This is a genomic window from Neisseria macacae ATCC 33926 (assembly GCF_022749495.1).
GTDB lineage: Bacteria > Pseudomonadota > Gammaproteobacteria > Burkholderiales > Neisseriaceae > Neisseria > Neisseria macacae.
In genome coordinates, this window is sequence record NZ_CP094241.1 from 1,952,309 (window position 1) to 2,067,651 (window position 115,343).

Annotated in this window: 95 protein-coding genes, 4 tRNA genes and 2 pseudogenes (2 of these 101 running past the window's edge); 50 read left to right on the plus strand and 51 right to left on the minus strand. The window is 50.0% G+C overall.

What is annotated here, in order from left to right; translation table 11 throughout:
- Both fumC and pta read right to left on the minus strand, forming a co-directional pair.
- Positions 1 to 1,117, minus strand: partial view of a class II fumarate hydratase gene (gene fumC / locus MON40_RS09415; RefSeq protein WP_003777594.1) — the 5' portion only. The gene continues 272 nt to the left of window position 1, outside the view; the window shows 1,117 of its 1,389 coding nt (coding positions 1-1,117); it begins with the start codon at positions 1,115 to 1,117; its stop codon lies off the left edge, out of view.
- A gap of 411 nt (positions 1,118 to 1,528) precedes the next feature.
- Entirely contained in the window at positions 1,529 to 3,031 is a 1,503-nt protein-coding gene (gene pta, locus MON40_RS09420) for a phosphate acetyltransferase (RefSeq protein WP_003777592.1), read from the minus strand.
- 619 nt (positions 3,032 to 3,650) lie between these two features.
- Between pta and MON40_RS09425 the strand changes: the two genes are divergently transcribed.
- Positions 3,651 to 4,001: a helix-turn-helix domain-containing protein gene (locus MON40_RS09425; protein WP_003756443.1), complete on the plus strand. Its 351-nt coding sequence runs from the start codon at positions 3,651 to 3,653 to the stop codon at positions 3,999 to 4,001.
- Entirely contained in the window at positions 3,905 to 4,801 is an 897-nt protein-coding gene (locus tag MON40_RS09430) for an IS3 family transposase (protein WP_242925875.1), read from the plus strand. The genes MON40_RS09425 and MON40_RS09430 overlap by 97 nt, the downstream gene beginning before the upstream one ends.
- An 86-nt stretch (positions 4,802 to 4,887) precedes the next feature.
- Here the strand turns inward: MON40_RS09430 and MON40_RS09435 are convergent, their stop codons facing one another.
- The 5 genes from MON40_RS09435 to MON40_RS09455 form a co-directional block, all read right to left on the minus strand.
- A complete protein-coding gene (locus tag MON40_RS09435) occupies positions 4,888 to 6,294 on the minus strand; it encodes a dihydrolipoyl dehydrogenase (RefSeq protein WP_003777587.1) in 1,407 nt (468 codons plus the stop codon).
- 253 nt (positions 6,295 to 6,547) lie between these two features.
- A complete protein-coding gene (locus MON40_RS09440) occupies positions 6,548 to 7,285 on the minus strand; it encodes a redoxin family protein (protein ID WP_003740760.1) in 738 nt (245 codons plus the stop codon).
- Positions 7,286 to 7,473: 188 nt separating this feature from the next.
- Positions 7,474 to 8,244: a 1-acylglycerol-3-phosphate O-acyltransferase gene (locus MON40_RS09445; protein WP_003777585.1), complete on the minus strand. Its 771-nt coding sequence runs from the start codon at positions 8,242 to 8,244 to the stop codon at positions 7,474 to 7,476.
- A gap of 101 nt (positions 8,245 to 8,345) precedes the next feature.
- A complete protein-coding gene (gene mutM / locus MON40_RS09450; protein WP_003777582.1) occupies positions 8,346 to 9,173 on the minus strand; it encodes a bifunctional DNA-formamidopyrimidine glycosylase/DNA-(apurinic or apyrimidinic site) lyase in 828 nt (275 codons plus the stop codon).
- A gap of 247 nt (positions 9,174 to 9,420) precedes the next feature.
- Positions 9,421 to 10,080 carry a class I SAM-dependent methyltransferase gene (locus MON40_RS09455; protein ID WP_003763410.1) on the minus strand — a complete coding sequence of 220 codons (660 nt, stop codon included), beginning with the start codon at positions 10,078 to 10,080 and terminating at the stop codon, positions 9,421 to 9,423.
- A gap of 206 nt (positions 10,081 to 10,286) precedes the next feature.
- Between MON40_RS09455 and MON40_RS09460 the strand changes: the two genes are divergently transcribed.
- Positions 10,287 to 12,419, plus strand: a complete 2,133-nt coding sequence (locus MON40_RS09460; RefSeq protein WP_003777577.1) for a LysM peptidoglycan-binding domain-containing protein — start codon at positions 10,287 to 10,289, stop codon at positions 12,417 to 12,419.
- Between the two features lie 338 nt (positions 12,420 to 12,757).
- Here MON40_RS09460 and yciA read toward each other — a convergent pair whose 3' ends face one another.
- Together yciA and MON40_RS09470 are read right to left on the minus strand one after the other, a co-directional pair.
- Complete coding sequence (gene yciA, locus MON40_RS09465) at positions 12,758 to 13,195, minus strand: acyl-CoA thioester hydrolase YciA (RefSeq protein WP_003759083.1); 438 nt, start codon at positions 13,193 to 13,195, stop codon at positions 12,758 to 12,760.
- Between the two features lie 152 nt (positions 13,196 to 13,347).
- Entirely contained in the window at positions 13,348 to 14,220 is an 873-nt protein-coding gene (locus tag MON40_RS09470; RefSeq protein ID WP_003777575.1) for an NAD(P)-dependent oxidoreductase, read from the minus strand.
- An 88-nt stretch (positions 14,221 to 14,308) separates the two neighbouring features.
- Here MON40_RS09470 and MON40_RS13595 point away from each other — a divergent pair.
- Positions 14,309 to 14,371 (plus strand): annotated as a pseudogene (locus tag MON40_RS13595) (transposase); the annotation flags it as partial.
- A 235-nt stretch (positions 14,372 to 14,606) separates the two neighbouring features.
- Here MON40_RS13595 and MON40_RS09475 read toward each other — a convergent pair.
- From MON40_RS09475 to MON40_RS09495, 5 genes and pseudogenes are all read right to left on the minus strand, one after another.
- Positions 14,607 to 15,905, minus strand: coding sequence for an adenylosuccinate synthase (locus MON40_RS09475; RefSeq protein WP_039862874.1), 1,299 nt, complete (start codon positions 15,903 to 15,905; stop codon positions 14,607 to 14,609).
- Between the two features lie 105 nt (positions 15,906 to 16,010).
- Positions 16,011 to 17,162 (minus strand): ATP phosphoribosyltransferase regulatory subunit, encoded by a 1,152-nt coding sequence (locus MON40_RS09480; RefSeq protein ID WP_003777572.1) that lies wholly within the window; start codon positions 17,160 to 17,162, stop codon positions 16,011 to 16,013.
- A 346-nt stretch (positions 17,163 to 17,508) separates the two neighbouring features.
- Positions 17,509 to 17,628: pseudogene (locus MON40_RS09485) on the minus strand (IS5/IS1182 family transposase); the annotation flags it as partial.
- A gap of 63 nt (positions 17,629 to 17,691) precedes the next feature.
- A complete protein-coding gene (locus MON40_RS09490; protein ID WP_039862872.1) occupies positions 17,692 to 18,540 on the minus strand; it encodes an RnfABCDGE type electron transport complex subunit B in 849 nt (282 codons plus the stop codon).
- A gap of 149 nt (positions 18,541 to 18,689) precedes the next feature.
- Positions 18,690 to 19,811: a porin gene (locus MON40_RS09495; RefSeq protein WP_003777566.1), complete on the minus strand. Its 1,122-nt coding sequence runs from the start codon at positions 19,809 to 19,811 to the stop codon at positions 18,690 to 18,692.
- A gap of 499 nt (positions 19,812 to 20,310) precedes the next feature.
- On the opposite strand from MON40_RS09495, the gene MON40_RS09500 reads away from it, so the two are divergent.
- From MON40_RS09500 to MON40_RS09540, 8 genes are all read left to right on the plus strand, one after another.
- Positions 20,311 to 21,447 carry a polyamine ABC transporter substrate-binding protein gene (locus tag MON40_RS09500; protein WP_003759070.1) on the plus strand — a complete coding sequence of 379 codons (1,137 nt, stop codon included), beginning with the start codon at positions 20,311 to 20,313 and terminating at the stop codon, positions 21,445 to 21,447.
- 591 nt (positions 21,448 to 22,038) lie between these two features.
- Positions 22,039 to 24,354 carry a NosR/NirI family protein gene (locus MON40_RS09510; RefSeq protein WP_003777563.1) on the plus strand — a complete coding sequence of 772 codons (2,316 nt, stop codon included), beginning with the start codon at positions 22,039 to 22,041 and terminating at the stop codon, positions 24,352 to 24,354.
- A 120-nt stretch (positions 24,355 to 24,474) separates the two neighbouring features.
- A complete protein-coding gene (nosZ, locus tag MON40_RS09515) occupies positions 24,475 to 26,445 on the plus strand; it encodes a TAT-dependent nitrous-oxide reductase (protein WP_003759063.1) in 1,971 nt (656 codons plus the stop codon).
- 209 nt (positions 26,446 to 26,654) lie between these two features.
- Positions 26,655 to 28,010 carry a nitrous oxide reductase family maturation protein NosD gene (locus tag MON40_RS09520; RefSeq protein ID WP_003777561.1) on the plus strand — a complete coding sequence of 452 codons (1,356 nt, stop codon included), beginning with the start codon at positions 26,655 to 26,657 and terminating at the stop codon, positions 28,008 to 28,010.
- Positions 27,977 to 28,189, plus strand: a complete 213-nt coding sequence (locus tag MON40_RS09525; RefSeq protein ID WP_003777559.1) for a hypothetical protein — start codon at positions 27,977 to 27,979, stop codon at positions 28,187 to 28,189. Before MON40_RS09520 ends, MON40_RS09525 begins: the two co-directional genes overlap by 34 nt.
- Positions 28,190 to 28,285: 96 nt before the next feature.
- Positions 28,286 to 29,182, plus strand: coding sequence for an ABC transporter ATP-binding protein (locus MON40_RS09530; RefSeq protein WP_003777556.1), 897 nt, complete (start codon positions 28,286 to 28,288; stop codon positions 29,180 to 29,182).
- The gene (locus tag MON40_RS09535; protein WP_003759052.1) at positions 29,179 to 30,009 is read left to right on the plus strand and encodes an ABC transporter permease; all 831 of its coding nucleotides are present in this window, start codon (positions 29,179 to 29,181) and stop codon (positions 30,007 to 30,009) included. Before MON40_RS09530 ends, MON40_RS09535 begins: the two co-directional genes overlap by 4 nt.
- Positions 30,006 to 30,500, plus strand: a complete 495-nt coding sequence (locus MON40_RS09540) for a nitrous oxide reductase accessory protein NosL (protein ID WP_003759050.1) — start codon at positions 30,006 to 30,008, stop codon at positions 30,498 to 30,500. Before MON40_RS09535 ends, MON40_RS09540 begins: the two co-directional genes overlap by 4 nt.
- Before the next feature lie 245 nt (positions 30,501 to 30,745).
- Here MON40_RS09540 and cysE read toward each other — a convergent pair whose 3' ends face one another.
- A complete protein-coding gene (gene cysE / locus MON40_RS09545) occupies positions 30,746 to 31,564 on the minus strand; it encodes a serine O-acetyltransferase (RefSeq protein ID WP_003768130.1) in 819 nt (272 codons plus the stop codon).
- Between the two features lie 171 nt (positions 31,565 to 31,735).
- Between cysE and grpE the strand changes: the two genes are divergently transcribed.
- Together grpE and dnaK are read left to right on the plus strand one after the other, a co-directional pair.
- Positions 31,736 to 32,299: a nucleotide exchange factor GrpE gene (grpE, locus tag MON40_RS09550; protein WP_009311594.1), complete on the plus strand. Its 564-nt coding sequence runs from the start codon at positions 31,736 to 31,738 to the stop codon at positions 32,297 to 32,299.
- A 303-nt stretch (positions 32,300 to 32,602) separates the two neighbouring features.
- The gene (dnaK, locus tag MON40_RS09555; protein WP_003777552.1) at positions 32,603 to 34,534 is read left to right on the plus strand and encodes a molecular chaperone DnaK; all 1,932 of its coding nucleotides are present in this window, start codon (positions 32,603 to 32,605) and stop codon (positions 34,532 to 34,534) included.
- Between the two features lie 358 nt (positions 34,535 to 34,892).
- Here the strand turns inward: dnaK and alr are convergent, their stop codons facing one another.
- The 3 genes from alr to MON40_RS09570 all read right to left on the minus strand — a co-directional run bounded on the left by alr (position 34,893) and on the right by MON40_RS09570 (position 38,380).
- On the minus strand, positions 34,893 to 35,951 hold the full coding sequence (alr, locus tag MON40_RS09560; protein ID WP_003777550.1) for an alanine racemase: 1,059 nt from the start codon (positions 35,949 to 35,951) through the stop codon (positions 34,893 to 34,895).
- 274 nt (positions 35,952 to 36,225) lie between these two features.
- Positions 36,226 to 36,975 carry a hydroxyacylglutathione hydrolase gene (gene gloB / locus MON40_RS09565; protein ID WP_003777548.1) on the minus strand — a complete coding sequence of 250 codons (750 nt, stop codon included), beginning with the start codon at positions 36,973 to 36,975 and terminating at the stop codon, positions 36,226 to 36,228.
- 277 nt (positions 36,976 to 37,252) lie between these two features.
- Complete coding sequence (locus MON40_RS09570; protein ID WP_003777544.1) at positions 37,253 to 38,380, minus strand: PilT/PilU family type 4a pilus ATPase; 1,128 nt, start codon at positions 38,378 to 38,380, stop codon at positions 37,253 to 37,255.
- A 187-nt stretch (positions 38,381 to 38,567) separates the two neighbouring features.
- Between MON40_RS09570 and MON40_RS09575 the strand changes: the two genes are divergently transcribed.
- From MON40_RS09575 to lepB, 3 genes are all read left to right on the plus strand, one after another.
- On the plus strand, positions 38,568 to 39,269 hold the full coding sequence (locus MON40_RS09575; RefSeq protein ID WP_003777542.1) for a 5'-methylthioadenosine/adenosylhomocysteine nucleosidase: 702 nt from the start codon (positions 38,568 to 38,570) through the stop codon (positions 39,267 to 39,269).
- Positions 39,270 to 39,410: 141 nt separating this feature from the next.
- Positions 39,411 to 41,204 (plus strand): translation elongation factor 4, encoded by a 1,794-nt coding sequence (gene lepA, locus MON40_RS09580; RefSeq protein WP_039862919.1) that lies wholly within the window; start codon positions 39,411 to 39,413, stop codon positions 41,202 to 41,204.
- Positions 41,204 to 42,223 carry a signal peptidase I gene (gene lepB / locus MON40_RS09585; RefSeq protein WP_003777539.1) on the plus strand — a complete coding sequence of 340 codons (1,020 nt, stop codon included), beginning with the start codon at positions 41,204 to 41,206 and terminating at the stop codon, positions 42,221 to 42,223. The genes lepA and lepB overlap by 1 nt, the downstream gene beginning before the upstream one ends.
- Positions 42,224 to 42,628: 405 nt before the next feature.
- On the opposite strand, the gene MON40_RS09590 is transcribed toward lepB, so the two are convergent.
- Entirely contained in the window at positions 42,629 to 43,636 is a 1,008-nt protein-coding gene (locus MON40_RS09590; protein WP_242925842.1) for an IS5 family transposase, read from the minus strand.
- Between the two features lie 208 nt (positions 43,637 to 43,844).
- Between MON40_RS09590 and MON40_RS09595 the strand changes: the two genes are divergently transcribed.
- Positions 43,845 to 45,794, plus strand: a complete 1,950-nt coding sequence (locus MON40_RS09595) for a hypothetical protein (protein WP_003777538.1) — start codon at positions 43,845 to 43,847, stop codon at positions 45,792 to 45,794.
- A gap of 138 nt (positions 45,795 to 45,932) precedes the next feature.
- The gene (locus tag MON40_RS09600; RefSeq protein ID WP_242925886.1) at positions 45,933 to 47,396 is read left to right on the plus strand and encodes a surface lipoprotein assembly modifier; all 1,464 of its coding nucleotides are present in this window, start codon (positions 45,933 to 45,935) and stop codon (positions 47,394 to 47,396) included.
- A gap of 199 nt (positions 47,397 to 47,595) precedes the next feature.
- Here MON40_RS09600 and MON40_RS09605 read toward each other — a convergent pair whose 3' ends face one another.
- Complete coding sequence (locus tag MON40_RS09605) at positions 47,596 to 48,618, minus strand: SPFH domain-containing protein (RefSeq protein WP_003777532.1); 1,023 nt, start codon at positions 48,616 to 48,618, stop codon at positions 47,596 to 47,598.
- Between the two features lie 361 nt (positions 48,619 to 48,979).
- On the opposite strand from MON40_RS09605, the gene MON40_RS09610 reads away from it, so the two are divergent.
- Positions 48,980 to 49,801: a DUF6850 family outer membrane beta-barrel protein gene (locus MON40_RS09610; protein WP_003777531.1), complete on the plus strand. Its 822-nt coding sequence runs from the start codon at positions 48,980 to 48,982 to the stop codon at positions 49,799 to 49,801.
- 267 nt (positions 49,802 to 50,068) lie between these two features.
- On the opposite strand, the gene MON40_RS09615 is transcribed toward MON40_RS09610, so the two are convergent.
- Positions 50,069 to 50,467, minus strand: coding sequence for a DUF350 domain-containing protein (locus MON40_RS09615; RefSeq protein ID WP_003765161.1), 399 nt, complete (start codon positions 50,465 to 50,467; stop codon positions 50,069 to 50,071).
- Positions 50,468 to 50,723: 256 nt separating this feature from the next.
- Here MON40_RS09615 and MON40_RS09620 point away from each other — a divergent pair, with 256 nt between their 5' ends.
- Complete coding sequence (locus MON40_RS09620; RefSeq protein WP_003777522.1) at positions 50,724 to 52,238, plus strand: polyamine aminopropyltransferase; 1,515 nt, start codon at positions 50,724 to 50,726, stop codon at positions 52,236 to 52,238.
- A gap of 56 nt (positions 52,239 to 52,294) precedes the next feature.
- Here MON40_RS09620 and MON40_RS09625 read toward each other — a convergent pair whose 3' ends face one another.
- Both MON40_RS09625 and MON40_RS09630 read right to left on the minus strand, forming a co-directional pair.
- Positions 52,295 to 53,323, minus strand: coding sequence for a T6SS immunity protein Tli4 family protein (locus MON40_RS09625; protein WP_003777520.1), 1,029 nt, complete (start codon positions 53,321 to 53,323; stop codon positions 52,295 to 52,297).
- 265 nt (positions 53,324 to 53,588) lie between these two features.
- Positions 53,589 to 53,673 (minus strand) — tRNA-Leu (locus tag MON40_RS09630).
- Positions 53,674 to 53,963: 290 nt separating this feature from the next.
- On the opposite strand from MON40_RS09630, the gene MON40_RS09635 reads away from it, so the two are divergent.
- The 7 genes from MON40_RS09635 (at position 53,964) to MON40_RS09665 (ending at position 60,039) form a co-directional block, all read left to right on the plus strand.
- Complete coding sequence (locus MON40_RS09635; protein WP_003777516.1) at positions 53,964 to 54,671, plus strand: SCO family protein; 708 nt, start codon at positions 53,964 to 53,966, stop codon at positions 54,669 to 54,671.
- A gap of 125 nt (positions 54,672 to 54,796) precedes the next feature.
- A complete protein-coding gene (gene hisG, locus MON40_RS09640) occupies positions 54,797 to 55,450 on the plus strand; it encodes an ATP phosphoribosyltransferase (protein ID WP_003777514.1) in 654 nt (217 codons plus the stop codon).
- 103 nt (positions 55,451 to 55,553) lie between these two features.
- The gene (locus MON40_RS09645) at positions 55,554 to 56,432 is read left to right on the plus strand and encodes a hypothetical protein (protein WP_003777512.1); all 879 of its coding nucleotides are present in this window, start codon (positions 55,554 to 55,556) and stop codon (positions 56,430 to 56,432) included.
- A complete protein-coding gene (gene hisD / locus MON40_RS09650) occupies positions 56,429 to 57,721 on the plus strand; it encodes a histidinol dehydrogenase (protein WP_003777511.1) in 1,293 nt (430 codons plus the stop codon). The genes MON40_RS09645 and hisD overlap by 4 nt, the downstream gene beginning before the upstream one ends.
- Positions 57,722 to 57,810: 89 nt before the next feature.
- Positions 57,811 to 58,569 carry a nucleotidyltransferase domain-containing protein gene (locus MON40_RS09655; RefSeq protein WP_003777509.1) on the plus strand — a complete coding sequence of 253 codons (759 nt, stop codon included), beginning with the start codon at positions 57,811 to 57,813 and terminating at the stop codon, positions 58,567 to 58,569.
- Between the two features lie 4 nt (positions 58,570 to 58,573).
- Positions 58,574 to 58,885, plus strand: a complete 312-nt coding sequence (locus tag MON40_RS09660) for a DUF6968 family protein (protein WP_242925887.1) — start codon at positions 58,574 to 58,576, stop codon at positions 58,883 to 58,885.
- Between the two features lie 92 nt (positions 58,886 to 58,977).
- A complete protein-coding gene (locus MON40_RS09665) occupies positions 58,978 to 60,039 on the plus strand; it encodes a DNA polymerase beta superfamily protein (protein ID WP_039862867.1) in 1,062 nt (353 codons plus the stop codon).
- 165 nt (positions 60,040 to 60,204) lie between these two features.
- On the opposite strand, the gene MON40_RS09670 is transcribed toward MON40_RS09665, so the two are convergent.
- The gene (locus MON40_RS09670) at positions 60,205 to 61,245 is read right to left on the minus strand and encodes a zinc-dependent alcohol dehydrogenase family protein (RefSeq protein ID WP_003777504.1); all 1,041 of its coding nucleotides are present in this window, start codon (positions 61,243 to 61,245) and stop codon (positions 60,205 to 60,207) included.
- Between the two features lie 162 nt (positions 61,246 to 61,407).
- Here MON40_RS09670 and mutY point away from each other — a divergent pair, with 162 nt between their 5' ends.
- The 3 genes from mutY to MON40_RS09685 all read left to right on the plus strand — a co-directional run bounded on the left by mutY (position 61,408) and on the right by MON40_RS09685 (position 64,824).
- Complete coding sequence (gene mutY / locus MON40_RS09675) at positions 61,408 to 62,481, plus strand: A/G-specific adenine glycosylase (protein WP_039862864.1); 1,074 nt, start codon at positions 61,408 to 61,410, stop codon at positions 62,479 to 62,481.
- Between the two features lie 95 nt (positions 62,482 to 62,576).
- Positions 62,577 to 64,046, plus strand: a complete 1,470-nt coding sequence (locus tag MON40_RS09680; RefSeq protein WP_003777498.1) for a protein adenylyltransferase SelO — start codon at positions 62,577 to 62,579, stop codon at positions 64,044 to 64,046.
- A 154-nt stretch (positions 64,047 to 64,200) separates the two neighbouring features.
- Entirely contained in the window at positions 64,201 to 64,824 is a 624-nt protein-coding gene (locus tag MON40_RS09685; protein WP_039862917.1) for a phosphoribosylanthranilate isomerase, read from the plus strand.
- Positions 64,825 to 65,572: 748 nt separating this feature from the next.
- On the opposite strand, the gene MON40_RS09690 is transcribed toward MON40_RS09685, so the two are convergent.
- From MON40_RS09690 to MON40_RS09700, 3 genes are all read right to left on the minus strand, one after another.
- Positions 65,573 to 66,037: a ProQ/FINO family protein gene (locus MON40_RS09690; RefSeq protein WP_003777487.1), complete on the minus strand. Its 465-nt coding sequence runs from the start codon at positions 66,035 to 66,037 to the stop codon at positions 65,573 to 65,575.
- A gap of 237 nt (positions 66,038 to 66,274) precedes the next feature.
- The gene (aroC, locus tag MON40_RS09695) at positions 66,275 to 67,366 is read right to left on the minus strand and encodes a chorismate synthase (RefSeq protein WP_003777483.1); all 1,092 of its coding nucleotides are present in this window, start codon (positions 67,364 to 67,366) and stop codon (positions 66,275 to 66,277) included.
- Positions 67,367 to 67,469: 103 nt separating this feature from the next.
- Positions 67,470 to 68,240 carry a sulfite exporter TauE/SafE family protein gene (locus MON40_RS09700; protein ID WP_003741042.1) on the minus strand — a complete coding sequence of 257 codons (771 nt, stop codon included), beginning with the start codon at positions 68,238 to 68,240 and terminating at the stop codon, positions 67,470 to 67,472.
- 10 nt (positions 68,241 to 68,250) lie between these two features.
- Here MON40_RS09700 and MON40_RS13385 point away from each other — a divergent pair, with 10 nt between their 5' ends.
- The 5 genes from MON40_RS13385 to MON40_RS09720 all read left to right on the plus strand — a co-directional run bounded on the left by MON40_RS13385 (position 68,251) and on the right by MON40_RS09720 (position 71,244).
- Entirely contained in the window at positions 68,251 to 68,379 is a 129-nt protein-coding gene (locus MON40_RS13385) for a hypothetical protein (protein WP_003777481.1), read from the plus strand.
- A gap of 286 nt (positions 68,380 to 68,665) precedes the next feature.
- Positions 68,666 to 69,130: a winged helix-turn-helix transcriptional regulator gene (locus MON40_RS09705; RefSeq protein WP_003764370.1), complete on the plus strand. Its 465-nt coding sequence runs from the start codon at positions 68,666 to 68,668 to the stop codon at positions 69,128 to 69,130.
- A gap of 497 nt (positions 69,131 to 69,627) precedes the next feature.
- On the plus strand, positions 69,628 to 70,338 hold the full coding sequence (locus MON40_RS09710) for a phosphoglycolate phosphatase (protein ID WP_003777473.1): 711 nt from the start codon (positions 69,628 to 69,630) through the stop codon (positions 70,336 to 70,338).
- 199 nt (positions 70,339 to 70,537) lie between these two features.
- Positions 70,538 to 71,008: a recombination regulator RecX gene (gene recX / locus MON40_RS09715; protein WP_036491550.1), complete on the plus strand. Its 471-nt coding sequence runs from the start codon at positions 70,538 to 70,540 to the stop codon at positions 71,006 to 71,008.
- A gap of 74 nt (positions 71,009 to 71,082) precedes the next feature.
- On the plus strand, positions 71,083 to 71,244 hold the full coding sequence (locus MON40_RS09720) for a hypothetical protein (protein ID WP_009311625.1): 162 nt from the start codon (positions 71,083 to 71,085) through the stop codon (positions 71,242 to 71,244).
- Between the two features lie 194 nt (positions 71,245 to 71,438).
- On the opposite strand, the gene MON40_RS09725 is transcribed toward MON40_RS09720, so the two are convergent.
- From MON40_RS09725 to MON40_RS09750, 6 genes are all read right to left on the minus strand, one after another.
- Entirely contained in the window at positions 71,439 to 72,044 is a 606-nt protein-coding gene (locus MON40_RS09725) for a DUF4112 domain-containing protein (protein WP_003777472.1), read from the minus strand.
- 206 nt (positions 72,045 to 72,250) lie between these two features.
- Complete coding sequence (locus tag MON40_RS09730; RefSeq protein ID WP_039862863.1) at positions 72,251 to 73,381, minus strand: DUF6396 domain-containing protein; 1,131 nt, start codon at positions 73,379 to 73,381, stop codon at positions 72,251 to 72,253.
- A 171-nt stretch (positions 73,382 to 73,552) separates the two neighbouring features.
- Positions 73,553 to 74,683, minus strand: coding sequence for an SEL1-like repeat protein (locus MON40_RS09735; protein ID WP_039862862.1), 1,131 nt, complete (start codon positions 74,681 to 74,683; stop codon positions 73,553 to 73,555).
- Between the two features lie 169 nt (positions 74,684 to 74,852).
- Positions 74,853 to 75,962, minus strand: coding sequence for a DUF6396 domain-containing protein (locus MON40_RS09740; RefSeq protein WP_003777465.1), 1,110 nt, complete (start codon positions 75,960 to 75,962; stop codon positions 74,853 to 74,855).
- A gap of 8 nt (positions 75,963 to 75,970) precedes the next feature.
- A complete protein-coding gene (locus MON40_RS09745) occupies positions 75,971 to 78,781 on the minus strand; it encodes a phospholipase D-like domain-containing protein (RefSeq protein WP_242925888.1) in 2,811 nt (936 codons plus the stop codon).
- 40 nt (positions 78,782 to 78,821) lie between these two features.
- Entirely contained in the window at positions 78,822 to 81,446 is a 2,625-nt protein-coding gene (locus MON40_RS09750; RefSeq protein ID WP_242925889.1) for a type VI secretion system Vgr family protein, read from the minus strand.
- Between the two features lie 197 nt (positions 81,447 to 81,643).
- Between MON40_RS09750 and rffG the strand changes: the two genes are divergently transcribed.
- The 9 genes from rffG to MON40_RS09795 all read left to right on the plus strand — a co-directional run bounded on the left by rffG (position 81,644) and on the right by MON40_RS09795 (position 91,533).
- The gene (gene rffG, locus MON40_RS09755; protein ID WP_003761472.1) at positions 81,644 to 82,708 is read left to right on the plus strand and encodes a dTDP-glucose 4,6-dehydratase; all 1,065 of its coding nucleotides are present in this window, start codon (positions 81,644 to 81,646) and stop codon (positions 82,706 to 82,708) included.
- Positions 82,709 to 82,761: 53 nt separating this feature from the next.
- On the plus strand, positions 82,762 to 83,133 hold the full coding sequence (locus MON40_RS09760; protein ID WP_242925890.1) for an adenosylhomocysteinase: 372 nt from the start codon (positions 82,762 to 82,764) through the stop codon (positions 83,131 to 83,133).
- 113 nt (positions 83,134 to 83,246) lie between these two features.
- Positions 83,247 to 84,122 carry a glucose-1-phosphate thymidylyltransferase RfbA gene (rfbA, locus tag MON40_RS09765; RefSeq protein ID WP_003761467.1) on the plus strand — a complete coding sequence of 292 codons (876 nt, stop codon included), beginning with the start codon at positions 83,247 to 83,249 and terminating at the stop codon, positions 84,120 to 84,122.
- 67 nt (positions 84,123 to 84,189) lie between these two features.
- Positions 84,190 to 84,729 carry a dTDP-4-dehydrorhamnose 3,5-epimerase gene (gene rfbC / locus MON40_RS09770; protein ID WP_003777455.1) on the plus strand — a complete coding sequence of 180 codons (540 nt, stop codon included), beginning with the start codon at positions 84,190 to 84,192 and terminating at the stop codon, positions 84,727 to 84,729.
- Positions 84,730 to 84,834: 105 nt separating this feature from the next.
- Complete coding sequence (locus tag MON40_RS09775) at positions 84,835 to 85,713, plus strand: metal ABC transporter permease (protein WP_003777454.1); 879 nt, start codon at positions 84,835 to 84,837, stop codon at positions 85,711 to 85,713.
- Between the two features lie 279 nt (positions 85,714 to 85,992).
- Entirely contained in the window at positions 85,993 to 87,210 is a 1,218-nt protein-coding gene (locus MON40_RS09780) for an aspartate kinase (protein WP_003761460.1), read from the plus strand.
- A 252-nt stretch (positions 87,211 to 87,462) separates the two neighbouring features.
- Positions 87,463 to 88,230 carry an HNH endonuclease gene (locus MON40_RS09785; protein ID WP_242925891.1) on the plus strand — a complete coding sequence of 256 codons (768 nt, stop codon included), beginning with the start codon at positions 87,463 to 87,465 and terminating at the stop codon, positions 88,228 to 88,230.
- Positions 88,231 to 88,470: 240 nt separating this feature from the next.
- Positions 88,471 to 89,130, plus strand: a complete 660-nt coding sequence (locus MON40_RS09790; protein WP_003777445.1) for a hypothetical protein — start codon at positions 88,471 to 88,473, stop codon at positions 89,128 to 89,130.
- Between the two features lie 177 nt (positions 89,131 to 89,307).
- Positions 89,308 to 91,533 (plus strand): NADP-dependent isocitrate dehydrogenase, encoded by a 2,226-nt coding sequence (locus MON40_RS09795; protein ID WP_003777443.1) that lies wholly within the window; start codon positions 89,308 to 89,310, stop codon positions 91,531 to 91,533.
- 97 nt (positions 91,534 to 91,630) lie between these two features.
- On the opposite strand, the gene MON40_RS09800 is transcribed toward MON40_RS09795, so the two are convergent.
- Positions 91,631 to 92,527: an IS3 family transposase gene (locus MON40_RS09800; RefSeq protein WP_242925875.1), complete on the minus strand. Its 897-nt coding sequence runs from the start codon at positions 92,525 to 92,527 to the stop codon at positions 91,631 to 91,633.
- On the minus strand, positions 92,431 to 92,787 hold the full coding sequence (locus MON40_RS09805; protein WP_242925892.1) for a helix-turn-helix domain-containing protein: 357 nt from the start codon (positions 92,785 to 92,787) through the stop codon (positions 92,431 to 92,433). Before MON40_RS09805 ends, MON40_RS09800 begins: the two co-directional genes overlap by 97 nt.
- 33 nt (positions 92,788 to 92,820) lie before the next feature.
- On the opposite strand from MON40_RS09805, the gene MON40_RS09810 reads away from it, so the two are divergent.
- A protein-coding gene (locus tag MON40_RS09810; RefSeq protein ID WP_242925893.1) for an IS630 family transposase occupies positions 92,821 to 93,668 on the plus strand; the annotation gives its coding sequence in 2 pieces (ribosomal slippage) (positions 92,821 to 93,136 and positions 93,136 to 93,668; 849 coding nt in all).
- 1,013 nt (positions 93,669 to 94,681) lie between these two features.
- Here the strand turns inward: MON40_RS09810 and MON40_RS09815 are convergent.
- The 3 genes from MON40_RS09815 to MON40_RS09825 all read right to left on the minus strand — a co-directional run bounded on the left by MON40_RS09815 (position 94,682) and on the right by MON40_RS09825 (position 98,321).
- The gene (locus MON40_RS09815; RefSeq protein ID WP_003761452.1) at positions 94,682 to 95,542 is read right to left on the minus strand and encodes a phosphoribosylaminoimidazolesuccinocarboxamide synthase; all 861 of its coding nucleotides are present in this window, start codon (positions 95,540 to 95,542) and stop codon (positions 94,682 to 94,684) included.
- Positions 95,543 to 95,709: 167 nt separating this feature from the next.
- Positions 95,710 to 97,146 carry a calcium-binding protein gene (locus MON40_RS09820; RefSeq protein ID WP_242925894.1) on the minus strand — a complete coding sequence of 479 codons (1,437 nt, stop codon included), beginning with the start codon at positions 97,144 to 97,146 and terminating at the stop codon, positions 95,710 to 95,712.
- Positions 97,147 to 97,733: 587 nt separating this feature from the next.
- Complete coding sequence (locus MON40_RS09825) at positions 97,734 to 98,321, minus strand: LemA family protein (RefSeq protein ID WP_242925895.1); 588 nt, start codon at positions 98,319 to 98,321, stop codon at positions 97,734 to 97,736.
- A 741-nt stretch (positions 98,322 to 99,062) separates the two neighbouring features.
- Between MON40_RS09825 and rfbD the strand changes: the two genes are divergently transcribed.
- On the plus strand, positions 99,063 to 99,929 hold the full coding sequence (gene rfbD / locus MON40_RS09830) for a dTDP-4-dehydrorhamnose reductase (protein WP_003777430.1): 867 nt from the start codon (positions 99,063 to 99,065) through the stop codon (positions 99,927 to 99,929).
- 346 nt (positions 99,930 to 100,275) lie between these two features.
- Here rfbD and MON40_RS09835 read toward each other — a convergent pair whose 3' ends face one another.
- The 3 genes from MON40_RS09835 to MON40_RS09845 form a co-directional block, all read right to left on the minus strand.
- Entirely contained in the window at positions 100,276 to 101,070 is a 795-nt protein-coding gene (locus MON40_RS09835; protein WP_003777428.1) for a Cof-type HAD-IIB family hydrolase, read from the minus strand.
- 331 nt (positions 101,071 to 101,401) lie between these two features.
- A tRNA-Glu gene (locus MON40_RS09840) sits at positions 101,402 to 101,476 on the minus strand.
- A 13-nt stretch (positions 101,477 to 101,489) separates the two neighbouring features.
- A tRNA-Arg gene (locus tag MON40_RS09845) sits at positions 101,490 to 101,566 on the minus strand.
- A 118-nt stretch (positions 101,567 to 101,684) separates the two neighbouring features.
- On the opposite strand from MON40_RS09845, the gene MON40_RS09850 reads away from it, so the two are divergent.
- Entirely contained in the window at positions 101,685 to 103,097 is a 1,413-nt protein-coding gene (locus tag MON40_RS09850) for a 3'-5' exonuclease family protein (RefSeq protein WP_003777427.1), read from the plus strand.
- A 94-nt stretch (positions 103,098 to 103,191) separates the two neighbouring features.
- Here MON40_RS09850 and MON40_RS09855 read toward each other — a convergent pair whose 3' ends face one another.
- The 5 genes from MON40_RS09855 to hemA all read right to left on the minus strand — a co-directional run bounded on the left by MON40_RS09855 (position 103,192) and on the right by hemA (position 107,453).
- Positions 103,192 to 104,088, minus strand: coding sequence for an IS3 family transposase (locus MON40_RS09855; protein ID WP_242925896.1), 897 nt, complete (start codon positions 104,086 to 104,088; stop codon positions 103,192 to 103,194).
- The gene (locus MON40_RS09860) at positions 103,992 to 104,342 is read right to left on the minus strand and encodes a helix-turn-helix domain-containing protein (protein WP_003756443.1); all 351 of its coding nucleotides are present in this window, start codon (positions 104,340 to 104,342) and stop codon (positions 103,992 to 103,994) included. The genes MON40_RS09855 and MON40_RS09860 overlap by 97 nt, the downstream gene beginning before the upstream one ends.
- Before the next feature lie 303 nt (positions 104,343 to 104,645).
- Positions 104,646 to 105,404 carry a tetratricopeptide repeat protein gene (locus MON40_RS09865; RefSeq protein WP_003777425.1) on the minus strand — a complete coding sequence of 253 codons (759 nt, stop codon included), beginning with the start codon at positions 105,402 to 105,404 and terminating at the stop codon, positions 104,646 to 104,648.
- A gap of 92 nt (positions 105,405 to 105,496) precedes the next feature.
- Positions 105,497 to 106,096, minus strand: a complete 600-nt coding sequence (locus MON40_RS09870; protein WP_003777423.1) for a Maf family protein — start codon at positions 106,094 to 106,096, stop codon at positions 105,497 to 105,499.
- Between the two features lie 103 nt (positions 106,097 to 106,199).
- Positions 106,200 to 107,453: a glutamyl-tRNA reductase gene (hemA, locus tag MON40_RS09875; protein WP_003777421.1), complete on the minus strand. Its 1,254-nt coding sequence runs from the start codon at positions 107,451 to 107,453 to the stop codon at positions 106,200 to 106,202.
- Positions 107,454 to 107,687: 234 nt separating this feature from the next.
- On the opposite strand from hemA, the gene cysI reads away from it, so the two are divergent.
- Positions 107,688 to 109,442 (plus strand): assimilatory sulfite reductase (NADPH) hemoprotein subunit, encoded by a 1,755-nt coding sequence (gene cysI, locus MON40_RS09880; RefSeq protein ID WP_003766229.1) that lies wholly within the window; start codon positions 107,688 to 107,690, stop codon positions 109,440 to 109,442.
- Positions 109,443 to 109,701: 259 nt separating this feature from the next.
- On the opposite strand, the gene MON40_RS09885 is transcribed toward cysI, so the two are convergent.
- The 3 genes from MON40_RS09885 to MON40_RS09895 all read right to left on the minus strand — a co-directional run bounded on the left by MON40_RS09885 (position 109,702) and on the right by MON40_RS09895 (position 112,713).
- A complete protein-coding gene (locus tag MON40_RS09885; RefSeq protein WP_003766260.1) occupies positions 109,702 to 110,661 on the minus strand; it encodes a siderophore ABC transporter substrate-binding protein in 960 nt (319 codons plus the stop codon).
- A 217-nt stretch (positions 110,662 to 110,878) separates the two neighbouring features.
- A complete protein-coding gene (gene nudB, locus MON40_RS09890) occupies positions 110,879 to 111,334 on the minus strand; it encodes a dihydroneopterin triphosphate diphosphatase (protein WP_003777417.1) in 456 nt (151 codons plus the stop codon).
- Positions 111,334 to 112,713 (minus strand): mechanosensitive ion channel family protein, encoded by a 1,380-nt coding sequence (locus tag MON40_RS09895; protein WP_003777415.1) that lies wholly within the window; start codon positions 112,711 to 112,713, stop codon positions 111,334 to 111,336. The genes nudB and MON40_RS09895 overlap by 1 nt, the downstream gene beginning before the upstream one ends.
- Before the next feature lie 246 nt (positions 112,714 to 112,959).
- Here MON40_RS09895 and MON40_RS09900 point away from each other — a divergent pair.
- Positions 112,960 to 113,036: transfer RNA gene (locus MON40_RS09900), tRNA-Pro, on the plus strand.
- 145 nt (positions 113,037 to 113,181) lie between these two features.
- Here the strand turns inward: MON40_RS09900 and MON40_RS09905 are convergent.
- Entirely contained in the window at positions 113,182 to 113,865 is a 684-nt protein-coding gene (locus MON40_RS09905) for a 2,3-diphosphoglycerate-dependent phosphoglycerate mutase (RefSeq protein WP_003766223.1), read from the minus strand.
- A gap of 229 nt (positions 113,866 to 114,094) precedes the next feature.
- A protein-coding gene (locus MON40_RS09910) for a fumarate hydratase (protein WP_003740750.1) crosses the window boundary here: on the minus strand, positions 114,095 to 115,343 show its 3' portion. 275 nt of this gene lie beyond the right edge of the window; 1,249 of the gene's 1,524 nt are visible here — the last part of the coding sequence; its start codon lies beyond the right edge, outside the window; its stop codon occupies positions 114,095 to 114,097.

Consider the following 115,343-nt stretch of genomic DNA (forward strand, 5'->3'; position numbering starts at 1 on the left):
GGATGGATTGCAAGAGGTTGTAGGCGATAACGGGCATATAGACGTTCAGCTCGAAATTGCCCGACGCGCCCGCCATGCCGATGGTGACGTCGTTGCCGAACACTTGGCAGCACACCATGGTCATCGCCTCGCATTGGGTTGGGTTGACTTTGCCCGGCATGATGGACGAACCCGGCTCGTTTTCGGGAATTTTGATTTCGCCCAAACCGCAGCGCGGGCCGCTTGCCAGCCAGCGGATGTCGTTGGCAATTTTGTTCAGGCTTGCCGCCAGCGTTTTCAGTGCACCCGAAGCGGCAACGGCTGCATCGCGTCCGCCCAAGGCTTCAAATTTGTTCGGCGCGCTGACAAATGGCAGGCCGGACAATTCGGCGAGTTTGGCGGCGGCTTTTTCGGCGTATTCGGGATGGCTGTTCAAGCCCGTACCGACCGCCGTGCCGCCCAAGGCGAGTTCGTATAAACCTTTGAGCGCGTCGTTCAGACGACCTAAGCCGTGGTCGAGCTGGGAAACGTAGCCGGAAAATTCTTGACCCAAAGTCAGCGGCGTTGCGTCCTGCAAGTGGGTGCGACCGATTTTGACGATGGGGGCGAAGGCTTGGGCTTTTTTGTCCAAGGTGTCACGCAGGGCTTTTACCGCCGGAATAAGGTGGCGGTTGATTTCAATCGCGGCGGCGACGTGGATGGCGGTCGGGAACGCGTCGTTGGTCGATTGCGCGTGGTTCACATGGTCGTTGGGATGGACGGGCTGGTACGCCGCCAAACCCGTACCGGCGATTTCGTTGGCGCGGTTCGCCAGCACTTCATTCATGTTCATATTGGATTGCGTGCCGGAGCCGGTCTGCCATACTACTAAAGGAAACTGCCCGTCGAGCTTGCCGTTCAACACGTCGTCCGCCGCCTGCGTAATCAAATCCGCCTGCTCAGGCTTAATCCTGCCGAGGGAAACATTGGTGGCGGCTGCGGCTTTTTTCACCAGCGCCAAAGCATAAATCAACGGCTGCGGCAGGGTTTCGCCGCCGATTTTGAAATTGTTGCGGCTGCGCTGGGTCTGCGCGCCCCAATAGGCTTCGGACGGGACTTCGACATTGCCCATGGTGTCGTGTTCGGTACGGGTGCTCATGCGTTTCTCCTAAATTAAATGATAATGCAAATAATTTGCAAGCGTATTATAGCGGGCAGGAGGTCGTCTGAAAAGCGGGGGAAGGAGGTTTGAAATAAGCAGTTTCGGACGGCGTTTTGAAAGCTGAAAAGAAGATTGAGACAGACGAAGGAATTGTGTTTAACCTGTTTGGGCTATGCCAAAATGTATAGTGGATTAACTTTAAATCAGGACAAGGCGACGAAGCCGCAGACAGTACAGATAGTACGGAACCGATTCACTTGGTGCTTTAGCACCTTAGAGAATCGTTCTCTTTGAGCTAAGGCGAGGCAACGCCGTACTGGTTTAAAGTTAATCCACTATAAAAAGGTCGTCTGAAACCTTATTGATAGGTTTTCAGACGACCTGTGTTTACTTTAAAAATTCAAGTAATCAGTTTGCCATTTGTTTTGCCTGAACCGCTGTCAGGGCGATGGTGAAGACGATGTCTTCTACCAATGCGCCGCGGGAGAGGTCGTTGACCGGTTTGCGCAAACCTTGCAACAGAGGGCCGACGCTCAGGACGTTGGCGCTGCGTTGTACGGCTTTGTAGGTACAGTTGCCGGTGTTGAGGCTTGGGAAAATCAGGACGGTTGCCTGACCGGCGACGGTGCTTTCAGGGGCTTTGGTTTTGCCGATTTCAGGCACGGTAGCCGCATCGTATTGCAGCGGGCCGTCGATTTCCAAGTCCGGGCGTTTTTCTTTCGCCAGTTTGGTCGCTTCAATCACGGCATCGACATCAGGGCCGCTGCCTGAGTTGATGGTGGAGTAGGAAATCATGGCAACTTTAGGCGGGATGCCGAAGGCTTTGGCGGTATCGGCGGATTGGATGGCGATATCGGCAAGCTGTTCGGGTGTCGGATTCGGGTTGACCGCGCAGTCGCCGAAGACGAGGACTTGGTTGGGCAGCAGCATGAAGAATACGCTGGACACGAGGCTGGCGCCCGGTGCGGTTTTAATCAGTTGCAAAGCGGGGCGGATGGTGTTGGCGGTAGTATGAACGGCGCCGGATACCAAGCCGTCCACGTCGTTTTGCGCCATCATCATGGTGCCGAGGACAACGGTGTCTTGCAGTTGTTTGCGGGCGTCTTCAGGCGTCAGGCCTTTGGATTTGCGCAATTCGCACATCGGCTCGACGTATTGTTCGACCAATGTAGCGGGATCGACGATTTCCAAAGAGTCAGGCAGGTTGATGCCGCGTTCTTTGGCAACGGCTTCAACTTCTTCGCGTTTGGCAAGCAAGACGCAGCGGGCAATGCCTTTTTCGTGGCAGATGGCGGCTGCGGCGACGGTACGCGGTTCTGCACCTTCGGGCAGGACGATGCGCATATCGGCTTTGCGGGCAAAATCAATCAGGTTGTAACGGAATTGGGCGGGAGAAAGGCGGGAGGCTTCGCGTTTTGCCAACGCAGATACGTCTTTGAGCGCGCTGCTTGAGCCGTAGAATGTCAGTCCGGTCAGGCGGGCGACTTCTTCGCCCACGGATGCTGCCGCGCCTTCAATAATGAAGCCTTCCAAAAGACCCGGTGCGTTGGTGTAAAGCTGTTTGGCAAGGTTGATTCGGTGTGCCGCTTCGGCTGCGTCGGCATTGTCGGATTGCAATGCCAAGACTACGCCTGCATCCAAAGACAGCGCCAGCTCGACGTTTTTGCCGGAGAGGAAGAGTTTGTCCGCATCGGGGGCGATACCTTCGATAACGAGTTTGTCGGTATTGAGTGCGACGGCTTTGCCGACCACAGCGTCAAACCAGTCGTCGCTTTTGCCTTGCGCCAACAGGGTTTCGGCGGATGCGTCGAGCGGTTGGAAAACTTGCGCGCCCAAAGCTTGGGCAAAGGCTTTGCTTGCTGCTGCCACGTCCAAACCGGCGGATACCGGAGCGACCAATAATTTAGCCATGATATGTGTCCTTTCTATTTGGAGGTTGTCCGTCTTGGAGGTTGTCCGTCGCCGCCGTGATGCGGATGTAACGGCAATGGCTTAATACTAACAAACAAATTGCGTTTCCAACAAGGTTAAATGTTAATGGATTGAGTGAAAATGCAATGGATTTTTAAGAAACGCTTAGAAAGCCGGTTAAAATTACCCCCCTTTCCTTTTAATCTTTCCTGATTACTGCGGACAATGACCGTTTAAAATGAAAAAAGCCAAGCCCTGTAACATACAGAACCCAGCTGATAGCAACCACCTGAACAGGTTTTAATGAATACTCAAGATTTAAAGGTTTCTTATCTTCAAATTCGAGTTTTCAGACGACCTCCCGTTTCAGCAACCAAATCTGCCGTAGGTCAGATTCTTGAATCCGACATCTCCATCTGCAACAACGCGTAAAGAAAATAGAAACATCAAATATTCGTCGAATACAAATATCTGAACTACACATTACACAGCAATGACGCCACAACTGATTTTCTTCCGCAACGCAAAGACAAAAAGGTCGTCTGAAAACCTTAAATCAAGTTTGAACTGCACCCCAAAAGTTGGACATCCCCTCCAACTCACAAGGTGCAGTTTTTTTATGAGCAAATATACATTACACTTCAAATACCAAGCCGTACTCCACTACCTGCATATACGCAGCCAACAGCGTACCGCAGACCACTACGGCATTTCCCGAACCCACCTGAGACGATGGATACGCGCCTATCAAGAAGGCGGTATCGGCGCACTCGAACATCCCCAATCCAAAACCATGCCCCAACACCGCAAAAACCCCTTCATCGCCGACAAACCCGACCAAGAAAAAACGCAGGCAGAGCTTATCGAAGAGTTGTGCTATATGCGCGCAGAGGTCGCCTACCTAAAGGAGTTAAAAGCCCTCAGCCAAAAACAGACCGAAAAGGACAAAGCCAAACCGTCCAAACACTGAGGGCGCAACACCCGCTCAAATACCTGCTGCACATCGCAAACCTGCCCAAAAGCAGCTTTTACTACCATCACCAAGACCGACCCGATCCCGACGCAGCCGACAAAGCACTCCTTGTCGAAACCTACCGGCGGCATAAAGGACGCTACGGACAAAGGCGCATTGCCGCCGCATTAGATTGGAACCGCAAAAAAGTGGCGCGGTTGATGAAGCAGTTGGAACTGAAAGCCCTCATACGGGCGAAAAAAGCCTACCGCCATCCCGCCATGGGCGAGATATCGGAGCACCTCCTCAAACGCCTATTCAAAGCTGAAAAGCCCAACGAAAAATGGCTGACCGACGTTACCGAACTCAAAGGAAAGGACGGCAAACTGTACCTCTCGCCAATCTTGGACTTGTTCAACCGCGAGATCGTCGCCTACGCCATGAGCCGCAGAGCCGACAGCGAAATGGTGAAGGAAATGCTCGAAAAAGCCGCCCCCCGTCTGACTGATAAAGGAACGATGCTTCATTCGGACCAAGGTGTGCTGTACCGTACGGCGGGGTATAGGGAATTGCTTGCGGAGCATTCCATGGTTCAAAGCATGTCGCGAAAGGCGAACTGTTGGGACAATGCGCCGATGGAAAGCTTCTTTGCGGTGTTGAAGACGGAGTGTTTCTATAACGCAGGTGAATTGACGGTAGATGAATTGATGAAGCAGATAGATGACTATATGGATTACTACAACCGGGAGCGTTGCAGTTTGAAATTGAAAAAGCTGAGTCCTGTCGCATACAGAACCCAGCTTGCACAGAGCGCCTGAATAGGCTTTTATGAGCGTCCAAGATTTGGGGGCCAGTTCAGTTCTCAGACGACCTTTCATTCTAGCAGACCGATTAGGTCAACCCATCAAGCCTGTTTCAACTTCGCATCGGCATCGCGCAACGCGGTGCGCAGACCTTCCTCGATAACGGGATGGTAGAACGGCATATCCAGCATTTGCGGAACGGTCATCTTCATTTGATGCGCCCATGCCAACAGGTGCGCCAAATGTTCGGCGGCCGGGCCTAAGATTTCCGCGCCGATGAAGCGGCCGGTGGCTTTTTCGGCATACAGGCGCATATGGCCTTTGTTTACCAGCATCACGCGGCTGCGGCCTTGGTTTTTAAACGATACTTCGCCGATAACAAATTCGTCAGGTTGGTATTGCGCGGCAACCTGCGCGTATTTCAAACCGACAAAGCCGATTTGCGGATTGGTGAACACCACGCCGATGGTACTGCGGCGCAAACCGCCGCCGATATTCGGGTAGCGGCCCGCGTTGTCGCCGGCAATCTTGCCTTGGTCGGCGGCTTCGTGCAGCAGAGGCAGTTGGTTGGACGCGTCGCCCGCGATGAAGATATGCGGAATGCTGGTCTGCATGGTCAGCGGATCGGCAACGGGTACGCCGCGCGCGTCTTTTTCGATATTGATATTTTCCAAACCGATATTGTCAACGTTCGGACGGCGGCCTACGGCTGCCAGCATATATTCGGCAACAAATACGCCTTTTTCGCCGTCTTGCTCCCAATGAACTTCTACATTGCCGTCTGCGTCGAGTTTGACCTCGGTTTTAGCATCCAGATGCAGTTTCAATTCTTCGCCGAACACGGCTTTCGCCTCGTCTGAAACGACGGGGTCGGAAATGCCGCCGATGATGCCGCCCAAGCCGAAAATTTCAACTTTCACTCCCAAACGGTGCAATGCCTGACCCAGTTCCAAACCGATAACACCCGGTCCGAACACGGCAACGCTCTTAGGCAGCGTATCCCATGAGAAAACATCGTCGTTGATAATCAAACGGTCGCCCAAAGACTGCCACTGCGGCAGGATGACGGGACGCGAACCGGTAGCAATCACAAAGCTTTTTGCCGTGATTTGGGTATGGTCGTCGATTTGGACGGTATTCTCGTCGATAAATTTAGCCGAACCCATAATGCGCTTGTCGGCAGGCCATTCTTCCACATCGGCAACAACAAAGCCGACAAAACGGTCGCGTTCTGATTTGACGCGCTGCATCACTTCTTCGCCGTTGACGACGATGCTGTCTTTATCCAAATGCACACCGAACGGGTCGGTATGCAATGCGTGATGGCGCGCTTCTGCGGCGGCAATCAAGAGTTTGGAAGGCATACAGCCCACGCGCGCGCAGGTCGTACCGAACACGTTGTTTTCAATCAGGTAAACATTATCCGAATGTAAACGGGCATTGCGAAACGCGCCCATGCCGGCAGTACCGCCTCCGATTACGACGACATCTGCTTGAATTTTTTTCATAATCTTTGTCCTTTTTTGTTGAGCGTCCGAAGCGGTATCAGCGTGAAGCGTATCAGGTTTTCAGACGACCTATTTAATAAACTATCAAAAATAAAAAATCGATAGTTATTTTTAAAATATTGATTTAAAACAATAATCTCAAATTCTACTTGTAAATATAGAGCTATTCAGAACGACCGTGTAGCGTATCGTCTGAATAACTCTATTTTTCTGTTCAGACGGCTTTGTTTAAACCGTCTCAAGCATCAGGCAATTAGTTTTTAGCCAAGTAAGCTTCCAAATCTTCGCTGCCGCCGATGTATTTGCCGCCGATGAAGACTTGAGGAGCAGTCATCTTGCCGGTGATGGCGCGAACGGAAGTAACAGTTGCATCTTTGCCCAATACGATTTCTTCGTAAGACAGGCCTTTGTCTTGCAGAGCTTTTTTAGCTTTAGCGCAGAATTGGCAGCCAGGTTTGGTGAAGATGGCAACAGACTCTTGAGCTTTCCAGTCAGGAGCGATGAATTTCAACATAGTGTCAGCGTCAGACACTTTGAAAGGATCACCCGGCTCTTCAGGCTCGATGAACATTTTTTCAACCACGCCGTCGTTAACCAGCATGGAGTAACGCCAAGAACGTTTGCCGAAGCCCAAGTCTTCTTTGCCGACCAGCATACCCATGCCTTCGGTGAATTCGCCGTTGCCATCAGGAATCATGTAGATGTTGTCAGCTTCTTCTTCGGCAGCCCAAGCGTTCATCACGAAAGTATCGTTTACAGATACGCAGTAGATTGCGTCAACGCCGTTTTCTTTGAACGCGCCGAACAATTCGTTGTAACGCGGCAGGTGGGAAGAAGAACAAGTCGGAGTAAATGCGCCGGGCAGAGAGAATACGACTACTTTTTTGCCTTTGAACAAATCATCAGTGGAAACATCTTTCCAAGTGTCGCCCACGCGGGTACGGAATACGACGGAAGGTACTTTTTGACCGGTACGATCTTGCAAAGCCATTTTGGATCTCCTTGAAATTTTAGGTTTAGGGAATGATACGAGTGAATGTGTGCATTCTAGCGCAGGGAGTTTGATTTGTATAATTTATAGTTCAAATAATATTAATTACCTGAAGCTATGAACCCCAACCTGCGAATGTTTCATTTAAATAGAGGTCGTCTGAAAGAAAACAAGCCCCTGGCTTGGAATTATTTTTCGGAATCGTGTGCGTCGGACAATACGACTTCGCGGATGCTGCTTTCTACTTTGTCTTTCAACATAAAGCGGTCTTCGTCTTTGCCGGGGCGAATCGGGGCGGCAAAATCGATACGGATGCGCAGTTTTTTCATGGAAACGATGCGCCAGAGCGAGCGCACCAAATCGACTTGTGCATAAGACGGCACAGTCGTCCTTTTACCGGCATCATCATAATAGCGCAGCGTAACTGCCTGAACAGGCGCGTCGGCATCGATGGCGGATTGGAAGAGCGCGGCTTTGAACGGCAAAATATCCAAGCCCAAAGAAGTCCGCGCTTCGGGGAAAAAGCTGACATTCTGCCCGGCTTTCAACGCGGCGCAAATGGCTTGGTTAATCGGCTCGACATCGCGGCGGGAATTGCGGTTGATAAACACCGTGCCTGCGTTTTGCCCCATTTTGCCCAAGACCGGCCAGTCTTTGATTTCCTGCTTTGCGATAAAGCTGCTCGGATACACTGCGCTCATGGCGAAAATATCCAGCCACGACACATGGTTTGCCGCCACCAAAACACCTTTCACATTATCAGCAGGCGGCGTGCCGATTTCCAATTCGATATCCAAGGCTTCCAGCGCGCCTTTGCCCAGAGTAATGACCGCATAATCGCGTTCGGCAGGATTGCCGGCATCGATACGGCGCAAATGCCTTCCGGTTCGGAACAGCCATCCCGCCAAGCGGAACAATCTGCCCAAACGGGTAAAAAACGGTGCTTTTTGTGAGTGCATAACTGTTTTTCTTTTCGTATTAAATGTGTATCAAATCATATCAATAAAGTTTTCAGACGACCTGAATTATCGAAGGGGTCGTCTGAAAACAAGTTCAAACATTATTTTTGGCAGTTCGGACAATAAAACGTCCCGCGCTGCCCCAAAACTTCTTTCTGTACCAAACCGCCGCAACAGACGCAAGGTTCGTTGTACCTGCCGTACACCGTATATTCCTGCTGGAAATAGCCGCTTTTACCGTCGCTGTTGACAAAGTCGCGCAAGGTGCTGCCGCCGGTTTCAATCGCGCGCTGCAACACTGCTTTCACCGTCTCCACCAAGACGGCGCATTCTTTTTTCTTAACTTTGTCCGCAGGACGGTGCGGCGAGATGCCCGATTTAAACAGGCTTTCGTTCGCATAAATATTGCCTACGCCGACCACGACGGCATTGTCCATCAGAGCCAGCTTGACCGCGCGTTTTTGCGTTTTAAATTTTTGGTATAGATACTCGGCGGAGAAGTCGTCTGAAAGCGGCTCAGGGCCCAGTTTTTCAAGAAGAGGATGATGTTCCGCAATGCCTTCATACCACAAAATCGCGCCAAACTTACGCGGGTCGTGATAGCGCAATACCGTTCCGTCCGCAAACACAATGTCCGCATGGTCGTGTTTGTCGGGATGGTCAATCCGCGCATCGCCGTCCGTAAAAATCCGCAAGCTGCCCGACATGCCCAGATGAATCAACAAAATACCCGTTGCAAAACCGATAACCAAATATTTCGCCCGCCGACGGCAGCTTAACACCTCCTGCCCCGCCAAAAGCTCCGCCAACTGCGGACTGACCTGCCAGCGAAGCTTGGTTTGGCGCAACACAACATCCGCCACCTTTTTACCTTGAATATGCGGGCTGATACCGCGCAACGTCGTTTCTACCTCAGGCAATTCCGGCATTTTTCTTTATCCTCAAGCGAATACAATCAACATCTCCTTTTTCAGACGACCTAAGATTCTACCGATGCCAAAGCGGCCTGACAATTTGCAACCAATCGGCTTTACAGGCAGAAAGCAGCAAATTCAAGGCAGAATGACAAATATAGAAGAGGCTATATTTATGGAGTCAAACCTCTCGTTTTCAAATGTTCAGCCTCAAAAGGTCGTCTGAAAAACAGTCATGCCGGTTTTACCAACGTCTTATTTTTCAATCCGAAATCCGCGCCGCGCCCAAAGCCACCGTCTGCGTTCCCAATATTTTTTCAAACTCCGGCAAGGGCGTCACCCCCGCCATACGCTTGACCAAAACCAAACCGTACACCGCCGCACACTGCGGCCACCACCTGTCCCCCGCCTTCTCCATAAAACGCCAAAACCGCAGCCCCTTTTGCGAATTCACAGCAGGCAGATACACCATAAACTTTCCGAATTCCACCTCAAAATCCAAATCCCCCAACCGCTGCTTCAAAGCCGGCAAAGTCAGGCAATGCTCCTTTTTAGGCAAACGCGCTCCATCGAACCACTTGCTGAAAAACCACAAAGATTTCGGATTAAACCCCGTCAAAACCAACCGCCCTTCAGGTTTCAACACTCTGGACGCTTCATGCAGCACTTGCGTCAGCGCGGCAGTCTCATGACTGTGCGGCATCAGCAGCACATCAATAGAATGACTCTCCCAAGCCATAGCGTCCGCCGTCATCAATACATCACGGGGTACGGCAACCACGTTTTCAGACGACCTTAACCATTGACCGCCTTGTTGGACAACGGTCTGTCCGTCAAAATATTGCAAATGCCGCTCAAAAAAAGCAGCCTCGTTCTGAGCAACATAACGCCCCATAGCCGTATCTTCAAACCATACATCCATAGTCGTTATCCTATTAACTGTTTCATGCGTTCATTTCTACTGTCCGATAGAAAAATACAATGCAATCGCCGTATTTATGCCACAGATTTTAACATTAAGACCCAAGCATATGTAAATTTCACCCCCTTTACCTTGACGGCTACATCTTCAAACAGTACCATCGGGTAGACTAAATTTAACCTTATATCGATAATTATTGATTCATCATGGCAAAACTGAAAACCATCGCACTTACCATTTCAAGTTTATCCGCAGCTTCCGGCGCAGCATACGCTCAAAATGCCACACCAGATCAAGTAGGTATGGCAATGATGCGCCTCAATTCCTCTCTTTTGGATCAAGCCAAAGCGCAAACTTTCGGAACGGGCAGCCTTTGGGCATCGTTGCGCAAGGATTTCCGTATGAACGAGGTCAATTCCGAACTTGTTCGCCGCCATGAGAGCAAATTCGCTGCCAATAGTGCCTACTTCGACCGCACCATTACCCGCAGCAAACCCTATATGTACCATATTGCCAACGAAGTCAGAAAACGCAATATGCCTGCCGAAATCGCATTGCTGCCGTTTATCGAAAGCGCATTCGTTACCAAAGCAAAATCACATGTCGGCGCATCCGGTCTGTGGCAGTTTATGCCTGCAACGGGTCGCCACTACGGCTTGGAAAAAACCCCTTTGTATGATGGCCGTCACGATGTCTACGCAGCAACTGACGCAGCATTGAATTACCTGCAATACCTGCACGGATTATTCGGCGACTGGTCCCTTGCACTGGCTGCCTACAACTGGGGCGAAGGTAATGTCGGCCGTGCCGTCAATCGTGCGCGTGCGCAAGGTTTGGAGCCGATTTACGAAAATCTGCGCATGCCTGACGAAACACGGAATTACGTTCCCAAACTCTTGGCCGTACGCAATATCGTTGCCAACCCGCAAACTTTCGGCATGAATATCACCGAAATCAACAATCAGCCGTATTTCAAATCCCTGAGCATCGACAAGCCGATTGACAACAGCACTATCGCCCGCTTCGCCAACATCAGCGAAAGCGAATTGCTGACACTCAATCCGGGATTCAATGCGCCTGTATTCATCCCGAAAAACAATCGTCGCCTATTGCTGCCTGTTGATTCTGTGGCTTCTTTCGAGAAAAACTACCGAAACGCAAATCCCGATACTTTGTTGTCTTGGAACATATACACATCCCGAAACAATACCAGCTTGAACGCCATCGCAGCAGAAACCGGTATGAGCGTTGCCGAAATCAAACGACTGAACGGCTTGGGAAATAACTCCCTGTCTTCCGACCGCAGTATTTTGGTAGCCAAGAATAAAGCAGCAAATTCGGCGACACCTGATACACTCTCATTCATCGATGTTGATAACAGACCGGATACTTACCGTTCCAATATGCCGGAAATGGCACCTATTAAAACGGCAAAAGCAAATATTCCTACAATGGATTTTGCCAACATTAAACCCGTTGCAGCAGTACCAACAGATTATGTAGCCCTTGGCAAAAAAGCAGTATCCGAAACTGCTGTCGCTCAATCAGCTCCTGTTGGCGGAGAAAGCAAAATTGCTTCTGCAACTCCTACTACTGTTGCCAAAGCAGACATCGCAACCACACCTGAAACCACTGTTCAAACCAACTCTTCAGCAGATTTGGCATCGGCAAATGTCAAAGAAGAGCGTATTCCTGAAGTGTTTACCCAATTGTCTCAAGCTGAAAGCAAGCCTGCCGTTGTCGAGCAAACTACTGCAAATACAACTACTGAGCTGACTACTGCTCAAGCTGCTCCGACGCAAGCTGCTGAAACAGCCGATGAACTGATGGCGTTGGTAGATTCAAATCTTCGTACTCAAACTGAAAATGTAGCAGTTGCGCAAGCCTCCAGCGAACACAATATTGCATCCGACGCAGTCAAAGCGCGTAGCGAGCGTATTGCCGCCAATACCGCCAAACAACAAAGCCGCACTGAGGCACGTTTGGCCCGTGCGGGCAATCAGCAGCAATCTCAAACCGCAGGTGCGGGCATGCACCGTGTAGCCGATGGCGATACGCTGTTTAATATCTCACGTCGTTACAACTTGAGCGTTGCTGATTTGATTATTGCCAACAACATCAAAGGCAATAACATCCGTAAAGGTCAGCTGTTGCGTGTGACCGCAGCGCCCGCCAAAACTCGAAACAGTATCCGAAACGTTTCTTATACCGTTCGCAGAGGCGATACTTTGAATACCATCGCCAACCGATTCAACGTAGATGTAAACGATATCCGCCGCTGGAATCGAAATACCAATGGCGTGACACCCGGTCAACGTTTGAAATTAATCGGCAGTTAAGATTACTCTTCATGAAAAAGTCGTCTGAAATTTTCAGACGACTTTTTATTTGCCATCAAATTCAATTTTCCCCGCATCATCACTACGCCTCCTTAAAGAGAAAGTTTATAGTGAATAATATAGTGGATTAACTTTAAACCAGTACGGCGTTGCCTCGCCTTAGCTCAAAGAGAACGATTCTCTAAGGTGCTGAAGCACCAAGTGAATCGGTTCCGTACTATCTGTACTGTCTGCGGCTTCGTCGCCCTGTCCTGATTTAAATTCAACCCACTATAACGTTTCATCCCAATACTAAATTAAAAAGGTCGTCTGAAATCCGTTTTCAGACGACCTCTTGCTTAAATCAAACCTTCCAGTTTTGGGTTACCCTCTTTCGGAATCGGGCGTTTGTTACCTTCACTATCAATGGCGACATAAGTGAAGACAGCCTCTGTCACGAGTTGACGATCCTCAGTAAGATGATCGTTCATCAATGTTTTTACCCAAACCTCGATTTTCAGTTGCAACGAAGTATTACCCACGCTCACGCAGCGGCCGTAACAACAGACGACATTCCCCACTTTCACAGGACGGATGAAATTCATTTCCTGAACAGCTACGGTAACAATACGGCCTTGTGCGATTTCCGCCGCCAAAATACCGCCGCCCAAATCCATTTGCGACATAATCCAGCCACCGAAAATATCTTGATTGGGATTAGTGTCGCGCGGCATGGCAACGGTGCGCAGCAAAAGCTCGCCTTGTGGTTTAGTGTGTTGTTTTTCATTTTGTGTCATGGGAAATATCCTTTTTAGAGGTGCAGCTTTCGTGTGAAGTTGAGAAGCCGATTGAAGCAGTGTGGGATGATTGCCTGCGATAACAAGGCCGTCTGAAAACTTCTATACGGTTTTCAGACGACCTTGAACCATATTCTGAGACAACGCTATTTCTAACGTTCTGCCAATTTCAAATAAACGCCGGCAACGTCTTGCTCTCCGTAACCTGCCGTTACCGCTTGGCGGTAATTTTCAGCAACGGTTTCGACAGCAGGCAGCGACTTACCGGCTTGCTCCAGCTCTTTGACCGCCAGATTAAGGTCTTTGGAAGCGTGTTTGAGTGCGAAGGCAGGTGGGAATTCACGGTTTGCCCACAGCGATTTTTTGGTTTGGAACATAGGCGAATCCATAGCGGAATTACTGATGGCTTCGATGATGGTATCCGTATCGACACCAAACTGTTGGGCCATCAGCATAGCCTCGCTGTATGCTTCGCCGAAAATACCCAGCAGGGAGTTCAGCACGAGTTTTGCACCCGAACCTTTCCCTACCCCGCCGAAATGGAAAGTTTGTTTGCCGACAATGGAAAACACTTTTTGCAGAGGCGTTAAAACGCTTTCTTCTCCACCAAACAAAATCAGCAACGTACCATTAGTAGCAGGACCGACCGAACCGGAAACAGGCGCTTCTGCAAACTGTCCGCCTGCAGCTTCGACCAATTCTTTAACGGCAAGATTTTCAGACGAAGCAATAGTGCTCATATTGACAATAATTTTGCCCGCAAGCTCCTTGCGAACCTCTTCACTCAAAATATCGCGCACAGCCGCGAAGTCGGAAACCATCAGAAAAATAACGGGATAAGCGCGGATAAGATCGATGGTGCTTGCGTACACTTTCGCGCCTTTATTGGCAAGGTCGGCGGTTTTATCGGGCGAACGGTTATAAACACCGACTTCGATACCGGCGTTCAAAAGCCGCGTTACCATCGGATTACCCATTTGACCCAAGCCTATCCAGCCGATTTGCGTGTATTCGTTTGTTGCCATTGTGTTTGCTCCTTTGTTTGTCTTGCCGTGCAATCATATAGGTTTACGGGTCGTCTGAAAAGTTTTTCAGAGGGTTGGATAAAGTATTTATAGTGAATTAAATTTAAATCAGGACAAGGCGACGAAGCCGCAGACAGTACAGATAGTACGGAACCGATTCACTTGGTGCTTCAGCACCTTAGAGAATCGTTCTCTTTGAGCTAAGGCGAGGCAACGCCGTACCGGTTTAAAGTTAATCCACTATATATTGATATGAACGAAATCGCCTTTCATTTGTTGAGGCATATGCGGCTGTTTTTCATATTCACGCTACCGATTAACCACGCTTAATACAAAAAGGTCGTCTGAAAACCCAAGTTTTCAGACGACCTTTTACAATCAAACCATTATGCGAACGGATGATGCAAAACAATGGTTTCTTCGCGGTCAGGGCCGGTAGAGACGATGGCTACCGGCGCACCGCAGACTTCTTCGATGCGTTTCAAATATGCTTTGGCATTGGCAGGCAATGCGTCGTAGCTTTTCACGCCGACAGTCGATTCGCTCCAGCCGGGCATGGTTTCGTAAATCGGCTTGCAGGTTTCTACCGCGTCCGAACCGCAAGGCAGGATGTCGGTTTTGCTACCGTCGGGTAATTCGTAGCCGACGCAGATATTGATGGTTTCAATGCCGTCCATCACGTCCAGCTTGGTGATACACATACCGGAAATGCCGTTGACTTGAATGGAACGTTTCAACGCGGCGGCATCAAACCAACCGCAACGGCGTGCGCGGCCGGTTACGGAGCCGAATTCGTGTCCGCGTTCTGCCAAACCTGCGCCTACTTCGTCGAACAATTCAGTCGGGAATGGGCCTGAACCGACGCGCGTGGTATAGGCTTTGACGATACCCAAAACATAATCCAGCATTTGCGGACCTACGCCCGCGCCTGCGGAAGCGGCTCCCGCCAAGCAGTTGGACGAGGTAACGAAGGGGTAAGTGCCGTAGTCGATGTCCAACAGCGTACCTTGCGCGCCTTCAAACAGCAGTTTTTCGCCGTTTTTGTTTTTCTCGTTCAACACACGGGATACGTCGGTAATCATAGGCGTAATGCGCGGCGCGACTTTTTCGATAACCGCCATCACGTCTTCCGCTTTAACCGGCTCGGCATTGTGCAGATGTTGCAGTTGGACATTGTAATAGGCAAGGACGGCATCCAGTTTTTCACACAGTTTTTCAGGATGCAGCAAATCGACGACGCGGATGGCGCGGCGTGCCACTTTGTCTTCGTAGGCTGGGCCGATGCCGCGACCGGTCGTGCCGATTTTGCCTTTGCCGCGCGATGCTTCGCGGGCTTGGTCAAGCGCGATGTGGTAAGGCAGGATCAGCGGACAGGTCGGGGCGATTTTCAGACGACCTTCAACGTTTTTCACGCCTGCTGCGTTCAATTCGTCGATTTCGCCCAACAATGCTTCGGGGGATACGACAACGCCGGAACCGATAAAGCAGTCCAAGTTTTCATGCAGGATGCCGCTCGGAATCAGGCGCAAAATGGTTTTCTTGCCGCCGACGACCAAAGTATGACCCGCATTGTGGCCGCCTTGGAAACGCACGACACCGCTGGTTTCTTCCGCCAGCCAGTCAACGATTTTACCTTTGCCTTCATCGCCCCACTGGGCGCCGATTACTACAACATTTTTAGCCATAGCCATATAACCTATTAATATTAAAAAATTATCATGAATCAACTTCAAACCAAGACGGCTTTGCGCCCTGCCCTGATTTGCCTTTAATCTGCTATGAATGGGTATTTAAATTTTCTCAACCTGCCAAACGCCGTCCGACTTTTTCAGACGACCTGCAACCTCTTCCGAAGCGTTGTGTTCGATACCGTAGTCGACAACGACACACTGCCCTTGTTCACGCAGGGCTTCGACTGCTTCGCGAGCCGCTTCGGCATCTTCCGCATCGACCAAGACGACGGGCTGCCGCTCAATGGCGGGCAAACGTCCGATAAAGCTGCGCAAGTCGAAACTGAATCCTGTTGCCGGACGCGCACGGCCGAAATATTCGCCCAATCCGTCATAACGCCCGCCCCGCGCGACCGCGTCATGGAAATTGGAACCGTATGCGGCATACAGCAAGCCCGTGTGGTAATTGTCGACACGCAGTTCGGATAAGTCGATATGGACTTTCTGATTCGGGAAGGCATCGCACACTGCCTGCAATTCGTCCAACGCGCTGCCGACTGCCGACAGATCCGGCAATCGTTCGCGCGCGGCGGACAACACTTCCCGTCCGCCATACAGACGCGGCAGCAGCGAAAATGCTTTCGCCCACATACCGTCCAGCTTCCAAGCCTTAACCTGCGCCTCGACCGCTTCGGTATCTTTATCCTGCATCAAAGCAAGCAGCGTTGCGGACTGCTCCGCATCCAAATGCGCCGCATCGGACAAAGCGCGGAATACGCCGATATGACCCAGCGACAGCAAAACCTCGCCCATATCGGCAATCTTCATGCTTTTGAGCATCAGGTCAATCAGCTCGATATCTGCCCGGATGTCGGTGAAACCATACATCTCCGCCCCCGCCTGCAAAGGTTCGCGCATATTGAGCAAACCTTCCGGCCGCGCATGTAACACAGGACCTGCGTAGCACAAGCGGTTAATCCCTTGATTGGCGGACAAAAGATGTGCATCGATACGCGCCACTTGCGGCGTAATGTCGGCACGGATGCCCAACTGCCGACCGCTCAGCTGATCGACCACCAAAATGGTTTTCAAAGACAAACCCGCGTCAATGTGCGTCAGCAGGGAATGGCTGTATTCCATCAGCGGAGGCTGTACCAGCTCGTAACCGTGCACTCGGAACAAAGTCAACAACTGCTCTCGCGCGCTTTCCAACTGTCGGGCGTTGGTCGGCAACACATCGGCAACATGTTCGGGAAGCTGCCAAGATTGCATGGGAATCTACCTTCTATCTGTTTTTGTAAACGCAAAGGGCTGCTTGAATTTAAAACCAGACGGACACACAGCCCGCTTCTCGAAATACGCCGCGCAAACGATGCAGCGTTTCCAACAAATCTGATTTTAAATTCAAACAGCCCCTGAATGACGGCTTTAAACCGCCGAGTTATTAAAAGCAGACTTTACCATACAAAACAATTTTGTGCAGCCTGTTTTCATACCGGACAGCCCCTGACTTTGGCGCAAATGGGATTTTGTATACGGGAAATAACATGTTTAAGAAGCATCTCAAGCAACTGGGGTAGTCTCGGCAAAGGTGTTGCTTGTTATTCCTCAACGCCCCATCAATCTTATATAGTGGATTAACTTTAAACCAGTACGGCGTTGCCTCGCCTTGCCGTACTATCTGTACTGTCTGCGGCTTCGTCGCCTTGTCCTGATTTAAATTTAATCCACTATACTTGATTTAGCTTAAAGGTCGTCTGAAAACCCATTTCAGACGACCTTCAAAGTCTCTCCACCGACATCACCGTATTTCTTTGGCTGCTTCTTGCTCCGCTTTGTAACGGCGCAGATAGGCAAGCGCGGCGGCTTTTTCTTCTTCGTTGCCATATTTGACATCGCGTTGGGCGCGGCGCAATTCGGCGCGCTCTTTAGCTTCTTCAATTTGCCGGTTTTTGAATGCTTCGCGGTTGTCGGATGCAACCAGCTTGTCTTGTTGGGATTGGGCTTTCGCCATGGCTTTGGCAATCAAATCCATGGGATTGAAGGCAGGTTTGGCGGCAGCTTGGGTTTCGGCTTGAATTTGCGCCTGCTTGGCTTTAACGGCGGCTTCGCGCTCGGCAAGCATGGCTTTGCGTTCCGCCTCGTCGCGTGCTTTGCGCTCCGTGTGCCAATCAAAGCGGCTTTGCGCGTGTTCGGCGGCGGCGAAACGCGCTTCGGAAGAACGGCTCAGGCTGCGCGCGGCGGGGAGGTATTCCTGTTTGGAAGGTATCATGTCGATACAGTCCACCGGACAAGGCGGGAGGCAGAGTCCGCAGCCTGTGCATTCGTCGCTGATGACGGTGTGCATAAACTTGCTTGCGCCCATAATCGCATCGACTGGACAAGCGCGGATGCAGGCGGTACAGCCGATACAGGCGGCTTCGTCTATCAAGGCGACGGCTTTGGGCTGCGTTTTGACCGGCGCAACGCGCGGCTTACCCAATAAGGCGGCAATATCCACCATCACCGCTTCTCCTCCGGGCGCGCACAAATTAACAGGCGCATCCTCGTGCAACAAAGCTTGTGCATAAGGCAGGCAGCCTTGATAGCCGCATTCTCGGCACTGGGTTTGCGGCAGCAGGCGGTTGATGGCTTGAAGGTCGGTCGGCATGGCGGATAGAGTCAAAATCGAAAGCGTGTATTTTATCGGGAAACGGAATGCAGGGAAACCAAGACCAAAATAAATAAGGTCGTCTGAAAACTTCAAAATAAAGGTTTTCAGACGACCTCTTCTATTTTCTGACTATCCGTACCGCTTCATTAGAACTTATGAACCATGCCCAAAGAAACGGCTTTTTGTTCAACAGAACCTGTTTGAGTCGGCGTCAGGCGGGTTTTGCTGCCCAGTTTCATATAGCCGGCATGAGCAAGCATCGAAGTACGTTTGCTGAATTTGTAGGAGGTACCAACTACAACTTGGTCGAATTTATCGACCAGTTTTTCGCCGCTATTCACGCCTTTTGCCGCCCAGCCGTGGGCGTAAGTGAGGCGAGGAGTCAGGTTGCCGAAGGTATAACCCACGGTAACGGCTGCATCGGTAACTTTGACGGCTTCATTTTTACCGGCATCGGCAGTAATGTCAGTGCCTTTGTACGTATTGAAATCATCGGTAAAGTAACCCAGATATTTATTTGCGCTTTCATGGCCTTTGGTATATTGCGCACCTACGCCGACAAACAGGTTGTTTTTGTCGTAGTAACTCTCGATTTTAGCGATTTGCGCGGCTTTGGTTTTACCGTTCTTGTCGGTGTATGCACCTTTGTAATGGCCGTAGGCAAGATTGGTGGTGAAACCGCTGTTTTCATAAGTCAAACCGGCGGTATATTGCTCTTTGCTGGGTTGTTCGTGCTTATATTTGTCATCTGGATTGCGGTTGTCGCGCGGCGCGTAGGACGCATTGAACTTGAACCCGCCGAACGAAGGGCTGTCGTAGCGCACGGATGTGGTGCGCACACCGGTGCGGGTGTTGATGCCCAAACCCATCGCGTTGGTTTTATACAACCACGGGTCGATGGTATCCATCTCGTTGAGCATATTGTTCATATTGCCGACGCGGACCTTACCGAACTTGCCTTCCAAGCCGATGAAGGAATCGCGGTTGCCGAAACGCTGGCTGTTGGATTCGCCCAAAATGGAAGTACGCTGTTCCACCTGCCAGATGGCTTTGAGGTCGTCTGAGAGTTTTTCGCTGCCTTTGAAGCCGATGCGCGAGGTATTGTCATTGATACGGGTCGCGGTCGCGCTTTTTTCCGTACCTTCGTTACCTTTGATTTTCACCTGTCCGGAGGTGATGGTGCTTTTGACTTGTCCGTACAGGACAACTTCGGCGGATGCTGCAAAAGGTAGGGCTGCTGCGGTTAAAGTAATCAATATTTTCTTCATGAGTCCTCCTCGAATTTTAAAATTGAGTAAAAATACCAAACTCAATCATAATGATTTATGGATTATTAGACAACTCTTTTTATCTTGAGAAAAATTATTATTTATTTCAAATATAATTTGCATTTCAACAACACGATATCGTAGGAATCTTTAATATTCATCCTTTCTGCAATTTTGTTGGCACAATCCCTATTTTTCCCTTGCCTCAAGATTGAAAATAAGGCAAGTGCAACTTTTTTCAGACGACCTTTTCGGGTCGTCTGAATATTTTTTTGTTTATGAAGAAAACCATAGCGGAAAGCAATGAAAAAACGAAGAAATTTTCCCATCTAAACTATTGCGCCGACAGGGATTTTGCCGTTTAATGCGAACCTGCTGAATCAAGGGCCCGAGGCATATGCCGGCCGCCCCCACAGTTAACCTTTTGTATGCGGACAGTCTGCGCTTGACTGACTGCCGCCGCTGCAACAATCCCCCCTTCCACAAAAGGACTGTACCCATGAAAAAAATTTCAATGGCGGCGGCACTCATCGGCCTCGTCTTGACTGCATGTAGCGGCGGCCAACAAACCGCCGCAGAATCTTCCGCACCTTCTTCCCATACCGCCTCCGACAAGCTCAATATCTACAACTGGTCGGACTACGTCGACCCCGCCACGCTTGAAGCGTTCGAAAAAAATACGCATATCAACGTCCGCTACGACTACTACGACAGCAACGAAGCCCTCGAAGCCAAGCTTTTGACCGGCAAATCCGGTTACGACCTCGTTGCACCGTCCATTGCCAACGTCGGACGCCAAATCAAAGCCGGCGCGTATCAAAAAATCGACAAAAGCCAAATCCCGAACTACGCCAATATCGATGCCGACCTGCTTGCCATGATGGCAAAAGTCGATCCGGGCAACCAATACGCAGTCCCTTATTTCTGGGGCATCAACACGCTCGCCATCAACAAAAAACTGGTTCAAAAAGCCTTAGGGACGGAGCAATTGCCCGAAAACGAATGGGATTTGGTGTTCAATCCCGAATACACCAAAAAGCTGAAATCCTGCGGTATCAGCTATTTTGACAGCGCCATCGAACAAATCCCGCTCGCGCTGCATTATTTGGGCAAAGACCCGAATACCGAAAACCCCGACGACATCAAAGCCGCCGTCAACATGATGAAAAAAGTGCGTCCCGACATCAAACGCTTCACTTCGTCAGGCTATATTGACGATATGGCGGCGGGCAATCTTTGCGTTTCAGTCGGTTACGGCGGCGATTTGAACATCGCCAAAACACGCGCGCAAGAAGCGAAGAACGGCGTCGAAATCGAAGTGTTAGCACCCAAAAGCGGCGTCGGCATCTGGGTGGATTCCCTGATGATTCCGCGCGATGCCCAAAACACCGCCAATGCGCATAAATACATCAACCACACGCTCGATCCCGAAGTCGCGGCGCAAAACGGCAATTTCGTTACCTACGCCCCCGCCAGCCGCCCTGCCCGCGCATTGATGGACGCAAAATATACCGGCGATGCGTCTATCTTCCCGACCAAGGAATTGATGGATAAAAGTTTCATCGTATCGCCCAAATCAACAGATGCAAGCCGCCTGAGCGTCCGCCTGTGGCAATCGTTGAAAGCAGGCAAATAGCCGTTTGATGCGTTGGAAATATAAGGTCGTCTGAAAATCAAATTTGGTTTTCAGACGACCTTTTTTACTGCTATAGAACAAATTTAAAGATTATAGTGGATTAACTTTAAACCAGTACGGCGTTGCCTCGCCTTAGCTCAAAGAGAACGATTCTCTAAGGTGCTGAAGCACCAAGTGAATCGGTTCCGTACTATCTGTACTGTCTGCGGCTTCGTCGCCTTGTCCTGATTTAAAGTTAATCCACTATATTCAATAAACCGCAACTTGAAAAACAAATCAGTGCCGCATTACCTGTGCCATGTACAGATTGCGATTGCCATCCTATATCGAAAACATATTAATACACCACAAAACCCAAAATTATTTAATCACCCGGTTTTCTATTCCATTAGCAACAAAATTAGAGCCATCTCCACATAATCACAAAGTATTACTTACCGTTAAAACCAGGTTTTAAGATTTGTAAATTTGACATAGGTCAAATTATTGCAAATAATGGATTCATATAATATTAATGTTTAGAGTATCGAATAATCGGGAACAGCCATGTCCTGCCTAAAAACGAAACACACATCAGGCATCTTGAATACGATGCTGGCGATGTTTTCCGTATTTGTCCTATTGTTTTCGACACTGCCCGCTTACGCCGAGCGTTTGCCTGACTTTTTGTCAAAAGTCCAGCCTTCGGAAATTTTTCCGGGTGCAGACCGTTATGGCAAGCCTGAAGGCAAGCCTATGGTTGCCCGTGTTTATAAGGGCAACGAGCAGTTGGGTTTGGTGTATATCACGACGGACGTGGTCAATACGCGCGGCTATTCGAGCAAACCGATTGATACGATGATGGCTTTGGCCAACGATGGAACGATCGCCGGAGCGAAGCTGGTCGATCACCATGAGCCGATTATGCTTATTGGTATCCCGCAATCGCGTGTGGATAAATTCATCAATAAGTATATCGGTTTGAATTTTATTAAAAATCCACCTACTCCGGGTGTTGCACCCGGGGACATCATCAGCGGCGCGACCGTTACGCTGATGGTGATTAACGACAGTATCCAGCGTTCGTTCAAAGTTGTTGCCGGTAAATATGGTTTGGGCACTGACAAAGCCGTTCAGACGACCTCCGCCAATGCTGCGGATACGCAACAGGCTGCTGCCCCTGCGGCACAAACCCGACCTCGCCGCGCTGTCAACCCTGACAAACAGGACATCCAATCTTGGAATGCGCTGCTGGAACAAAAAGCCATCGGTCATCTGCACATTACTGTTGATGAAATTAACAAGCTGTTTGAAAAAGGCGGCAAAGCAGGTGTTGCCGAACACGCCGAACAAGGCGCAGGCGACGATACCTTTATCGATTTGTACACAGCCGTAGTCAGCCAGCCTTCCATCGGCAAAAGCCTGCTGGGCGAGGAAGGTTGGAAAAACCTGCAAAACCGTCTGCAACCGGGTCAACAAGCTGTCTTGGTTGCCGGTGAAGGCCGTTATTCTTGGAAAGGTTCGGGCTATGTCCGCGGCGGTATTTTCGATCGTATCGAGATGATTCAAGGCGAAAACAGCTTCCGCTTTACCGACGCGCAACACGAACGCTTGGTTGATTTGGCAGCCGAAGGTGCGCCCCACTTTAAAGAAGTATCTTGGTTTACGATTCCCGAAGGTGTGGAATTCGATGCTGCCGAACCTTGGCGTTTGCAGTTGATGGTTCAACGCGTATTGAGCGTAAACGACAAAGCGTTCGTAACCGCCGATTTGGATTACGAGCTGCCTCAAGGTTACTATGTCGATGATCCGAAAGCACCGCCCGTCGAAATCAGCGCACCTGTCGAACCGGCAGCCGCTCCTGCCGCCGACCAAGCCTCAGACACCAAAGGCATAGCCGAAGAAGCCTCTGAAGCCTCTTCAAACGACGGTGCGTCCAACCAACTCTGGAAACAGGTGTGGAAAGCGAAACAGGGACAAATCGCCGTAGTCGGCATCGCCTTGACCATCCTGCTTTTGGTCTTCCTGTTCCAAGACTGGATTGTCCGCTACGAGAAATGGTACGACCGCTTCCGCCTGGTATTCCTGACATTTACCCTGTTCTATATCGGTTGGTACGCTCAGGCGCAACTGTCGGTCGTCAATACGCTGACACTGTTCTCCGCCATCCTGACCGAATTCCGTTGGGACTTCTTCCTGATGGATCCGATTGTGTTCATCCTGTGGCTGTTTACCGCCGCAACCATGCTGCTGTGGAACCGCGGTACATTCTGCGGCTGGCTCTGCCCCTTCGGTTCGCTGCAAGAGTTGACCAACCGTATCGCCAAAAAATTGGGCGTGAAACAGATTACCGTGCCGCACCTGCTGCACACGCGCCTGACTGCGATTAAATACGTCATTTTCTTCGCACTGTTGGCAATTTCCCTGTACGATTTGGGTACGGCGGAAAAATTCGCAGAGGTAGAACCCTTTAAAACGGCAATTATTTTGAAATTCGTCCGCGAATGGTGGTTTGTCGCGTTTGCCGTTACCCTTTTGGTTGCCGGCCTGTTTATCGAACGCTTCTTCTGCCGCTATCTGTGCCCATTGGGCGCGGGTATCGCCCTACCCGGCCGCTTCCGCGTATTCGACTGGCTTCGCCGCTACAAAATGTGCGGCAACCCTTGCCAAATCTGTACGCACGAATGCCCCGTTCAGGCGATTGCACCGGAAGGCGACATCCATCCGAACGAATGTATCCAGTGCCTGCACTGCCAAGTCATGTATCACCATGACACACGTTGCCCGCAAGTTGTAGCAACCAACAAGAAAAAACAAAAACAGGCGGCGGCAAAAGCCGACCCCGAAACCGCATCTGCAAAACAGCAGCCTGGGGAGCAGGTTGTGCAGTTTGTGAAAAAAGAAACCGCCCCTAAAGCCGGCGAATAATCTGAAACCCTAAAGAAATACCGGGTCAACCGTACCCACACTTATAAACATAAATACGTTTTTTCAATCGGCAGGTCGTCTGAAAACGCCGGCTGCCGAATTTTATCCAAGGAGTGTTGTATGTCAGACGAAAAATTAGAACAAAACGGCTTAAGCCGTCGTTCATTCTTAGGTACTGCCGCCGTTTCAGGCGCAGGTATTGCCGGCGCCGGTCTGTTGGGTTTGGCGGGCTGTTCCAAAGAGGGTGGCGATAAAGCCGCCGCTTCAGGTGCTGCGCCTGCCGCCAAAACCGAGTCTCATGCCTCTGCCGAACCGGGCAAACAGACTTCCGAAGTCGGTCCGGGCGAACTCGACCAATACTACGGCTTCCTCTCCGGCGGCCAATCGGGCGAAATGCGCTTGATCGGCGTACCTTCCATGCGCGAACTGATGCGTATCCCCGTGTTCAACATGGACAGCGCGACCGGTTGGGGCCGTACCAACGAGAGCCTGCGTATTTTGAATGAAAAAAATACGCCGGAAACCAACCAGTTCCTGAAAGACAGCGGCCTGCGCTGCTACCCTAACGGCGACTTGCACCACCCTCACTTGTCGTTTACCGACCAAACTTACGACGGCCGCTACGCGTATGCCAACGACAAAGCAAACAACCGCGTTTGCCGCGTCCGCCTGGACTTCATGAAAACCGACAAAATCACCGAAATCCCTAACGTTTCCGGTGTACACGGTCTGCGTCCGCAACGTTATCCGAAAACCGGCTATGTCTTTGCCAACGGCGAACACATCGTACCGGTAAGCGGCGTGGGTACTTGGAACGACGCCAAAACTTGGAATGCCGTTTATACCGCCATTGACGGCGAAACCATGGACATCGCATGGCAAGTATTGGTGGACGGCAACTTGGACAACGGCGATGCCGACTACCAAGGCAAATACTCCTTCTCCACTTGCTACAACTCCGAACGTGCCCTGACCGTACAAGGTGCTTCTTCCAACGAGCAAGACTGGTGCGTCGTCTTCAATCTTGCCGCCATCGAAGAAGGCATCAAAAAAGGCGACTTCAAAGAAGTCAACGGCGTGAAAATGCTGGACGGCCGCGCAGAAGCCAATTCCCCTTACACCCGCTACATCCCCGTGCCGAACTCTCCGCACGGCTGTAACGCTTCCCCTGACGGTAAATACATCATGCTCAACGGTAAACTGTCTCCGACCGTTACTGTATTGGACGTCAGCAAACTGGACGATTTGTTCGCCGGCAAAATCAAAGAGCGCGACGTGGTTGTCGCCGAACCCCAACTGGGTCTCGGTCCTTTACACACCGCGTTTGACGGCCGCGGCAACGCCTACACCACGCTGTTTATCGACAGCCAAATGGTTAAATGGAACATCGACGACGCCATCAAAGCCTACAAAGGCGAAAAAGTGGATCCGATCAAACAGAAACTCGACGTCCACTACCAACCCGGCCACAACCATACGACCATGGGCGAAACCAAGGAAGCCGACGGCAAATGGCTGGTATCTTTGAACAAATTCTCCAAAGACCGCTTCCTCAACGCCGGCCCGCTGAAACCGGAATGCGACCAGTTGATCGACATTTCCGGCGACGAAATGCGCCTGGTACACGACAACCCGACCTTTGCCGAACCGCATGACCTGTGTCTGGTTGCCGCTTCCAAAGTCAACCCGAAAAAAACCTGGGACCGCAAAGACCCATGGTTCTGGCAAGACGCTGTGGAACAGGCGAAAAAAGACGGTGTCGAGCTGGAAAAAGCCGCCAAAGTCATCCGCGAGGGCAACAAAGTCCGCGTATACATGACTGCCGTTGCGCCTGCGTACAGCATCCCGCAATTCGAAGTCAACCAAGGCGACGAAGTAACCGTATATGTGACCAACGTCGAAACCATCGAAGACTTGACCCACGGCTTCACTTTGGAAGGCTACGGCATCGCCATGGAAATCGGCCCGCAAGCTACCCAATCGGTAACCTTCAAAGCCGTCCGTCCGGGCGTACACTGGTACTACTGCCAATGGTTCTGCCACGCCCTGCACATGGAAATGTCCGGTCAAATGATCGTTAAACCCCGATAATCGGGTTTGACGGTTTATCACTGACTTAACGGAAAGGTCGTCTGAAAAAACTTTCAGGTCTTAGCGAAACCCGCTGCCCTCGTTTTCAGACGACCTTTTATAGCAGAACCGTTTGGACGCAACAGACTGTTCCGCTATAAAACAAAAACACGGCCCTCACAGGCAGGCATCACCGTGCCGACGCACACCGCACGAATCAGAGGAACTCCATGCACACACCCCAATTCAAAACATGGCGACGCGCTGTCCTGGCATTTATGTTCGGCGGCATGATTCAGACGACCTTTGCAGCCACCATCGACGTTTCCCCTACCGACAACCTCCCCGAAGTCATCGCGCGCGCGCAGGCAGGCGATACGCTCAAGCTCGCCTCCGGTACTTACAAAACTAAACTGCTTATCGACAAACCCATCACCATCGAAGGCCCTGCCGACCGCTCCGCCAAAATCGAAGGCGACCGCACCGGCCGCACCATTGCCGTCATCGCCCCCGACGTTACCCTGCGCAACCTCACCGTCACCCGTTCCGGTATGAGCCTGCCCGCCATGGATGCCGGCATCTACCTCGAAGAAACCGCCCCCCGCGCCTTAATCGAATACAACAACATCCTCGACAACTCCGTCGGCGTGTATATCCACGGCTCTGCCGAATCCATGGTGCGCGAGAACAAAATCGTCGGCGACTCCACCCTGCGCGTCAACGAACGCGGCAACGGCGTAACCGTCTGGAACGCCCCCGGCGCGCAAGTCGTCAGCAACGACATTTCCAAAGGCCGCGACGGCATTTTCTCCAACACCAGCAAAAACAACACCTATAAAAACAACCGCTTCAGCAACCTGCGTTTCGCCGTCCACTACATGTACACCAACGACAGCGAAGTCAGCGGCAACATTTCCGTCGGCAATAACATGGGCTACGTTTTGATGTTTTCCGACCGCCTCAACGTATACGGCAACATCGCCGTCGGCAGCCGCGACCAAGGCATCATGCTCAACTACGTCAACTATTCCGACATCCACGACAACATCATCAACAAAGCCGGCAAATGCGTTTTCGCCTACAACGCCAACTACAACAAAATCGTCGCCAACCATTTTGAAAACTGCCAAATCGGCATCCACTTCACCGCCGCCATCGAAGGCACCACCCTTTCCGACAACGCCTTCATCAACAACGAAAGCCAAGTCAAATACGTCAGCACACGTTTTCTTGACTGGGGCGAAGGCGGACGCGGCAACTACTGGAGCGACAACAGCGCGTTCGACCTCGACGGCGACGGCTTCGGCGACAGCGCGTACCGCCCCAACGGCATCATTGACCAAATCATCTGGCGCGCGCCCGTTTCCCGCCTCCTGATGAACAGCCCCGCCATCAGCATCGTCAAATGGGCGCAATCGCAATTCCCCGCCATCCTTCCCGGCGGCGTGATCGACAGCAAACCGCTGATGAAGGCGGGTAGCAACAAAACCACCACCAAATACGAAGCCATGAAAGAACAACTGTTGCAAGAAGCCAAAACCCATCAGTCCGAATGGAGCGATGCCGAAAACGGCTCATTGAACTAAGCGGAACCGGCAAACACGCCCCGCAAGGTCGTCTGAAAACTTTTCAGACGACCTTAAAACCCCGCCGCAGCAAGGTTTTGCCCCTCATTGCCGTACTGACGGGCATCCGCCGCAAATACGGTGCAACCCGCAACGCAGGCAACAGTCAAAAACGCCGCCCCATAACAAACGTCGTCTGAAACCCTTCTCCCTTTTTCAGACGACCCCATACAAAGAACGCCCTTTTCAGACGACCCTCAACGTCGTCTGAAACCCATCCACACAAGGAAGCACTCATGAGCGCACACCATGTCGAATTGAGAAACGTAACCAAACGCTTCGGCGCACAAAAAGCCGTCAACCAAGTCGATTTAGTCTTGAAGGCGGGCGAAAGTGTCGGTCTTGCCGGACACAACGGCGCAGGCAAGTCCACGCTCATCAAACTGATACTCGGGCTGATTACCCCCACCGAGGGCGAAGTCATGCTGCTGGGCGAGCGCACCGGCAGCAAAGCGGGCGCGCAGTTGCGCAGCCAAATCGGCTATCTGCCCGAAACCGTCGCCCTGCACCCTTCCCTCAGCGGCATCGAAACCCTCAATTTCTACGCCAAACTCAAAAAACAGCCGCTCACCAAAAACCACGAACTCCTCGAACGCGTCGGCATTTCCCAAGCCGCCCGCCGCCGCGTCGGCACCTACTCCAAAGGCATGCGCCAACGCCTCGCCCTCGCCCAAGCGCTGCTGGGCGAACCCAAAGTATTGCTGTTTGACGAGCCCACCACAGGCCTCGACCCCGCCTCGCGCCAAATGTTTTACGAAGTCGTGCGCGAACTCAACGGACGCGGCGCCACCGTCCTCCTCAGTACCCACGCCCTCGCCGAACTCGACGGCCACGCCGACCGCATCGTCGTCATGAAAAACGGTGTCAAAGTCGCCGACGGCAGCATGGACGAGCTGCACGTCCAAAGCGGACTCCCCCTCACCGTCAACATCCGCCTCAAATCCCCGCGTCCGTTAAGCGAACGCTGGCAGCCGCTTTCAGACGACCTCAGCTATCAGGCGCAATGTCAGGCTGAAGAACGCATGGCATTACTCAGCGAACTGGGCAACCTGTCCGACCTCGCCTACCTCGACATCCACACACCCACACTCGACGACATGTACGCACAATTCTTAAAAAGGGAGGACGTATGAACCCCGTTTGGATTATCACCGGAAAAGAAGTCCGCGACAGCCTGCGCAACCGCTGGGTACTCGCCGCCTCCGTCCTGCTCGCCGCCCTCGCCCTCTCATTGGGCTTCCTCGGCAGCTCGCCGACAGGCTCGGTTAAAGTCGATCCGCTGACCGTAACCGTCGTCAGCCTCTCCAGCCTGTCCATCTTCCTGATCCCGCTCATCGCCATGCTCCTCTCCTACGATTCCCTCATCGGCGAAATCGAACGCGGCACTATGGCGCTGCTGTTGAGCTACCCCGTTTCCCGCAACCAAATCCTTGCCGGAAAATTCATCGGACACCTCATCATCCTCGCCCTTGCCACCACCGCAGGCTACGGAATCGCGGGCATCACGCTCCAACTCGCCAACGGCAGCTTCGACATCGCCGCGTGGAAACCCTTTGCCCTGCTGATTGCCGCCAGCGTCATTTTGGGCGCCGCATTCCTGTCCATGGGCTACCTCATCAGCGCGAAAGTGAAAGAACGCGGCACCGCCGCCGGTATCGCCATCGGCGTTTGGCTGTTTTTCGTCGTCATCTTCGACATGGCGCTTTTGGGCATCCTCGTCGCCGATACCCAGCAAACAATCACCGCACCCGTCGTCGAAACCGTCCTCCTTTTCAACCCCACCGACATCTACCGCCTGCTCAACCTGACCGGTTACGAGAACACCGCCATGTACGCAGGCATGGCAGGTTTGAGCGAACAAATCAGCCTGACCATGCCCGTATTGCTGACCGCGCAGATATTATGGGTTATTATTCCCCTTATCTTGGCAGCAAGAATTTTTGGAAAGCGACAAATATGAAAAAGATTTTACCTGCGCTCCTCGCCGCCCTGCTCCTGAGTGCCTGTCCCAAAGAGGATGACACCCCGCCGCCTGAGCCTCAGCAAATCAGCGACCGCGCCGTGGGGCACTATTGCAGCATGAACCTGACCGAACACAACGGCCCCAAAGCCCAAATCTACCTCAACGGCAAACCCGACCGCCCCGTTTGGTTCTCGACCATCAAGCAGATGTTCGGCTACACCAAGCTGCCCGAAGAGCCTAAAGGCATCCACGTCATCTACGTTACCGACATGGGCAAAGTCAAAGACTGGAGCAAACCCAATGCCGACACCGCATGGATAGACGGCAAGAAAGCCTATTACGTCATAGAAAGCGGCTTCATCGGCGGCATGGGTGCGGAAGACGCCCTCCCCTTCGCCGACAAAGCCCAAGCAGAGAAATTTGCCAAAGAAAAAGGCGGCCGCGTCGTCAGCTTCGACGAAATGCCCGATTCCTACATCTTCAAATAATCCCTTCTCATCAAAAAGGTCGTCTGAAAACCTTATCCATCAGGTTTTCAGACGACCTTTTTATATAGTGGATTAACTAAATCAGGACAAGGCGACGAAGCCGCAGACAGTACAGATAGTACGGAACCGATTCATTTGGTGCTTCAGCACCTTAGAGAATCGTTCTCTTTGAGCTAAGGCGAGGCAACGCCGTACTGGTTTAAAGTTAATCCACTATATCTGCGGTCTTAATCGGGCGATTCAGTTCAAATCACAAAATCCATCGCCGTTCCCTGCAAACTCTGGTCCATGTCTGCCGACGGGGTTTTGACCGAACGCCCCACCGGTTTGGCAGGCACGCCGACGACGGTGATTGACGACGGTACGTCCGCAACGACCACACTGCCTGCGCCAATTTTGGAATTGTCGCCGATGCGGATGTTGCCCAATATCGAAGCGTTCGCGCCAATCATCACGCCGTCGCCGATTTTCGGATGGCGGTCGCCGCTTTCCTTACCCGAGCCGCCGAGCGTTACGCCGTGCAGGATGGAAATATTGTTGCCCAACACGGCGGTTTCGCCGGCGACGAAACCGGTGGCGTGGTCGAGCATCAGCCCATGACCGAAACGGGCGGCGGGGTGAATATCGACGCCGAACACTTCCGACATACGGTTTTGCAGGAAATACGCCAGCGTTTTGCGGCCGTTTTGATAGAGCCAGTGGTTGATGCGGTGCGCCTGAATGGCGTGGAAACCTTTGAAATATAAAAGCGGCAGCGAATATTCGTCGCAGGCGGGGTCGCGTTCGTAAATGGCTTTCAAGTCGGCTTCGACGCAGTTGCTGATGCGCGCGTCGCTGCCCAATGCCTGCTGGTAAATTTCAAACAGGGCGCGTACGTCCATAATCGGGCTGCCGAGTTTGCTGGAAAGATGATAAGCAAGGACGGAATCGAGCGAATCGTGGCGCAATACGGTTTGGTGCAAAAAGCTCGCCAGCATCGGTTCGGCAGCGGCTGCGGCTGCGGTTTCTTCGCGGATGGTATGCCAGAGGTTGAAATCGGTTGTGTTCAGGTGGTCTTTTTTCATGTCGGGGGTCGTCTGAAAATAGGAAGGTATCGGCGTATCTTACCTTTTATCAACGATTTGCGATAGCGCATTGCGGAATATGCTTATGATGGTTTCCGTGTGCTTGAAGTTTTTTCAGACGACCTTATATAAAGTAGCATTCGATTCAAACCATTCCAAAGGATGCATGAAATGAGCGAACATCACGAACAATATCAACACGAAACCGAAGAGGCGGCAAACGCAGAAGCCGCCCAAGCCCCCAAAACCGAACAACCCGAAGCTACCGAACCGCCGACTTACGAAGAATTGCAGGCGCGTATCGCCGAGTTGGAAGGGCAGTTGAAAGACAGCGAACTGCGCGGTTTGGCGAACGAGCAAAACCTACGCCGCCGCCATCAACAGGAAATCGCCGATACGCACAAATTCGCCGGACAAAAATTCGCCGCCGAAATGCTGCCGGTCAAAGACTATCTCGAAATGGCGCTGCTCGACCAAAGCGGCAATTTCGACGCGCTGAAAATGGGCGTGCAAATGACGCTGAACGAATTGCAAAAAGCGTTTGACGCCACGCACATCAAAGAAATCAACCCGCAGCCCGGCGACAAACTCGACCCGCACCAACATCAAGCGATGCAGGCGGTCGTCAGCGAGCAAGAGCCGAACACCATCGTCAGCGTCATGAAAAAAGGCTACACCCTGTCCGACCGCGTATTACGTCCCGCGATGGTTGTCGTGGCGAAACAAGAATCCTGAAGGCACCGCTTGATAAAGTTTATCAAGCATAAAATTTTCAGACGACCCTTCCCCGTCCCTCAAGCCCCAATCCCGCTTTTGAAAAATCATTCCGATGATGCCCAATCGGAAAACAAAGACAAGGTCGTCTGAAAAACAAAATACCGTCCTGTGGATAAATAGTCTAGCTTGTTGAATTTTATATAAAAAAAATTTAAACAAAACCCTTGAAAAAATATCGGGCAACCTTATTTACAGGTCAACGGAACAAAATGTTCCACACAATTATTAATTTAGAAAAATCTTTTTAGGAGCAACATCAATATGGCAAAAGTAATCGGTATCGACTTAGGTACAACCAACTCTTGTGTATCCATCTCTGAAAACGGTCAAACCAAAGTTATTGAAAACGCAGAAGGCGCACGCACTACGCCGTCTGTCGTCGCTTATCTGGACGGCGGCGAAGTCCTCGTCGGCGCACCCGCCAAACGCCAAGCCGTAACCAACGCAAAAAACACCATCTACGCTGTCAAACGTTTGATCGGTCATAAATTCGAAGACAAAGAAGTCCAACGCGACATCGAATCCATGCCTTTCGAAATCATCAAAGCCAACAACGGCGACGCATGGGTGAAAGCGCAAGGCAAAGAGCTGTCTCCGCCACAAGTTTCCGCAGAAGTCCTGCGTAAAATGAAAGAAGCCGCCGAATCTTATTTGGGCGAAAAAGTAACCGAAGCCGTGATTACCGTTCCGGCCTACTTCAACGACAGCCAACGTCAAGCCACCAAAGACGCAGGCCGCATCGCCGGTTTGGACGTAAAACGCATCATCAACGAGCCGACCGCAGCTGCTTTGGCATTCGGTATGGACAAAGGCGACAACAAAGACCGCAAAGTAGCCGTATATGACTTGGGCGGCGGTACCTTCGATATTTCCATCATCGAAATCGCCAACCTCGACGGCGACAAACAATTCGAAGTATTGGCAACCAACGGCGACACTTTCTTGGGCGGCGAAGACTTCGACCAACGCCTCATCGACTACATCATCGCCGAGTTCAAAAAAGAACAAGGCATTGATTTGAAACAAGACGTGATGGCATTGCAACGTCTGAAAGAAGCTGCCGAAAAAGCCAAAATCGAATTGTCCAGCGGCCAGCAAACCGAAATCAATCTGCCGTACATCACCATGGACGCAACCGGCCCGAAACACTTGGCAATGAAAATTACCCGTGCCAAATTCGAAAGCCTCGTTGAAGACCTGATTGCCCGCTCTATCGAGCCTTGCCGCACCGCATTGAAAGATGCCGGTTTGAGCACCAGCGACATCGACGACGTAATTTTGGTCGGCGGTCAGTCCCGTATGCCGAAAGTACAAGAAGCCGTTAGAGACTTCTTTGGCAAAGAGCCGCGCAAAGACGTGAACCCTGACGAAGCCGTTGCCGTGGGCGCAGCGATTCAAGGCGAAGTATTGAGCGGCGGCCGCAGCGACGTATTGCTGCTGGACGTAACCCCTCTGTCTTTGGGTATCGAAACCATGGGCGGCGTGATGACCAAGCTGATTCAGAAGAACACCACTATCCCGACCAAAGCGTCGCAAGTGTTCTCTACTGCCGAAGACAACCAAAGCGCAGTAACTATCCATGTACTGCAAGGTGAGCGCGAACGCGCCTCCGCCAACAAATCTTTGGGTCAGTTCAACTTGGGCGACATTGCACCCGCACCGCGCGGCATGCCGCAAATCGAAGTCACCTTCGACATTGACGCCAACGGCATCCTGCACGTTTCCGCCAAAGACAAAGGCACCGGCAAAGCTGCTAACATTACCATCCAAGGTTCTTCAGGCTTGAGCGAAGAAGAAATCGAACGCATGGTGAAAGATGCCGAAGCCAATGCTGAGGAAGATAAAAAACTGACTGAATTGGTCGCTTCCCGCAACCAAGCCGAAGCCCTGATTCACTCCGTGAAAAAATCTTTGGCCGACTACGGCGACAAACTCGACGCAGCCGAGAAAGAAAAAATCGAAGCCGCGTTGAAAGAAGCCGAAGAAGCCGTGAAAGGCGACGACAAAGCCGCCATCGATGCCAAAGCCGAAGCACTGGGCGCAGCCAGCCAAAAACTGGGCGAAATGGTTTACGCGCAAGCGCAAGCCGAAGCCCAAGCAGGCGAAAGCGCACAAGCCGAACCGTCTTCCGCCAAGAAAGACGACGACGTGGTAGATGCCGACTTTGAAGAAGTAAAAGACGACAAGAAATAATTGAGGCCGTCTGAAAAAAGCGCGAATCGTAAGGTTCGCGCTTTTTGTTTTTTGCTTGATGTGATGTTTTCAGACGACCTCTTGGGATGCGGCATTTCCATTTAAAAGCAAAACGTATCCGACATCCTGCCTTATAGTGGATTAAATTTAAATCAGGACAAGGCGACGAAGCCGCAGACAGTACAGATAGTACGGAACCGATTCACTTGGTGCTTCAGCACCTTAGAGAATCGTTCTCTTTGAGCTAAGGCGAGGCAACGCCGTACCGGTTTACAGCTAATCCACTATAAAAACCAAAAGGTCGTCTGAAACCCAATACCATGATTTCAGACGACCTTTAAACAAAAACAATCTTGTCTTATTCCGAATATGTAAACTTCGCGCGCTTGACGTTGCAAAAAATTTCATACGGAATCATACCGGCAGCTTCGGCGACTTCGTTGATGTTGACAACATCGCCCCACAATTCGACTTCAGCACCCAAACCTTCTTGGGAAGCGTCGAGTTCGACGGTAATCATGTCCATAGACACCCTGCCGATGATGCGGCTGCGTTTACCTTCGACGGCAACAGGCGAATTGGTCGAGGCGCGGCGCGGATAACCGTCGGCGTAGCCGCAGGCAATCAGGCCGACGCGGGTGGATTTGCTGGTGTAAAACGTCGCGCCGTAACCGATGGGAGAATGGGGTTGCAGGACGCGTTCGCCGAATACGCGGGAAGTCAGGCGCATGACAGGCTTCAGGCGTTCGTCCACGCCGCCGAACGGAGAAATGCCGTAAAGCGCCAGACCGGCACGCCCCCAGTCGCGGCGCGCTTCAGGGACGTTCAAGATGGCGGCGGAGTTGGCGAGGCTTTCTTCGCCTTCCAAGCCTTCACATGCCAAATCAAAGGCTTCGAGCTGCATTTCGGTCATGCCGTTGTCGGGTTCGTCGGCGCAGGCAAAGTGGCTGAATTTGACGATGCCGTCGACGTGTTTGCATTGTTTCAGGGCGGTGTGGGCGGAAGTGTAATTGTGCGGGAAGAAGCCGGCACGATGCATACCGGAATCCATTTTGAGCCAGACTTTAACGGGATTTTGCCAATGATGGGCGATTAAGGCTTCGAGCTGCCACTGGCTGCCGACGCCCGGCCACAAATTGTATTGATCGACGGTAGCGTATTCCGCCGCTTCAAACACGCCTTCAAGCAATACGATGGGATTGGTAATGCCGCTCTCGCGCAATTCGACGGCTTCGTCCACGGTGGCGACGGCGAACCCATCGGCAATTTCAGACAATGCATGGGCGCACCGTACCGCGCCGTGCCCGTAAGCATCAGCTTTGATGACGGCAAGCATCTTGCCGCCGTGAATCTGTTTCAGGGTTTGATAATTGTGGCGCAGATTGTCCAAGCGGATTCGGGCATTTAATGGACGCATGATTTGTTCTTTCTGTTAATGAAGGTCGTCTGAAAATGGATATTTACGTTTTCAGACGACCTTAAAATATGGCTAATGCTTATAATTATAGGCTTAAAGACGCATTTTTTAAATATCCGATGCGCCCGCCCAACTAATTATCTTATTAATGGACAAGCATCAATCCGACTAACCTAAGATAAAAATCCCCAAATATTGGACATTTGAACGAATCGTCCAAACGAAGTTCTTGGTGCAAAAATACTTTTTGCAGGAAGCCTGCTTTTACTCAAAATCAAAACCGGTTTTTCAATTCCCGCAGCGCCGCGAACACTTCCAAGCCGCTGTTCAGCCCCCGCCCCGCCAGTTCTTCCACCCGTTCGCGGACTTGGGGCAAATCGACCCGTAAAAACGGATTGATTTTGCGTTCATGTGCAAGGGTAACGGGCAAGGTCGGCGTATGTTCCGCCGCGCGTAAAGCCGCTTGAATATCGGGATTCTCCAGTTCGATAAATTCGGCAAAACGCAGATTAGAAGCGGTGTATTCATGCGCAGGATAAAACAGCGTTTCTTCGGGCAACTGATTGAACCTTTGGAAACTGTCGTACAACTCCTCTATCGTTCCCGTAAACACCCTGCCGCAACCAGCGGAGAATAAGGTATCGCCGCAGAAAACGTGCAGACCTTCGGCGTTTTCCAAAAGATAGCTGACGTGGCGGTCGGTATGGCCGGGCGTCGCCCACACGGTAACCAGCCCGTCGCCAAAAGGAAACTGCGTACCTGCCGTCACCGTATGCGTTGCCACATCGATATCCGTCTCACCGTACACGGGCGATTCCATAAAGCCGTTTTTGAGGGATTGGACTCCGCCGATATGGTCGTGATGCAGATGGGTAACCCACGTTTGCGCCAGCATCAGGCGGTTGCGGACGAGGAATACCAAAACGGGCGTGGCATCGGACGGATCGACGCAGGCGGCGTGGTTGCCGTCTTGAATCATCCAAATGTAGTTGTCGTTTAGGGCTTGGACGGGTGTAATTTTCATAGGATTTCTTTTGTAGGTAGTGATTTGAGTGCGGCTAAACCATGGAGCCGTATGGTATAGTGGATTAACTTTAAACCAGTACGGCGTTGCCTTGCCGTACTATCTCTGTACTGTCTGCGGCTTCGTCGCCTTGTCCTGATTTAAATTTAATCCACTATATTTACAAAACAGTTTAACAGAAATGACTTGAACGTTATTGGTATGCCTGATCGGCACAGACAAAAAAGGTCGTCTGAAAAGTATTTTTCAGACGACCTTTGCTCATTTCCGACAACTTTTAAATCAGTTCCAAGTCCGGGCCGGCGTTTTGGGCGCGGCGGCTGCGCAGTTGGATGTCCAAACGCAGGTCGTGGGCGGAGTCGGCGTTTTTAATGGCGTCTTGGAAACTGATGTCGCCGCGTTCGTACAGCTCGTAGAGCGCTTGGTCGAAGGTTTGCATGCCCATGGCGGTAGATTTTTTCATCATTTCTTTGATGCTGTGGATTTCGCCTTTTTGAATCATTTCGGAAATAATCGGCGAATTGAGCAGGATTTCCACTGCGGCTACGCGCCCCTTGCCGCCTTCACGGGGAATCAGGCGTTGCGAGATGAAGGCTTGCAGGTTGAGCGACAAGTCGGTCAAAAGCTGGGTGCGGCGCTCTTCGGGGAAGAAGTTGATGATGCGGTCGAGCGCTTGGTTGGAGTTGTTGGCGTGCAGCGTGGCGAGACAGAGGTGGCCTGTTTCGGCGAACGCCAAGGCGTAGTCCATGGTTTCGCGGTCGCGAATCTCGCCGATGAGGATGACGTCCGGCGCCTGACGCAGGGTGTTTTTCAGCGCGGCAAACCAGTTTTCGGTATCCACGCCGACTTCGCGCTGGGTAATGATGCTTTTTTTGTGTTGATGAACAAACTCAATCGGGTCTTCGATGGTGATGATGTGGTCTTGGCAATTTTCGTTGCGGTGGTCAACCATTGCGGCGAGCGAAGTGGATTTACCCGAGCCGGTACCGCCGACGAAAATCACAAGACCGCGTTTTTTCATCACCACGTCTTTCAAGACGGGTGGCAGATTGAGGCTGTCAAAATTCGGGATTTTGCTGGTAATGGAGCGGAACACCAACGCCGTTGCACCACGCTGCACCATGGCATTGACACGGAAGCGGCTGGTGTCGGGCAGGCTGATGGCGAAGTTGCATTCGTTGGTGGAGGAAAACTCTTCGATTTGTTTGGTGGACATAATCGAAAAAGCGATTTCCATACATTTTTCGGAGGTCAGCGGCTCGTCGGTAATCGGCGTGATTTTGCCGTCCACTTTCATAGCGGGCGGAAAATTGGTCGTGATAAAGAGGTCGGAGCCTTTGTATTTGTTCATATGGCGCAGCCAAGTGAACAATTCGTCTTTTGCGCTGGGGGGATTGGTCATCATGATATTGGATAATTTCGGTGGTTATTTTATTAAAATGGATTATATCAAATAAATCATGATACATAAAAATGGCAAGATTACCGTATCGAATAATAGGACAGGCGGGCAATATGGCGGATTCAATACGGGTATGGAATGTCGCCGCTGCTGTTATAATACCGCCCACAATTTCATGGAAGGATAAAAAATGTCTGTACAAACAGTAGCGGTCATCGGCGCGATGGAGCAGGAAATCGAGCTTTTGCGCGAAGCAATGGATAACGTCAAAAGCGTGTCTTTCGGTAAGTTTACCGCCTACGAAGGCGAGATGGCGGGCAAACGCATGGTGTTGGTATTGAGCGGCATCGGCAAGGTAAATGCAGCGGTTTCAACGGCTTGGGTTATCCATCAATTTGCGCCTGACTGCGTCATCAATACCGGCAGCGCGGGCGGCTTGGGCAAAGGTTTGAAAGTCGGCGACGTAGTAGTCGGCACGGAAATCGCGCACCACGACGTCGATGTAACGGCGTTCGGCTATGTTTGGGGACAAGTGCCGCAACTGCCCGCTGTATTCGTTTCAGACGACCTCTTGGTCGGCAAGGCAAAACAGGCGGCGGAAGTATTTGAAGGCGCGGCGGTAGATCAAGGTTTGATTGTCAGCGGCGACCGCTTTGTCCACAGCAGCGAAGGCGTGGCGGAAATCCGCAGCCATTTCCCCGAAGTCAAAGCGGTGGAAATGGAAGCAGCGACGATTGCGCAAGCCTGCCACCAGTTGAACACGCCTTTCGTCGTGATTCGCGCGATGTCCGATTCGGCGGACGAAAAAGCGGACATCAGCTTTGAAGAGTTTTTGAAAACAGCGGCGGCAAGCTCGGCGAAAATGGTGGAAAAGATTGTCGCGTCGCTGTAAAACACGCATAAAATCATGCGGAAACAGTAAATTTCCGCTAGAATGTCAGGCTATTTCACTTTGCCTGAAGGTCGTCTGAACGGTCTATTTGATTTTCAGACGACCTTTTCAGAATCACTGCTTATCTTTCAAAATAACAATATGAAAAATATCCGAAATTTCTCCATCATTGCCCACATCGACCACGGCAAATCGACGCTTGCCGACCGCTTCATCCAATACTGCGGCGGCTTGGATTTGCGCGAAATGAGTACGCAGGTACTCGATTCCATGGACATCGAAAAAGAGCGCGGCATCACCATCAAAGCGCAAACCGCCGCACTCAACTACAAAGCACGCGACGGGCAGGTGTATCAGCTCAACCTGATTGACACGCCGGGACACGTCGACTTTTCTTACGAAGTTTCCCGTTCGCTGTCCGCCTGCGAAGGCGCGCTTTTGGTCGTTGACGCATCGCAAGGCGTGGAAGCGCAAACCGTGGCGAACTGCTACACCGCGATTGATTTGGGCGTGGAAGTCGTGCCTGTTTTGAACAAAATCGACCTGCCCGCCGCCGACCCCGAACGCGTGGAACAGGAAATCGAAGACATCATCGGCATCGATGCCGTCGGCGCGGTGCAATGTTCAGCCAAAAGCGGCATCGGCGTGGAAGACGTTTTGGAAGAAATCGTTGCCAAAATCCCCGCGCCGACCGGCGACGAAAACGCGCCGCTGCAAGCCGTTATCGTCGATTCGTGGTTTGACAACTACGTCGGCGTGGTCATGCTGATTCGTGTGAAAAACGGCATCATCAAGCTGAAAGACAAAGTGCGCTTTATGAGCACCAAGGCGGAAACGCAGGTTGAGCAGCTGGGCGTATTCACACCTAAATCGGTTCAAAAACAAGAACTCAAAGCCGGCGAAGTGGGCTTTTTGATTACCGGTGTGAAAGAATTGGGACAGGCGAAAGTCGGCGATACGGTTACTTTGGTTGCCAACCCCGCTTCTGAGCCGCTGCCCGGCTTCCAAGAAGTGCAAAGTCAAGTATTCGCGGGTCTCTACCCTGTAGAAAGCCACGACTACGAAGCCTTGCGTGATGCTTTGGAAAAATTGCAGCTTAACGATGCTTCGTTGAAATTCGAGCCTGAAGTTTCTCAGGCATTAGGCTTCGGCTTCCGCTGCGGCTTCTTGGGCTTGCTGCACTTGGAAATCGTACAGGAACGCTTGGAGCGCGAGTTTGACATGGATTTGATTACCACCGCGCCGACGGTGGTTTATGAAGTCGTGTTGAAGAGCGGCGAAAAAATCGAAGTCGAAAACCCGTCTAAACTGCCCGACATCGGCAGCATCGAAACCATTCTCGAGCCGATTATTACCGCGACCATCCTCGTGCCGCAGGAATACGTCGGCAACGTCATGACTTTGTGTAACCAAAAGCGCGGCGTGCAGGTCAATATGCAGTACATGGGCCGTCAAGTCATGCTGACTTACGATTTGCCTATGAACGAAGTCGTGATGGACTTTTTCGACAAACTCAAATCCACTTCGCGCGGCTATGCCTCGCTGGACTACCATTTCAAAGAATTCCAACCGTCTGATTTGATTAAGCTCGACATCATGGTCAACGGCGAAAAAGTCGATGCCCTGAGCCTGATTGTGCACCGTCAAAGCGCGGTTCACCGAGGCCGCGAGCTGGCAGCGAAAATGCGCGAGCTGATTCCGCGCCAAATGTTCGACATCGCCGTCCAAGCCGCCATCGGCAGCCAGATTATCGCCCGCGAAAACGTCAAAGCCCTGCGTAAAAACGTCTTGGCGAAATGTTACGGCGGCGATATTACGCGTAAGAAAAAACTTCTCGAAAAACAAAAAGCAGGCAAACGCCGCATGAAACAAGTGGGCAACGTGGAAATCCCGCAAAGCGCATTCTTGGCGATTCTGCAAGTGAGCGACAAATAATGAGCACAAATTTAATCTACGGCGCGATTGCCGCCATCGTTATCGGCATTTTCCTTTATTTCATAAGCAGCAAAGAACGTCAGGAAAACGGAGAATGGAGCTCCGGCCTGCAATGGGCGTATCTTTTGTGCATGATCGGCGTTTTCGGCATCCTGTCTTTTTACATGAGCTTTACCGCCGTATTGCTGATATTTGTCGTATTCACCGGCATCGTTTGGGCCATTCACAAAGGTCGTCTGAAAAAAGACCCGTCGCACCAGGACAAAGCCCACTTCACCGACTACATGAGCGGCTTTTTTCCGATCATCCTCGTCGTATTCATCCTGCGCACCTTTATCGCCGAACCATTTCAAATCCCATCCAGCTCCATGCGCCCGGGCTTGGTTAAAGGCGACTTCATCCTTGTGAACAAATTCGCCTACGGCATCAGAACCCCGATTATCAACAACGTCCTGATTCCGACCGGACAAATCGAGCGCGGCGACGTCGTCGTGTTCAACTACCCCGTCCAGCCTGAAATGAACTACATCAAGCGCATCGTCGGACTGCCGGGCGATACCGTCGAATACCGCGACAAAGTCCTGACCGTCAACGGACAAGTTGCCCCCGACCAACCGAACGGCACCTACTCCTACCCTGACGATACCGAGCCGTCCGCAATCCACAACCCCGAACTTTTTCAGACGACCCTCAACGGCAAAACCTTCAACATCCTGAAAGAGCCCGGACAACCTACCGTATCCATTCCTGCGCTCGACAACTACCGCATGAAAATCATGCCTGAAAACGGTTATTCCGTAGAGCAAAGCGGTTTGGAACACTGTCAATACGCCGAAGACGGCAGCGGCTTTACCTGCAAAGTGCCCGAAGGCCGTTACTTCGCCATGGGCGACAACCGCGACAACAGCGCCGACTCCCGCTACTGGGGCTTTGTGGACGACAAACTTATCGTCGGAAAAGCCTTCTTCGTGTGGATGAACTTCGGCGATTACAGCCGCATCGGCAGCAGCATCCAATAAGTTGCCCGTTTCATTCCGATAAAACACAAGGTCGTCTGAAAACTGATTTTCAGACGGCCTTGTGTTTTATGGTAATTCTTAACGAATAAACCTCCCCTCTTTTCCTTACTTCAACTGTGACATTCTTAAATTTCATATAGCAAAGTTTACTCGTGCAAAAAATACATTCAAATTACTCATTTACCATTTTTAACTGAGCTTAATCAAACCCGAATATTTGTATTTGTTTATAATATTACGATAGCGTAAACACTGCTTGAGACCTTTGCAAAAAAGCCTTTCCCCCAACAGCCGAAACCCAAACACAGGTTTTCGGCTGTTTTCGTTTCAAATATCCACTGATTCTACCCAAATGCCCCCTTAATCCTCCCCGGATACCCCATAATCAGGCATCCGGGCCGCCTTTTAGGCGGCAACAGGCACACTTAGCCTGTTAGCCGCTTTCAACAGGTTCAAACACATCGCCTTCAGATGGCTTTGCGCACTCACTTTGAGCAGACCAAAATAGGCTGCCCGGGCGTAGCGGAATTTACGGTGCAGCGTACCGAAGCTTTGTTCGACCACATAACGGGTCTTCGACAAATATCGGTTACGTTTGGTTTGCGCTTCCGTCAGCGGACGGTTGCGGCAGGCTTTGCGCATAATGCCGTCTAACAACTGATGCTCTTTCAGATGTTGCCGGTTTTCCTTACTGTCGTAGCCTTTGTCGGCATAGACGGTCGTGCCTTCGGCAATACCTTCCAACAAAGGGGACAGATGGTTGCACTCATGGACATTGGCGGGGGTGATGTGCAGTTTCTCGATATAGCCTTCCTCATCGGTACGGGTATGTTGTTTGTAACCGAGTTTGTAGAGGCCGTTTTTCTTTGTCCAGCGGGCATCTTTGTCTTTACTCGGTGTGGTTTGGCCGCTGACTTGTCCTTCTTCATCGACTTCTATGGCCTGACGCTGTTTGCTGCCGGCGGTCTGAATAATGGTGGCGTCAACGACGGCGGCGGATGCTTTCTCTACTTTTAGGTTTTTTTCGGCCAGTTGGCAGTTAATCAGTTTGAGCAATTCGGACAGGGTGTCATCTTGCGCCAGCCAGTTGCGGTAGCGGCATAAGGTGCTGTAATCGGGGATGTTCAGTTCGTCAAAACGGCAAAACAGGTTGAAGTCGATGCGGGTGATGAGGCTGTGTTCGAGTTCGGGATCGGAGAGGCTGTGCCATTGTCCGAGCAGGACGGCTTTGAACATGGACAACAGGGGATAGGCGGGACGGCCGCGGTGGTCTCGGAGGTAACGGGTTCTTTGACGGTTCAGGTATTGTTCGATCGGCTGCCAATCAATCACCTGATCCAACTTCAATAATGGGAAGCGGTCGATGTGTTTGGCGATCATGGCTTGTGCGGTTTGTTGGAAGAAGGTGCTCATAAGAAATCCCCTAAATGTCTTGATGGGAATTTAGGGGATTTAGGGGAATTTTGCAAAGGTCTCTGCTTATGTTTGTTTTTATCACCTACGAAATCACTGCTTATTATTTTTAAAATATTGCGTAGCAAGTCTAGATCAGAATGGTAAGACCATACTGATTTAAACTTAAACTACTATGAATTTATTTTTCAACCAGTAAGGATTATTTATGCACACTCAAAATAAATCACCTATTACTCATTTTGTTCTAAGCGGTATTTGCGTTGCAATTTTAGCAGCCTGCGGCAGTTCAAATGGAGGTGGAGATTCACCCAAAAATCTATCTGTAGCCCCAAAAAACAACGTCAATAAAGATGACGCAAAAAAAGACAATACCAACAAAAACAACTCTAGTAAGGATAATTCTGACAAAGGTACTACCAATAAAAACAATTCCAACAAGGTTAACACTGACAAAGGAAATGCCGACAAAAATAATGCCAATAAAGATAATAAAACTAACACTAACAAAGAAACATTATTATTAAATAAAGGCATTCAGGATAAACTGACCACACTAAAACTAAGTGATGTAATAAAAACTGAACAATTCAATCAAACTGAAGTGAATACCGGTTTCATTGCAAATAACTTAAGTGCGACCCCATTATTAGAGACAGCTAAAGGTCCACATGATCACCCTACCTCTCACCTTTTGACATCCGCTTATAGAAAAGATAAAACCAAACTTTTGCGCCCTCAAACAGTTATATTAGGGGGTGTAGCAACGCGTTACTTTACCAACTATACAGATGGTTATGTTGCGAAGAGAGCCGGTTATGACGAGATTGATACGCCATTAAGTGCAAAAAATCTGATTGGTGTAGATAAACGCAATAAAAATGGCATATTAGTTAAAAATGGCAGGAGTGTTAACATCTTAGATCAAACTGCCAGCAAACTGGAATTAGATAGTGTAGGCGGTAGCCGTTATACAAAATGGTTTAATAATTTTGCTACTAATGCCGATAATGAAACTGAATTGGATAAAGGCCGCCGTGTATTAACAGATGTGAAATACAAATTAGATGCAAATAATAATCCTGTATGGACTGTAACTACCGAACCCAGCAGCGGTTATCAATATGCACATTCTTTAAATCGTTATTTTAACAATAATCCAGACGATGAATTATATGTTAACCAAAACGGTGAATATGCATATCGTTTTACATTAAAAAAATCAACTACATTTGAAGTCAGTGCAGAATCAGCAAAAAATTATCCGGAACGTGCAGAGGCGCTCAAAGCATTAGGGTGGTCTGCTGGCAAGCAATATCACTTCGCACCAGGTAGCTACTTTATGGTTACACAAAAAGATGGCAGCCTAAAAATTGTAGCCGATAACGGACAAATGACGCAGGTATCCTTATATTCAGTCCATGTCGGTATTGATGACAATAAAGCATTGGGTGCATTCCAAAATAAACGTGTAATTGCCGAAATGTTCAGTGCATTAAACTATGGCAAGACAAATGAAATTCGTGCGATTTATACCTATGACGTTGGACAAGCCAATGGCTTCAATCAACAATATCTCTCATTAAATGCATGGCGCTATAAAAATGGCGATGGCACTTATGGACTCAATAATCCTTTTAACATCGGCATTTTCGACCGAGTTGCTACTGAAAATGGTATAGTTGCCAATGTCTATGACATGAAGACTAAAAAAGGTTTATCTGCCAAATATACAGGCGTTGCCTATTCTAGCCGAGATGGTAAACAAGACGGTGTGATGAATATGACTGCACAGTTCCATGAACCAGATATGGCTTACAACAATACTGTTTCAAGCAATAACGTTACCTTCAATGGCGCGATTACCAACCGTCGCCTAGATGACAAACGTAATGTATATTTTGCCAGCGGTAATGTAAAAACAGAGAGTGGAATGCCTTCTGCAAGCGCGGGTCAAAAAGTTTCTCTAGTGGGTAGAAACCAAGTTGCTCAAAATGTTACTGTCTGGATGGAAGGAAAAAACCCAGGTGAAAATAAAGTAATTTATGGTCAAGGTAACGTACGTTTTGCCGGTCCAAATGCTGAAGAAGTCGGTGGTTTGTTAAAAATTACTACCAGCCATGGCGAAAACAATATCGGTTTCATTGGCAAACGCTAAGACGCTTACCCAAAGAAATAAGCAGCAGAAGCTTTGCATCTGCTGCTTATTATTTTCCAAGCAAACCCCTCTGCAAATAAACAAAGCGCAATTGGAGGGGCAACTTAAAATATCCTGAATTATCTGAAAAATATACTCATGAAATCTAATCAATTCATTTTTATTGCGGGCATATTATTTCCCATAATGGTTACTGCCAAAACCATTGCTAACCCTGAAACTGAAGCCGATCGCCAAATGGAAAGGATACAAGAAATGGCCATTCCTAAACCACCGGAGGTAGGCACCTCCCTTTTGAATGGTGTCAAGGCTTCTTTGAATGAGCATACTCAGACATTGACATTAGATGATCTAGCCAAACAACCAGAGCTGGCCGAACCTTTGTTAAATCAAGCATTGCAAGCGCGAAACTATATTGCTGCAGAGCAGCTCTTGCCTATATATCGTAAATGGGATAGGCATGACCCTATTTTATTGGATTATGCGCAAGGCGCAATTTGGCGTTCGCAAGGAAAGCATAAAAAAGCCATTACACTTTACCGTAATATTCTTGTTCGACATCCTAATCTTGTCACCGTTCGTCTAGACTTGGCTGCTATGCTTTATGAGGATAAGCAAACCCGTAATTCACAACATGAATTTAATGCTGCCAAAAAGCAAGGTTTACCAGAAGATGTCCTTCCTACTATTGCCCTTTATGAAAACGCTATGGGGCAAAATAAATGGCAATTTTCAGGCAGTCTGAGTTACACCCAAGACAACAATATCAACAACGTTTCAGCTGAGCGTGAAATCCATCTTCCTCAATTTGATAACTTGGCTTTTGAAAAAAATTCTGACTATCTGCCACAAAAAGGGCATGGTTTTACCTACGCCCTATCCGTTGATCGCGATATCAATCTCAAAGGCAACCATTATTTCGCTCTTTCAGGCGATGTCGACGGTGTCAGCTATTGGGATAATCATGATTATGATGATCAAACGGCAAAAGTCAGTCTAGGTTATAAAAATAAAAGTTTTAAAACAGATAGTTTTGTTATGCCATTTTTAGAAAAGCGTCGCTACGGAAATCATCCTTATTACACGCGTAAAGGGGTAGATTTAGGTGTTTCACGTTGGACAAAACCAAATTTACGTCTATCTGCCAACGGAACCTTTGCACAAAAAGATTATGCCTATACCAAACAACAAGGGAAAGATTATCAGATTGGATTTGGGGCGACCTACCTGATGAATGATAAAACTTATTTCTTAGGAGGTTTGAATTATGCGCGTGACAAAGTTGAAAATTTCGCAGGCAGCAGCTCCAAACGGATAGGAGGTTACTTAGGTTGGGGGCAAATTTGGGGTGAAAATTTCAATAGTCGCCTTATCATTAATTACTACAATGAACACTTTGATGGAAAACATTACGTCTTTACCGACCGTCATCGTACAGATAATGTCGTGGTTACCAATTTAAGCCTCTGGCACAATAAACTTAGTTTTCTAGGAATTACGCCGAGATTAAATTGGCGATATACAAACAATAACAGCAATATTAACGAACTTCATAGTTATACTAAAAATCGCGTATTTATAGATTTTGAGAAAACGTTTTGAAAAAATTTGATATACACGCACTTTAACTAAATCTATCGAACTTAGTTAAAGGGTCGTCTGAAAGCACATCGGTGCATACAGCAATTAAAAAAGCTGAGTCCTGTCACATACAGAACTCAGCTTTTTATCAACCCGTCCAAGCAGGCTTTTATGAGTGTCCAATATTTTGAAGCCTAGTGTTTTCAGACGACCTCTTTCCTCAGCCGATCAACTGCTTCAACACTTCCGCTTTGGCTTTATCGTAATCCTCTTGGGAAATCAAACCACCGTCCAACAGGGATTTGAGTTTCGTCAATTTTGCCTGCGGGTCTTCGGAGGTCGTCTGAACGCTTTGGGCGGGTTGTGCTGCCGGTTGCGCTGCGGGCTGCATCATGCCCGCCATCGCGCCAGCCATTGCCTGACCGACGCCAGTGCCTACGCCCAAACCTGCGCCGATTCCTGCAAGTCCGCCTTCGTTTTGCGCAGCGAGCGGGATGGATTCGGCGGTTTGGTATTGGGTGTAGCGTCCCAAGTCGCCGATGACGCCCATGGAAATTTTCTTATCCAAGGCTTCTTGGATGGCGGCAGGCAGAGTGATGCTTTCGACGGTGAAGTTTTCCAGTGTCAAGCCGAGTTTGGCAAATTCCGCGCCGAGTAATTCGCCGATTTTTTGCGACAGCAAAACTTGGTTTGCCGCCATATCCAAAAACGGAATGCCGGAGCTGCCGAACGCCGCCGCGAGTTGGGTGATGGCGATATTGCGCAACTGGTTTTCCAACTCGACACCGCTGTATTCTGCCGCTACACCGCTGACTTCTTTGAAGAATTTTGCCGGATCGCTGATGCGGTAGGCGTACATGCCGAACGAGCGCAACTGCACCGCTCCGAACTCGGCATCGCGTACGGTAACGGGTTGCGACGTCCCCCATTTCCGCGCAAGCTGTTGTTTGGTATTGAAAAAGTAAACGTCGGATTTAAACGGGGATTCAAAGAGCTTGTCCCAGTTTTTCAGGTTGGTCAGCAGCGGCAGCGTTTGCGTGTTGAGTGTATAACGGCCCGGTCCGAACACGTCGGCGGTTACGCCCTCGTCAACAAACATCGCCATCTGCGCCTCGCGCACGGTCAGGCTCGCGCCGTTTTGGATTTCCTCGTCGGCAATCGGGAAACGCCACATCAGCAGGCTGTCGTCGGGATTCGGCCATTGGATGACGTCGATAAACTGTTTCTTGATAAAGTTGAACATTGCGGTTCCTTATTTTGAAGAATGGGTAACTTGTCGGTTGTAGACATGACATAAGGGCAGAAAACGTATGTTTTCTTCAACCGATTATAAAATCAGGTTAAACACCGGCATTTCTAAGAATATCGGCATAGCGTCGGACTGCTTGCCGCCTGTGCTTTGTGTAGACGGTCAGGTTTGCGCTATTTCGGGGATTTTCGCCGCTAATCGAAAAATGCCCATCGGGAAAATCGTCGGATGAAAAATCTGAGCGGTTGATATATCCGCCAAGCGGTAATTGTTGGGTTTTGTTGGGTCATTATAGAATGGTTAGTGCAATTTCTCTAACTTATCATATTGATTCTAACAAAGAAAAGGAATATACATGCAAAAAACCACCCGCTTCTGCTTTGCCGTTTTGGCATTGTCTGCCGCCGTCTGCACACAGGCTGCCCGTCCTGTCGAGTTTACCGTGGGTACGGAATATTACAAAGAGAATTATCGGGAATATAAAGACGGCGAGCGCCTTATGCGTCAAAAGGGAAACCTGTGGTCTCTGACAGGCGGCGTCAAATATCGCTTTAACGACCGCCATGCGGCAAAATTAGAAGGACGCTACTCCCGAGGCAAGTCGGATTACACAGGAAGGTATCAGGACGGAAGAGGCAATGTAACGGAATACGGCACTGCCACGTTCAACGGCTCTCCGCGCCGCGTCTATGATGTCCGCGCCTTATATGAATATACGCACCCGATTAACGACCGTGTCAGCCTGACTGCCGGAGCGGGCGTGGGACACCGCGTTTTGAAAGATTTGGGTTCCCGCGTCGTAGCCAACAATTACGACCGCAAAAACCGGACCACTTATGCGCAAATCAATGCCGGTGTAAACATTGCGCTTCCTGCCGGTTTCGAAGTTTCACCCAATATCGCCTACAACCATTCCCTGAGAGGCCGTCAGCATTCTTATCGCGCCCATCAGGACATTGAAATGAAACAGTCGAGCGGGCACGGCATCGAAGTCGAAGTACCCGTATCTAAAAAATTCGCCAACGAATCTAAAATAAGCGTCGTTCCGTTTTATCGCGGCTGGAAAGTCAAGAAATCGGATACGGCCCTCGTCTATCTGCCAGACGGCATATATGGTTCCACCGAACCTAAAAACTACACCCATGAAGCTGGTGTAAAAGTACGATATACGTTCTGATGCACTGACGGTGCGTTTACCTTTTCAGACGACCTTGCAGACAGGCAGGTCGTCTGAAATTTTTAGTATAGTGGATTAACTTTAAACCAGTACGGCGTTGCTTCGCCTTAGCTCAAAGAGAACGATTCTCTAAGGTGCTGAAGCACCAAGTGAATCGGTTCCGTACTATCTGTACTGTCTGCGGCTTCGTCGCCTTGTCCTGATTTAAAGTTAATCCACTATATTTATGGAAACACACAACTTTCTGAAACCAAGAAAACAGAAGCATCAGGTCAGACAAGCCGCATTCAAGATGCCGATGGATACGGACACCGCGCCAAACAGCGCGCCGACGGCGACGTTGTTGCCGATGAGTTCCTCCGTTGCGCCTTTAATCATCATCGTGGCGGCGAAATACACCAAAATCTGAATCACCGCCGCCGCAAGACCCCACAGGATAAAATCAACGAAACTGACGCTATGGGCAATGCTGGATGCGAGCGTCAAACAAAATCCAACCAGCGCGCCGCCAAACGACAAGGCGCAGGCAAGATTGCCGTTTTTAATCAGCCGCAATTCTTCCGCAGGCGTAATCCGCAGATACACCGCGCCGAAAACGGCAGTCATCGCCACCCCCGCAAGCATATATTGCAGGTAAAGCAGGTATTGGGGCAGGGAAATACTCACGATAGGGCTTCCTCGGTATTTTGATATAATGGATTATGCCACAACTCTAAGCCATCTGAAATTAAAGGGGACGCACCACAAACCGGCCCTTCCTTAAAAAACGGTTTTGGAATCGAAAAACCATACATTTAACACCCAAGGCAGCGCGGCAGGATACGCATTTCTGTTCAAAACATACCGTTTTACACATCAAGCCCCACCATTGTCGAATCATCCGTTTTTCAGATTTCAGACGACCCTATAAAACGCCCACACCATGACCGCCAACCGCACCCTCATCATCTCCGTCTTCATCGTCGCCAGTTGCGGCCTTGCCTACGAACTCATCATTGCCGCGCTGGCGAGCTATCTTTTGGGCGACAGCATTTTGCAGTTTTCCTCCGTCATCGGACTTTATCTTTTCTCGATGGGCATAGGCGCGCACCTGACCCGCTACATCAAAGACGAAGACGTGTTGCACCGCTTTATCGAAATCGAACTTTTGGTCGGCATCATCGGCGGCATTTCCGCGCTGGCCTTGTTCGTCGCCTTCGGTCTTTCCGCCGCCCCGTTCCGCACCCTGCTCTACGCCTTCGTACTGATTGTCGGCGCGGTCGTCGGCATGGAAATCCCGTTGGTGATGCGCGTATTAAACCGCAAAGGCGCGGAGTTTAAAGAACTCGTTTCCAAAGTCCTAACCTTCGACTATTTGGGCGCACTCGCCGTTTCCTTGCTCTTCCCGCTCCTGCTCGCCCCCAAACTCGGCATGGCGCGTTCCGCCCTTTTGTTCGGCATCCTCAACGCCGCCGTCGCCTACCTGACCGCACGCGTCTTCAAAGCCGAACTGCCCCGCTACCGCGCCATCCGCCTGCGTGCGCTGATTGTCTTGTCCGTCCTCGCCGCCACCTTCGCCTACGCCGACCGCATCTCCTTCAAAGCCGAACAAAGCTACTTCGGCGATCCTATCGTCTATCAAAGCCACTCGCCCTACCAGCGGCTCGTCGTTACCCGCTGGAAAGACGACACCCGCCTCTACATCAACGGCAACCTGCAATTCTCCTCGCGCGACGAAGCCCGTTACCACGAAGCCCTCGTCCTGCCCGCCATGCAGATGGTTTCCAACGCCTCCCGCATCCTCATCCTCGGTGGCGGCGACGGATTGGCGGCGCGCGAAGTCTTGAAATACCCGCAGGTCAAACACGTTACCCTGGTCGATTTAGACCCCGACATGACCGCCACTTTTAAAATCTCCGCCACCTTAAGCGCGCTCAACCAAGGCTCGCTGTCCCATCCCAAAATGCACGTCGTCAACGACGATGCCGCCAAATGGCTGGAGGGGTCGTCTGAACAATTCGACGTCATCATCATCGACCTGCCCGACCCGTCCAATTTCTCACTGGGCAAACTCTACTCCGTCCCCATGTACCGCCTCGTCGCCCGCCATCTTCAGCCGCAGGGCAAAATCGTCGTCCAATCCACCTCGCCCTACTTCGCCCCCAATGCCTACTGGTCGGTCGTCGCCACCCTCGAAGCCGCCGGCCTTTCCACTGCGCCTTACCACGTTTACGTCCCCTCCTTCGGCGAATGGGGATTTGTGTTGGCAGGCTTTGATAAACAATTCCCTGTCCCGCAGAAATTCGACGTTCCCACACGTTATCTAAACGCCCAAACCGCCGCCGAAATGTTCCGCTTCCCACCCGACATGGCAAGACGCAAGGTCGAGCCGAACTATCTGAACAACCAAATCCTTGTCAGCTATTTCGAAAGCGACTGGCACAACGTCATCCGTTGAGCTTTTTCCCAAAACAAAGGTCGTCTGAAAACCATTTTCAGACGACCTTTTCATCGCTATGGCTTCACAGGCTTCAAAGTCGGCAAAACCGTATCCCAAATTGCAAGGACTTCGGCTTCGCTGCGCTTCGTCCCGTCTTTTTTCTCCGCGCCAAACTGCATCATAATGCGCGGATCGCCGCCGTCGCGTTCCCAAAAGAACATATATTTGTTGCCGCCCCATTTCACCAGTTTTTCCTCGCCCGACATACCGTTGATGGTGCGTTTGCCTTGGCGGATGGTGCGGGTTAACGCTTTAATCAATAAACCTTTTTCTGGGTCGACTTTGCGTTGCAGCAACGTCGCTTCGCCCGCTTTCAACACATCGCCGTGCATGATTTCCAGACTCATATCATGTTGTTTGGCAAATTCGACGGTGCTATGAACTTCAAACGGTTTTTTGCCGTCATCGGCGATAAAACCGCCTATCAGGCATATACCGTGTTTATTTGGCACTTCAAATTCCTGCCTGGTTTTCAATCCATTGAGGATTTCTTGGCGGAATTTTTTCTCCATGCCGTTTATCAGCTCTTTTTCTTGGGCTTTCCAGTTGGCAGGGGCTTTCTTATTGTCGGCAGGGATATAGAAAAAACTGCGTACGATATAGGCGTCATCATTATCCAGTTTGAAATGTAAGTCGGCTTCGTAGGGCATACCGTCTTTCCCGATAATGTTTTCCCAATGAAATCCCCCGCGCGTTACCTGCATCATTGCCCGATCCGGAATCAGGGTGCGGGTATCGACGACAATATCCGTTCCATCTCTACCATTTTGCTTAGTCTCATTGATGGTCCTAACGTTTCTCTTCCAGTCGTTAAACATGACCATCACGCTCCAGCCGTTGTAATCAAGGTGCGTACTGCCATGACGGCGTTTGGACGGCAGGCGTAATTGATAGCGACCGCTGCAATAGGGCTGTTCGGTCCAGTAGGCAGTATCAATGGCGGATTTGGTGACGGTCGGCGAGGTTTCTGCCGATGGGGAAACGGTGGGCGTACAGGCTGCGACGGCAAGTGTTAGAGACAGCGTGGTCAGACGGATAGACATAAATAAGCTCCGTAATAAATAGGGGTCGTATGAAAGTATAGTTTATTCAGACGACCTTTGTCATAAAACGGGCTTGGCGGTATTTATTCAACATAAGCAGAGAAATAAGAGGTAAATGAATCCGACTTTTGCTGAACCGCGTGTTTGTTTTGATCCAATACTGAGAACATGGCAAAACCAACAAAAATCCTGATTGATCAAAATGTTGGCTTCTAATATGAGTTTTCGACAGGCAAAAAAATAACCGCTGATAAGCGGTTTATTGTGGTGCCCAGGGTCGGACTCGAACCGACACACCTTGCGGCGGGGGATTTTGAGTCCCCTGCGTCTACCAATTTCGCCACCTGGGCTGGTGAAGAAGTCGCTATTATAGCGGCGTATTCGGGCTTGTAAAGCAAAATCTTGCCTTGTTTGCAGACATATTGCTTATATTTTTGATTTTTAAAAACATTAAATTCATTTTATTTTGTTCCCGACGCGCCCTACTCTTTCCACTTATATCAAACATCATTCATTTTCAGCCGAAAAACGGCATAAACCGCTATATTAAATGTTGCAAACGCGCTAAGATGGCAGCGTTCGTTTCATTTTTTTATTTTCAGACGACGTTCACACACCATACCCGCATTGGAGAATTTTTATGATGCCTACTGCAATCCGTACCGCCATTTTGGGCGCATTCGCCCTTGCCGCACTTGCCGCCTGCAAACCAGAAGCCAAAGCGCCGGAACAAAATCCTGCGCCTGCTTCAGCCGCTTCTTCAACAGCGGCTCCGGCCGAACAGCCTGCTTCCGCTCCCGCCGCATCCTCACCTGCCGCTACCGCGCCCGCACCGCAAGCGCCCGGAACGGATATGCGTAAAGAGGACATCGGCGGCGATTTCACGCTGACCGACGGCGACGGCAAGCCGTTCAGCTTAAGCAGCCTGAAAGGCAAAGTTGTGATTCTGTCCTTCGGTTATACGCACTGCCCCGACGTTTGTCCGACCGAATTGCTGACTTACAGCGACACATTGAAACAGTTGGGCGATCAGGCGAAAGATGTGAAAGTGGTGTTCGTCAGCATCGACCCCGAGCGCGACACGCCCGCAGTCATCGGCAAATACGTCAAACAGTTCAATCCTGAATTTATCGGTCTGACTGCGACAGGCGACCAAAGCCTGCCGGTCATCAAACAGCAATACCGCGTGGTGTCCTCCAAAGTCAATCAAAAAGAAGACAGCGAAAACTATTTGGTTGACCACTCTTCCGGCGCGTATCTGATTGATAAAACCGGCGAAGTGGCGATTTTCTCGCGTTACGGCAGCGAACCGGCAACCATTGCCGCCGACATCAAAAAACTGCTTTGATCCGCATGGGGTCGTCTGAATGCCGGTCGCGGTTTTCAGACGACCTTTTTCCCATCTGAAACATATAGTGGAGAAAGTCAGACTGCCTGTTTGGTACGGGTTCAAAGTCTGACAGCATAACAACAATGACTGAAAACACGCTGACCATCGCCCTGTCCAAAGGGCGCATCTTTGAAGAAACCCTGCCGCTTTTGGCAGCGGCGGGCATTGTTCCCGCCGAAGCGCCCGAAAAATCGCGCAAGCTGATTATCGGCACCAACCATGAAAACATCCGCCTCGTCATCGTCCGCGCCACCGACGTGCCGACTTACGTCCAATACGGCGCGGCAGACTTCGGCATCGCGGGCAAAGACGTTTTAATCGAACACGGCGGCAGCGGGCTTTACCAGCCGCTGGATTTGCACATCGCTGAATGCCGCATGATGGTCGCCGTCCGAAAAGGTTTCGACTACGCCGCCGCCTCGCAGCCCGGCAGCCGCCTGCGTATCGCGACGAAATACCCCAACATCGCCGCCGAGCATTTCGCCGGCAAAGGCGTACACGTTGACATCATCAAACTCTACGGCTCGATGGAGCTTGCGCCGCTGGTCGGCCTGAGCGACGCCATCGTCGATTTGGTCTCCACCGGCAACACGCTTAAGGCGAACGGCTTGGAAGCGGTCGAACACGTCGTCGATATTTCCAGCCGTCTGGTGGTCAACAAAGCCGCATTGAAAACGAAACACGCGCTGCTGGAGCCGATTATTCAGGCGTTCGGCAGCGCAGCGAAGGCGGGGTGAGCGTTCATTTAAATGAAGATGCGTTTTCAGACGACCCTAGCCGTTCCCGCCGACAGGTCGTCTGAAAATACCACCGGCAGTAAACTGTATAGGAGGATTTAAAATGGTTGCAAAAATAAAAAAATTTTCAGATTCAACCCTTTCCGTTTTGAATAACGGCGAACGTCGGTTTTACGTCTATTGCCTGACCGACCTGAAAAAAGACAAAATCCTCTACATCGGCAAAGGCTGCGGTAATCGTATCTTCGAGCATGAACAAGCCGCCCGTTCGCAAGACGGTGACATTGACGTACCGGCACGCAAAGCCATTGCCAAATGCAAGAAACTCGGCCGCCATATCATCAGCTATCATCTGACCGAAGCCGAAGCGCAAGCCGCCGAAACTGTCCTGATTCATTTCGTCAAATCCGTTGTCGGCAAAAAATTCAAAAACAAATCTGCCGGATGCGGCGCAAGCGGCATCAGCGCGGAAGCACTCGACGACCGCTTCAAATTCACGCCCTGCCCGCTTGACGACCTTAATCCCGACGGACTGGTTCTCGCCGTCAAAATCCAAGACGCTTTGGACTTGGATACCGACGAAGAAACCGACTACCGCTTCGACAACCAAGACGATGCCAACCTCAAATCGCGTACGTTGGGCAACTGGGTTATCGGCAAAGATGCCGCCTCCAAAGTGAAATACGTTATCGGCGTTCACACCGGGCTGCAAAACGCCGTTGTCAGCGCGTATGAGGTGGACGGTTTCGAAACGCTTGAAGAAACCAAAAACGGCAGAAAACAAACCCGTTACCGTTTCCATACCGCCTCGTCCAGCAAAAAAGTGTTGGCCAAACTCGGCTTGCAACAAAAATGCCTGCCCGAATTGAAGTTCGGCGGAGCGGGCGAAAAAGCGTATATCAGACCCAAAACCGAGACTGAACAAGAAAATATTCAGACGACCCCAAGTCCAAAAATAACAACGGAGAATCCCAAATCATGAAAAAACTCAACACCCAATCGCCCGATTTCCAAGCCGAACTCAAAGCCCTGCTGGCTTTTGAAACCGCGCAGAATCCCGAAATCGACCGCATTGTCGCCGACATCTGCGCCGACGTGCAAAAGCGCGGCGATGCGGCGCTCATCGAATACACCAACCGCTTCGACGGCACGTCCGCCCAAACCATAACCGACCTCATCCTCACTCAAGACGATTTGCAGGCCGCGTTTGAGCGTTTGCAGCCCGAAATTCAAACCGCCTTGAAAACCGCCGCCGCACGCGTCGAAAGCTACCACCAACGCCAAAAAATGGAATCGTGGACCTACGAAGACGAAGACGGCACGCTGTTGGGACAACAAATTACACCGCTTGACCGCGTCGGCATTTACGTTCCCGGCGGCAAAGCGGCGTATCCGAGTTCCGTCATCATGAACGCCATGCCCGCCCATGTCGCAGGCGTGAAAGAAATCATTATGGTCGTCCCCACGCCCAAAGGCGAACGCAACGACATTGTACTTGCCGCCGCCTTCGTCGCGGGCGTCACCAAAGTCTTTACCGTCGGCGGCGCGCAGGCGGTTGCCGCCCTCGCCTACGGCACCGAGTCCGTACCGCAGGTCGATAAAATCACCGGCCCGGGCAACGCCTTCGTCGCCGCCGCCAAACGGCGCGTGTTCGGCGTAGTCGGCATCGACATGGTGGCGGGGCCGTCTGAAATCCTCGTCATCGCCGACGGCACCACGCCCGCCGACTGGGTGGCGATGGATTTGTTCAGCCAAGCCGAACACGACGAAATCGCCCAAGCCATCCTCATCGGCACGTCGCAGCCCTATCTCGACGAAGTCCAAGCCGCCATGAACCGCCTCATCGAAACCATGCCCCGCCGCGACATCATCGAAGCCTCGCTCGGCAACAGGGGCGCGATGATACTCGCCAAAGACTTGGACGAAGCCTGCGAAATCGCCAACTACATTTCCCCCGAACACTTGGAATTGTCGGTAGAAAACCCGCAGGAATGGGCGAAAAAAATCCGCCACGCCGGCGCGATTTTCATGGGACGCTACACCAGCGAAAGCCTCGGCGACTACTGCGCCGGCCCCAACCACGTCCTGCCCACCAGCCGCACCGCCCGCTTCTCCTCGCCGCTGGGTACTTACGACTTCCAAAAACGCTCCAGCCTGATTCAAGTCTCCGAACAAGGCGCGCAGAAACTGGGCAAAACCGCCAGCGTGTTGGCACACGGCGAAAGCCTGACCGCCCACGCGCGCGCTGCGGAATTCAGGTTGAAAGACTGATTCGGTCGAACCCGCCATCCATCAAAAAGCAAAGGTCGTCTGAAAACCTGTTTTAGGGTTTTCAGACGACCTCTATTAAAAGAAACATCATGAAACAAGCCATTCAAGAAAAACTCACCCACATCGCCCATACCGAGCCGCTGCATTTCCTGCTGGCGGTAGAGAGCGGCAGCCGCGCATGGGGCTTTGCCTCGCCCGACAGCGATTACGACGTGCGTGCCATTTATATCCGTCCGCAGGAATATTATCTGCGAATCGACGAGGCGAAAGACACGTTTGAATTTATCGAAAACCAATGGTTTGACGTGGGCGGCTGGGACATCCGCAAAGCGTTGCGCCTGCTGCGGAAAAGCAATGCCACGCTGCTCGAATGGCTGCGTTCGCCGATGGTTTATACGCAGGACGATGATTTCACAAGCCGTCTGAACGCGCTTGCGCCGCAATACGCCCAAGCCGCCGCGCTGCTGCACCATTATCGCGGCATCGCTGGCAACGCTTTGAGAAACATGGATTTGGCACAACCCGTCAAACTGAAAAAATGGTTTTACGTCTTGCGTCCGCTGCTCGCGGCACGGTGGGCAGTCAAACAAGGCGGCATCCCGCCGATGACGCTGGCGGAACTGATGAGCGAATGGCAAACGGACTGCGCCGCCCAAATCGCCGATTTGGTGGCCATCAAGGCGGAACAGGACGAAAGTTACCTGCATACGCTGTCGCCCGAATTGCAACGATTGACCGTTGATTTATATAACGAAGTTTCCGAATTATCCGCCCCTGCCACCCAAGCCGCCGACAGCGCGCCGCTGAATGAATTGTTCCGCGAAACTTTGGCGGCGGTAAATGGATAAATTTATGCATAAAATCATAGGATATAGAGAATTACATACAGAAAATGGCGAGCCTGTTGAAATTACCATGTATCTCCCCTTTTTTTCTGACGAATACAAAGCGTATATTTGCCAGTATAAAATAAGCAAATATGATTATTGTGATGAGGGAAGGGCAATCGGTGAAGATATGTTGCAGGCTATTTATTTGGCTATGGTTAAACTTGGCGTTATTCTGTCTCACACCGATTTCTGGAAAAAAGAAAATTTATCTTGGAACGGGGATAAAAATCTTGGATTTCCTTCGATTGATAATTCCAACCAACAGCAGCCGTAAATTGGATTCACAAATCCGACACACACTAAAGGCAGCCTGAAAGTGCAGGCTGCTTTTCAATGCCTAACCACCTCACAAAAGGTCGTCTGAAAATGCTCACCATCGAAGACTTGCACACACAAAACCTGCTTCTGTTAGAAGCCGTTTCCGGCAGCCGCGCCTACGGTTTGGCGACACCCGAATCCGATACCGACATCAAAGGCGTGTTTTACCTGCCCAAATCCATGTTTTACGGCATGGAATACATCCCGCAAATCAGCAACGAAACCAACGACATCGTTTATTACGAACTGGGGCGGTTTATCGAGCTTTTGCTGCAAAGCAACCCGAACACGCTGGAACTGCTCGCCTCGCCGCCCGACTGCGTGCGCTACCGTTCGCCGCTGATGGACGCGTTCAAAACCGAATGGTTTGTGTCCAAAGCCTGCCGTCAGAGTTTCGCCGGATACGCCTACGGGCAAATCAAAAAAGCACGCGGGCTAAACAAGAAAATCAGCAACCCGATGTCGTCTGAAAAGAAAAGCGTACTCGATTTCTGCCACATCGTAGAAGGCGCGCAAACCGTGCCGCTGCAACACTGGCTTTCGCAACGCAGGATGGAGCAACGGCGCGTCGGTTTGGTCAAAATCGCCCACGCCCGCGAACTCTACGCCCTGTTTTACGACCCCGACGGCACGCGCGGCTACCACGGCGTCGCGCTCAAACCCGAAGCCACCAACCTCTCCCTCAGCTCCGTTCCCGAAGGCGAAACCCCGCTTGCCTACCTCTCCTTCAACCAAGATGGATACAGCAGCTACTGCCGCGAATACACCTCCTATCAGCAATGGCTGGCGGAACGTAACGAAACGCGCTACCAAGGCACGCAGGCACACGGACAGGGCTACGACGCCAAAAACATGATGCACACCTTCCGCCTGCTCGAAACCGCCCGCGACATCGCCCGCCACGGCGAAATCCGCCCGCGCCGCCCCAACCGCGACGAACTGCTCGCCATCAAACGCGGCGAATCCTCCTACGAAGACCTGCTGGAAAAAGCAGAACGGCTGATGGCGGAAGTGGAAACAGCGTTTGAGGCTGCCGACCTGCCCGAAACGGTAAATGCTGCTTCGGCTTTGGCGGCTTTGGTTGAAGTGAGGGAAAGCATTTACGGGTAAATGGCAAAAGGTCGTCTGAAAATGGAAACGGCAAGATTTATCGTGAATGGACTTTAAAAAATCGCTCCATGTGAACCAAACATCAGCCCCATAAATAAAGAGGTCGTCTGAAAACCTGTTTTCAGACGACCTCTATCTTTTTAAAACTCAATAATCTGTTTCAAATCAATCCGCTTCCAAAACCACTTTCATGGCTTGGTTTTCGGCGGCGTGTTTGAACACGTCGTAGGCTTTTTCCAATTCGCTGAATTTGAAACGGTGGGTCAACATTTTGGTGTAATCGATGGCACTGCTGGAAATTGCCTTCATCAGCATTTCGGTGGTATTGGCGTTTACCAAGCCGGTTGTGATGGCGAGGTTTTTAATCCAGAGTTTTTCGAGTTTGAAATCAACGGATTGACCGTGTACGCCGACAACGGCGATATGACCGCCCGGTTTGACAATGTCTTGACACATATTCCATGTGGCGGGGATGCCGACGGCTTCGATGGCGCAGTCCACTCCGTCGTCGCCGAAGATGGCAAAGACTTGTTTGGATACGTCGCCTGAAGCGGGGCTGATGGTATGGGTCGCGCCCAATTCTTTCGCCAGTTTCAAACGGTTTTCGTCCATATCGCAGACGATGATGGCGGCGGGGCTGTACAGTTGGGCGGTCAACAGGGCGGACATACCGACAGGGCCTGCGCCTGCGATGAAGACAGTGTCGCCTGGTTTGACATCGCCGTATTGCACGCCGATTTCGTGGGCGGTCGGCAAGGCGTCGCTCAACAGCAGCGCAACTTCTTCATTGACGTTGTCAGGCAGCGGAACAAGGCTGTTGTCGGCATAAGGCGTGCGGACGTATTCGGCTTGCGTGCCGTCGATCATGTAGCCCAAAATCCAGCCGCCGTTGCGGCAGTGTGAATAGAGTTGGATTTTGCAGTTGTCGCAAGTACAGCATTTGCTGACGCATGAAATAATGACTTTATCACCGACTTTGATGTTTTTTACAGCCTCGCCGACTTCTTCTACAATACCGATGCCTTCATGGCCAAGAATACGGCCGTCGGCGACTTCGGGATTTTTGCCTTTCCAAATACCCAAGTCGGTACCGCAAATCGTGGTTTTGATGATTTTCACCACTGCGTCGGTCGGATCGATAATCTGCGGACGGGGTTTTTCTTCAAAATGGATATCGTTTGCGCCGTGATAAACCATTGCTTTCATGCTGATACTCCTTGCTTGTTGATAAATAATTTCAATACTGCAATAAAGTCTCTTTATATGAGTTATATACCCCTAAAAAAAATAAGTCAATAAGAATTATTTTCACAATGTTATATCATAACATTTTGTTTTCAATATAAATAAAACCACTGATTGATATTAATGAACACACCCACCCCCTTCTCCGAACGGCTCATCCGCTGGCAAAAACAACACGGCAGGCACCACCTCCCTTGGCAGGTCAAAAACCCTTATTGCGTTTGGCTTTCCGAAATCATGCTCCAGCAGACGCAGGTCGCCACCGTGTTGGACTACTATCCGCGTTTCTTGGAAAAATTCCCGACCGTGCAGGCACTTGCCGCCGCGCCGCAAGACGAAGTGTTGTCGTTGTGGGCGGGTTTGGGCTATTACAGCCGCGCACGCAATCTGCACAAAGCCGCGCAACAAGTCGTCGAACAATTCGGCGGTACGTTTCCGTCGGAGCGTAAAGACTTGGAAACCCTCTGCGGCGTCGGCAGAAGCACCGCCGCCGCTATTTGCGCCTTCTCCTTCAACCGCCGCGAAACCATTTTGGACGGCAACGTCAAACGCGTGCTCTGCCGCGTGTTCGCCCGCGACGGCAATCCGCAGGATAAAAAATTCGAAAACTCGCTCTGGACGCTTGCCGAAAGCCTGCTGCCGTCTGAAAACGCCGATATGCCCGCCTATACGCAGGGCTTGATGGACTTAGGCGCAACCGTGTGCAAACGAACAAAACCCTTGTGCCATCAATGCCCGATGACGGACATCTGCGAAGCGAAAAAGCAAAACCGCATCGCCGAGCTGCCGCGCAAAAAAACCGCCCCCGAAGTGCAAACCCTGCCGCTTTACTGGCTGATTGTCCGCAACCCAGACGGCGAAATCCTGCTGGAAAAACGCCCTACCAAAGGCATTTGGGGCGGCCTGTATTGCGTGCCGTGTTTTGAAACCCTGAACGAAACATACGCTTGCGCCGAAAAGCTCGGCATTTTTTCAGACGACCTTTCCGAACAACCCGTCCTCACCCACCGCCTGACGCATCGTTTATTGATGATTACGCCGTTTGAAGCGCAAATCAGTTCGCCAGACACGCTGCCCCGTTCTGAAAACGCATCAAAAGATAACTGCCTCTGGATTAAACCCGAAAATTTGGCGGATTACGGTTTGCCCAAACCGCTGGCAGATTATTTGAAACAACGGCAGCAGGCATTGTTTTAAAAATGCTTGAAAATCAAACAGGCAGCATCCAACTCTAAAACACAATAAACATACCCGCGCGTTATACAAACCCGCCCGCGCCCGTCAGGAATCCCATGCACACACTCCCCCTGCTTACCCAACAGTTCGTCGAACTCCCACCGTTTTTCTATTCCCGCGTTTCCCCTGAGCCGCTGACCGCGCCCTATTGGGTCGCCTTCAACACCGATTTGGCGGCAGAGTTGAATTTGGATACAGATTTTCAGACGACCTCCAACCTTGCCTACCTCAGCGGTAACGCGCCGCAATACGCGCCCGCGCCCATTGCCGGTGTTTACAGCGGCCATCAGTTCGGCGTTTATACCCCGCGCCTTGGCGACGGGCGCGCGATCTTGATTGGCGATTCCGTCGATGCCGCGGGACAACGCCAAGAGTGGCAGCTCAAAGGCGCAGGTAAAACGCCCTACTCCCGCTTTGCCGACGGGCGCGCCGTCTTGCGCTCCTCCATCCGCGAATACCTCTGTTCCGAAGCCATGCACGGTCTCGGCATCCCCACGACCCGCGCCCTCGCCCTGTGCGGCAGCGACGACCCCGTTTATCGCGAAACCGTCGAAACCGCCGCCGTCCTGACCCGCATCGCCCCGAGCTTTCTGCGCTTCGGCCATTTCGAATACTTCTATTACACCGGCCGCGAAGCCGAAATCCAACAACTTGCCGACTACCTCATCCGGCATTACTACCCCGGCTGCCAAGATGCCGACAATCCCTACGCCGCCCTGTTGGAACAAATCCGCAACCATACCGCCGATACCGTCGCCGCATGGCAAAGCGTCGGCTTCTGCCACGGCGTGATGAATACCGACAACATGTCTGCACTGGGGCTGACCATAGACTACGGCCCCTTCGGTTTCCTCGACGACTACGACCGCCGCCACGTCTGCAACCATTCCGACACCCAAGGCCGCTACGCCTACAATGCCCAGCCCTTCGTCGCCCATTGGAATTTCTCCGCCCTCGCCTCCTGCTTCGATGCCCTCGTCCCACACAACACCCTCGAACAACTCATTGACGGCTGGACAGAAGTTTTTCAGACGACCTATTTAGAGAAAATGCGCCGAAAACTCGGTTTGCAGCAAGCAGACAAAAGAGACGACGAAAGCCTTATCGCCGACCTCTTCGCCGCCCTGCAAGACCAAAAAACCGACTTCACCCTGTTTTTCAGAAATCTGTCCGAAGTCGGCAATACACACGGCGAACCCCTCCCGTCCAAACTCGAACAGACCTTCAAAAACGGCGTCCCGCCCGCCTTCATCCGCTGGCTCGGACGCTACCGCCAACGCCTGCGCGCCGAAAACAGCGTTCCCGCCGAACGCGCAATACACATGAACCGGACCAACCCGCTCTACATCCTGCGCAACTACCTTGCCGAACAGGCCATCGCCCAAGCCCAAAACGGCGACTACCGCGAAATCGAACGCCTGCGCCGCTGCCTCGCCCGTCCCTTTGACGAACAGGCAGAGTTCGCCGACCTTGCCGAACCGCCGCCCGAAGGCAGCATTCCGGTTTGCGTCAGTTGTTCAAGTTAGACGTTGAAGAAGACAGACAAAAAGGTCGTCTGAAAATATTCAGACGACCTTGACCGTAAAGAACGATATCAACAAAAATACGCCCATGCCCCATTTCAACGGCGGCACATCTTTTGCAACCAACCGAACAGACCGACCCAAAAAAGGAAAACAGATGAAAACCATCCGCATCAAAATCTGCGGCATCACCCGCCCCGAAGACGCCCGAAAAGCCGCCGAGCTGGACGTCGATGCCATCGGTTTGGTTTTTTACGCCGCCAGCAAACGCGCCGTCACGCCCGAACAGGCAAAAAAAATCGTGGCAGCCCTTCCCCCTTTCGTCTCCGTCGTTGCCTTATTCGTCAATGAAACAGCAGAAACCATCCGCGAAACCCTCCGGCAAGTGCCCATCGACATCATCCAATTTCACGGCGACGAAGACGATGAATTTTGCCGTCAGTTTGACCGCCCCTATCTCAAAGCCATACGCGTCCAATCCGCTTCAGACATTGAAACCGCACAAACCCGATTCCCCAACGCCCGCGCCCTGCTGTTTGATGCCTACCATCCCAACGAATACGGCGGCACAGGTCTGAGCTTTGACTGGACGCTGCTGCCGGACCATCTGACCAAACCTTGGATTCTGGCAGGCGGCTTAACTCCGCAAAATATTGCAGCAGCCATCCAAACCAGCAATGCGGTGGCAGTCGATGTTTCAGGTGGCGTGGAAAGTGCCGGCGGCATCAAAGACGAAGCCAAAATGGCTACCTTCATCCAAGCCGTCCGCGCCATTCGGTAAACCTTTTGGTCAAAAAAAGCGTTGGTGCATTTTATGCCGTTTTATATGGAACAGGTATCCTGTATCTTATACAACACACAACTTACCCATTGATTTATATAGATTTTAAAAAGAACAGGGCAATTACCTGACATTTGGCAAGCAGAAAATCCGCCGTTTTCTCAAAAAATAGAAAATTTTTTCATATAAAAATTTGACAAAACGATGCCTTTCGTAGATAATAACGCCCGTTGAGTTGCTTGATGCAGCTTGATTTTTCTCCTCTATTTCTCCTTTGTAGACTTGGCGCATATCCCAAACGATATGCGCATTTTTTTATCTTGATTTTCCAAGTTTAAAATAAAATCAAATAAAACAAGATATTCCCATCTACTTCAATTCTCACGCATACAAAAATCCATCTTTAAAAAACGTATCATCCCCAATAAAAAATCAACAAACGAAAACACGTTTATGAATCCCTACCAAAGCGGAAATCATGACCGCAAAGCTTATCCCCTCTTTTCCCTCCTCCGTTGATTTGATAGTGGATTAACTTTAAACCAGTACGGCGTTGCCTCGCCTTAGCTCAAAGAGAACGATTCTCTAAGATGCTGAAGCACCAAGTGAATCGGTTCCGTACTATCTGTACTGTCTGCGGTTTCGTCGCCTTGTCCTGATTTAAATTTAATCCACTAGAAATACCGATAAAAAAGGTCGTCTGAAACAGAAAATCCGTTTTCAGACGACCTTTTAAAATCATTCGGTATTATTCGGCGTTGTTTTGTGCCACTTCTTCAGTTTCGGCGGCTGCGCCGACTTGTTCGGCTTCTACCGCCTCAGTTTTCGCTGCCTGTTTGGCCGCTTGGCGCTCGGCTTGTTCTGCCAAAGCCTGCTGGACAAACGGATGTTGTTGGGCAATGGCTTGTTCTTCCGCGCTGACTTCGCCTTTGAAGCGGTTGTTCAAATCAAAACGTTTTCCACCGCGCGCCAGGGCTTTGAGATAGCGGGGGCGGCGGCAATGGTTGGCGAGAACACGGGCGATCAGTGCAGGATCGTATTGGGGCAGCGCGGCAACAAGGTCTTGGTCGATGCCGACGGCCAGCGGTTTGAATCGTTTGAAGACGTCGTATTTGCCGTAGATGTGGTCGGCAATCATGTCGGTCTGTTTTTTCTTGCTCATGGTTTGGACGGCGGATTTCAAAGCTGCGCCCAAAGCGGTTTCTTGTGTCATGTCGTTTGTATTCCTCTAAAATAAAGCCGTGCGTTTCGCTATGGCACGGTAATGGCGGTATTTTAGTATAAAGCCTGTGTTTTGGCTAAGTTTTTTTGCGAATGTTCGATTGTAAATGTTTATGTTGCGGACGGGCCGGCACACTTATCTCAATAGGCGTTGAGAAAGGTCGTCTGAAAATGTTCGGCACAATCCGCCATGTTTGTTTTCAGACGACCTCTTTAGATTTTATCTTCACTACTTGGTAATGTCTGGCGTATCGACAACTACGTCGGCATTTTGCGCGCGATGGCGCAGGGCGTGGTCAATGAGGACCAGTGCGAGCATGGCTTCGGCGATGGGGGCGGCGCGCAGGCCGACGCAGGGGTCGTGTCTACCGTGGGTGGCGAGTTCGACAGGGTTGCCGTTGATGTCGATGCTGCGGCGCGGAGTGGCGATGGAGCTGGTGGGTTTGATGGCGATGTTGACGTGGATGTCTTGCCCGGTGCTGATGCCGCCGAGGATTCCGCCTGAGTGGTTAGACAGGAAGCCTTGCGGGGTGAGTTCGTCGCCGTGTTCGCTGCCGCGCTGGATGACGCTGCCGAAACCTGCGCCGATTTCCACGCCTTTAACGGCGTTGATGCCCATCATGGCGTAGGCGATTTCGGCATCGAGGCGGTCGAAAACGGGTTCGCCCAAGCTCACGGGGACGTTGGCCGCTTCGATATGCAGTTTCGCGCCGACGGAATCCAACGATTTGCGCACGCTGTCCATATAGTTTTCCAGCTCGGCAATTTGGCTTTGGTTGGCGGCGAAGAAGGGGTTTTGGGAGATGTGTTCGTAGCCTTCAAACTGAATTTCTTTTTCGCCGACTTGGGTGACGTAGGCGGTGATTTCTGTGCCGAATTTTTCTTTCAGCCATTTTTTGGCAACGGCTCCGGCGGCAACGCGAGCGGCGGTTTCGCGGGCGGAGCTTCTGCCGCCGCCGCGGTAGTCGCGCGTGCCGTATTTGTGCCAATAGGTATAGTCGGCGTGGCCGGGACGGAAGCTGGTGGCGATATTGCCGTAGTCTTTACTGCGTTGGTCGGTATTGCGGATTAAGAGGGCGATGGGGGTGCCGGTGGTTTTGCCTTCGAAGACGCCGGAGAGAATTTCGACTTGGTCGGCTTCGCGGCGTTGGGTAACGTGGCGGCTGGTGCCGGGTTTGCGCCGGTCGAGATCGGCTTGGATGTCTGATTCGGCCAATGCCAGTCCGGGCGGGCAGCCGTCGATGATGCAGCCCAAACCTGCGCCGTGGCTTTCGCCGAAGGTGGTAACGGTGAAGAGTTGTCCGAAAGTGTTGCCTGCCATGTTTCCCTCTATCGGTCATATGCTGAAAGATGACGGATTTTAGCATACAAAGGTCGTCTGAAACGCTTTCGGCGGGCGAATCCTGCCTTTGACACGCCTTCTGTTATCGAATCAAATCCCAAGCGAATTTGCCTATGGTTAAGCACAGCAACACCATAAATCCATAACGTAGAAACTGGGTGCCGCCGCGTATCGCCAATTTCGCGCCGACCATGCCGCCGCACAAATTCGCCAGCGCAAGCGGGATTGCCCACGCCCAAACGACGTGCCCTTGCGGGATAAAAAATGTCAGCGCGGCGAGATTGGTGGTCGAGTTGATGACTTTACCCGATGCGTTTGCCGTCAAAAAATCGTAGCCGTAAAAACGGACGAACACGAAAGCCAAAAGGCTGCCCGTCCCCGGCCCGAAAATCCCGTCGTAAAAGCCGATTAATGCGCCGAAAAACAAGCCCCACAAGGTTTCGCGGCGCGTCAGCTTTTCAGTGCGCACCGTTTGTCCCAAATCTTTTTTGATAAAGGTATAAACACACATGGCAATCATGATGACCAGCATCGCCGGTTTCATATATTGCACGGGGAAAAAGACCACGGCTTTCGCGCCCAGATAGGAAGCGGCAAACGCCAGCACGGCGGCAGGCAGCAGCATTTTCCACGGTACGGGGATTCTGCGCAGATATTGCCCCGTGGCAGTAACCGTCCCGCAGCAGGAGGCAAACTTATTCACGCCCATCACCGAAGCAACAGGTGTGGAAGTTGGCAGCAAGTTAAACAGCCCGGGTATTTGCAACAACCCGCCGCCGCCGACCGCCGCGTCCATCAGTCCGGCGCAAAATCCGGTGAGCAGTAAGAGGTAGAAAAAGGAATCTACGGGCATAGTCCCTCCCTTGAAAAAAGCTGCCTTATCGGTGTCGAGCGATTGCGGCGGAATGCTATTTGAAACAGGCGGTATTTTAACTGAAACCAACCTGCGCCGTATTGCCGCCCATCCCGTTTCAGACGACCTTTTCTTTTAGATTCAGTGACTCACATTGCGGAAGAGGCGTTCCTCCATTAGAATCCGCCCTTCCTTGTTTTCCCCTGCCCATAAGGCACAACTACGGACAAAACCGTTTTCAGACGACCTGTTTGACCCGATACCGCAAAAGCGCAATACCATTGACCACTGACTGACTTTCTTTTCAGTCGCTTTAAAGATATAGTGGGTCAACTTAAAACAAGGGCGGCTTTGCGCTGCCCTGCCCTGCGTTTTATCCATCTGCCTAAACGATATGTTTCAGCTCAGTTGAAAGAAACTCCGCGATGAAAGAATTAGACAAAACCGACCTGAAAATCCTGAAAATCCTTCAGCAAAATGCCCGCACACCCATGACGGAGTTGGCAGAAAAAGTCGGATTATCCACCACTCCGGTTACCGAACGCGTCCGCCGCCTTGAGCGCGATAATTTCATTACCGGCTATCATGCCCGCCTCAACCCGCACCAACTCGGGCAAAGCCTGCTGGTCTTTGTCGAGCTGAAGCTGCGTTCCAAATCGGGCAATATTTTTGAAGATTTCCGTCGTGAAATCATGCGGATTCCGCAAATTTTGGAATGCCACCTCGTATCCGGCGAATACGATTATCTGATTAAAGTCCGCCTGCCCAATATGGCGGCTTATCGGGATATGTTGGGCAATATCCTGCTGCACCTGCCTGCGGCAGCAGAAAGCCGCAGCTATGTCGTCATGGAAGAGGTCAAAGAAACGGCAGTGTTAGATTTAGAGTGATTTAACTACATTAAAAAAGGTCGTCTGAAAGTTTATAACGTTCAGACGACCTTTTTTCAAAATACCTTTTATACCCACGATAGAAACACTATCAACCAAGATGCTTTGACAGTTTCAAACCCATCCCTTCCCCATCAAGCCCAAGCATTTCCCTACCAAACCCACAAACAAAAAAAATGCACACATTCAATTGAATGTGTGCCAAGTCTACAAAGGAGAAATAGAGGAGAAACTATTAACTGACTACTCGAACCAGCTAACGAATCGGATTATCCATGAAAATAAAATTTTAGGCAAGTATTTTTCTTGTAAAGTTTCTAAATTAATTCATTGTAATATTTAAGCTGTAACTCTATTTCATTAATCTTAGTACGCCACATCCAAATAAAAGTCACCCGCTGCAAACCGAATACCAAACCGACATCAGCAGCTTCCAAGCCTGCCCGCCGAATCAATGTTAAAATACGCACCTCTTTCATTCACGAGCAAAACACATCATGACCGCCGCCATCGAACACGTCCAAGCCGCCGCCTTTGATTTGGACGGCACACTATGCGATTCCGTCCCCGACCTTGCCGCCGCAGCCGAAGCCATGCGCGAATATCTCGGCATGGAGCCGCTGCCCGCCAAAACAGTAGAAAGCTACGTCGGCGATGGCATCGGCAAACTCGTCCACCGCGTCATCACCAACGACCGCGACCAAGAAGCCGCGCCCGATTTATGGGAAAAAGGTTTCGTGTTCTACATGAAATACTACCGCGACCACTTGAGCGACTTCACCCGCCCCTACCCCGAAACCGAAGCCGGGCTGGCATTGCTCAAATCACTGGGCATCCCGCTGGTGGTCATCACCAACAAAAACGAAATCCTCGCCGTCGAACTCTTAAAACAGCTCGGACTCGCTGACTACTTCAGCCTGATTCTCGGCGGCGACAGCCTGCCCGAAAAGAAACCTAGCCCGCTGCCGTTACAACACGCCGCCGAAGTCTTGGGTATTGATCCCGCCAACATGATCATGGTCGGCGACTCCCGCAACGACATCATCGCCGCCAAAGCCGCAGGCTGCCTCAGCGTCGGCGTCACCTTCGGCTACGGCGACATGACTTTATTGTCGCAAGACAAGGCGACCAAGCCCGATTGGATTATCGGTTCGCTGCCCGAAATCTACGAAAACCTGCGACCGAAAAAAGCAGAAGACGACGAGTAATCAGTATCCTTGTTTTCAGACAACCTTTATTTCCACTTCAAAGGTCGTCTGAAAATAGAGCCGTGGAAATAAAAAGATTCGTCATTATCGAACAAAGAGAATGACGGAATGAAAGTTGCTTATCTCTCCTCTATCCTACGACACACAAGTCAGATTCAAGAATCTGACCTACGAATCGACCTTTTCAGACGACCTCTGCATGAAACCCCAAAAATCCCTGCGCGCCCGCGCGATGGACATTCTTTCCCGACAGGAAATCAGCCGCGTCGGACTTAAGCGCAAGCTCGCCCCGTATGCCGAAAGCGAAGAAGAATTGGAAAACGTGTTGGATGAATTTGCCGGACGCAACTGGCAATCCGACCAACGCTACGCCGAAGCCTACATCCACAGCAAAAGCCGCCAACACGGTTCCCTGCGTCTGAAACAGGCATTGGCGCAGCAAGGCATAGACGAAACCGTCAGCCGCGAATTCATGCCCGACAAAGCGAGCGAACTGCAAACCGCAGTCGCCGTGCTGCGCAAAAAATTCAAACAGCCTGCCGCCGATTTGAAAGACAAGCAAAAACAAGCGCGGTTTCTCGCCTATCGCGGCTTCGATATGGACACCATCCACGCCGCGCTCAAAAGCAGTTGGGACGGAGACGATGTTTTTGAATACGGAGAAAATTAAACCGCCCTGCTTGAATCTTCCTGTCCATCGGCGTACCCTTACGCTTTTGCCACCCATTCACAACAGAGATGACCATGTCCGAAGAACAACGCAACGCCCCTAATCCGCTTTTGGAAGACGAACGCAAAAACCCTGTTTACCGACTCGGTCGGGCTGTCGCCGGATTCATGGTTATCGTATGGGCGGGCGTATTGATTTTGGTGTTTTATTTAGTATTCCGTTTTTGGTTAAACTAAATTTCTCGCACGCCCTCCATCCCATTTTCTACAACCGTTTGCACTTTGCAAAAAGGTCGTCTGAAAAATCAAATATCGATTTTTCAGACGACCTTCTCCAATTTATCAAAACACATTTGAGTTCAGGTCAGGCAACACCATACCGGTTGAAAGCCGTTCACGATAAATTATCTATCCGCTCAAATCACAGGCATTCAAAACCAACCGGCAACAGCATGAAACAGATAAGTCATACCGCTCCACGCCCATTTGCTTACTGCAACCGTTATCCAGCCCATCAACACCAGCACAATCAAACCGAAAAAATCAGGTATATGCAGATAAAACCAAGCCGCAACAGGTTTGCGCCAAAAATCTGATTGCTGCTGTTTCTTCTCCAAAGCCGCGTGCATAAACGGTCGCTCCAAATGCAGATCACAATCCACACCATACTCGCTGCGCACATACTCATTGATGACTTTCAAAGTACGGCGGCTCGGCTGCAAGAAAATATCGATAAGCGTACCGACGACAGGAATCATGCCGAGCACCATATCGGCAAAAGCAAGATATACGGCAGGACGCATTTTATGATCCGGCACACCCAACTCCCGCCCCATGCGAAAAGCCTTCATCGTCAAAAAAAGCCCGGCAATATCCCCGACAAAAGGAATCAGCGACAATATGGCATCAATGCCGATTCCTTGTTTGGTAAAAGGAATGCAAAACAAACTATCCATAGTATTGGCATATTTAGCCAACTCACGCTCACGTCGGATGATTTCCTGACGCTCATAAGGTATAGGTGTGTGCTTCATCATGTTTTTATTGTAGTGGTTTAACAAAATTTAGAGCGGTATAACGTCATAGCCGTTTACGGTCATTCTCTATAAAAGCCAATTACAGTATGGCCGTTTGTGACGCAAGGTCGTCTGAAAAGCATTTGAGTATTTTTCATTTCATCAAAGTAGCGCTTTCAGACGACCTTTGAACGCGGTCAAACTACTTTTAACACGCCTTGGTTTCTTTACTTCGGCAGCCCTGTATTCGGATCCAATCCCGCCTGCTGTGCCAATCTGCGCACCAGTTCATCGGATGGTTTTGCCGGAGCAGGACCTTCTTCAAAACGTTGGATGGCAATTTTACCGTCCCAGCTCGGCAGTTTTGCCGGAGGCAGCGGGACAATTTCGTCTAGATCGTGAACGTTGAGCTCGGGTTTAAGATGTGCTCGGCGGGTTAGATAGTCGGAAATGATTCCATATCGGCGCGAACGCTCTTTGTCCTCTGTAATTCCCCATTGTTTATGGCGGCTATTAGGGTTTTGACTATAGAACACTTTTCCTGCTATATGCGCAGACGTATCATCGCCAGCCTTAACTCCTTGATGAGTATAAATTAACGCCAGTTTGTAATTTTTCTCACTACTTTCTGTAACACTTGCCATTAATGCGGCTTCTGCATCTGGATATATTTGATTGATAGCACAAACTCGCATTTTATCTGTTACTTTTAACCTAACAGAATGACTTGAATCATCCTGTATCTTCATTAACAGCTCACCTACCTCATATTGCGCCTTGGCATTCCCCAAATCCGCAGCTTTACGCAGATAAATAATCGAATCGTCTGCACCATGTTTGGGGCCGTAACCGACATCAATATAAAGCGACCACCAATAATGCGCGCTGGCAGGCAGGATTTTCATCAGCTTTTCGTTCCAGTAAATACCTTCGCCACGACGTTCGCGGGTTTCGATATTGATGTCTTTACTTTTCAGCAAGATTTCCTGCAAAGTCAGGTTTGCCTGCCAATGTCCGTTAGCGGCGGCAATACGGTAATACGGCAGATAACGGTCAAGTACGCCCGGTTTGGGCAGCCAGCGGTTTTTAAAATCGTGGTAGAGGGCGTAGCGGTATAGTTGATCTGCTTCCTGTGGCAAAGAAGGAAACTGTTCTTTAACACAAGTAAATTCTAAGTTCTTGAGTTTGGAACGCTTATAAGAAGATGAACCCAAAACTTGCTTGCCCACGTCTGTTTGGGGATTTCTGACAATATCCATCGCAGACCTTGCCAGTTCCCTACCGACATCGCATGCAGTAAGCAACGGCATACTCACCAACATAGTAGATAAAAGTGACGATATATGTTTGTTCTTCATTGTTTTTTTTATTGAAATAGCGTGTGTTTGGTTCAAATCATATGGGAGACAATTCCAACGTTGGTATTCAAAGGTTGTCTGAAAGTACAGTTTCAATAAGTTTGAAACTCAACTATTGAAAACCATGTTTCAGACGACCTTCAGGCTTTATCCTCTGTCAGCCTCTTTTATTTACTTCGGCAGCCCGGTATTCGGATCCAATCCCGCCTGCTGCGCCAATCTGCGCACCAGTTCATCGGATGGTTTTGCCGGAGCCGGACCTTCTACAAAACGTTGGATGGCGATTTTACCGTCCCAACTCGGCAGTTTTGCCGGAGGCAGCGGGACAATTTCGTCTAGATCGTGAACGTTGAGCTCGGGTTTGAGATGACCACTTTTCGATAGAAAGTTGTTAATTTGGTAATAACGCCTGGAACGTTCTTGATCCTCTCCAACGCCCCAATTGCTAAAGTCACTTTGAGGATCATTGAAAGTAAAAACTCGAGATAATACATAAGCACTAGAGGTTTCACCTGCTTTTATCGCTTGATGATAAAAATTCACGGCAGTTCCATAGTCTTTTGCATTATCAAATGTAGCTGCCATCATCCTTCCAGCCATTCCATCAGGACGGTCTTGATTTGCAGCACAAGTCCGCATTTTATTTGTTAGCCCCAATCTAAAGGTATGACTTGAATCATCCTGTATCTTCATTAACAGCTCAGCTACTTCAGATTGCGCTTTAGCATTCCCCAAATCTGCGGCTTTACGCAGATAAATAAGTGAATCGTCTGCACCATGTTTGGGACCATAACCAACATCAATATAAAGCGACCACCAATAATGTGCACTGGCGGGTAGGATTTTCATTAGCTTCTCGTTCCAATAAATACCCTCGCCACGACGTTCGCGGGTTTCGATATTGATGTCTTTGCTTTTCAGCAAGATTTCCTGCAAAGTCAGGTTTGCCTGCCAATGTCCGTTGGCGGCGGCAATACGGTAATACGGCAGATAGCGGTCAAGTACGCCCGGTTTGGGCAGCCAGCGGTTTTTAAAATCGTGGTAGAGGGCGTAGCGGTATAGTTGATCTGCTTCCTGTGGCAAGGACGGAAACTGTTCTTTGACGCAGGTAAATTCTAAGTTCTTAAGTTTGGAACGCTTATAAGAAGATGAACCCAAAACTTGCTTACCCACGTCTGTTTGGGGATTTCTGACAATATCCATCGCAGACCTTGCCAGTTCCCTACCGACATCGCATGCGGCAAGCAATGGCATACTCACCAATATAGTAGATAAAAGGGACGGTATATGTTTGTTTTTCATTGTTTTTTATTGAAATAGCGTGTGTTTGGTTTAAATCATATGGGAGACAATCCCAACATTGGTATTCAAAGGTCGTCTGAAAGTACGGTTTCAACAAGTTTGAAACTCAACTATTGAAAACTATGTTTCAGACGACCTTCAGGCTTTATCCCCTGTCAGCCTCTTTTATTTACTTGGGCAGCCCGGTTTTCGGATCCAATCCCGCCTGCTGTGCCAATTTGCGCACCAGTTCATCGGATGGTTTTGCCGGAGCCGGACCTTCTACAAAACGTTGGATGGCGATTTTACCGTCCCAGCTCGGCAGTTTTGCCGGGGGTAGCGGGACAATTTCGTCTAGATCGTGAACGTTGAGTTCGGGTTTGAGGTGAGCGTTTTTCCATAGAAAATCTCTAATGATACGATAACGCTTCGAACGTTCCAAATCTGTTGGAATACCCCAATTTTTATGTTTAGACTTAGAATTTTCCGTGTAAAAAGCACGTGACAAAGTTAATCCAGAAGAACTTTCTCCAGCCTTTAGAGCTTGGTGGCTAAATACAAGAGATTGTTGAAAATTCTCTTCATTTCTAGCATCAGCAGCCATCATTCGTGCTGCCATACCATCGGGATAAGTTTGATTTAAAGAACAAACACGCATCTTGTCCACTATTTTCAGCACTGTAGGACGGACCATCTCATCTTTTATTTTCAGCAACAGCTCACCTACTTCATACTGTGCCTTGGCATTCCCCAAATCCGCAGCTTTGCGCAGATAAATAAACGAATCGTCTGGGCCATGTTTGGGACCGTAACCGACATCAATATAGAGCGACCACCAATAATGTGCGCTGGCAGGCAGGATTTTCATCAACTTTTCGTTCCAGTAAATACCTTCGCCACGACGTTCGCGGGTTTCGAGATTAATGTCTTTGCTCTTTAACAAGATTTCCTGCAAGGTCAGGTTTGCCTGCCAATGTCCGTTGGCTGCGGCAATACGGTAATACGGCAAATAACGGTCGAGCACTCCAGGTTTGGGCAGCCAACGGTTTTTAAAATCGTGGTAAAGGGCGTATCGGTATAGTTGATCTGCTTCCTGTGGCAAGGACGGGAACTGTTCTTTGACGCAGGTAAATTCTAAGTTTTTAAGTTTAGAGGAATATGAGCCCATAACTTGTTTTCCTGTTTCTGTTTGGGGATTTTTAACGACATCAATTGCAGTTTTAGCTAGTTCTCTACCTATATCACATGCAGCTAGTAATGGGATGCTGATTAGTATAGTAGATAAAATTTTGATCCTCATATCATCTCCTAATCCAAATCTTGGGTATACACTCGGTTTTTATTAGTTAAATCAAACTCCAACAAGGGCATTAATCGCTTCTTATTCTTGTCTTTCGCACCTTTATTATTATCTAACTCTTCATACCATGTATCAAAAACATCTCCTGCAAGCGAAGGGTCAATTAACTGCTCTCCTGGATTCATTTCTGTATTACCATTCGTATGCCATCCCCAAGTTTCATGCCTTATCTTGTATGAAGCAGGCTGACTTTCGACAGCTACATTTAATTCGCTGTCTATCTGCATGCTACGTGTATTGATATTGGCAGAACCGAGCGTGGCGAAGGTATCGTTGATTAGGCAAAGTTTGGAATGGATATAAATTTCTTCCCAGTCTTCGGCAACCAATGTACAAATATGCACCTTGATACCTTCTTTTTCCAAATCTTCCTTCAAAATTTTGCGAAGCTCTTCAGTATTTTTTGTCTTTTTGACTTTCTCCGCCAACTCCCTCTCTTTGACTTCCCTATCGTTCAGACCTTCAATAGGTTTCAACGGCGGAGGAGGCAAAATAAAATCGGGTAGGATTTTGCGCCAAATACTGTCTGCGGAAAGGTTAGGGAACATGCGTTGTATTGCATTGCCATACCCTGCCTGCTCCAAAATACGTTCACGTGCGACAGTAGGCATAACATCACGACGCCCCAAACTTGCAAGCATGCGTTCAGTATTGATCATTCCCGGTCCTAACCCTTCTTTAGAAGAATTGGTAACCACAAAGACACAAAGAGGCTGCATCCCAGAAGCATCAATCCCAAAACGTTCGGCAAAGTTTTTACGCTCTTTACAGCTATCGCGTAATGCCTCAGCAAATGGAGGAAAGCGGAAATACTGGTTTTCAAAATAGATATAGGAAGTCGCCATTTTGAAATTTTGATTATATAAAGCCAGTATGTTTTCTTCCTGATATTCAGGCTGTGTACGCAGAACTTGAGCATATAGCAACTCTGTTTGCGAATCGTCTTTTTCAACGTTTTGGGGTTTGAACTGTTCACGCTTCACACGTTCAACCGGCTCTATTTTATCCATCCGGTTTTGGTAATAACCGTTGTCTTCGATTGCTTTATTCCAACCTTGAACAAAATTGGCATCAATGTCGTACAACACCTTCCCTGTCAACTTACAGGAGATATCCTGACGCGGCGTACCAAAAAATGCACCTGCGCTTGGATCACGTCCGCGCATTTGGCTTTCTTCTATATTTTCTAACTTTTCCAGCTCTACGACTTCTCCTGGACCTTTTCTGCTCGTTGTATAGGTTTTATACTCATCCGGCAAAGCATAGTGGTCGCTAGTATCCCAATAACGGTCAAGCATATTGTGCCCCATCACAAAACCAACTGCCGATTTTGGATCGGTATAGTCAATCATGACGCTTTTTTGATGATGGGTTGGTGTAAATCTCAATACGTCTTTGGTTAAAGCGGACAGTCCTTTATCTTCAAAGGGGAAATCTTTCGGGAAAATTGCGGGATTGATTTCTCGAGGAAGAAAAGAGACTTTTTGCTTCCGATTTTTATAATCCTCTTGGTTGCGCAGACGCATAAAAGCCATTGTATTAGGATATTTCTTTTCGTTTCGCAATAAGAAATAGTAATTCATACAATTGACGTAATTACGGAATAAATTGAAATTAAAAAATAAATCCCAAATACTTTCTAGGTCGTCTTTTAATCCGCCCAATTTCTCTAGACGACTTGTGACACTCCCCTTAACTTGATCGATTAGGTGAACCGGTTCTGATCCCTTAACTTCTTCTTTTACTTTTGCAAACAACTTATCAAATAAGGCAATACGCAAGTCATCAACATCGTTTACCGGACCGTTACTGTTAAGGCCTGTAACCTTGGACACGACACCAATAGCGGTTTTAACTAATTTTCCATCCCTATATTCCTCATATAATCCTTGGGCGGCAGTATGCACATAATTCATCAAACGGAAATGGATTTCCTCTCTAATGCCAAAACGCATATTCCGCCATCCATCTCTCAATTCCTTAATCCAATCTGGTAATAAATGGGTATCAAAGAATTCCTTAAATTCGTCTATTCCGGTGCCAACGCTCTTTTTAACCCTCAAGACAAATCCGACAGCCCCCATCCCCAGACTGTGGAATTCATCATGCAGACTTTGAAATTCCTCCATGGTTTTGTGAAATTCTTCATCGCTTGTAATGGTATTGTAACCTTCCACGGCATCGTACCATGCCCAGTCAAAACGCCTTTGTTCTACGGAATGACTGCGTTTTCCACGATAAAATTTATGCCTCTCTCTAGAACCCATTTTATGCATGGCAACTTTAGGCTCTAGAAATTTTTCTTTTTCCAATTTCTCAAAATGGCTATAAATGTTGTCAGGTTCCAGTATAAAGTCTAAGAAATGTTCATACGCCAAGTATTCATGCATGAACAATAAAGTACTTCTGCCCGGTGTATTGTCTTCAAGAAATTTTTCTGTTGCAAAAGGGTTTGTCTGCCAACATAGTATTTTGACATCTACATTGTTCTGTATGAACTTTTCCATCAGCAACTCGCCAATAGGCGCACCTGCCAAATTCACCCCCCTTTTAAAATACATGGAAGGTTGGAAACCCCAACAGACTATCTCTACACTTTTTTTTGCTTTTTCGATCGAGTCATACAGCTCGCCGAATGCGACTTCTCCGTTTACCAGCGAAAGAAAAGTAGCTTGCTCGGCAGAAGGTACATTTTTATTCCCTCCTTTACCGACAAACCAGCTTTCGGCTACTGTAGATTTTTTTTGAGTAATCGGCATTTGGCCATTCTTGGGCTTAGACTTACTTTGTGTTTTTGAATCATTTGGCATCGTTATTATCCGTAAAAATTCCTTGAACTAATTTGGCGTATTCTTCAACTTCCGGATTTGCACTTCCCGGGAAGAAACCTTTGCTGGTGTATTTATCTTTTCCTTCACATTTCTTGACAACTGGCAAATGGAATACCCGGCCATTGGCAAGCTCTACCTTATACTTACCTGTAGTCAATTCATGTTCTATTTCCAACTCACCCTTCGCATTGAGTATCCCTTTCATTTTTTCTACACCGTCCGCAAATAAAACATAAGGCATACCGGCAAAACCTCCGCCCCCATGAGCCGATTGTCCCACCTTCAATTTCAAAGGAATTTTAGGTATTGTTTTCGGCCATGATGGATGGTTGTAATTCATACTGGCAGGCCCCGTCACCTCCAACGGCGCCTTCACCCTAACCAGCTTCGGACTGCCAATCTCAATTTCTCCATTTGAGAATTTGATGTATGCGCCTTTACAGGTAATTAAAACTTCCTCTTGCGCTGCAATATTTACTCTGCCTGAACTGCTGGTCAGCACCGCATCCTTCAACGCATTCAGCTGCAACTCGTCATTCTGTGCCTGCACTTCCACTTTGCCCTGATTCGCCTGTACCTTGATGCCGCTGCTTTGGGCAAACAGGTTGAGGCTCTCTGCCGCATGGGCGGTCAGGCTTTGGCCGGCGGTGATGTCGGTATGGTTGCCGCTGACCAGGTGGATGTTTTCATTGGCGGTGTGCAGTTGGCTTTGCTGGGTTGCGGTGGCAATGCCGGCGGGGGCGGTTTGGATCAAACCGGCCTCTTTCAGGTCTTTGAGGGCGTCTTTCAGACGACCCCTTTGGGTTTCTTCATCGGTGTGGTGATTGTTGGCGGTTTGGGCGGCTTTGTTCAGGCTTTTGGCGAGGGAGAGTGCCTGTTCAATCTGCGCGATGGCATCGTCCATATCCAGCACTTTGCCGTTGGCGTCTTGGTTTTGTGCGCTGACGAGTATGCCTTTACCCGCCCGTACGGCGCCCCAGCCGTCGGTTCTGAGTTCGAAGCCTTCGCCGTTCTCTCCGCGTTTCTCCCTACCGCTGTCGACGATGTGGCCGAGGTTGAGTTGGGATTTCTGGTAGTCGGTGGCGAGTTTGATGTGTTCCTGACCTTTTTGGTCTTCCATCCTGAGTTTGTTGTTCGCCCAGGTGCGGATGACGTTCCTTGTGTTCCAATCGGCAGGAATGTGGTCGGGATGGGCGCTGTCGTGCATGACGCCGGAGATATACGGACGGTCGGGGTTGCCTTGGACGAAGGACAGCATGACTTCGGTGCCTTCGTGTAAGGGGAAGTGGATGCCGTATTCGGGACCGGCATAGGGTTTGGCGAGTCGGACGGGACGGCTTTCTCCGCCGGGACTCCATTCGTCCAAATCAAACGGCAGTTTGACGCGGTAGCGTCCCATGTCGTCGATGTAGGCGTAGGTGCAGTTCTCTGCCGCGGTTACCCGTGCGGGCAGTGTGCCGGCGATATGGGGGCGCGGGGTGGTGCGTTCGGGACGGAAGGCGAGTTGGGCGGGTATGGCGGTAAAGGTATGGGTATAGGCGGTATCGCGGCTGCCGCTGTGTTCCATGCTGAGTACCAGCCAGCCGTCGGGTGCTTCGGGGAAGGCGGTATCGGTTTGGAACACTTTCATCGGCGCCATGGAAACGACGTTGCCGCTGCCGTTGGCAACGGTTTGGCGGCAGAGGACGGCTTCGTTCAGCAGGGTCGTCTGAACTTTGGCTTCGTCGGGGGTTTTGGGATGAAGGCCCCAGTTTTGCTGTTTGCCCAATAAGACGGTATTGTCGGCAGATTCTTCGGATTGTTTGTTGTCGGTTTCGGCGAAGAGGTCGGTATCGGCAGTGCGGTAGTTGTAGTCGGCACTGCGTATGCCTTCGACGATGGGGTTGTGGCGGATGCTGAGGTTGAACAGTGCTTCGGTACCGGTGCTTTCCAGTCCGGCATGGGGACGGTAGGAAACGGGCAGGCTTGGGTCGCGGAAGTAGTGTTCGGGACTGTCGCCGAAGACGACTACGTCGCCATGTTGTTCATGCTGTTCGAAGGCATACCAAATGCCTTCTTCCTCACACAGACGGTTGATAAAGGCAAAGTCGCTTTCGAGATACTGGGTCACATACTCGCGGACGGTGTAGCTGCGGCTTTTTTGGAAACGGTAGTCGACACCGGAGAAGCCGTGGTGTTTGAAGACGGCGGCAACGATGTCGGGGACGGTTTGGTTTTGAAACAGTCGGGAGGATTGGAAATGTTTTAAAGCCGCGAAACGCGGCTCTAAAACAAAGCGGTAAACGGTTTCATCCTTGGAGACGGACAGCTTCTCACACGAAGTCACAATGCCCTGCCATTGTTTCGCCGGAGGGTCGTCTGAAGCAGACCTGAATGCACTGACTACTTCGGACAATACGGCCTCCTGCGGACGGATTTCAAACGCTGCGCGCTGGTTGAGGTAGGAAGACAGCGGCAGGGAGGAATCGGTGGAGGTGGCGGTGATTTCGACGCGGTAGGCGGTGTTGGCGGCTTCGGAGGCGGTGAAGGATTTGACGGAGAGTGAGGGGGAGAATCGGGCGAAGGTGAGATGGTAGGATTGGCGGGCAGTCATGATAACACTAGGATGAATTTATGATGAACGCCTGGAATATACCATAACCATAATGACAAATATATTTATTAAGATGAATGGCATAAATTCCACCTGAACGGCAAGAAAAATACCATGATGTTAAATTCCCTCCATGTATACACGTATATATGTATACAGTTATAATTCAAAGCTGTACTGTATCTCAGACCCATCCCATGAAAAAAATCCTTGTTACCGGCGGTGCGGGCTTTATCGGCTCGGCAGTTGTCCGCCACATCATCCAAAATACCCAAGATTCCGTCATCAATCTCGACAAATTAACTTACGCGGGCAATCTCGAATCACTGACTGACGTAGCCGACAGTCCCCGTTACGCTTTTGAGCAAGTGGACATTTGCGATCGTGCCGAACTTGACCGCGTGTTTGCACAACACCAGCCCGATGCCGTGATGCACTTGGCAGCGGAAAGTCATGTCGACCGCTCTATTGATTCCGCTGGCGAATTCATCCAAACCAACATCGTCGGCACGTTCAACCTGCTCGAAGCCGCGCGCGCCTACTGGCAGCAAATGTCGTCTGAAAAACGAGAAGCTTTCCGTTTTCACCATATTTCCACCGACGAAGTCTATGGTGATTTGCACGGTACGGACGATTTGTTTACCGAAACTACGCCCTACGCCCCGTCCAGCCCCTATTCCGCTTCCAAGGCTTCCAGCGACCATCTCGTACGTGCATGGCTGCGTACTTACGGTCTGCCGACCATCGTAACCAACTGTTCGAACAACTACGGTCCGTACCACTTCCCTGAAAAACTCATTCCATTGATGATTCTGAACGCGCTCGACGGCAAACCGCTGCCCGTGTACGGCGACGGGATGCAAATCCGCGACTGGCTGTTTGTCGAAGACCACGCCCGCGCGCTGTATCAGGTTGTTACCGAAGGCGTTGTCGGCGAAACCTACAATATCGGCGGGCACAATGAAAAAGCCAATATCGAGGTGGTCAAAACCATCTGCGCCCTATTGGAAGAACTTGTTCCTGAAAAACCTGCCGGCGTGGCGCGCTACGAAGATTTGATTACCTTCGTGCAAGACCGCCCCGGCCATGACGTACGCTACGCCATCGACGCCGCCAAAATCGGCAGGGAACTGGGCTGGAAACCGCAGGAAACGTTCGAATCCGGCATCCGCAAAACGGTGCAATGGTATTTGAACAACAAAACCTGGTGGCAAAATGTATTGAACGGCAGCTACCGTCTGGAACGTCTGGGCAAGCTTTAAACCATACCTGCCCTACATTGCAAACAACAGGCATCATCGAAAAAGGTATTTCCATGCATTCTCTGTCCCGCATAGTCTTATCGGCAACTTTGACCTCATCCTTGTTCGTCTCTATGCCAGTTCTGGCAAAAGAAACGCGACATCATGCCGCACAAACGACTGTTAAAAAGATGACAAAAGCCGATGGCAGCACTATTGAGCGGGCAGTTGTCATCATTGAAGACGACACTATGCGCGGCATTGGCGCCGAAAACCGCTGGATTGCAGAAAATATGCCGGGATACCACAAAGTCGGACAAGCCTTGTTGCAGCAAAACGGCGGAGTCTATGACCGTATTGATGTGCAAAATGAAGCAGGCGACATCCGTTCCGTTTACTTCGATATCAAAAGCTTCTTTGGTATGGTAAACGGCAAGCCTCTTTAAAACCAAAGGTCGTCTGAAAACATTAGCCATGCACAAACTATGTTTTCAGACGACCTTAAAATCCATTTCACACATTTTGCTGATTTCAACAATCAGACCAACAAAGGACCCCCATGAAAGGCATCATCCTTGCCGGCGGCAGCGGCACGCGCCTCTACCCCATCACACGCGGCGTATCCAAACAGCTCCTGCCCGTGTACGACAAACCCATGATTTACTATCCCCTGTCCGTATTGATGCTGGCGGGAATACGCGAAATCTTGGTCATTACCACCCCCGAAGACAATCCCTCTTTCAGACGACTGCTCGGCGACGGCAGCGATTTCGGCATCTCCATCAGCTACGCCGAACAACCCAGCCCCGACGGCTTGGCGCAAGCATTCATCATCGGCGAAGAGTTTATCGGCAACGACAACGTCTGCTTGGTTTTGGGCGACAATATTTTCTATGGTCAGTCGTTTACCCAAACCCTGAAACAAGCCGCCTCCAAAAAACACGGCGCCACCGTGTTCGGCTACCAAGTCAAAGACCCCGAACGTTTCGGCGTCGTCGAATTTGACGAAAACTTCAATGCCTTATCCATCGAAGAAAAACCGAAACAGCCCAAATCCGACTGGGCGGTAACGGGCTTATATTTCTACGACAACCGCGTCGTAGAATTTGCCAAACAAGTCAAACCCTCTGCGCGCGGCGAACTCGAAATCAGCACGCTCAACCAAATGTATCTTGACGACGGCTCATTGTCCGTCCAGCTTTTAGGACGCGGCTTTGCATGGCTGGACACCGGTACGCACGAAAGTCTGCACGAAGCCGCCTCATTCGTCCAAACCGTGCAAAACATCCAAGACCTGCAAGTCGCCTGCCTCGAAGAAATCGCCTGGCGCAACGGCTGGCTTTCAGACGAGCGCTTGGAAGAACTCGCCCGCCCGATGGCAAAAAACCAATACGGTCAATACCTGTTACGTTTGTTGGCAGGCATAAACCGCTAAGCTCAAATCTATTGTATTCATAACATCAAGCGTAGTTTTCTTGATTCGTTCAAGTGGAATTGAAAATATGAAAATCATTGATACCACCATTCCCGAAGTCAAACTTTTAGAACCGCAAGTCTTCGGCGACGCGCGCGGCTTTTTTATGGAAACTTTCCGCGACGAATGGTTTAAGGCCAACGTCTGCGACCGCACCTTCGTGCAGGAAAACCATTCCAAATCAGGCAAAGGCGTATTGCGCGGCCTGCATTACCAAACCGAAAACACGCAAGGCAAACTCGTCCGCGTCGTTGTCGGCGAAGTGTTCGACGTTGCCGTCGATATGCGTAAGGATTCGCCGACTTTCGGCAAATGGGCAGGCGAAATCCTGTCGGCTGAAAACAAACGCCAACTGTGGGTACCCGAAGGTTTCGCACACGGCTTTTACGTTTTGAGCGATGAAGCCGAATTCGTTTACAAATGCACGGACTATTACAACCCGAAAGCCGAACATTCACTGATTTGGAACGATCCAACCGTCGGCATCGAATGGCCGCTGCAAGGCGAACCCAACCTGTCGCCCAAAGACTTGGCAGGTAAAATCTTGGCAGAAGCCGAAACCTTTTAAGGTCGTCTGAAAACGATTGCAGGCGGTTATCCCATTTGCCCTTATGCGGCAGAATCAGGATAATGCGCCTGCATCGATTATTTTCAAACTCAAACGGCAAACACCATGAATTTTTACGATTTACTGATTTCTCCGTTCGTAGAGTTCGATTTCATGCGTTATGCGCTGGCATCGATATTCTGTTTGGCACTCAGTGCCGCACCTGTCGGTGTTTTCCTCGTGATGCGCCGCATGAGCCTGGTCGGAGACGCATTAAGTCATGCCGTGTTGCCCGGTGCCGCGATAGGTTATATTTTTGCCGGTTTGAGCCTGCCGGCAATGAGCATAGGCGGCTTTGTTGCCGGCATGCTGATGGCTCTTTTGGCGGGATTGGTCAGCCGTTTTACCACTTTGAAAGAGGATGCCAACTTTGCCGCATTTTATTTGAGCAGTCTGGCAATCGGCGTCATCTTGGTCAGCAAACAAAAGGACGGCAGCGTAGATTTACTGCATTTGCTGTTCGGTTCCGTCTTGGCAGTGGACATCCCTGCATTACAACTAATTGCCATCGCCGCCAGCATAACGATCACCGCTTTGGCAATCATCTACCGCCCCTTAGTCTTGGAAAGCATAGACCCTCTGTTCCTAAAAGCCGTTGGCGGGAAAGGCGGCTTTTGGCATGTTGTGTTTCTGGTGTTGGTGGTTATGAACTTGGTTGCCGGCTTTCAAGCACTCGGCACACTGATGTCGGTCGGGCTGATGATGTTGCCCGCCATTACCGCCCGATTGTGGGCAAAAAATATGGGAATGTTGATTTTATTGTCAGTCTTGCTGGCACTCTTCTGCGGCTTTGCGGGCTTGCTGTTTTCGTATCACGTCGAAATACCGTCGGGTCCCGCCATTATTTTGTGTTGCGGCGTCTTATACACCCTGTCCGTCATCTTCGGCAGCGAAGGCGGCATATTGACCAAATGGATACGCGGCAAAAAACACCGCACTGCTTGACGGCAAGCCATACTCTCCAAACCAATCAACCCGTCAATCCATTGTTCCTGACCCGGTTTCATTGCCCAACTGAAACAAAAGGTCGTCTGAAAACCATCCCCTCGGTTTTCAGACGACCTTTTGCCATGAATCACACTCCACCGCCCTTATCCTCCGCTTACGGTAGAAAATTCGATTATTCCCGTCCCAGCCTTGAATTTCATGTAAAAAATAGTAATAATAAGCCCTTTTCCAGCAGACCATACTGCCCGACCAACTCCCCTCAAGAAAGCACGAAACATGGCGTTAATCGTACATAAATACGGCGGCACATCAGTAGGCTCGCCCGAACGCATTAAAAACGTAGCCAAACGTGTCGCCAAAGCCCGCGCCGAAGGACACGACATCGTTGTCGTCGTATCCGCCATGAGCGGCGAAACCAACCGCCTGGTTGCGCTGGCGCACGAAATGCAGGAGCATCCCGATCCGCGCGAGCTGGACGTAGTCTTGTCCACCGGCGAGCAAGTGACCATCGGCCTTTTGGCAATGGCATTGAAAGACATCGGCGTGGATGCCAAAAGCTACACCGGCTGGCAGGTCGCCCTCAAAACCGATACTTCCCACACCAAAGCCCGCATCGAAAGCATCGATGACGAAAAAATGCGCGCCGACCTCGCCGAGGGCAAAGTCGTCATCGTCGCCGGCTTCCAAGGCATCAGCAGCGAAGGCGATATTTCCACGCTCGGACGCGGCGGTTCCGACACCTCCGCCGTTGCGCTCGCCGCGGCCCTCAAAGCGGACGAATGCCAAATCTATACCGACGTAGACGGCGTTTACACCACCGACCCCCGCGTCGTGCCTGAAGCGCGCCGCATGGATACGGTTACATTTGAAGAAATGATCGAACTGGCAAGCCTCGGTTCGAAAGTTTTGCAAATCCGTTCAGTAGAATTCGCCGGAAAATACAAAGTGCGCCTGCGCGTACTGAGCAGCCTGCAAGACGGCGGCAACGGCACCTTAATTACCTTTGAAGAGGACGACAACATGGAAAGAGCTGCCGTAACCGGTATCGCATTCGATAAAAACCAAGCCCGCATCAACGTGCGCGGCGTACCCGACAAACCCGGCGTCGCCTATCAGATTTTAGGCGCGGTTGCCGATGCCAACATCGAAGTCGACATGATCATCCAAAATGTCGGCAGCGAAGGCACTACCGATTTCTCCTTCACCGTACCACGCGGCGAGTACAAACAAACCATCGAAATCCTGACCAAGCTGCAAGACAGCATCGGTGCAGCCGCCATCGACGGCGACGACACCGTGTGCAAAGTCTCCGCAGTCGGCTTGGGTATGCGTTCGCACGTCGGCGTTGCCGCCAAAATCTTCCGCACCCTCGCCGAAGAAGGCATCAACATCCAAATGATTTCCACTTCAGAAATCAAAGTTTCCGTCTTGATTGACGAGAAGTACATGGAACTCGCCACCCGCGTCCTGCATAAAGCGTTTGATTTGGGTTAATCAGGTTATATGCTTGAAAGGTCGTCTGAAATTTTATTTTCAGACGACCTTTTTTATAGAAAAACAAATTGATTTTTAAATTCGATATTTTTAGTTTCAAGGCTGATTAGCATTTTAGATAAATTAGATAATATTCTGATTGTTTGAAAATATCTTAGTCAAAATTAGTTTTTAGACAACCCAAGTAAGACGCACAATGGTATTATTTGGTGTATCTACTAATTTTATTTAATATTTTAGGGAAAAAATGTCATGGATAAATACCAATACGATACAGGCAAAGAAATTTTGACAGGTGCAAAATCCATTACCCGATTTATAATTAAAAAATGGGCATCAGAAGGTAAAAAACAATTTACGGCTAAGGAATTAGATGAATATTTGAAAAATCTCCAAGGCTTGAATACTCCATATAAAGACAATACTGGTTCAAACTTACACAGTATGTGCGTCAATTCGAATTCTTCCAAGCATTATTCAAATAGTAAACCTGATTTTCTCTACCTAGTCGATCGTGGTATTTTTGAAATGTACGATCCTATAAAACACGGTGACAATGTAAAACAAATAGAATCTCTCTTAAATGATTTGGCAGTCATTAATAAAAAAAGAAAAAAGAAGGAAATTGAAGAAACAACTGCCGAAGTACAAATCCTTGCACGCAAAGGACAGGGGCGCTTTCGGAATGAGGTATCAGCATGGTGTCCCAAATGTCCTGTATCAGGTGTAGAGAATATGAGGTTACTGGTGGCTAGCCATATTAAACCTTGGTGTAAAAGCAATAATGAAGAGCGTTTGGATGGCCATAATGGTTTCATGTTTGCACCGCATATTGATGCACTTTTTGATAACGGTTATATCAGTTTTGATGACGAAGGAAAAATTTTAATCAGCCCTCAATTGGGAGAAAAAGATAGAAATGCATTTAACATTGACATTGATATAAAACTCACAGAGCTTCCTGAAAAAACGAAGTACTATCTGAAATATCACCGAGATTATATTTATATACATAATTAAGAGTTTAAACCTAAGGTCGTCTGAAACACAAAAAAGTTTCAGACGACCTTTTTTATGAGAAAACCGTAGGTTGAAATCTATATCCGATAATATTTTCTTAGCTGTTTCTAAAGCATTTCTTCTTTAAGTTTTTATATCTATGTCCGGCAGTCAGGTTTGCCCGAAGGTCGTCTGAAAATAAGAAACCTTTTTTACCACCGTCGGACTAACAGATTATCAACGCAATATTTAAGGAGCTTTATGACTGCTTTCATCCGCTTCGTTTCAGTGTTGCTGACCGCATCCGCATTGACTGTCAGCGTAAGTGCCGCTGCCAAACCCGTTGCAGGAAAACGCGTCGCGGTGCAGTCTTCCAAAGGCAAGGTCATGCCACCTGCTGATTATGCCAAAATGATTAACGACTTCCCCGATCCTAACCCGAAACTTCTGGAGCCAATCCCTATTTCAAATGTGAAATCGCCATACGGACGGGCGGATTTGGTTAAATTTTTCGAAATCGTTTTACAGTCTCATTCGGAATTGATGACGGCACAAGATGAATTTAACCGGGCCGGAGAAAATTCGACACATTCTCCAGAATTTTTTGAAGCTGCAAAAAAGCTGGCTGATGAGTGGAAAAAAGTTACCAGAAGATTTTTGGATGCTGATTTCCGCGATCCTGAAATTAAAGCAGTGGTCAACCGGAGGGTCGAAATCAATATATTGGCAAGTCATGTTTTGGAATATTTGATAAAACATCAAAAAACCTTGATGGCTGAAGGAGAAAGAGACCCTGAAATAAACCGATTGGATGTAATGGCTTTTCTAGAAAAACGAAATAAAGCTCAAGAAGGAGTTAAGAAAAGCAATGCAGAAATATTGAAAGCCGTCCGTGCATTAAAGAAAAAATATTCCCTATAATCCCCCCAAAGGTCGTCTGAAAACGCTACCGAAGCCGTTTCAGACGACCTTTTTGCAAACTGATTGATAACATATTAAAACCATATCCCAAGCCTGCCGAAATATGCCATAATAGCCACGCAGCGCGCTTTTGCGCCGCATTCGAAAAGAAAAACCTAACCTACAAGAGAATATCCCATGACTAGCAAAGCCACCATTATCTACACCCATACCGACGAAGCCCCCGCGCTGGCGACCCAATCCCTGCTGCCGATTGTGCAGGCGTTTACCCGCCATGCCGGTATCGAAGTCAAAACCAGCGATATTTCCCTGTCCGGCCGCATTCTGGCGGCGTTCCCCGAATATCTGACCGAAGCGCAGCGCGTACCCGACGCGCTTGCCGAGTTGGGCGAACTGGTGAAACAGCCCGATGCCAACGTGATCAAACTGCCGAACATCAGCGCGTCCGTACCGCAACTGACCGCCGCAATTAAAGAATTGCAGGCAAAAGGCTTTGCCGTCCCCGATTACCCCGCCGACCCGCAAACCGATGAAGAAAAAGCCGTGCGCGAACGTTACGACCGCATCAAAGGCAGCGCGGTCAATCCCGTTTTACGCGAAGGCAACTCCGACCGCCGCGCGCCGAAAGCGGTGAAAAACTTTGCCAAAAAAAATCCGCACAGCATGGGCGCATGGACCAAAGACTCCAAAACCCACGTTGCCACCATGCAAAGCGGCGACTTTTTCCATAACGAACAATCCGTTACCGTACCCGATGCGACTTCCGTATCCATCGTGTTCACCGACAAACAAGGCAACAAAAAAGAGCTGCGCGAGCCCGTTGCCCTGAAAGCCGGCGAAATCATCGACGCGACCGTGATGAGCAAAAAAGCCCTGCTCGCCTTCCTTGCCGAACAAGTGAAAGACGCAAAAGCAAAAGGCGTATTGTTCTCGCTGCACATGAAAGCCACCATGATGAAAGTGTCCGACCCGATTATCTTCGGACACGCCGTCAAAGTGTTCTTTGCGCCTGTTTTTGAAAAATTCGGCGACAAACTGGCTGCTGCAGGCGTCAACGTCAATAACGGCTTCGGCAACTTGCTTGCCAATCTGGACAAACTGGATGCGGACACCCGCGCTGCCGTCGAAGCCGAAATCGCTGCCGTTTACGCTGCCAACCCCGATTTGGCGATGGTCGATTCCGACAAAGGCATCACCAACCTGCACGTCCCCAGCGACGTCATCGTCGATGCTTCCATGCCCGCGATGATCCGCAATTCCGGCCGTATGTGGGACAAAGACGGCAAAGCGCAAGACACCAAAGCCGTGATTCCCGACAGCAGCTATGCAGGCGTTTATCAGGCAACCATCGACTTCTGCCGCGAACACGGTGCGTTCGATCCGACGACCATGGGTACCGTGCCCAACGTCGGCCTGATGGCGCAGGCAGCCGAAGAATACGGTTCGCACAATAAAACCTTCGAAATCGAAGCCGACGGCCAAGTTCAAGTCATTGATGCGGCGGGCAAAGTCCTAATGCAGCACGAAGTTGAGGCAGGCGACATCTGGCGTATGTGCCAAACCAAAGACGCGCCCGTCAAAGACTGGGTACAACTCGCCGTCAACCGCGCCCGCCTGAGCAACACGCCCGCCGTGTTCTGGCTCGACGAAAACCGTCCGCACGATAAAAGCCTGCTCGCCAAAGTCAACGCCTACCTTGCCGAACTGGATACCGACGGTCTCGACATCCGTGTCCTCGCTCCCGAAGAAGCCGCCAAGTTCAGCCTGGGTCGTCTGAAAAACGGCGAAGACACCATTTCCGTAACCGGTAACGTCCTGCGCGATTATCTGACCGACCTGTTCCCGATTTTGGAACTCGGCACCAGCGCGAAAATGCTGTCTATCGTTCCGTTGATGAACGGCGGCGGTATGTTTGAAACCGGCGCGGGCGGCTCCGCACCGAAACACGTCCAACAGTTCCTCGAAGAAAACCACCTGCGCTGGGACTCTTTAGGCGAGTTCCTCGCACTTGCCGTATCGTTTGAACATCTGGCGCAAAAAACCGGCAACACCAAAGCCCAAGTCCTCGCCGACACGCTGGATGCCGCCACCGAAAAACTGCTGTTGAACGACAAATCGCCCAAACGCAAAGCAGGCGAACTCGACAACCGCGGCAGCCATTTCTACCTCACCCTCTACTGGGCGCAAGAACTGGCAGCTCAGGATAAAGACGCTGAACTGAAAGCAGCGTTTGCGCCGCTGGCGGAAACCCTGACCGCCGACGAAGCGAAAATCGTTGCCGAGCTTTCCGCCGCACAAGGCAAAGCAGCCGACATCGGCGGCTACTACGCCCCCGACGCTGCAAAAGCCGCCCAAGCCATGCGCCCGAGCGAAACGTTCAATCAGGCATTGGCAAAGCTGTAAAAGCATTACGGTAAAGCTGTAAACATGAAAGGTCGTCTGAAAACCTGTATTTAAAGGTGAACTGGCCCCCAAATCTTGGACACTCATAAAAGCCTATTCAGGCGCTCTGTGCAAGCTGGGTTCTGTATGCGACAGGACTCAGCTTTTTCAATTTCAGACTGCAACGCTCCCGGTTGTAGTAATCCATATAGTCATCTATCTGCTTCATCAATTCATCTACCGTCAATTCACCTGCGTTATAGAAACACTCCGTCTTCAACACCGCAAAGAAGCTTTCCATCGGCGCATTGTCCCAACAGTTCGCCTTTCGCGACATGCTTTGAACCATGGAATGCTCCGCAAGCAATTCCCTATACCCCGCCGTACGGTACAGCACACCTTGGTCCGAATGAAGCATCGTTCCTTTATCAGTCAGACGGGGGGCGGCTTTTTCGAGCATTTCCTTCACCATTTCGCTGTCGGCTCTGCGGCTCATGGCGTAGGCGACGATCTCGCGGTTGAACAAGTCCAAGATTGGCGAGAGGTACAGTTTGCCGTCCTTTCCTTTGAGTTCGGTAACGTCGGTCAGCCATTTTTCGTTGGGCTTTTCAGCTTTGAATAGGCGTTTGAGGAGGTGCTCCGATATCTCGCCCATGGCGGGATGGCGGTAGGCTTTTTTCGCCCGTATGAGGGCTTTCAGTTCCAACTGCTTCATCAACCGCGCCACTTTTTTGCGGTTCCAATCTAATGCGGCGGCAATGCGCCTTTGTCCGTAGCGTCCTTTATGCCGCCGGTAGGTTTCGACAAGGAGTGCTTTGTCGGCTGCGTCGGGATCGGGTCGGTCTTGGTGATGGTAGTAAAAGCTGCTTTTGGGCAGGTTTGCGATGTGCAGCAGGTATTTGAGCGGGTGTTGCGCCCTCAGTGTTTGGACGGTTTGGCTTTGTCCTTTTCGGTCTGTTTTTGGCTGAGGGCTTTTAACTCCTTTAGGTAGGCGACCTCTGCGCGCATATAGCACAACTCTTCGATAAGCTCTGCCTGCGTTTTTTCTTGGTCGGGTTTGTCGGCGATGAAGGGGTTTTTGCGGTGTTGGGGCATGGTTTTGGATTGGGGATGTTCGAGTGCGCCGATACCGCCTTCTTGATAGGCGCGTATCCATCGTCTCAGGTGGGTTCGGGAAATGCCGTAGTGGTCTGCGGTACGTTGTTGGCTGCGTATATGCAGGTAGTGGAGTACGGCTTGGTATTTGAAGTGTAATGTATAGTCAATTAAAAACAAAATGGTACAATACTCAATTTTTAAGGTCTAACCATGGCATACTCTGCGGACTTAAGAAACAAAGCTTTAAACTATTACGAACAATGCAAAAACATCAGCCAAACCGCAGCAACGTTTAACTTGTCAAGAAACACGCTTTACCTGTGGATTCGCCTTAAAAAACAAACAGGCAGCCTAAAACATCAAGTTACCGGTCTAAATGCCGTCAAATTGGATAGGCAAAAACTGGCTCAATATGTTGGGCAACACCCGGATGCCTATCTGCATGAAATCGCCAAACATTTTGATTGTACGCCAGCCGCCGTTTGCTATGCACTCAAACAGATGGGGATGACGCGCAAAAAAAGACCACCACTTACAAAGAACAAGACCCGGCCAAAGTAACGCATTATTTGACACAGCTGGCCGAATTTTCCGACTACCAACGCGTTTATTTGGATGAAACAGGATTTGACTGCTACCTGTTCCGTCCCTATGCCCGCAGCCCGAAAGGGCAAATAGTGAAAGCGCAGATAAGTGGAAAAAGATACCGACGCTTATCTCTGGTGTCCGCACAAGTCGGCAACCGGCTGATTGCTCCGATGGTTTATCAAAATACGATGACCGGAGTCTTTTTTGAAGCGTGGTTTCAGCAATGCCTACTGCTCGCATTGACTCAAAAATCGGTGATTATTTTAGATAATGCACGATTTCACCGTATGGGTGTCTTACGGGAAATGGCGGAAAAATGGGGACATAAGGTATTGCCTCTTGCACCTTATTCACCTGAGCTCAACCCGATTGAGAAGGTGTGGGCGAATATTAAGCGGTATCTGCGAACCGTATTGTCTGATTACGCCCGATTTGACGATGCGTTACTGTCCTATTTTGATTTTAATTGACTATATATTTGCTCATAAAAAAAACTGCACCTTGTGAGTTGGAGGGGATGTCCAACTTTTGGGGTGCAGTTCAAGGTTTTCAGACGACCTTTTTATAGTGGATTAAATTTAAATCAGGACAAGGCGACGAAGCCGCAGACAGTACAGATAGTACGGAACCGATTCACTTGGTGCTTCAGCACCTTAGAGAATCGTTCTCTTTGAGCTAAGGCGAGGTAACGCCGTCCTAGTTTAAAGTTAATCCACTATAATCTTCCAAGGCACCAACTTGCCTTTAACAAATAAACAAGAATAAGGACGAGGGGTCGGAACAACGAACCGCAGAGATAAGACAAGGCTGATTTATTTCATGCATTCTCCGCTCAGAAATCCTTTTTTAAACTTAGACGCCCCCTGACCTACCTTTAATTTATCTGTGCGTCTCATACGATATTGCGGCGCATTTGAAACAGTACAAAAAACTAAAGACCGTCCGAGAAACGGGCGGTCTTAGATATTGTGAGGAATTTCAGCATTATTCCTTAACGTGCTTTCGGTGTAGTCGGTGCAACTGGTTTTCCAGTGAACGAAGCACGTTTTGCGGCTTGAAAGATAGCCAATCGTCTACGATGTTGCATCATTATTTCCTTTCTTTTTCTATTATTTGGATTATTCCCGGTTCTATAAACCGGATGCCCTATCTATACCATTTATTTTTTCAAATAAAATATAGTACAGTTATTGTGAGATGCTATGGAGGACATCATAAATGCTTTATCCGTTGATGAACAGAGGATTTTTGTAAATTTATGATTTTATTCTTTAATCGGAAAATAAAAACGGACTGACCTGATTTGCCACAGCCAGTCCGTCTTTATATAGTGGATTAACTTTAAACCAGTACGGCGTTACCTCGCCTTAGCTCAAAGAGAACGATTCTCTAAGGTGCTGAAGCACCAAGTGAATCGGTTCCGTACTATCTGTACTGTCTGCGGCTTCGTCGCCTTGTCCTGATTTAAATTTAATCCACTATATTATTCCGTCAATAAATTTAATGCTTCCCGATATTTATCAACTGTTTTCTGAATAACATCGCTAGGGACGTCCGGTGCCGGAGCTTTTTTGTTCCAACCGCTTTGCTCCAACCAATCCCGAACAAATTGCTTGTCAAAAGACGGCGGATTAGTGCCGACTTGATATTGATCAGCCGGCCAAAAGCGGCTGGAATCGGGCGTCAGCACTTCATCCATCAGGGTTAATGTACCGTTTTCATCCAGCCCGAATTCAAATTTGGTATCGCATATGATGATACCGCGTGATTTTGCATATTCTGCGGCTTCCGTATAAAGCTGAATGGCTTTAGCGCGCACTTCAGCCGCCAACTCTTTACCGATAATGCGTTCGCATTCTTCAAAACTGATGTTTTCATCATGATCGCCGACGGCAGCCTTGGTGGACGGGGTAAAAATCACTTCCGGAAGCTGCTGCGCTTCTTTCATCCCTTCGGGAAGTTTGATGCCGCAGACAGAACCGTTTTTTTGGTAATCTTTCCACCCGCTGCCCGCCAAATAACCACGCACAATCGCCTCTACTTTGACAGGAGTCAGTTTTTTGGCGACAACCGCGCGTTTCTCGATGGCTTTGGCTTCATGTTCAGGCAACACGTCATAAACCGTATCGCCGGTAAAATGATTGGGCATGATATGCGCCAGTTTTTGAAACCAGAAATTGGAAATCTGCGTCAGAATTTCTCCTTTACCCGGAATCGGATTGTCTAAAATCACGTCAAATGCAGACAGTCGGTCGGATGCGACCATCAACATGCGCTTGCTGTCGATTTCGTATAAATCTCGCACTTTTCCAGAGTAAATCTTTTTCAAGCTGATTTCGGACATTTCAGGTTTCTCCCTTCGCTGACTCGGTTTAAACAGGATTCCGTTATTTTATCCGAATTTGGATTTTTGGGTCAGATTGTTTACAAAATAGGTCGTCTGAAAACGTTTTGCACGGATGCAGACGCTTTCAGACGACCTTATCAATCCTAAGTATAGCTAATCAGAGATTAGATGCTAGGAACTTGGGTTTGTTGTTGGATGCTGTTTACAGCTGACAGAGAGTAGTAATCGCCATGACCGGTTACTTCGTAAGTGCTGCCATCGGCAAACTTGAAGTTTTCGATCTTATGGTTGTTACCGGAGAACCAGTCGTCAATGGTAACAGTGTCACCGCCGCCGACAGATACGGTCAGGCTGTTGCCTGTTTTGCTCAACAACACGTCGGAAGCAGAAATACCTTTGCCGAATTGCAGGGTATCGTTACCGCTCTCGTCTTGGATGGTGTCGCGACCGTAACCTTTATCGAAGAAGTAGGTATCGTCGCCGGTACCACCGATCAGGACATCGTTGCCGATGCCGCCGTCGAGGTAGTCGTTACCGTCTTTACCAACCAGGCAGTCATCGCCTGCCAAGCCGTACAGGTGGTTGTTGCCGGAGTTACCGTTGATGTCGTTGTTCAGAGCGTTACCGGTACCGTTGAGGTTGCCGGAACCTTGCAAGAACAGGTGTTCAACGTTGTCGGTCAGGGTGTAGTCGATTACGCTGCGAACGGTATCGATACCGCCGCTGGCATTACCGTACTCGATAACTTGGTCGCCTTTGTGGTCAACAAAGTAAACATCGTTACCGTCACCACCACGCATGATGTCAGCGTCGGCACCACCGTTCAGGTAGTCGTTGCCTTCACCGCCTTGCAGGTAGTCTTTACCGCCTTCACCGTACAGGGAGTCACCGTTGTTACCGCCTTGCAGGGTGTCGTTACCGTCGCCGCCGTAAATTACGTCGGCACCGTCGCCACCATAAATCACGTCTTCGCCGCTTGTACCGTAAATGGTGTCTTTCTTATCGGTACCCACAGTTTTGGTTGCGCCGTTTTGATCTTTGTCGCACTCGTCAACACGGATGATGTTACCCGGATTTTTGTCGTCATGTCCGTAGGTATTGTGTTGGTTTTGATCGTCAACGCAATCTTTGCAGTCTTTATCGTTGGGTTTAGGCTGCGGTTTTGGTTGTGGTTTAGGTTGCGGCTGCGGTTGAGGCTGCGGTTGGGGTTTAGGCTGCGGCTGAGGTTGTGGCTGCGGCTTAGGTTGGGGTTGTGGGTGGGGTTGAGGTTGTGGTTTTGGCTCAACCGGTGGGCAGTAAGGATCAACATGCTTCGGAGGAACCGGTTTTGGAGCCGGTTTAGGGTAATAAGGTTTACCCGGGTTGCAGTTGAAATCGATAATGATGCATTTGTACGCAGGTTTCGGCGGAGGGCAGTAGGCACCATGACCGAATTTGCCGTGAGGCATTTTGAAGCCGTGTGAAGAGCCGTAGTTATGGAAACCGCCTTTGTAACCGAAACCGCCATGGCTCGGTGGGCAGTAAGGATTGTACGGTTTGACCGGAGGGCAATATGCGTTGAAGTGGCCTTTGGATGAGTAGCCGCCATAATGATAAGTCATAATAAATCACTCCCAGAATATAATTAAGAAGCATAGGCCTTTTGACAAAAATACAGACCAGCCAAACTGCCTACATTGTTATTTTAGTGATATTTCGCAGAAAACTTACATTCTCGTCGCTAACGGTAAAAATTTTGGATAAATGGAAATTTATTTTTCCATGATAATGAACAATATTACATTGGAAACCAACCCTGTTATTTTCATCATGACGCAATATAATGATTATTTTAACCAAATGAAAATACAATACGCCATAAAAATATTATTCATATATTTCAATAGTTTTTTAAGAATTGCTAGTTTTTACTCAATCCCGCTCATTTCTCATTCAATTGAAAATCTCCCTCCCATCCTTACCCATCAAGGTTTTATTGCATTATCATTTATTTTGACATACGAATATAATTTAAACTTTTTTACACTTTAATTTTCATCTTACAAAACAAACAGATAAATCACCGAACTATATCAATCTTGATTACCGGGCAATAATCCGTTGCAAAATGACAAAAGGGTCGTCTGAAAATACGTTTTTCAGACGACCCTTTTGGGTACCACTCAAATCCATTGGCTGCAAAACCGTATCAAAATTGCACCCGTTGCGCATTGGAAATTTCACGTTCATTCTCAATACTGAAATTTGCCCTTACATACTGCCCGAAAAGTTTCGCGGTCATACTTTGCGGGAAACGCCTCAACGTAGCGTTATAGGTGCGGACAGCCTGAATATAGTTATTCCTTGCTTGATTAATCCGGTTTTCCGCCTCTTCAAGACGCGTAGTCAGACGCTGATAATCCAAGCTTTCCGCCAAAAGCGGATAATGGTCTGAAATCAGCGTCATTTGTGTCAAAATTCCGCTCAATTCTCCCTGAACCTCCTGAAAACGCTTCAATTTCGCCGGGTTGGCAGCCTCCTCCAAATTCAGATTCATACGGACCGCCCGACTTTGAATGTCAGACAACTTGAACAAAATATCCTCTTCAGGGCCGGCATACGTCTTAACGACATTCGATAAATCGGACACCAATGCCGAACGCTGACCGTATTGCTTCATCACTTCCACCCAAGCATGTTTGATATCCTGTGCTTGAGCATGCATCACATAATAGCTGCGTCCGACAATACCTATTACCAATACTGCCAATACTATCGGCCACCATTTTTTCCACATCAACCACATACTCCGTGAATATACGCAACATTCCATACCGTATTCATTTTTTCAGACGACCCCAATCTGTATAAGAGGTCGTCTGAAAACCATCGGACAGTATATCTCTAAGCTTTCCCTATCCGGATAAAAATCAAACAAACAAAATTATTTTCAGATAATCGGTATCGCTGCGAAGTTTGCACTATAATATATCAGGCATTGGCAGACTCCCTACCGCATCGGATTTTTATAGTGGATTAACTTTAAACCAGTACGGCGTTGCCTCGCCTTAGCTCAAAGAGAACGATTCTCTAAGGTGCTGAAGCACCAAGTGAATCGGTTCCGTACTATCTGTACTGTCTGCGGCTTCGTCGCCTTGTCCTGATTTAAAGTTAATCCACTATATTATTCCTCTTGCAAAAATCAGCATGATTTCAGGTTTAAATCCGCTTTCCATCTCTTTCGGAAACAGGCGGGGTCGTCTGAAAATAGAAAATGGGAAGCATCTTCTGCCTTCATTTCTACGCAGGGATGATGCAGTTGAGATGTCCCAGCATGAATTTGCAAAAGGGTTATTTCACAAAATGGTCTTATTGGCGGGTCAAACATCTGCCCAACCGTCTTCCAATCTGTTTTGTTTTGAATGTACTGTTTCAGCGTTCCCGAATAATGAATTCGGATGCTTGCCCAAATCGTTCCAATTGCCGTCCTTTTAATCCGGCAATACTTTTTTAAAACTTTCAAACGAGGAGAAACCATATGCGAACCCTGTTAACCGGTTCAAAAGGACAATTGGCGCGTTGCTTTCGCGACCGCCTGCCTGAAAATTGGGAATTGATTGCCACCGATTCGACATCCTTGGATATTACAGATACCGAAGCCGTTCGCAATATGGTTCAAAACTTCCAACCCGACGCCATAGTCAATGCAGCGGCCTTTACCGCAGTCGATAAAGCAGAGGCTCATGTCAGTACCGCATTTGCCGTCAATGCCACCGCCGTCCACAACCTCGCCTCTGCCGCCCGCGCCTGCCAAGCCCGCTTTATCCATATCTCTACGGACTATGTGTTCGACGGCACAAACAAGACCCCATACAAAGAGCAAGACTATACCAACCCGCAAAGCGTGTATGGGCGCACTAAAGTCTCAGGCGAACTGCTCGCCTTGGCAGCCAATCCGGACAGCGTCATCATCCGTACCTCATGGTTATTCAGCGAATACGGCAACAACTTTGTCAAAACCATGATCAGACTGGCCGGAGAACGGGACAATCTCTCCATTGTTCATGACCAAACAGGCAGTCCTACTTATGCCGGCGACCTTGCCCAAGCCATCATTACTTTGCTGCAGCAACCCGTTGCCCCACGGGGTATTTATCACTACGGCGGCAATAAATCGGTAACATGGTATGAATTTGCCCAAGCCATTTTCCAAGCAGCGCAACAGCAAGACCCTGATTTTAAAATTCCACAACTGAACGCCATCACGACCGACCAATACCCCCTACCCGCCCCGCGTCCTGCTTACAGCATTATGGACTGCCAAAAAATAGAAAACGAATGCGGCATCAAGGCATCCGATTGGCAAAAAGCGTTAAATGAAATCATCGGCAAGCTGGATAACTGATCAGCACCCTCTGCCAGATAAAACAAAAGACCGCAAAAACGAAGCGGTCTTTTGTTTTACTCAGGATATACTGGCAGCAGAACAGAAATGTCGTATCACCATTACCAACTCTTTCTCGTAAGGTCGTCTGAAATTTCAGACGACCTATAGTAGATTAAATTTAAATCAGGACAAGGCGACGAAGCCGCAGACAGTACAGATAGTACGGAACCGATTCACTTGGTGCTTCAGCACCTTAGAGAATCGTTCTCTTTGAGCTAAGGCGAGGCAACGCCGTACTGGTTTAAAGTTAATCCACTATATCAACTCTTTCTCATAAGGTCGTCTGAAATTTCAGACGACGTATTCAGTCGATAACACCCAATTCCTGTAATCCCCGCAACACCCCATCCTCGTCCACACTCGGGCATACAAATTTTGCCACAGCCTTCGCCTCAGCCTCGCCATTCCCCATTGCCACTCCAAATCCGACAGTAGACAACATTTCCAAGTCGTTGAAGCTGTCGCCAAATGCCATAACATCCTTCATTTCAATCCCCAGCTTACCTACGGCATGAGCAATTCCCCTTGCCTTAGAACCTTCAGAACGAAGCATATCCATGGCACATTCATGCCACCGAACCAATTTAAATCCGTTTTGTTGAATTTCATCTTCAATGGCGCGTTCTTGATTGGAATCCGCAAAGATCAGCATTTGATACACTTTTGCCCGATGAAAATATTCTTTATCCATCAAAAAATCGGGAAAAATATGCGCCAATGCATCTTTAACAAGCGATGAAGGGCTGGAAACCGCAATTTCATTGTTATTCACAAAGGCGTAATCAATATTTTTATTGTCCAACGACGCGCATATTTCCATCATATTCGCAGAATCCATCGGATATTCCTGCAATACTTCCCCGTGAAACGACGTATATTGCCCATTAATGGTCACCAGCATATCGATTCCGCTTTCACGGATCAGCTCCTGCACTTTTTTCGGAATAGCCGCAGGAGGACGACCCGTTGCAATCGCGGTCAATATCCCTTTCTCTTTCAACGCCGCCATTGCTTTATAAACGGAAGGCCTCAGGGTATCGGTATATTTCCGATAGAGGGTGTCATCAATATCAAAGAAGATAATTTTCGGATTTTTCATAAGCAGGCAAACAAAAGTTTCATCATTTCAAAGTTCGGCTATTGTACCGTCAACCTAATCAAAAGAATATCTGCCTGATATATAGTGGATTAACTTTAAACCAGTACGGTGTTACCTCGCCTTAGCTCAAAGAGAACGATTCTCTAAGGTGCTGAAGCACCAAGTGAATCGGTTCCGTACTATCTGTACTGTCTGCGGCTTCGTCGCCTTGTCCTGATTTAAAGTTAATCCACTATATTTAAACATTCATGACCACAAGCAACCAGAGTTTTATCTTTTTCGGAGATACAAAAAAGACAAGCCCCTGAAAAATCAGGGGCTTGTCAAAATCTGGCACGCCCACGGGGAATCGAACCCCGGTTACCGCCGTGAAAGGGCGATGTCCTAACCGCTAGACGATGGGCGCAGAAATTTTCTATTGGCGCACCCGGAGCGATTCGAACGCCCGACCCTCTGGTTCGTAGCCAGATACTCTATCCAACTGAGCTACGGGTGCGCTGAAAGAAAGATTTGGATTATATTTTCCCATATATGACTTGTCAAGGGTTTTCTTGGATAAACGATGTGCAAAGTGTAGAATACTGCCCTGTTGTGTGAATTTTCAGGAATTTAGGATGTTTCATCTTTCTCGCTGGTTGAGATTATCGGAAGCTTTTACCCGATTGAACCGCCCTGTTGTGGTCGTTGATTTAGAATCTACCGGCGGCAATCTGTATCAAGACAGAGTGACGGAAATTGCTTTTCTGCGCTTTGAAAACGGCCGGGTAGAACATTACGAACAATTGATCAACCCAGGGAAGCCGATTCCTGAATTTGTCGTCCAACTGACCGGCATTACCAACGAAATGGTGGCGCAGGCTCCCGCTTTCGACCAAATCGCCTCCGACATACTGCCTTTACTGCGCGGCTCTTTGATTGTGGCGCACAACAGCCGTTTCGACTACACCTTCCTGCGTCATGAATTTTGTCGGGCAGGCATCGATTTTGCCGCTCCGGCATTATGCACCGTCCAACTGTCCCGCCGTCTGTACCCTCAATTTTATAAACACAATCTTGACAGTATTATCAGCAGGATGGGAATCCAAACGGACGATCGTCACCGTGCATTGGCCGATGTTTTGGCGCTTGCCGATTATTTGGAACACAGCCTGAAAGAGAAAACCTCCGATGAATGGGACAATCATTGCCGTGCGTTGATGAATCCAAAAATACTGCCGACGCAGCTATCCGATTCTTTGACGGCAAAACTCTATTCATTACCCGATACGGTAGGCGTACTTGTCTGGTTTGACCATTCAGGAAAAGTGCTGTCCGTCGAGGCGTATGAAAAAACGTATAGCGAAATCGCCGCCCTACTCCACAGCAAAGAAGGCTTGCACTATATTCAAAATGCCGCAGATGTGAAATTCATCCCCGCAGTAGGTAGCCTGCATGCCTTGTGGTTGAAAGCTCAGGTTATGCAGGAATATCAAGGGGAGTTATCTGCACCATTTCCCCTCAAGCAATTGAATCCCAAAACATTTATGACTGTTAAGTTCATACCCGACGAACATGGCGTACTGAAGGCACGAATTGTGCCGCTAGACAACGGCAGCAGCACCACCCGCCCTTACGGCTTATTTATCCACAAAAAAGCAGCAAAACGCGCATTGAACATCTGGGCGCAAGAACACAATTTCTGTCCCGATGCCTTAAACATTTTGCCAGTCAGTCACGCAAAGGGAGCGTTATGCCCCGTGCAGGCTGTCGGCAAGTGCCATGGGACATGCCATAAAGGTGACGGAATCGAAGAACAAAATACCCGAATTCATGCCATGGCATCCAAGCTGCCTGTTGCCGACTGGGGGAAAGTGCATGAAGTGGAAATCACGGAAACAGACGAATTATCAGGCCGCAGCGTCATCATGCGCTGCGCCGGAGGCGCTTTGGAACTGCCGAACGGACACTGGTATTTCGACAACCTGCTGCCGTCTATATTAAAAATTAAATTCAAACGAGACAGACAAAATATCCGCGTTATCGCTTGAGTAATTGACGTAAGTGGACAAACAAAGAGGTCGTCTGAAAACCAAGTTAGCGTTTGAACTGGCCCCCAAATCTTGGACACTCATAAAAGCCTATTCAGGCGCTCTGTGCAAGCTGGGTTCTGTATGCGACAGGACTCAGCTTTTTCAATTTCAAACTGCAACGCTCCCGGTTGTAGTAATCCATATAGTCATCTATCTGCTTCATCAATTCATCTACCGTCAATTCACCTGCGTTATAGAAACACTCCGTCTTTAACACCGCAAAGAAGCTTTCCATCGGCGCATTGTCCCAACAGTTCGCCTTTCGCGACATGCTTTGAACCATGGAATGCTCCGCAAGCAATTCCCTATACCCCGCCGTACGGTACAGCACACCTTGGTCCGAATGAAGCATCGTTCCTTTATCAGTCAGACGGGGGGCGGCTTTTTCGAGCATTTCCTTCACCATTTCGCTGTTGGCATTGCGGCTCATGGCGTAGGCGACGATTTCCCGGTTGAACAAGTCCAAGATCGGCGAGAGGTACAGTTTGCCGTCCTTCCCTTTGAGTTCGGTAACGTCGGTCAGCCATTTTTCGTTGGGCTTTTCAGCTTTGAATAGGCGTTTGAGGAGGTTTTCCGATATTTCGCCCATGGCGGGATGGCGGTAGGCTTTTTTCGCCCGTATGAGGGCTTTCAGTTCCAACTGCTTCATCAACCGCGCCACTTTTTTGCGGTTCCAACCCAATGCGGCGGCAATGCGCCTTTGCCCGTAGCGTCCTTTATGCCGCCGGTAGGTTTCGACAAGGAGGGCTTTGTCGGCTGCGTCGGGATCGGGTCGGTCTTGGTGATGGTAGTAAAAGCTGCTTTTGGGCAGGTTTGCGATGTGCAGCAGGTATTTGAGCGGGTGTTGCGCCCTCAGTGTTTGGACGGTTTGGCTTTGTCCTTTTCGGTCTGTTTTTGGCTGAGGGCTTTTAACTCCTTTAGGTAGGCGACCTCTGCGCGCATATAGCACAACTCTTCGATAAGCTCTGCCTGTGTTTTTTCTTGATCGGGTTTATCTGCGATGAAGGGGTTTTTGCGGTGTTGGGGCATGGTTTTGGATTGGGGATGTTCGAGTGCGCCGATACCGCCTTCTTGATAGGCGCGTATCCATCGTCTCAGGTGGGTTCGGGAAATGCCGTAGTGGTCTGCGGTACGTTGTTGGCTGCGTATATGCAGGTAGTGGAGTACGGCTTGGTATTTGAAGTGTAATGTATATTTGCTCATAAAAAAAACTGCACCTTGTGAGTTGGAGGGGATGTCCAACTTTTGGGGTGCAGTTCAGTTTTCAGACGACCTTTTTCATTACTGAGAATTATTCAAGTCTACGGTTTATCACAGCTTTTCAAATATAGTGGATTAAATTTAAATCAGGACAAGGCGACGAAGCCGCAGACAGTACAGATAGTACGGAACCGATTCACTTGGTGCTTCAGCACCTTAGAGAATCGTTCTCTTTGAGCTAGGCGAGGCAACGCCGTACTGGTTTAAATTTAATCCACTATACAAAACCTCAATCCGTCATAAGATTTATTGAGCCATCCTTTTAGATACCCGAGAAGGAACGGAGGCTTTCTCCCCTGTTTTCTTTATTTGGGAGAGGTATTTTTTATAAAATATTTTCGCATTCCGTTTATCTTTTGAATCCCAATACGCATCTGCAATATTTAAGTATGCAACAGTTCTATCTGGGGATGTCTTAATAATCTTATGTAAGAGATATATTGCAGACTGATGATACTCCTGATTATTAAGATAAAATGCAATATTATTATATGTTGCAATATTTTTCTGATTAATCGGGTATCTGCCAAGATACCAATCCATTCTACTTTTATCTATATCAAAACCCGAGTGGTCTTTGACATATTCTTCTAAATCGTCCAATGTATTTTCAAGTGCATAAAAAGTTCTACATTTCTCACCATGCATCTTTAAAACAGTCTGCCTATCATAATCTTTTATGGGTTTATGGATATTTTTTCTGCACTCTAAAGATTTAACGTCAAAATCTTCCTTATACAGACTAATCGTTTTCAATTTATCTAAAATTAATAACTTCCCATTCCTCTTTATGTAATATTCTTCATAAAACCTTCCGCCAAAATCATCAACCCTAACGACAATAAAATCGCCCTCCTCATAAGACGTAATATTTTCCTTCTTTACGTCACTAAAAAAATTATTTATTTCAATCGATTGCCTTTTATCTCCAATTGGTTCGTAATTATTGGCGCTTACTGACACAGGAAATAACAATATGAATAAATACAAACCGATTTTTTTCATTTTCTTTTTACTCTTTCTAAATCCACAGATACAGCAATAAAGACAAACAAAGAAGATTGATGATTTTTACTGCAACTGAACAGCTCCGAACCTCAGAAAAAAGACGGAACAGACAAATCAAATTGCTTCAGTAAACCGATGGTTTCATAAACGGGCAGCCCCATTACGCCGGTAAAGCTGCCTTGCAAATACTCGACAAACACGCCGCCCAAGCCTTGGATTCCGTATGCACCGGCTTTATCCATCGGTTCGCCGCTTTGAATGTAGGCAAGGATTTCGTCAGGGGATAAGGTTTTGAAACGCACATCGCTGGTTTGCAAGACGCTGCTCGTTTCGCCTTGCCAATACACGCATACGGCGGTTAGTACTTGATGGGTTTGCCCTGACAGCTGTCCAAGCATTGTAGCGGCATGCTCTTGGGTTTCGGGTTTGCCGAGGATATGGTTTTGATAGGCAACGGTGGTATCGGCGGTCAGAATGGGAAATTCGGGCGGCGTATCATGTTGTTCAAACCATTGGGCGACGGCGGCTGCGTTCTTTTCGTTCGCCATACGCTGAACATAATCGGCGGCATTTTCGTCAGGAAACGGCGTTTCATCGATATCGGCGGGAATGCGTTGAATTTGGTAGCCTAAGTTTTCAAGGATTTCGCGGCGGCGCGGGCTGCCGGAGGCAAGATAAAGTGTCTGCATAAGTTTTCAGATATTTGAGATACGGATTTTGGGGATTTAATCGATAAGGCGAATAGGCATACGGAAAGGTCGTCTGAAAATTTTCAGACGACCTTTCCAATCGTTAATCGTGTTGATCCAATTGATAAATTTGGGCAACGGCATCGACCAGATTGCTGTTTTCCGAGCCTGCCTTATTGAGGGTTTGAGTGGGAGAGTGGAGGAGTTTGTTGGTCAATTGGATGGAGAGCCGCTCCAATACCTCTTCCGCCGATGCGCCTTTGGCAAGCTGTTTCATCGCATTTTCCAAAACCTGCCTGCGGGCGCGTTCGCCTTCGTCACGCAGGGCGCGGATAAGGGGGACGCTTTGGCGGCTTTGTTGTTGGCGGACAAACTCACCGACCTTTTTCTCCACCATAGCTTCGGCTTCGGCAGCCGCTTTTTGGCGGGCCTCCTTGCCGTTTTGGACGATGCCCATCATGTCATCAACAGTGTAAAGATAAGCGTCGCCCAGTTCCCCCACTTCGGCTTCGATATCGCGCGGAACGGCAAGGTCGAGCAGAAACATGGGCATATTGAGACGCAGGCGCAATGCGCGTTCCACCATGCCTTTGCCGACCAACGGGAGCTGGCTGGCGGTAGAGGAAACGACGACATCGTATTCGTGCAAAATGTCGGGCAACTCTGTCAACAGGCAAGGCTCGGCATTTAGTCCGAGTTTGTCGCACAACTCTTGGGCGCGCGGCAGGGTACGGTTGGCAACAGTAATGAGTTTGGGATTTTTGGCGGCGAAATAGGTGGCGACCAATTCAATCATTTCGCCCGCGCCGATAAATAGAACGTTCAGATCGCCGATATCGGGAAAAATCTGTTCGGCAAGCTTGACGGATGCGGAAGCCATCGAAACGGAATTCTCGCCGACGGCAGTGTCGGTACGCACTTCTTTGGCAACGGCAAACGTTTTTTGAAACAATGCGTTGAGGTTGGTATTGATGCTTTCTTGTTCTTGGGCGACACGCACGGCATCTTTAATCTGTCCCAAAATCTGCGGCTCGCCCAATACCATAGAATCCAATCCGCAGGCGACGCGGAAAGCGTGGCGGATGGTTTCGTTGTTGTCCAAGGTATAAAGATAGGGGCGGATTTCTTCGGCGGGCAGGTTGTGGTATTGCGCCAGCCATTCGATGATTTGCTCGGTTTCGCCGACGCAGTAAAGCTCGGTGCGGTTGCAGGTCGATAGAATTACTGCCTCCTTCGCTGCTTTGCTTCGAGCAAGGTTGCGGACGGCTTCGGGCAGGCTTGCTGCGGTGAATGCCAGCTTCTCGCGTATACTCAAAGGCGCAGTTTGGTGGTTGAGTCCGACGGCGGTAAGTTGCATGGGATAAGGGGGAGAGATGGTATGTGTCGGCGGGTATTATAGCTTAACTTGACTTTGAAATGAATGTGTTGGCTTCCAAACAAACAGTGCGATTGGCAAAATTTAGATTACCAAGGGTCGTCTGAAAACATCAGATTCATATAACGAAATCATCTTTAAATCGAACAAACCATTCTTTCCCATTTTCAGACGACCTGATTAAAGTAGCTCCAAACTGAGAATAAGGAGCACCCTATGACTACCACCGCCGACCCGCGCGCCAAGCTGCCCGACACCCCGCTTTCCGGCAACGAAGCCCTGAAAGACCGCAGCGACTATCTGCACGGTACCATCAAAGACGATTTGACCGACGACTTTACCGGCGGCTTTACCGCCGACAATTTCCAGCTCATCCGTTTCCACGGCATGTACGAGCAGGACAACCGCGACATCCGTGCCGAGCGTACCGATCAAAAACTCGAACCCTTAAAAAACATGATGTTGCGCTGCCGCTTGCCCGGCGGCATCATCACACCGGCGCAGTGGCTGGGCATAGACGAATTTGCCGGCGACCACACCATTTACGGCTCCATCCGCCTGACCAACCGCCAAACCTTCCAATACCACGGCATTTTAAAAACCGATTTGAAACTGGCGCACCAGTCCCTGCACAAACTCGGCCTCGATTCCATCGCCACCGCCAGCGACGTCAACCGCAACGTACTCTGCACCAGCAACCCCGTCCAAAGCCCGCTACACCAAGAAGCCTACGAATGGGCGAAACGCATCAGTATGCACCTTCTGCCGCGAACCATGGCTTACGCCGATGTCTGGCTGGACGGCGAAAAAGTGTTCACCACCGAACCGACCGAGCCGCGCAACAAAGAAATCGCCGACGATGTCGAGCCCATTCTCGGCAAAACCTATCTGCCGCGCAAATTCAAAACCGCCGTCGTCATCCCGCCTGATAACGATGTGGACATCCACTCTAACGATTTAGGCTTCGTCGCCATCGAAGAAAACGGCAAACTTGTCGGCTTCAACGTCCTTGTCGGCGGCGGGCTGTCCAGCGAACACGGCAACACCAAAACCTACCCGAACACCTCCTACGAATTCGGCTTCGTCCCTCTCGAATACACCCTCAACGCCGCCGAAGCCGTCGTCAGCACCCAGCGCGACTGGGGCAACCGCAGCGATCGCAAAGCCGCCCGCACCCGCTATACACTCCAGCGCGTCGGCGTCGAAGTATTCAAAGAAGAAGTCGAACGGCGCATGGGCATCAAGTTCGAACCCATCCGCCCCTACGCCTTCACCCATCGCGGCGACCACATCGGCTGGGTTAAAGGCCTCGAAGGCAACTGGCACCTGACCCTGTTTATCGAAAACGGCCGCCTGCTCGACTACCCCGGCAGGCCGTTGAAAACCGGCGTGCGCGAAATCGCCAAAATCCACCCCGGCGACTTCCGTCTGACCGCCAACCAAAACCTTGTCGTTGCCAACGTTCCGCCCGAGCTGAAAGACACCATAGACAAAATCGCCAAAGAACACGGCTTAATCAGCAAATCCATCACCATCCAGCGCGAAAACTCGATGGCGTGCGTCGCCCTGCCGACCTGTCCGCTGGCGATGGCGGAAGCCGAACGCTTCCTGCCGTCGTTCTCCGACAAAATCGACGAAATGTTCGCCAAATACGGTCTGGAAGACGAATACATCGTCCTGCGCGTCACCGGCTGCCCCAACGGCTGCGGCCGCGCCATGCTCGCCGAAATCGGCTTGGTCGGCAAAGCCGTCGGCCGCTACAACCTCTATGCAGGCGGCAACCGCGAAGGTACCCGCATCCCACGCCTGTTCAAAGAAAACATTACTGAACCCGAAATCCTCGAAATCGTGGACGGCTGGGTCGGCAACTGGGCGCAAAACCGCCTCGACGACGAAGGTTTCGGCGACTTTGCCGTCCGTACCGGCATCGTCAAACCCGTCCTCGACCCGCCGCGCGATTTTTGGGCTTGAAAACCTGTTGGCAGATTATAGTGGATTAACTTTAAACCAGTACGGCGTTGCCTCGCCCTAGCTCAAAGAGAACGATTCTCTAAGGTGCTGAAGCACCAAGTGAATCGGTTCCGTACTATCTGTACTGTCTGCGGCTTCGTCGCCTTGTCCTGATTTAGTTAATCCACTAAGAAACAAAGTTGGAAATCAAAAGGTCGTCTGAAAACCTGCAATGCTTGTTTTCAGACGACCTTTTGATTGTTTAAACCAACTTGTTAACTTATTTCGCAGCCTTAAATGCGTCGGTAACCTGTTTGGACGCGTTCAGCAATTCTTGCGCGCCGCCCGCTGCCAAGTAGGTTTCGGGAACGAGGTAAACCACTTGTCCTTTTTTCCATGCGGTTGTTTCGGCGACCAACGGATTGTTCAACACGTCTTTCGCTGCCTGTCCTTCTTCGCCGATGGCCGCGCCCCTGTCAAGGACAAACAGCCAGTCGGGATTTTTCTCTTTCAAGTATTCGAAGCTGACGGGCTGACCGTGGCTGCCTTCTTTGATGGCTTCGTCAACGGCCGGAACGCCAATGTCTTTGTGCAGCCAGCCGCCCAGTCGTGAAGACGGACCGAAGGCGGACAGTTTCCCGCCGTTGACCAGAATCACCAAACCTTTGCCTTTACCTTGCGCGGCAGTTTTCGCGGCTTCAAAAGATGCGTCGATTTCCGCCTTCAGCTTGTCGGCTTCCGCCTGTTTGCCGAAGATTTGCGCCAGCGCGTCGATACGCTCTTTGGCACTGTCTTTGAGGTTGGCGGTATCGGCGGTCATTTCGATGGTTGGCGCAATGGCGTTCAACTTGTCAAACGCTTTGGCTGCGCGGCTGCCGATAATGATGAGCTGCGGTTTGTAGGCGTTGAGCGCCTCGTAATCCGGCTCGAACAGCGTACCGGCAGGTTTTGTCGTTTTGAAATATTCGTCCAAATAAGGCAGCAGGTTTTTGTCGATGGACAGACCGGTTTTCACGCCCAATTTGTTTAAAGTGTCGAGCATACCCAAATCGTAAACGGCGATACGTTCGGGATTTTGCGGCACTTTCGCGTCGCCGCGCGTCGTTTTGACGGTCAAACCCGCGCCTTCGGTTTGGGCTGCGGAAGCGGTTTGGGCGTTTTGGTTTGAAGCGGAATCTTTCGGCGAACACGCACCCAAAGCAAGGGCGCAGCATACGGCTAAAGCAGTCAGACGTAACATGGATTCTCCAAGCAGATATAAAACGAAAATATGGAAAAGGCCGTTTGAACAAGAAAATTTAAAGGCTTTCAATCAGAAAGCCGAACGTTCAGACGACCTTTACGGTTTGATGTTACCAAATTAACCAATAACAATTATCGTTTATTTTATTAGATATAAAAGAGGCTGTCCATCGGTCTTTAAATGCGGTTGTCGGTCATCTCCCCGCCATCATTCATCAAACAACCAATCCCAACCTTTTCCCCAATGCCAAAATCGCCCTTTTGTTCGACGGGGAGAACACCTTTTCCGCCGCTTCTTCAATACTGAACCATCCGTAAGCGACGTGTTCGTCGGGCTGCAAAACAATAGCCGCATCGCGCGGAATTTCGGCGGAAAAGATGTGTTCGCGGTTTTCGAACACGCCTTTGGGATAGCGGTGCCGCCAGTGGTGGTAGATTTCGTAAACCGTGCTGTCGTGCCAGTTGCAGAGCTGCCCGTCCGCAAGGCGGATGCCGGTTTCCTCCCAAACTTCGCGTTTGGCGGTTGCCTCTATGGTTTCGTCCGGCTCGATGCTGCCGGTTACCGACTGCCAAAAACCTGGCGGCGAAGTGCGTTCGATTAAAAGGATATTGCCGTCTGCATCATGCAGGATAACCAGCGCAGACACGGGATACTTCAAGGGCTTTGCCATCAATCGTCTCCGCCGGAATCCATCGCGGGATCGGATTTGGTATCGCTGCGCGCCTGCATTCCCGCCTTAATCATGGCGATGCTGCTCGGTGCCTGACTTTCGTTCAAGATGCGGACTTCGCGCTGCGGATAAGGGAATTCGATGCCATGTTCGTTAAACTGCCGCCAAATATCCAGAAAAATTGCCGATTGCAGCGCGGCAAAACCGTTTTCCGGGTCTTTCACCCAATACGTCGCGCGCAAATCGATACCGTTGTCGCCGAAATTGGTCACCACCGCCAAAGGCGCGGGATTATTGGAAACACGCGGCTGCGCGGCGGCTGCGCTTTTGATGATGTCGAGCGCCTTAATCAAATCGGAATGATAGGCAACCTGTATATTGAACGCCTGCTGCAATTCACGGCTGGTGTAGGATTCGTTGATCACCATCGAGGTAACGAACGTCTCGTTCGGAATCAGCGCCTCCGTACCATTTGCATTGCGCAGCACAACAAAACGTGAGGTGATTTTGGTAACATAACCGGTAAAGTTGTTGACCGTCAGACGGTCGTTCATGCGGATGGAGCGGTCGCCTAAAATGATAAAACCGGAAATATAGTTGCTCGCCACTTTTTGCAGGCCGAAACCGATACCGACACCCAACGCACCGCCGAACACCGACAATACCGTCAAATCAATCCCCACCAGCGGCAACGCAATCAATACCGCCAACACCATCATCACCGTTTTGACGACTTTGGACAAAATCATGCTCAGATTGGTATCCAAGCTACTCTTCTCCAAATGTCCGCCGATAACTCGAGCCAGCCATGACGCGCCTATCATCAGGAGGCCGACCCACAAAATCCCGTTCAGAATCGTCAGCAGGCTGAGCCTGCCCGAACCAACCGAGAAACTGATGCCGTCCAGCACCTCCAAAATCTTATCGTCCAAACCCGACAGCCAAAGCACGAACCCTATCCACAAAACCATGGATACCGCCCGTTCCAGCCAGTCGGTCAGTTTGTTTTGCGGCAAAGCGGCATGAACCACCGCCACGCTGACCCGAATCAGAATCATCCAGCGCGCCGCCAAAATCAGCAGATGCAGCCATACCGCGCGAAATTCCGTCAGATTGCAGACAAACAAAGCCGCCGCGCCGAAAATCATCATCAGCACCGGCCACAAAATCCTTCTGCCGATATGCCGCAAAAGCGCGAAGCTGCCGTGTTCTGAGAAGAAATAACGGTCGTTGAGGCGGTTTGACAGCCAAAACGCCGCCACCATCAGCATCAAGACACCGACCAGCTCTATCCAGCCCGAAACCTGTCCGAAGTTGCGCTCCACCAAGCTCGATGTAAACGCCTGACGCGCAAACAAATCATGCAAAATACTGTCCATCCGCCCTGTTTTTTATTAAAAATCAAAGCTGAGATTATATAGCAGCCATTAAATTCCGCCACATCCATTTACCCCCGAGGTCGTCTGAAAAACATCGCGGCTTCCAATCAAGTATGAACCATTCCGCAGCCCTACCCTCCCTGACACCAAACAAATTCAAAGCCGCTTCAAGCAGATAGCCGAAACCGTCCGGCTTTACCCTTGCCAAAGCCGTGCAAGAAAACTATAATCCCAAACTTCTCGAGTCGGAGTGTGGCGCAGTCTGGTAGCGCACTTGCATGGGGTGCAAGGGGTCGAAGGTTCGAATCCTTTCACTCCGACCAAAAATTCAACAGCCCGGTCATTTTTGACCGGGCTGTTTTTTTGCCTTGACTGTCTCAAATCTTATATCTCAAGCGTTTCAATCAAAAGGTCGTCTGAAAACCCCGAATCCGAGTTTTCAGACGACCTTTTTATTATCCGCAAAGCTTACAGATAGAATTTTTCAACCACTTTCAAATTATCATCCAATTTGTACACCAGCGGCTGACCGGTCGGGATTTCCAAGCCCATGATGTCTTCGTCGGAAATGCCTTCGATGTGTTTGGCCAATGCGCGCAGGGAGTTGCCGTGGGCGGCGACCAAGACGCGTTTGCCGCTCAGAAGCGCGGGGGCGATTTGGTCTTCCCAGAACGGCAATACGCGCTCCAAAGTGACTTTCAGGTTTTCGCCGTCGGGGATAACATCGGCGGGCAGGTTGGCATAGCGGCGGTCGTTGTGCGCGGAGAACGGGTCTTTCGGATCGAGCAGCGGCGGCAGGGTGTCGTAGCTGCGGCGCCAGATGTGGACTTGCTCGTCGCCGTATTTTTCGGCGGTTTGTTTTTTGTCCAAACCTTGCAGTTGGCCGTAGTGGCGTTCGTTCAGCCTCCAGCTTTTGATTTGCGGCACGAACAGTTGGTCGGATTCTTCCAAAACGATGTTGCAGGTTTTAATCGCGCGGGTCAGGACGGAGGTGAAGGCGATGTCGAACTCGTAACCTTTTTCCTTCAGTTTTTTACCGGCGGCGGCTGCTTCGGCAAGCCCCTGCTCGCTCAGTTTCACGTCGCGCCAGCCTGTAAACAGGTTTTTCGCGTTCCATTCGCTTTGTCCGTGACGGATAAATACCAATTCCATGTCGTATGCTCCAATTTGAGGTCGGTAGAAGGGGCTATTTATAACATATTTCGGCTGCTTCTGCAGTCGGGGCGGGGCGATGCTTGTTCTTTATCAAGACTTGCGGCGTATTGCTTTGCCGTCCATTCCCCCTATCCTTGCAGTCGTAATGCCTCCAAACAAATTAAAGGTCGTCTGAAAACCCTGTTTCAAGTTTTCAGACGACCTTTTTCAACCCGGCATCAAGGTATTAAGACTCGACGGGGATGATGCCGATTTTTGCCTGCCATTTGCGCGGGGCGGTGGCGTGGATGGATTCGCCTTTGCTGTCCACGGCGACGGTTACAGGCATGTCTTTGACTTCAAACTCGTAAACTGCTTCCATGCCCAATTCGGGGAACGCCAAGACTTTGGAGGATTTGATGGCTTTTGCCACGAGGTATGCCGCGCCGCCGACTGCCATGAGGTACACGGCTTTGTTGTCTGCGATGGCTTCGCAGGTGGCTGCGCCGCGCTCGGATTTGCCGATCATGCCCAAGAGGCCGGTTTGTTCGAGCATTTGGCGGGTGAATTTGTCCATGCGGGTAGCGGTGGTCGGACCTGCGGGACCGACGACTTCGTCGCCGACCGGATCGACGGGGCCGACGTAGTAAATCAGGCGGTTGGTGAAATCGACGGGCAATTCTTCGCCTTTGTCGAGCATATCAACGAGGCGTTTGTGCGCGGCATCGCGGCCGGTAAGGATTTTGCCGTTCAGCAGCAATACGTCGCCGGTTTTCCAGCTGGCAACTTCTTCTTTGGTCAGTTTATCGACATCGATGCGTTTGCCGTTGTCGGGGCTGTAAGTCAAATCGGGCCAGTCTTCAACGCGCGGCGGGGTCAGTTCGACCGGACCGGAGCCGTCCAATTCGAATTCGACGTGGCGGGTGGCGGCGCAGTTCGGAATCATGGCAATCGGTTTGGATGCGGCATGAGTCGGGTAATCGAGGATTTTGACGTCCAACACGGTGGTCAGTCCGCCCAAACCTTGTGCACCAATGCCCAACGCGTTGACTTTTTCAAAGAGTTCGAGGCGCAGGGCTTCGGTGGTGGACAATTCTGCACCTGACGCGGCTTTTTCCTGCAATTCTTGAATGTCGATGTGGCTCATCAGGGATTCTTTTGCCATCAGCACGGCTTTTTCGGGCGTACCACCGATACCGATGCCCAAAATGCCGGGAGGACACCAGCCCGCGCCCATGGTCGGGATGGTTTTCAATACCCAATCGACGATGTTGTCGGAAGGATTGAGCATGGCGAGCTTGGATTTGTTTTCAGAGCCGCCGCCTTTTGCCGCGCAGGTTACTTCGACTTTGTCGCCCGGTACGATGCTCATGTGGATGACGGCTGGGGTGTTGTCTTTGGTGTTTTGGCGTTTGCCGGCCGGGTCGGCGAGGACGGACGCGCGCAGGGTGTTGCCTTCCCAAGTGTAGGCGCGACGCACGCCTTCGTTAACCATC

Bases quoted from the DNA above. Each gene is read 5' to 3' on its own strand.
- MON40_RS09645 (WP_003777512.1), top strand. From the start codon at position 55,554: ATGGTTGCAAAAATAAAAAAATTTTCAGATTCAACCCTTTCCGTTTTG.
- MON40_RS09670 (WP_003777504.1), bottom strand. From the start codon at position 61,245: ATGAAAGCAATGGTTTATCACGGCGCAAACGATATCCATTTTGAAGAA.
- MON40_RS09730 (WP_039862863.1), bottom strand. From the start codon at position 73,381: ATGAAGAACAAACATATATCGTCACTTTTATCTACTATGTTGGTGAGT.
- MON40_RS09885 (WP_003766260.1), bottom strand. From the start codon at position 110,661: ATGTTACGTCTGACTGCTTTAGCCGTATGCTGCGCCCTTGCTTTGGGT.
- MON40_RS09865 (WP_003777425.1), bottom strand. From the start codon at position 105,404: ATGAAAAAAATCGGTTTGTATTTATTCATATTGTTATTTCCTGTGTCA.
- MON40_RS09725 (WP_003777472.1), bottom strand. From the start codon at position 72,044: ATGATGAAGCACACACCTATACCTTATGAGCGTCAGGAAATCATCCGA.
- MON40_RS09600 (WP_242925886.1), top strand. From the start codon at position 45,933: ATGAAATCTAATCAATTCATTTTTATTGCGGGCATATTATTTCCCATA.
- MON40_RS09735 (WP_039862862.1), bottom strand. From the start codon at position 74,683: ATGAAAAACAAACATATACCGTCCCTTTTATCTACTATATTGGTGAGT.
- MON40_RS09750 (WP_242925889.1), bottom strand. From the start codon at position 81,446: ATGACTGCCCGCCAATCCTACCATCTCACCTTCGCCCGATTCTCCCCC.
- cysI (WP_003766229.1), top strand. From the start codon at position 107,688: ATGACTACCACCGCCGACCCGCGCGCCAAGCTGCCCGACACCCCGCTT.
- MON40_RS09440 (WP_003740760.1), bottom strand. From the start codon at position 7,285: ATGGCTTTGCAAGATCGTACCGGTCAAAAAGTACCTTCCGTCGTATTC.
- MON40_RS09700 (WP_003741042.1), bottom strand. From the start codon at position 68,240: ATGCCCGTAGATTCCTTTTTCTACCTCTTACTGCTCACCGGATTTTGC.
- MON40_RS09895 (WP_003777415.1), bottom strand. From the start codon at position 112,713: ATGGACAGTATTTTGCATGATTTGTTTGCGCGTCAGGCGTTTACATCG.
- recX (WP_036491550.1), top strand. From the start codon at position 70,538: ATGAAACCCCAAAAATCCCTGCGCGCCCGCGCGATGGACATTCTTTCC.
- MON40_RS09835 (WP_003777428.1), bottom strand. From the start codon at position 101,070: ATGAAAAATCCGAAAATTATCTTCTTTGATATTGATGACACCCTCTAT.
- hemA (WP_003777421.1), bottom strand. From the start codon at position 107,453: ATGCAACTTACCGCCGTCGGACTCAACCACCAAACTGCGCCTTTGAGT.
- MON40_RS09665 (WP_039862867.1), top strand. From the start codon at position 58,978: ATGCTCACCATCGAAGACTTGCACACACAAAACCTGCTTCTGTTAGAA.
- MON40_RS09490 (WP_039862872.1), bottom strand. From the start codon at position 18,540: ATGCCGACCGACCTTCAAGCCATCAACCGCCTGCTGCCGCAAACCCAG.
- rffG (WP_003761472.1), top strand. From the start codon at position 81,644: ATGAAAAAAATCCTTGTTACCGGCGGTGCGGGCTTTATCGGCTCGGCA.
- MON40_RS09685 (WP_039862917.1), top strand. From the start codon at position 64,201: ATGAAAACCATCCGCATCAAAATCTGCGGCATCACCCGCCCCGAAGAC.
- MON40_RS09455 (WP_003763410.1), bottom strand. From the start codon at position 10,080: ATGGATGTATGGTTTGAAGATACGGCTATGGGGCGTTATGTTGCTCAG.
- MON40_RS09590 (WP_242925842.1), bottom strand. From the start codon at position 43,636: ATGAGCACCTTCTTCCAACAAACCGCACAAGCCATGATCGCCAAACAC.
- MON40_RS09610 (WP_003777531.1), top strand. From the start codon at position 48,980: ATGCAAAAAACCACCCGCTTCTGCTTTGCCGTTTTGGCATTGTCTGCC.
- MON40_RS09790 (WP_003777445.1), top strand. From the start codon at position 88,471: ATGACTGCTTTCATCCGCTTCGTTTCAGTGTTGCTGACCGCATCCGCA.
- alr (WP_003777550.1), bottom strand. From the start codon at position 35,951: ATGCGTCCATTAAATGCCCGAATCCGCTTGGACAATCTGCGCCACAAT.
- MON40_RS09825 (WP_242925895.1), bottom strand. From the start codon at position 98,321: ATGTGGAAAAAATGGTGGCCGATAGTATTGGCAGTATTGGTAATAGGT.
- MON40_RS09690 (WP_003777487.1), bottom strand. From the start codon at position 66,037: ATGACACAAGAAACCGCTTTGGGCGCAGCTTTGAAATCCGCCGTCCAA.
- MON40_RS09775 (WP_003777454.1), top strand. From the start codon at position 84,835: ATGAATTTTTACGATTTACTGATTTCTCCGTTCGTAGAGTTCGATTTC.
- MON40_RS09850 (WP_003777427.1), top strand. From the start codon at position 101,685: ATGTTTCATCTTTCTCGCTGGTTGAGATTATCGGAAGCTTTTACCCGA.
- lepA (WP_039862919.1), top strand. From the start codon at position 39,411: ATGAAAAATATCCGAAATTTCTCCATCATTGCCCACATCGACCACGGC.
- MON40_RS09720 (WP_009311625.1), top strand. From the start codon at position 71,083: ATGTCCGAAGAACAACGCAACGCCCCTAATCCGCTTTTGGAAGACGAA.
- mutY (WP_039862864.1), top strand. From the start codon at position 61,408: ATGAACACACCCACCCCCTTCTCCGAACGGCTCATCCGCTGGCAAAAA.
- rfbD (WP_003777430.1), top strand. From the start codon at position 99,063: ATGCGAACCCTGTTAACCGGTTCAAAAGGACAATTGGCGCGTTGCTTT.
- MON40_RS09520 (WP_003777561.1), top strand. From the start codon at position 26,655: ATGCACACACCCCAATTCAAAACATGGCGACGCGCTGTCCTGGCATTT.
- pta (WP_003777592.1), bottom strand. From the start codon at position 3,031: ATGGCTAAATTATTGGTCGCTCCGGTATCCGCCGGTTTGGACGTGGCA.
- grpE (WP_009311594.1), top strand. From the start codon at position 31,736: ATGAGCGAACATCACGAACAATATCAACACGAAACCGAAGAGGCGGCA.
- MON40_RS09705 (WP_003764370.1), top strand. From the start codon at position 68,666: ATGAAAGAATTAGACAAAACCGACCTGAAAATCCTGAAAATCCTTCAG.
- hisG (WP_003777514.1), top strand. From the start codon at position 54,797: ATGACTGAAAACACGCTGACCATCGCCCTGTCCAAAGGGCGCATCTTT.
- MON40_RS09510 (WP_003777563.1), top strand. From the start codon at position 22,039: ATGCTGGCGATGTTTTCCGTATTTGTCCTATTGTTTTCGACACTGCCC.
- MON40_RS09480 (WP_003777572.1), bottom strand. From the start codon at position 17,162: ATGCAATCTTGGCAGCTTCCCGAACATGTTGCCGATGTGTTGCCGACC.
- lepB (WP_003777539.1), top strand. From the start codon at position 41,204: ATGAGCACAAATTTAATCTACGGCGCGATTGCCGCCATCGTTATCGGC.
- MON40_RS09595 (WP_003777538.1), top strand. From the start codon at position 43,845: ATGCACACTCAAAATAAATCACCTATTACTCATTTTGTTCTAAGCGGT.
- MON40_RS09655 (WP_003777509.1), top strand. From the start codon at position 57,811: ATGAAACAAGCCATTCAAGAAAAACTCACCCACATCGCCCATACCGAG.
- MON40_RS09575 (WP_003777542.1), top strand. From the start codon at position 38,568: ATGTCTGTACAAACAGTAGCGGTCATCGGCGCGATGGAGCAGGAAATC.
- MON40_RS09680 (WP_003777498.1), top strand. From the start codon at position 62,577: ATGCACACACTCCCCCTGCTTACCCAACAGTTCGTCGAACTCCCACCG.
- MON40_RS09525 (WP_003777559.1), top strand. From the start codon at position 27,977: ATGGAGCGATGCCGAAAACGGCTCATTGAACTAAGCGGAACCGGCAAA.
- MON40_RS09860 (WP_003756443.1), bottom strand. From the start codon at position 104,342: ATGAGCAAATATACATTACACTTCAAATACCAAGCCGTACTCCACTAC.
- gloB (WP_003777548.1), bottom strand. From the start codon at position 36,975: ATGAAAATTACACCCGTCCAAGCCCTAAACGACAACTACATTTGGATG.
- nosZ (WP_003759063.1), top strand. From the start codon at position 24,475: ATGTCAGACGAAAAATTAGAACAAAACGGCTTAAGCCGTCGTTCATTC.
- MON40_RS09445 (WP_003777585.1), bottom strand. From the start codon at position 8,244: ATGCACTCACAAAAAGCACCGTTTTTTACCCGTTTGGGCAGATTGTTC.
- MON40_RS09605 (WP_003777532.1), bottom strand. From the start codon at position 48,618: ATGTTCAACTTTATCAAGAAACAGTTTATCGACGTCATCCAATGGCCG.
- MON40_RS09870 (WP_003777423.1), bottom strand. From the start codon at position 106,096: ATGCAGACACTTTATCTTGCCTCCGGCAGCCCGCGCCGCCGCGAAATC.
- MON40_RS09495 (WP_003777566.1), bottom strand. From the start codon at position 19,811: ATGAAGAAAATATTGATTACTTTAACCGCAGCAGCCCTACCTTTTGCA.
- MON40_RS09475 (WP_039862874.1), bottom strand. From the start codon at position 15,905: ATGGCTAAAAATGTTGTAGTAATCGGCGCCCAGTGGGGCGATGAAGGC.
- yciA (WP_003759083.1), bottom strand. From the start codon at position 13,195: ATGACACAAAATGAAAAACAACACACTAAACCACAAGGCGAGCTTTTG.
- MON40_RS09635 (WP_003777516.1), top strand. From the start codon at position 53,964: ATGATGCCTACTGCAATCCGTACCGCCATTTTGGGCGCATTCGCCCTT.
- MON40_RS09625 (WP_003777520.1), bottom strand. From the start codon at position 53,323: ATGTCTATCCGTCTGACCACGCTGTCTCTAACACTTGCCGTCGCAGCC.
- rfbA (WP_003761467.1), top strand. From the start codon at position 83,247: ATGAAAGGCATCATCCTTGCCGGCGGCAGCGGCACGCGCCTCTACCCC.
- rfbC (WP_003777455.1), top strand. From the start codon at position 84,190: ATGAAAATCATTGATACCACCATTCCCGAAGTCAAACTTTTAGAACCG.
- MON40_RS09905 (WP_003766223.1), bottom strand. From the start codon at position 113,865: ATGGAATTGGTATTTATCCGTCACGGACAAAGCGAATGGAACGCGAAA.
- cysE (WP_003768130.1), bottom strand. From the start codon at position 31,564: ATGAAAAAAGACCACCTGAACACAACCGATTTCAACCTCTGGCATACC.
- MON40_RS09815 (WP_003761452.1), bottom strand. From the start codon at position 95,542: ATGTCCGAAATCAGCTTGAAAAAGATTTACTCTGGAAAAGTGCGAGAT.
- hisD (WP_003777511.1), top strand. From the start codon at position 56,429: ATGAAAAAACTCAACACCCAATCGCCCGATTTCCAAGCCGAACTCAAA.
- MON40_RS09745 (WP_242925888.1), bottom strand. From the start codon at position 78,781: ATGCCGATTACTCAAAAAAAATCTACAGTAGCCGAAAGCTGGTTTGTC.
- MON40_RS09795 (WP_003777443.1), top strand. From the start codon at position 89,308: ATGACTAGCAAAGCCACCATTATCTACACCCATACCGACGAAGCCCCC.
- MON40_RS09710 (WP_003777473.1), top strand. From the start codon at position 69,628: ATGACCGCCGCCATCGAACACGTCCAAGCCGCCGCCTTTGATTTGGAC.
- MON40_RS09530 (WP_003777556.1), top strand. From the start codon at position 28,286: ATGAGCGCACACCATGTCGAATTGAGAAACGTAACCAAACGCTTCGGC.
- MON40_RS09740 (WP_003777465.1), bottom strand. From the start codon at position 75,962: ATGAGGATCAAAATTTTATCTACTATACTAATCAGCATCCCATTACTA.
- MON40_RS09820 (WP_242925894.1), bottom strand. From the start codon at position 97,146: ATGACTTATCATTATGGCGGCTACTCATCCAAAGGCCACTTCAACGCA.
- MON40_RS09570 (WP_003777544.1), bottom strand. From the start codon at position 38,380: ATGATGACCAATCCCCCCAGCGCAAAAGACGAATTGTTCACTTGGCTG.
- MON40_RS09620 (WP_003777522.1), top strand. From the start codon at position 50,724: ATGACCGCCAACCGCACCCTCATCATCTCCGTCTTCATCGTCGCCAGT.
- MON40_RS09435 (WP_003777587.1), bottom strand. From the start codon at position 6,294: ATGAAAAAAATTCAAGCAGATGTCGTCGTAATCGGAGGCGGTACTGCC.
- aroC (WP_003777483.1), bottom strand. From the start codon at position 67,366: ATGGCAGGCAACACTTTCGGACAACTCTTCACCGTTACCACCTTCGGC.
- mutM (WP_003777582.1), bottom strand. From the start codon at position 9,173: ATGCCGGAATTGCCTGAGGTAGAAACGACGTTGCGCGGTATCAGCCCG.
- MON40_RS09540 (WP_003759050.1), top strand. From the start codon at position 30,006: ATGAAAAAGATTTTACCTGCGCTCCTCGCCGCCCTGCTCCTGAGTGCC.
- MON40_RS09460 (WP_003777577.1), top strand. From the start codon at position 10,287: ATGGCAAAACTGAAAACCATCGCACTTACCATTTCAAGTTTATCCGCA.
- MON40_RS09535 (WP_003759052.1), top strand. From the start codon at position 29,179: ATGAACCCCGTTTGGATTATCACCGGAAAAGAAGTCCGCGACAGCCTG.
- MON40_RS09660 (WP_242925887.1), top strand. From the start codon at position 58,574: ATGCATAAAATCATAGGATATAGAGAATTACATACAGAAAATGGCGAG.
- MON40_RS09785 (WP_242925891.1), top strand. From the start codon at position 87,463: ATGGATAAATACCAATACGATACAGGCAAAGAAATTTTGACAGGTGCA.
- MON40_RS09470 (WP_003777575.1), bottom strand. From the start codon at position 14,220: ATGGCAACAAACGAATACACGCAAATCGGCTGGATAGGCTTGGGTCAA.
- dnaK (WP_003777552.1), top strand. From the start codon at position 32,603: ATGGCAAAAGTAATCGGTATCGACTTAGGTACAACCAACTCTTGTGTA.
- MON40_RS09425 (WP_003756443.1), top strand. From the start codon at position 3,651: ATGAGCAAATATACATTACACTTCAAATACCAAGCCGTACTCCACTAC.
- MON40_RS09760 (WP_242925890.1), top strand. From the start codon at position 82,762: ATGCATTCTCTGTCCCGCATAGTCTTATCGGCAACTTTGACCTCATCC.
- MON40_RS09500 (WP_003759070.1), top strand. From the start codon at position 20,311: ATGAAAAAAATTTCAATGGCGGCGGCACTCATCGGCCTCGTCTTGACT.
- MON40_RS09780 (WP_003761460.1), top strand. From the start codon at position 85,993: ATGGCGTTAATCGTACATAAATACGGCGGCACATCAGTAGGCTCGCCC.
- nudB (WP_003777417.1), bottom strand. From the start codon at position 111,334: ATGGCAAAGCCCTTGAAGTATCCCGTGTCTGCGCTGGTTATCCTGCAT.